The organism is Curtobacterium sp. NPDC090217 (genome assembly GCF_044746705.1).
Lineage (GTDB): Bacteria > Actinomycetota > Actinomycetes > Actinomycetales > Microbacteriaceae > Curtobacterium.
In genome coordinates this window covers 1-84,928 of the sequence record NZ_JBIVCR010000007.1, presented here as the reverse complement: position 1 = coordinate 84,928, position 84,928 = coordinate 1, and the positions used below count along the sequence as shown (strand labels likewise).

Here is an 84,928-nt window from a genome sequence, read left to right as displayed (position 1 = left end):
GCGGGCGTCGTTTCTTTTTGCGGGTGGGGCGCGCTCTGGTGGGGGGGGGGGCCGCCCCCCCCCCCCCCCGGGCCGCCCCCCCCCCCCCCCCCCCCCCCCCCCCCCCCCGGGGTGGTGGTCGGTCCTACTTGCTGGTGACCTTGAAGCCCTGCTCGTTGCCGTACTTCACGATGGCCTTCTGCCATGCCTCGAGCCCGGCGTTCAGGTCCGTCTTGTTCTGGTAGGCCTGACCCACCGTGTCCGCGTAGACGCTGTTCGCGTAGACCTGGAACGGCAGGTACTGCCAGCCCTCGGCGACGTCGGAGGACGCCTTCGACAGGGTCTCGTTGATCGCCTCGCCGCCGAAGTACTCCGGCTTCTCGGCCGTGAAGGACGACGAGCTGAGCTGCGCCTTGGTGGACGGGAACCCGCCGGACTTGAGGAACACGTCGATCGAGTCCTGCGAGGAGTTCAGCCACTTCAGGAAGCCGGCGGCGAGCGCCGGGTTCTTCGACTGCTTCATGACGACCTCGGCGGATCCACCGTTGTTCGAGGTGACGTCGGACGAGCCGTCGTAGGTCGGGATCGGGGCGACACGCCAGTTGCCGCTGCCGTCCTTGACGCTCGACTCGAGCACGCCGGGCATCCAGGCACCCGTGACCATCGTCGCGATCTCACCGTTGCCGAGCTGCTTGTACCAGTCGTCGGTCCAGCCGGGCGTCTGCGAGAGCAGGCCCTTCTCGACGAGCTGGTTCCAGGTGGAGGTCCACTTCTTGGTGCCCTCGTCCTGCAGGTTCACCGAGACGTCGGTGCCCTTGACCTCGAACGGACGGCCGCCGGCCTGCCAGATCATCGACGTGGTGAAGCCGGCGTCTCCGCTGTCCGCGGCGATGTAGGCGTTCGGGTTCGACGCGTGGATCTTCTCGGCGTCCGCGACGTACTCGTCCCAGGTCTTCGGCGGCGTGGTGATGCCGGCCTCGTCGAAGGTCTTCTTGTTGTAGAACATCGCCATGGGGCCGGAGTCCTGCGGCAGGCCGTAGACCTTGCCGTCGAGGTCGACCGACTGCCAGGTGCCGGCGCCGTACTTGCTCTCGAGCGAGTCGAAGCCGTAGGACTTCAGGTCGACGAGCGAGTCGGCGAGGGCGAACTGCGGCAGTGCGAAGTACTCGATCTGCGCGACGTCGGGGGCACCGGAACCGGCCTTGATCGTGTTCTGGAGCTTCGTGTACTGGTCGTTGCCGGTGCCGGCGTTGACGAGCTTGACCTTGACCTTCGGGTACGCCTTCTCGAACGCGGCGACCTGGGCCTCGGCGGACGGGGTCCACGACCAGTAGGTGAGCGTCCCACCCTTCTCGAGGGCCTTGGTCATGTCGTCGGACGAGCCGCCGGACGACGAGCCGCCGGAGGCGCAGGCGGCCAGGGCGATCGTCGCCGTGACGCCGATGGCGAGGGCGCTGAGGCCGCGCCGGAGTCGCTTGTTCATTCGGGTGTGCCTTCCACTTCTTCGTGATGGGGTGTGCTGCTGGGGTGCGGGTCAGGCCTTGACGGACCCGGCTGCGAGGCCGGACTGCCAGGAGCGCTGGAGGAAGAGGAACGCGATCACGATCGGGATGATCGTGAGCAGCGATCCGGTGACGACGAGGTTGTAGATCGGGTGCGCGGAGACCCCGACGGCCTGGGCGCTCCACTGGTTCAGGCCGACCGTGAGCGGGTAGAGCCTCGGGTCGCTGAGCATGATCAGGGGCAGGAAGTAGTTGTTCCAGGTCGCGACGACGGCGAACAGGAGGACCGTCACGACACCGGGTGCGAGGAGTCGCAGGGCGATGGTGAAGAAGATCCGGAACTCGCCGGCGCCGTCCATGCGGGCCGCCTCGATGACCTCGGTCGGGACCGCGTCGACCGCGTAGGTCCAGATGAGGTACATGCCGAACGGGCTGATGAGCGAGGGCAGGATGATCGCCCACGGGGTGTTCGTCAGGCCGACGGCCGAGAAGAGCAGGAACGTCGGGACAGCGAGGGCGGTGCCGGGGATCGCGATGGCACCGAGGACGATCGCGAAGACCGCGCGCCGTCCGGGGAACCGGAACTTCGCCATGCCGTAGCCCGCGACGGTCGCGAGCAGGGTCGCACCGCCCGCACCGACGACCACGTAGAGCACGGTGTTGCCGAGCCACTGCAGGTAGATGCCGTTGTCGTAGGTGAGCGTCTCGCCGATGTTCTGGAAGAGCGAGAAGTCCGGGCCGAACCACAGGCCGAACGTCGAGAGCAGGTCGGCCTGCGACTTCGTCGCGTTCACCACGAGGTAGAACAGCGGCAGCAGCGAGTAGACGGTGATGACGACCATCACCACGAGCAGGAGCGGCGACTTGCGTGCGCGGGGACCGCGGCCCTTCGGGGCCGTCGGACGGGAGGCACGGGTACGGCCCGCCCCGCTGCGTCCGCGGGTGGTCACCGCCTCCGTCACGGTCGGGGGCTGGGTGTCGACGGCGCTCATCGGTTCTCCGCTCGGGTTCCGCGGACCTGCACGACGTAGGCGATCACGGCGGTGATGACGCCCATGACGATGGCGACGGTGGCGGAGTAGTTGAACTGCTGGCCGCTGAAGGACAGCGAGTAGGCGTACATGTTCGGGGTGAAGGCGCTGCCGATGACGTTCGGGGCGAGGGTCTTCAGGAGGTTCGGCTCGTTGAAGAGCTGGAAGCTGCCGATGATCGAGAAGATCGTGGCGATGACGATGGATCCGCGGAGCGCCGGGATCTTGATGGACCAGACGGTGCGGAACGGGCCGGCGCCGTCGATCTCGGCGGCTTCGTACAGGTCGGTCGGGACCACGCGGAGTGCGGCGTAGAAGATCAGCATGTTGTAGCCGACGAACTCCCACGTGACGATGTTGCCGATCGACGCCAGGACCCAGTCGGGGCTGAACGGCTGGAGCAGGTCGATGCCGAGCGCGCCGTTGATCGACCCGGTCAGACCGAACTGGTTGCCGTAGATGAAGCCCCAGATGAGTGCGGCGACGACACCGGGGACCGCGTACGGCAGGAAGATCGCGATGCGGAAGAACGACGATGCCCAGAGCCGCGCACTGTCGAGCGCGAGTGCGGCGACGAGCGCGACGAAGAGCATGATCGGGACCTGCACGACGAGGAACAGGGCGACCCGGCCGAAGCCGGTCCAGAACTTGGCGTCCTGCAGCAGCTGCAGGTAGTTCGCCAGGCCGACGAACTGGTTGCCACCGACGAGCTGGTCGCGGAAGAGGCTGAGCCAGAGCGCGTAGCCGATGGGCACGATGAGCATCGCGGTCAGCACGACCACGAACGGGCCGACGAACATCCAGCCGGTCCACCGGGCGCGCTGCCGACGTGGCCCGGACCGGGCGGCCGACCTGGCCTGCTCGAGCGTTGTCATGGGACTCCTTCGTCTCGCGTCGACATCGCGTTCGCGGCGATGCGACCTGATGTTGACGTCAACATCGTGGTCGAAGATAGCATGGCAACGTCAACATGCAACCGCGTGACAGAATCGTGACCGAAACCGCACCAGGGACGTGAAGGGATGCCCGCGATGACGACCGCCCCACCGGCCGGAGGACGAGCGCCCTCGATGGCAGCGGTCGCCGACGCGGCCGGCGTCTCGATGCAGACGGTGTCCCGCGTCGCCAGGGGCTTCGACAACGTCAGCCCCGAGACCCGCGATCGCGTCCAGCAGGCGATGACGTCACTCGGGTACCGCCCGAACCGAGCGGCTCGTGCCCTGCGCTCCGGGCACTTCCGCACCATCGGCGTGATCATGTTCACACTCGCGTCGTTCGGGAACATGCGCACGCTCGAGGCGATCGCCGACGCCGCCGGTGCCGCCGACTTCACGATCACGCTGCTCCCGATGGCGTCGCGCACGAAGGACGGCGTCCGCTCGGCGTTCTCGCGGCTGCAGGAGCAGGCGGTCGACGGCGTGGTGATCATCATCGAATCGCACGTGATGGACACCGCAGAGGTCGTCCTGCCCGACGGTGTGCCCGTCGTGGTCATCGACTCGACCGGCACCACCGACCACCCGGCGATCGACACCGACCAGGCACAGGGCGCCCGGTTGGCGACGCAGCACCTGCTCGACCTCGGACACGAGACGGTCTGGCACGTGGCCGGCCCCGCGATGTCCTACTCCGCTGGAGGGCGTCGGGCCGCGTGGGAAGCGACGCTCACCGACGCCGGGCGGACCGTCCCGCCCGTGTTCGAGGGCGACTGGGGCTCGACCTCCGGATACCGCGCCGGGCTCGAGATCGCCCGTCGCCCCGAGATCACCGCGGTGTTCGCGGCGAACGACCAGACCGCCCTCGGCATCCTCCGCGCATGCCACGAGGTCGGTCGCTCGGTGCCGGAGTCGCTCAGTGTCGTCGGCTTCGACGACTCGCCGGAGTCCGACTCGTTCTGGCCGCCGCTCACCACGGTGCACCAGTCCTTCGACGAGGTCGGCCGACGCGCGGTCAGCACGCTCCTCGGACAGATCGCAGGGACGGCGGCGGTCGCGGCGACCGATCTCGTACCGGTGTACCTCGTCGAACGCGCGAGCACGGCGGCGCCGGCCTGATCCGGCCGACGCGTCACTCGAGCGTCGCGACGCCCCGCCGGAGCACGTCCCGCGCGGCACGCGCCCGCGGGATCACCCACACCGCGCTCCACGTCGCGAGCCCCGCCCACAGCGCGAGCAGGATCGCGGTCAGCACGGGCGGCTGCTGGTCACGCATCGACCACGTCATCGCTCCCCAGCACACCGCGAGCACGATCTTCCCCCAGCCCGCGACCTGCTTGTCGGCCTCGGCCTGGACGAGCGGGATCCACACCGAGGCGGGGACACCGGCGGGCACCTCGCCCTCGGCCACCCACCGCTGCACCGCGACGACGCGCTCGTACCCGCCCCCGAGGCGCCACGAGCGCACAGTCAGGAATGCACCGATCGCTGCTCCGGCGGCACCGACGGGGATCGCGACGGCGACGAGCACCCCCGTCGTCGCACCGGCCCACGGCGACACCAGGAGCATCACGAGCACGACGGCGAAGGCCGCTCCGGCCACGCCGGAGCCGACCAGCCGCATCCGGCCGGCCTCATCGATCAGTCCGACGCCGCGCATGCCATGGACGGTACCCGCTCCGGACGGGAGGCTCGTGGCAGTCCGGCACCGAGCCTCCCGTCCGGCGGCGCGCGCGTTCCTGCCCATCACGCGCGACATGGGAAGCGGAAACGCGCGTAGGGGGCCGGAAAATCCGACCTCCTACGCGCGTTTCGACTTCCTACGCGCGGAAGCGCACGCCAGCGCGCGCTACCCGATCGAGAGCGCCGTCCAGCTCACCGGGGGGAGCTCGATCGTGACGGTGTCACCCTCGCGGCGAGCCGTCTCGTTCGTCCGGAGTCCGACCCGCGACGTGTTCGCCAGGTCGTTGACCGCGTGCAGGTCGTCGTCCCAGACACCCTCGGCGTGCACGTCGCCCTCGACGGACAGCCCCGACAGGTCGATCGTGACCGTCGTGCTCTCCGAGGGGTGACGGTTGACGAGGAACACCGCTGCCTTGCCGTCCTCGATCGTCGCGGCGGAGTCGACCACCGGGACCTGCCCGTACGTGCCGCCGTCGACCGTGTCACCGGACGCGATGACCTGCAGCGAGGTGCCGTGGGCGAGCCTCGACGTGAGCGAGAACGGGAAGAAGGTGGTCTGGCGCCATGCCGCACCACCGGGCTCGGTCATGATCGGGCCGATCACGTTGACGAGCTGGGCGATCGACGCCGATGCGACACGGTCCGCGTGGCGCAGCAGCGAGATGAGCAGCCCGCCGACCACGACGGCATCGGCGACGGTGTAGATGTCCTCGAGCAGGCGCGGTGCGACCGGCCACTCGTCGAGGGTGAACTCCTTCTGCATCTCGTTCCACTTCGAGATGGACCAGACGTTCCACTCGTCGAACGAGATGTCGATGCGCTTGTCCGACTTCTTGTGCGCCTTGACGTGGTCCGCCGCGGTGGTGACCGTGTCGATGAAGCGGTCCATGTTGACGCCGGACGCCAGGAAGGTCGGCAGGTCGTCGCCCTCTTCGTAGTACGCGTGCGCGGAGATGTAGTCGACGTCGTCGTAGGCATGCTCGAGGACGGTGCGCTCCCACTCACCGAACGTCGGCATCGACGCACCGGACGACCCGCAGATGACGAGCTCGAGGTCCGGCTGGATCTGGCGCATGCCCTTCGCCGTCATCGCTGCGAGCTTGCCGTAGTCGTCGGCGTTCTTGTGGCCGAGCTGCCAGGGCCCGTCCATCTCGTTGCCGAGGCACCACATCGTGACGCCGAACGGTTCCTCGCGGCCGTTGCGCTTGCGCTCCTCGGAACGGGCGGTCCCGCCGGGGATGTTCGCGTACTCGAGCAGCTCGATGGCCGCCTCGGTGCCGCGGGTGCCGAGGTTGACGGCGAGCATCATCTCGGAGCCGACCGAGTCGAGCCACTGCTGGAACTCGTGCAGGCCCACCTCGTTCGTCTCGGTGGAGTGCCAGGCGAGGTCGAGGCGACGGGGGCGCTCGTCGACCGGGCCGACGCCGTCCTCCCATTTGTAGCCGGAGACGAAGTTGCCGCCGGGGTAGCGGATCGTGGTGACGCCGAGCTCCTTGACGAGCTCGATGACGTCCTTGCGGAAGCCGTGCTCGTCGGCGCTCTCGTGCGCGGGTTCGTGGATGCCGTCGTAGACGTGGCGTCCGAGGTGCTCGACGAAGCCACCGAAGAGCCGGCGGCGCACGGGCCCCACCGTGAACGCGGAGTCGAGGACGAGGTGTGTGCGGGGCATGGATCTCCTTCGATCTGCTGGGCATCAGGCGTGCAGTGGCGGCCCGACTCGAAAGTGAGCGCTCACCCATCCGTAACGCTACCGGTATCCACGGCAGTGCGAAAGGGCTGGCGCATCATCGAGTCGCGGGCTAATGTGAGCGCTCACGGAGCACCTGCCCTGGTGTTCTCAGCCCGGCCCATCCCGATGGAGTGATGCCATGCCGAATCGACCCGTCCCACCCGTCCCACAGCTGCGAGGCGGCGCCTTCACCCGACGGAGCCTCCTCGCGGCCGGAGCCGCAGCGGCCACCGTGCTCCCCCTCGCCGCGTGCTCCAGCCCGATCGCCGCAGGCCTCGCCGGCAGCGCGCTCAACCCCGAGACCCTCGTGTTCTGGAACCTCTTCGGTGGCGGGGACGGCGCCCGCATGCAGGAGATGGAACGCGGGTACGCCAAGCAGCACGGCGGATCCAGCTCGCTCCAGGCGACGACGTTCGCGTGGGGCAACCCGTACTACTCGAAGGTCACACTCGCCACCGTCGGGAACAAGCCGCCGGACGTCGCGATCTCCCACCTGACGCGTGCGAAGCCGCTCTGGGACGGCGACCTGCTCGACCCGATCACGTCCGACGACCTCGCCGGCGTCGGCCTCGCTGCGAGCGACTTCAACCAGAAGGCATGGACGGCGCAGAAGACCGACGGCAAGAACATCTGCGTGCCGCTCGACACCCACCCCTTCGTGCTCTTCTACAACGTTGACGTGTGCCAGAAGGCCGGCCTGCTCGACGGTGACGGCAAGCTCAAGGACCTCACCGGGCTGGAGGCGTTCGAGAGTGCCCTCGCGGCGGTCGCGAAGGTGACGGGCGGCACCGCGCTCAACGTCGCGAACGTCAGCGAGATCGCGACCCCGTGGCGCTTCTTCTGGACGATGTACAACCAGATCGAGGGCGCGACGCCGTTCATCAGCGACGGCGGCGCGAAGCTGACCGTCAACGAGGACGCGTACACGAAGGTCACCGAGATGACCCAGAAGTGGGTGAAGAACGGCTGGCTGAACAAGGGCCTCGACTACGCCACCGCCCAGACCCTGATGTTCACCGGCAAGGCCGGCTTCTTCATGCAGGGCGAGTGGGAGATCAGCACGGCGCAGTCGATCAAGGGCCTGAAGTTCGGCATGGCGCCGATCCCGCAGCTCTTCGACAAGCCGGCAACCCAGGCCGACTCGCACACCTTCATCCTGCCGCGGAAGGACCGCACGCCGGAGCAGAAGAAGGCGGCGATGCTGTTCATCAAGCAGATGCTCGAGCAGAGCATGACGTGGGCGCAGGGCGGCCACGTCCCCGCGTACCTGCCGACCTACGACAGCTCCGCGTACAAGGAGCTCACGCCGCAGTCGAACTACGCATCCGCTGCCGAGACCGCCGTGTTCGACGACGCCGCCTGGTACGGCGGATCCGGTTCCACGTTCGAGAACACCGTCGGCGCACAGCTCGCACTCGTCCAGCAGGGCTCGAGCTCCCCCGCCGCCGCCATGAGCGCGATCAAGTCGCAACTGTCGACCTACCTCAACACCCCGAGCCCGCTGTGAGCGGCGACGTGAACACCCCGCGAAAGGCACGATGACGTGACTGCAGCACCAGTCCTCACCCGTCCCACGGGAGCGGCCACCGCTCCCCGTCGAGTCCGCACCTACCGCACCAGCCTCACCCGCGGCCAGGGCCGCAGCGGCTGGCTCTTCCTCGCCCCGTTCGGCCTGTTCTACCTGGCCTTCCTGCTCGGTCCGACGATCTGGATGATCGTCACGAGCTTCTTCAACACCTCGACCGTCCGCACGGGCCTCGGCAGCTTCGCCGGGTTCGCGAACTACGCGGAGATGCTCGGGCGCGCCGACTTCTGGTCGTCGCTCTGGCACACCTTGCAGTTCACGCTCTACACGACGCCGCCGCTCGTCATCCTGGCGTTCGTCTTCGCCGTGCTGACCAACCGGATGAACCGCGGCCAGTGGTTCTTCCGACTGGCGTTCTTCCTGCCCTTCATCCTGCCGTCGGCGACCATCTCGCTCATCTGGGTGTTCATCTTCACGCCGAGCACCGGCCTGTGGGCGAGCGTCCAGTCCCTGCTCGGGATGACCCCTGGTGCCGGTGTGCTGGCGAGCCCGAACACCGCCATGATCGGCGTCGCGATCGCCACGGTCTGGTGGACCCTCGGGTTCAACTTCGTGCTGTACCTGGCGGGGCTGCAGGAGATCCCCCGCGAGCTGTACGAGGCCGCCGCCGTCGACGGCGCGTCCAGCTGGCAGCAGATCAAGTCGATCACGCTGCCGCTCCTCGGCCGGACGACGACGCTCGTCATCCTGCTGCAGATCATCGCGAGCCTGAAGATCTTCGACCAGGTGTACCTGATGACGAACGGCGGGCCCGGCATCTCGACCCAGGTCTCGCTGCAGCTCATCACCGGCGTCGGCTTCACCGACAACCGGCTCGGCGCGGCATCGGCCGCGTCGGTGCTCCTGTTCATCGTGATCGTCGCGATCGCGGTCATCCGGCAGATCGTCGAACGCGCTGCCGCCAAGCGAGAGATCGGGGCCTGACATGACCGCCACCGAGAGCATCACCACCAGCCGGCCGAAGCTCCGTTCCGGCGTCTCGGCCGCCGCACCCGCGAACGCCGCGAAGATCGGTGTCAGCGGCAAGGGGTTCAACATCACGGCCGCGATCATCCTGACGGTGTTCGCGATCATCTGGCTGATCCCGAGCCTGTTCGCGCTGAAGACCTCGTTGTCGGACAACGGCGTCGCGGCACTCGGCGCGAACTCGATCCTGTCGAACTGGAACCCGACGCTGCACTCCTACGCGGCGCTCTTCCAAGCCGGCGACATCTGGAACTGGTACCTTGCGAGCGGCATCACGAGCGTCGTCACGGCGCTCCTCACGGTGCTGTTCGCGTCGATGGCTGCGTTCGCCCTGTCCCGCCTGGTGTTCCGCGGCCGGAACCTCGCGTTCCTGCTCATCATCCTCGGGATCATGATCCCCACCCAGGTGCTGATCATCCCGATCTTCCAGGAGCTCAACGCCGTCAACCTGCTGAACACCTACTGGTCGGTGATCTTCCCGCAGGTGCCTGCCGTGATCGCGGTGTTCATCTTCAAGCAGTTCTTCGACGGCATCCCGCGTGAACTCGAAGAGGCCGCGCGCATCGACGGCGCGAACATCTGGAAGGTCTACTGGTCGGTCATCCTGCCGCTGTCGCGGCCGGTGATCGCGGCGGTGACGATCCTGACGTTCGTCGGGGTCTGGAACAACCTGCTCCTGCCGCTGTTCGTCCTGTCCAACCCGGACCTCATGACCGTTCCGGTCGGTCTGGCGACGGTCCAGGGCAGCTTCGGCCAGCGCTACGCCGACATCCAGGCCGGCGCCATCCTGGCGGCGTTGCCGCTGATCATCCTCTACCTGATCTTCCAGCGGCAGATCGTGGAGGGCGTGACGGGTTCCGGCCTCAAGGGCTGACGCGACCACACATCGGACTGGAGGCTCTGCGCACGTCGTGCGCAGAGCCTCCAGTCCGTCACGGACGCCGCGCCAAGCGGGCCGAATCGCGCGTAGGAAGCTGAATCGCGCGTAGGAGGCCCGGTGTTCCGGCCTCCTACGCGCGATTCGGCTTCCTCACGCGGGCGCGATGGGAAGGACCGTCAGGGGGTGGGGGTGACCGTCCAGGTCCCGTTCGTCTGGATGGCCATCACGCCGGGCAGGTCGACGTCGAAGGACTCGGTGAACGCCCCGGTGTTCCCGAACAGCTGCGGGTTGGCGGACGTCGTGAACACCCGTCCGGAGAACGAGTCGTCCGGTCCGCTCGGCCGGTAGTCGACCGTCACGTGCGAGACGTCGTCGGAGAAGAAGAGCACCGCGGGCCCGGTCCCCGACTGCGACCCGGACACGTACGGCAGGTCGTTCCAGCTGCGCAGGGTCACCGTCCACGGGCCGTCGGCCTCGACGATGATCGTCTGGTCCGGGGAGTCGCTCTGCAGGACGCCGGTCAGGAACGAGCCCCGCAGCGGCGCGGTCGCGCGTCCGAACGGCGACATCCGACCAGGGGCGGTGACGGTTGCGGTGCCCGTGCAGGACGAGCAGTCGAGCTCGACCACCACGGCGAAGTCACCGTCGGCGTGGAAGGCCACGTTGGACGACCCGGTCCCCGATGCGGTCGCGGACACGCCGCCGGAGACCGTCCCGGCGTCGACGGTGTCCGGGAGGGCCTGCGCGATCGCCGGCGTCGTCGCCGTCGGGGTGGGGGTCGGAGTGGGCGTCGGGGTCTGGGCCCGCGACGGCGTCCGCGTCGCCGGGGCCACGTCGGGCTGTCCTGATGCCTGCGCGCACCCACTCACGAGCAGCACCGCTGCCACGACCACGCCGACCACCGCTGTTCCCCGCACCGTCCCCATGCGCACAGCCTGGCACGATCCGGCCGGGTCAGGCCGGGACCGGCTCCTTCGCCTCGCGCTTCCAGAAGCCGGAGAACGTGATGCGGGACTTCGGCAGCCCAGAGCGGTGCAGGTGGCGACGGCCCTCGGTCGCGAGGGTGGACTCCCCCACGACGAACGCGTAGGCGTGCTCGTCGGTGGGCGTGTGGCGCCGGAGTTCCTCGAGCGCCGCGGCTCCGGGGACCGCGTGGACGTCGTCGCGGACGAGCCACGTGACGGTGACGCCGGCCGGTGCGTCGAGCGGGCGGACGTCCGCCGCGACCGGGACCTCTTGGATGATCCGACCGACCGCGTCCCGCGGCAGCGACGCCGCGATGCCGACCACGCCGGGCAAGCCCGTCTCCTCGGCGACGACGAGGACCTCGCTCGCGTCGTCCGGGCAGTCGAAGATGCAGCCCTGGTCGAGCATCGCCAGTTCCTGACCGGGACGGGCAGAACACGCCCAGATCGCCGCACGGCCCTCGAGCGACCCGTCCCCGCTCGTGTGCACGACGAAGTCGATGTCCATCTCGGCCGGGGTGACCGCGGTCGCCGGGCGGAAGCCGGCGACGGTGTAGTTCGCGCAGTGCGGGCGGGTCTCCTCGGGGATGGCGAGGAAGGTCGGCCACCACTTCGTGCCGTCGAGCTCCGGCAGGCGGAACGCGTCCTGGTGGGGGTGCTGCATGAACAGGCGGAACCAGTGGTCGAACCCGAGGTACCCGAACTCGTGCAGGTCGTCCCCGGTGATCGTGACGCGGTGCATCGACGGCGTCACACGTTCGGTCCGGACGACCCGGGCACGGAAGAGCCGGGGGTTCACGGGCAGGAGCCGCGGGTTCTTCGCCATGAGGCAAGGCTAACCTAAGATGGTCCGCGTGCCAGCCCCTACCCCCACTCTCGCTGCCCCTGTACGCGGCACGCGCGACCCCGGCGTCGGTGCCGCCGGCGTCCACCGGACGACGACCAGGCGGCGTACCACGATCGTCCTCGGCATGGTCGTCGCGCTCGCACTCGTCGTGGTCGCCAGCATGTTGCTCGGCAGCAACCGGATCGGTGTCGACCGTGTCCTCGCCGGGCTGATGCACACGGGGTCGAGCACCGACGACGCCATCGTCTGGGGGTCCAGGATCCCGCGCACGGCGATCGGCGCCGCGGTCGGTGCGGCGCTCGGGATCGCCGGACTGCTGATGCAGGGGCACACCAGGAACCCGCTCGCCGACCCCGGCCTGTTCGGGGTCTCCGCCGGCGCCGGTCTCGCCGTCGTGATCGGTGTCTACGTCTTCGGGATCACGAACACCGGCGTCACCGTGTGGTTCGCGCTCGCAGGCGCCGTCGTGGCGAGCGTCGTCGTGTTCTCGGTGACGATCGCGGGCAGCGGGACCGCCAGTCCCGTGCCGCTCGCCCTCGCCGGTGCCGCGGTCTCGGCACTGCTCGGCGCGCTGACCTCGTTCCTGGTCCTCACCGACCGCGACTCCCTCGACGCCTACCGACTGTGGGTCGTCGGCTCGCTCTCCGGCCGCCAGATCGACGTGCTCCAGGCCGTGTGGCCGTTCCTCGTCGCCGGGCTGGTGCTCGCCGTCCTGAACGTCCGGTCGCTCGACGCGCTCGGGCTGGGAGCGGACCTCGCGAAGGGGCTCGGCGAGAACGTGCTCGTCGCCCGGCTCGTCGGACTCGGCGGGATCACGCTGCTCGCCGCAGGGGCCACCGCCGCCGCCGGGCCGATCGGGTTCGTCGGGCTCACGGTGCCGCACGTCGCCCGGGCGCTCGTCGGCACCGGGCACCGCTGGGCGCTCCCCGCATCCGCACTGCTCGGGGCGGCGCTCGTGCTGCTCGCCGACGTCATCGGCCGGCTCGTCGGGGGCTTCGCCGAGGTCGAGGTGGGGATCATCCTCGCCGTCATCGGCGGTCCGGTCTTCGTCGCGGTCGCCCGCCGCCGATCGCTGGTGTCGCTGTGAGCGCCGTCAACACCGCGCGCGCCGTCGACACCGCGCGCGCGGCCGACACCGCCGACACGGTGCGCGCCACGCGCAAGGGCATCAGCATCGGGCCCGTCGGGCTCGCCTGGCGCCCCAGGGTGTTCTGGCTGACGATCGCCGCCGTCGCCGCAGCGCTGCTGCTCGTGGTCCTCGGCGTCGCGATCGGCTCGACGTGGATCGCACCGGGCACGGTCGTCCGGTCGCTGCTCGGCCTGGGCACCGGCCCTGATGCCTTCATCGTCCAGACGCTCCGGCTTCCCCGGGTCCTCACCGGCGCGCTCGTCGGGCTGACCCTCGCGGTCGCCGGTGCGCTGACCCAGACCTTCACACGCAACCCGCTCGGCACGCCGGACATCATCGGCGTGACCTCCGGGGCGAGCGTCGGTGCCGTGGCCGCGGTCGTCATCGGCGGTGGCACCTACGCCGTCGGTGCCGTGGTCCTCGGCAGCGGCATCCCCGTCGCCGCCACGATCGGCGCGCTCATCGCGGCGGCCGTCGTGTACGGGCTCGGGTGGCGCGGCGGCGTGCAGAGCTACCGGCTCGTCCTGGTCGGCATCGGGGTGAGCGCCACACTCGACGCGGTCACGAGCTACCTGCTCGTCCGGGCGCAGATCACCCAGGCGGCCGCGGCGTCGCAGTGGCTCGTGGGGAGCCTGTCGAGCACCTCGTGGGCGAGCGTCTGGCCGCTGCTGATCGTCGCCGCGGTGGCGGTCCCGATCGCGCTGGCCACGAGCGCCTCCCTCGGCATCGGGCAGCTCGGGGACGAGGTCGCCGTCGGCGTCGGACTCGCGATCCAGCGTCACCGCCTGCTCGTGATCGCGCTCGCGGTCGTCCTCACCGCCGCCGCCGTCGCCGCCGCGGGGCCGGTCGGCTTCGTCGCGTTCGTCGTGCCGCAGATCGCCCTGCGCCTCGCCGGCACGAACCGTCCGCCGCTGCTGCTCTCCGCGGCGCTCGGCGCGGTGCTCGTCCTCGCCGCCGACCTGCTCGCCCGCTCGGCGTTCCCCTGGCAGGTACCGGTCGGCATCGTCACGACCGTGATCGGCGCTCCGTACCTGATCTGGCTCCTCATCCGTCACCGCAAGGAGATGTCCCGATGACGACACTGCACGACACCACGACGACTGCACCGCACGACAGCGCCGTCGCGACACCGCCCGTCCTGGAGGCGCGCGGCCTGTCCGTCGGCTACGACCGCCGCGCCGTCCTCAGCGACCTCGACCTGCGCATCGAGCGCGGCACCGTGACGACGTTCCTCGGCGCGAACGGCTGCGGCAAGTCGACGCTCCTGAAGGCGTTCGGGCGGGTCCTCAAGCCGATCGCGGGCGAGGTCCACCTCGACGGCGTCCCGATCCGCAAGGAGCCGAACCGCGCCGTCGCCCGGAAGCTCGCGATCCTGCCGCAGTCCCCCGCCGCCCCGGCCGGCACGAGCGTGCTCGACCTCGTGATGCGCGGCCGGAACCCGCACCAGTCCTGGGCACGCCCGTGGACCGCCGAGGACGCCGGTGTCGCCGAGGAGGCGATCGCCGCGACCGGCCTGACCGAGGTGGCGCACCGCGACGTCGCGAGCCTGTCCGGCGGGCAGCGGCAGCGGGCCTGGATCGCGCTCGTGCTCGCCCAGCGCGCCGACACCCTGCTGCTCGACGAACCGACGACGTACCTCGACCTCGCGCACCAGCTCGACGTCCTGCGCCTGGTCCGGCGGATCAACCGCGACCAAGGATCGACGGTCGTGATGGTCCTGCACGACCTGTCGCTCGCAGCCAGGTACTCGGACCGGCTCGTCGTCCTGCACGACGGCGGCGTGGTCGCGGACGGCTCCCCGGTCGACGTGCTCACCCCCGAGGTCCTGCAGTCGGCGTTCGGGCTGCACGCGCGGGTCATCCCCGATCCGGTGACCGGCGCGCCGATGGTCGTGCCCGAGGCGGACGAGCACGACGTCTCGGGACTCGCGGCCGACGCGAACTTAGGTTAGCCTCTCCTAACGTGAAGCTCCGTACCGTTCTCCTCAGCGCAGTGGCCGCGTCGGCCCTGCTCCTCGCCGGCTGCTCGTCCACGGGCGCCTCCGACTCCGCGGGCTCCGGCTCCAGCTCCGCGGCCGACGGGGGTGCGTGGTCGTACAAGGACGCCACCGGCACCACCGTGAAGGTCGACCACACGCCGAAGCGCGTCGTCGTGCTCAACGACATCGCGATCTCGTTCGTCGAGTACGGCCTGCACCCGGTCGGCACCTTCGGCCAGATCCCGATGACGCAGGACAAGCGGTTCGACGGGCTCGACACCGACGGCATCACGCAGCTCGGCACGGCGTACGGCGACATCGACCTCGAGAAGCTCGCCGCCCTCAAGCCCGACCTCGTCGTCACGTCGGTCTACCCGAAGGACGAGCAGGGCACGCTCGACTCCTCGGAGCCCGGCTACGGCTTCAAGGACACGGCACAGCAGAAGCAGATCCAGGCGATCGCGCCGGTCGCGCAGGTGAAGTGGGGCGGCAAGGGCCTCGACGTCATCAAGGACATCACGGGCCTCGCCGAGTCCCTCGGGGCCGAGCAGTCGAAGGTCGACGCCGCCGAGAAGCGGTTCGACACCGCGAAGACGAAGCTCGAGACCGCGGCGAAGGAGAGCGACCTCACGGTCGTGTCGATGTACGCCGACGGCGACGGCGCGTACGTCACCCGCCCGGCGGACGAGCCGACGCTGCAGATGTACACCGACTTCGGGGTCGACCTGGTGAACCCGAAGCCGAAGGGCTTCTACTGGGGCATCTACAGCTGGGAGAACGCGGGCCAGATCACCGGCGACGTGATCCTGCTCTCGCAGCAGGGCTACCAGGTCGCGGACCTCGAGAAGCAGCCGACGTTCGCGGACAACAAGGCGCTCGTGGCTGGTCAGGTGCACAGCTGGACGTTCCCGGCGCTCGACTACGCCTCGCAGGCCGACTACATGACGGACCTGGCCGGGTGGCTGTCGGGCAGCAAGAAGCTGTCCTAGCAGGCAAGCACAGGACGAACGGGAGGCACGGTGCCAGCTGGCACCGTGCCTCCCGTCCGTCTCGGCGCGATCGTGAGCCGTCAGTCCAGCGGGAGCAGCGGCGCCCAGAACGCATCGGGGCCGTCGGCGACGACGGCGTCCGCCTCGAAGTGGAACCCGTAGTCGCGGACGAACTCGGCCGCACCGGCGATCTCGTCCTGGGCGTCGTCGCGGTCCGGCTCGAACAGGTACACGCCATGCCCCATCGTCACCCCGCTGTCGCTGATGACGGAGAGGTCCCAGCGACCCGGCTCTGCTCGTTCGATGCGGACGACGGCGGCCTGCGCCTCGGTGAAGTCAGCCATGCCCGTGAGCGTACGTGGTGCGGCTGCGCTGTGCCCCCGATCGCCGTGCCCAGATCGCCCGTGTCCCGCTCCCCGTCCCCCGGACCCCGAGAGCGCACCGAGCACGTCGGCATACGGTCGGCTCCACCGAAGAACTCCAGCACGCGAGGAAGGGAACGAACCATGTCACTCGGAGACAAGGCGAAGGACGTCACGCAGAAGGTCGTCGGCAAGGCCGAGGAAGCCGTCGGCAAGCACACCGACGACGCCGAGCTCACCCAGCAGGGCCAGTTCGACCAGGGCAAGGCCGAGGACCGCCTGCAGACGGAGAAGGCCAAGGACGACACCGGACACTGATCGTCCGGACACGATCCGCGGAAGGCGGCTGCACCGGCCTCGTCGGTGCGGCCGCCTTCGTCCGTCGACGGCGTCGGGGGCCACGGGTAGCGTGCTGCCATGCCCGAGGGTGACTCCGTGTTCCGCCTCGCGGTCCGGTTGCGGCAAATCGACGGGGCCGTCGTCCACCAGGGCGAGATCCGCGGCGGCCGCGCGGCCGGGCTGCGCCTCGACGGGCGACGGGTCGTGGGGCACGCCACGCACGGCAAGCACCTCCTGACGCGGTTCGACGACGGCTCGACCCTGCACACGCACATGCGCATGCAGGGTTCGTGGACGATCACCGGCGCCGGCCGACGACTCCCGGCCAGCGCCGCACGGGGTGCTCGGGTCCGGATGGGCCTCGACGACGGGCGCACGGTGTGGGGGCTCGACCTGCCGGTGGTCGAGCACCTCCGCACCGCGGACGAACCCCTCGTCCTCGGGCACCTCGGCCCCGACCTCCTGCACGACGGGTTCGACGTGCACGCGGCCGCAGACCGGTTGCGCGCCTCGACGGCGCCGACGATCCGGGAAGCACTCCTCGACCAGCGGGTCGTCGCGGGGCTCGGCAACCTCTGGGTGAACGAGCTGTGCTTCCTCCGCGGGCTGCATCCAGCCACCCCCGTCTCGGCGGCCGACGGTGAGCCGCTCCTCGCCCTCGCGCGGCGGATGCTGTGGCACTCCGCGACCACGCCCGACGCCTACCAGACGACGACGGGCCGCCGCGGGAAGGGGCAACGGCACTGGGTCGTCGGTCGTGCCGGGCGGCCGTGTCTCCGGTGCGGGACCGCGGTACAGGCCGCTGACCACGTCGACGTCGCCGGTTCTCCACCGCGGCGCGCCTGGTGGTGTCCGCGCTGCCAGCCGCTCCCCGCCCGCTGACCCGCCCGTCGACCCGACCGACACCGTGCGCTCCGTGCCGGGGACCGGTAGGAACGAGGGATGACGCAGGGCGGGTGGACCGAGGACGTCCTCGGCGCGCCGTACGAACGGCTCGAGCTCCCGCTCGGCGAGGACCTCGAGGGACCGGTCGTCGCGACCCTCGTCCGTCGGCGCCGATCACCCGCCGACCTGCTGCACGCCCGCGGGCCGCTGCACGGGGTCGACGTGCTCTACGTCCACGGCTGGTCGGACTACTTCTTCCAGACCGAACTCGCCGAACGCATCGAGCGGCTCGGCGCCCGGTTCCACTCACTGGACCTGCGGAAGTACGGCAGGAGCCTGCGCCCGCACCAGACACCGGGCCACATCGGGGACCTCGCCACGTACGACGAGGACATCGGCGCCGCCCTCGACGCGATCGCGTCGGAGCACCGCGGCGGGCGCCGCCTGGTGCCGATGGGCCACTCGACGGGCGGGCTCACGCTGTCGCTGTGGGCCGCGCGACACCAGGAGCTCGTGTCCGGGCTGATCCTCAACAGCCCGTGGCTCGAGTTCCAGGCCGACTCCGCCGTGCGGGCGTTCATCGCGCCACTGGTCAAGCTTGGTGCCCAACGGAACCCGCTCGCGCCGCTGCCCGCCGTCGATCCCGGGTTCTACACGCGGACCGTCTCGGCGTCCGGCGAGGGGAACTGGACGTACGACCAGCGGTGGCGGCCGGAGCGGGGGTTCGCGCTGCACCCGGGATGGCTCGACGCCGTCTTCGAGGGGCAGGCCACCGTCGAGCGCGGCCTCGGCCTCGAGATCCCCGCCCTCGTGATGCTCAGCGACAAGAGCATGCTGCAGCCACGGTGGGACGACGGCATGGCGCACGCGGACGTCGCGCTGAACGTCGACGTCGTGGCACGGCGGGCGCTCTCCCTCGGCGAGGAGGTGACCGTGCGGCGGCTCCGGGGAGCGTTGCACGACGTCGTGCTGTCCACGGAGCCGGTGCGCGAGCGCGCCTACGACACGATCGGGCGGTGGGCCGCGACGCTCGGGTGAGCGTCGGCACACCGCCCGCGCCGGTCGCTCGTCACCGCAGAGCGGCGACCGCCTGCTTCGTCGCCGCGGCGACCAGGGGGTCGTCGGCCTTCGCGTCCGACCGGTCCGTTGCCGTCATGACCACGACGACGATCGGTGCGCGGCCGGTCGGGTAGACCACCGCGATGTCGTTCCGGACGCCGTACTCCCCCGTGCCGGTCTTGTCGGCGACCGGCCACGCGGGGTCGACCCCGGCGCGGACCGTGCCCGCCCCGGTGGTGTTGTCGAGCATCGTGTCGCGGAGGAGGGTCCGGTCGGTGGTGTCGAGCGTCTTCCCGAGCAGGACCTGGCGCAGGTCGGACGCGAACTGCGCCGGGGTCGTGGTGTCGCGGTCGTCGCCGGGGGTGGCCTCGTTCAGATCCGGCTCGACGCGGTCGACGTTCGTGGTGCGGTCGCCGATGCCGCGGAGGTACCGCTCGACGGCGTCCGGGCCGCCGACCCGTTCGACGAGCAGGTTCGCCGCGGTGTTGTCGCTGAACCGCATCGCGGCGTCGATGAGCTCGCGGACGGTCATGCCGGCGTCCACGAACCGGCTGGTGATCGGGGCGTAGTCGAGCAGGTCGCTGCGGTCGTAGTGCACGACCGTGTCGAGGTCGGCATCCGAGTCGTGGGCGAGCACCGCCGCGACGATGAACGTCTTGTTGGTCGACGCGAACGGGAAGCGTTCGTCCGATCGGTACGACACCCGGTGCCCGGACGCCGTGTCGATCGCGGTGACGCCGAGTCCGGCGTCGTGCTGGTGCTCGAGCGTCGCGAACGCCCGGTCGGTGGAGTGTGTGGAGACCGACGCGGACGCGGAGGTGGCGGGTGCCGGTGACGCACTGCACCCGGTGAGTGCGATGACCGCCGCGAGGACGATCGCTCCGACAGGGGTGCTGTTCCTGGTTCGCATGTCCCCAGCATCCTGCCCCGATCCCATGCTGTCGAAGACCGAACGGCGCGGATCCATGCCACATCGGCATGGATTAGGGTGCACGGCATGGACCTCGTCGCCGCCTGCCGCGTGCTCGTCGAGGTGGAGGAACGCGGTGGCGTCACCCGCGCGGCCGCGGCGCTCGACATCGCGCAGTCGGTCGCGAGCCGCCGCATCGACGCCCTCGAACGACACCTCGGCGGCCCCCTGCTCGAACGGAGCTCCAGGAGCGCGGTGCTGACCCCGTTCGGCAAGGACCTCGTGCCGTCCGCCCGCCGGCTCGTCCAACTCGCGGACGAACTCGAGCTCGACGCCGACCGCGCCCGGCTCCGACCGGTGTCGATCGCCGTGCCGGAGACCTGCACGACCAGGGACCTCGCGGTCGCCGAAGCCACGGCGCGAGGAGCCGGCGTGCGGCTCGACCTGCGTCGGGAACCACCGGCACGCCGGGCCGAGCTCGCGGCTACGCGGACGGTGCGGGTCTCGATCGTCGCCGTCCCGGCCGCCGGCGCACGGTGGCAGGTCCCGCTCGGCGCAGCCGGCCGACGCCACAACGACCGCCCGCTCCGGCTGGAGGGGCTGCGCACCCGTCGCACGATCCGCCGGCACGACGACGACCACGGGAGTCGCCTCCGCATCGGACCGGAGGACGACGTGCCCCACGTCCGCGACGTCCTCGACCGTGCGGCGGAAGCCGCTGGGCTCCTGCCGTCCCAGCTGCCGACGGACGCGACGACGACGTCCTCGCTCGCCGCGGTCCTCGCCGACGGGGACCTGCTGCTGTGCTCGGAGGCGGAGTCCGTGGCGTACGGGTTGCACTGGCGACCGTTCGTCGGGACGGAGCTCGCACGCGGGTACGCCGTCCTCGCGGAGAGCGAGCACGACGCCGACGCGGTGCAGCGGGCGGTCGCCGACGAGCTGGCCGTCGCGCTGGGGGTGCCCGATGTCGGATGAACGGTTCCTCGCCGGGGTCCGTGACGAGCTCCGGGCGGCGGGTCTCCGCGCGTCGATCCTCGTCCGCGACCTCGACACCGGTCACGAGATCGCGCTCGACGCGGACGTGCCCCTCCCCGCGGCCTCGCTGACGAAGCTGCCGATCGCCCTCGCCGTGCTGGACCGCGTCGAGGACGGCCGGCTCGACGGCGGGCAGGCGGTGACCGTCCCCGCCGGGAACCCGACCGAGGGGACACCGGGCACCGGACGCTTCCGGCACGGGGCCGTGATCGCCGTCGACGACCTCGTGTCCCTCGCGCTGACGATCAGTGACAACGGGGCGGCGGACGCCCTGCTGGAGCTCGTCCCGCCCGCCGAGGTGACGGCGGACCTCGCCGCGCTGCACCTCACCGGCATCGCCGTCCGCCATCGGTTCCGCGACCTGTCCGACACCCCGCTGGAACGGTTCGCGCCCGAGGAGGCACACCTCGCCCACACGCTCGCGATCCGCGGGTCGACACCGGCGCACGGGCACCCCGTCCGGCAGCTCGACGTCGCGCGGACCAACACCGGCACGGCACGCGCGTGGGTCGACCTGCTCGCCGCGATCTGGAACGAACGGGGCATCCGGCCCGCCGTCGCGCACCGGCTCCGCGAGCACCTGCACGGCAACGTCATCCGGCACCGACTCGCCCCCGACTTCGCGTCGGACGCCTCGACCTGGGCGTCCAAGACGGGGACGCTCCTGAACCTCCGGCACGAGATCGGCGTGGTCGAGCACGCCGACGGCTCCCGGTTCGCCGTCGCGGCGCTGAGTGCGTCCGAGGTGGCCGCTGGAACCCAGCCGGCTGCCGAAGCCGCCCTCGGCGCGGCAGCCCGCGAGCTGCACGACCGGCTCCGCGACCCGCGGTGAGGGCCGACGCCGCTCAGGCTGTCAGAGGCTCAGGCGGTCGGGCGGGAGAACAGGTTCACGAGGTTGCCGTCGGGGTCCCGGAACAGCGTCGACCGGTTGCCCCACGGCACCGTCGTCGGCGGCAGCACCACGTCGTCGAGGTCTGCCCGCAGCGCGTCGAACGCGGCGTCGACGTCGTCCACCAGGAACTCGACGACCACGCTGCCGTTCGACTGCGCGATCGGCGCGTCGCTCGCCAGCATCGCGACGGTCGCCGGGGACGCCAACGCGAGGACCAGGCCGCCGGTGACGATCTCCGCGAACACCGGGGCAGGGCGGTTCGCGGTCGTCCCCGTGACGCGCTCGTAGAACGCGGTCATGCGGTCGAGGTCGTCGGTGATGATGCGGATGGATGCGAACTGCATGGTGGCCTCTCCGTCGGCCGCGGTGACCGACGTCCCGAGCATGCTCCACCGTGGCGACACCGTCATGTCGGTGTTTCAGGAACCGGTTTTTCAGGAACCGGTGCTTCGGGAACCCGGACGACCGAGCACCGGCCGGAGCACCCCGTGCGGGATGTCGAGCTCCTCGACCGCGATCGTCCGGGCCGGCGAGCGCTCCCCGGTCTCCTCGACGTGCAGCACCCGATCGCCGCGGAACACCCGGACGCCCTCGCGCAGGCGGCACCACGCGACGAGGTACCAGTCCTCGCCCTTGCCGATGTACCCGAGGGGCTCGACGAGGCGTTCGGACGCGGCCCCGTGTGCGTCCCGGTAGGTCATCCGCAGCACCCGCCCGTCGGTGAGTGCGCGCGCGAGCCCCGTCGGCGGTGCAGGACGATCGCCCGATTCCAACAGGTGCACCCTGCTCGCGAGCCGCGCCGTCCGTGCCGCGTCGTCCTCCGTCAGGACCGCCGTCACCTTGCGTGCGGCAGACGCCGCGGCGTCCCGGAACGGACTCCCAGCGAGCGCGCCGAGCCCGATCGACACGGCGAGTGCCTCGTCCACCGTGAGTCCGAGCGGCGGAAGCGTCGCGCGAGCGTCGATCGTGTAACCGCCGGTCCGCCCGGCGTCCGCCCAGATCGGGACGCCCGACTCCTGCAGTGCGCGGAGGTCCCGCTCGACCGTCCGCGTGCTGACACCGAACCGCTCCGCCAGCCGTGTCGCACTCCGACGGGCCGGCGCCGCGGCGCGGAGGTCCTCGACCAACGCGTACAGGCGGTCCGTCCGGTTCACACCAGGACCATACTGCGGCGCGGCGGCTAGCCTCGCGGCATGGATCTCTCCGTCAGCGTCGACGACCGGATCCGCGCCCTCACGACCGCGCTGGCCGACGCGGTCCCGGGGAGCGTCGTGACACTCCGTGGATCGCGGGCAGCGGGCACCGAGGACGAGTTCAGTGACATCGACCTCCGGTGGGGCGTCGGCACGATCGGCGACCGCGCGCTCGAGTCCCTGCCGTCGGCGCTCGGCACGATCGGCACGGTGGAGTCACTGCGCCTCGATCCGGACGAGGAACGAGACCGGCGACTCGTCTTCGTCCGGTTCACCGACTGGTCGCTCTTCGAGCGCGTCGACCTCGAGGTGGCCGGCGGGTTCGGCGACCGGGCTCCGTCGTGGGTCCGCCCGTGGTCGCCGGCCGAGAGCGCACTCATGAACGCGGTTGCCGCGGTCAAGGCGGTCGGCCGTGGACGCGGCGACGTCGACGGGCTCCTGGCACGAGGAGCGGCGCGACTCGGCGCCCCTCCCCCGCCCGGATCGGTTGCGGAGCGGATCGACGCGGTCGTCGAAGCGGCGGTCCGCGCCGACCCGGCGCAGCGGGCACTGGCGGCCAGGGTCCGCGCACTCGTCACGTGATCCGTGCCGGACGGGAGGCTCGTGGCGACGCCGTCACGAGCCTCCCGTCCGCCGTCGCACCCCGTCGCGAACGTCGCGCCCCGATGCGACGGGGCGCGACGTCCGCAACGGGGCGCGCTACGCGCGCTCCGCGCGCGACAAGCGCTCCACCGTGGCGTGTGCGCCGTCGGCGATGAGTCCGTCGAGGGCGTCGCGGTAGGCCGCGACGAATCGCTCGTCGTCGACGAGGTCGCCGAAGACCTGCCGGTTCGCGATGAAGGCGAGCCGGTCGTCCCGCTGCGTCATGGCGATCCGGTTGAGGGACTCGGCGAGGCGGTCGACGATCTGGATCGGCTCGCCGGACTCGTCGGTTCCCTCGTCGTACCTCGCCCACGACGCGACGATGCCGGCGGACAGCGTGACCGGGCCGCCGGACGCGAGGTTGTCGCGGACGACGGGCAGCAGCCACTTCGGGATGCGGTCGCTCGACTCGGCGCAGAGGCGCGCGAGGGTGTCCCGCACCTCGGGGTTCTGGAAGCGTTCGATCAGCGTCGACTTGTAGTCCTCGAGGTCGATGCCGGGCACGGGCTGCAGCGTCGGGGTCGCTTCCTCGTCCATGTAGCGGCGCAGGAACGTCGCGATGGCGGGGTCCTGCGTCGCCTCGTGCGCGTAGCGGTACCCGGAGAGGTACCCGAAGTAGCAGAGGCCCTGGTGCGACGCGTTGAGGAGCCGGAGCTTCATGAGTTCGTACGGCTCGACGTCCTCGACGATCTGCACGTCGGCGTCCTGGTACGGCGGTCGACCAGCCGGGTGGTCGTCCTCGAGCACCCACTGGAAGAACGGCTCGGCGACGACGGGCCAGGCGTCCTCGATCCCCAGGTCGTCGCGCACCATCGCCCGGTCGTCGTCGGTCGTCACGGGCGTGATCCGGTCGACCATCGAGTTCGGGAACGACACGTGCTCGTCCATCCAGTCCGCGAACGCCGGGTCCTGCAGGCGGGCGTAGGCGGTGAACATGTCCCGGGCGACGTGCCCGTTGCCCTGGATGTTGTCGCACGACATGACGGTGAACGGCTGCTCGCCACGATCGCGCCTGCGGCGGAGCGCCTCGACGACGAGCCCGAAGACGGTGCGGGGCGGCCGGTCCCCGCGGAGGTCGGCGACGACGCCCGGTTCGTCGGCGACGAACTCCCCCGTGACGTGGTCGAAGTTGTAGCCGCCCTCGGTGATGGTGAGGCTGACGATCTTCGTCTCCGGGTTCGCCATCTTCTCGACGACGGCGTCCGGGTCGTCCACGGCGAGCATGTAGTCGACGATGCTGCCGATCACGCGGGTCTCGAGCGAGCCGTCCGGGTGCTTGAGGACCAGCGTGTACAGGCCGCCCTGGTCGGCCATCGCGGTGGCCATCCTGCGGTCCTGCTCGAGGACCCCGACGCCGCAGATGCCGTAATCGCGGGCCTCCCCCTGCTGCAGCAGCCGGTCGATCACCATCGCCTGGTGCGCGCGGTGGAAGCCCCCGACGCCGAAGTGGACGATGCCGGCGGTGATCCCGGCACGGTCGTAGGTGGGGACGGTGATCCCGCTCGCCGCGATCTCGTCGAGGGTCTCCGGGGACAGGCGGACGGACATCGGTACTCCTTCGTACGGCGGTCGGGGCAACCGCCAGTCAACCACGAGCACACGTGTGCAGAACACCTGTTCCGCACGGGGTACGTGTCTGAAGATCCGCTCTACATTGGTGCACTCAGTGCATCGATGCACTTAGTGTCTTCGATGTGACCCTCTCGATCGACCGTCGTGCCGCCCTCAAGGCGAAGCACCGCGCGGCGATCCTCCAGGCCGCTCGCGACCTCGTCGAGGAACGTGGCGATCGCGACTTCAGCGTCGACGACCTCGCCACCCGTGCGGACATCGCCCGCCGCACGGTCTTCAACCACTTCGGGTCCCTCGACGAGGTCCTGTTGGCGGTCTGCGAGCAGGAACTCTCGGTGATCATCGACCGGTTCCTGAGCGACGTCGCGAACACCCCGGTCGGCGACGGCAGCCGGGCGTCGATGTTCGACGAGCTCGAGTCAGCCGCACGCGGGGCGGACATCGCACCGGCGATCGCGAGCATGTACCGGATCCTCGGCGACCCCGAGAAGGAGAACCAGAAGGCCGCCGTGCTCATCCAGACGGCGTTCACCAGGGTCACCGAGCGCCTCCGGATCGAGGTCGCCCGCCGCTACCCCGGCGCAGACGAGCTCGACGCGTGGCTGCTCGTCGAGTCCCTGATGAGCGGGATCGTCGTGATCGCCGAACACTGGCTGCGGACGACCGGGCCGCGCCTCGACCAAGAAGCGCTCGACGACTGGGACGCCCTGCTCGGCAGGCTCGTGCACAGCGTCCGCAGCGGGTACATGCCCGCGCACTGAGACTGCACCTCCAGGGGTCCGCCGGCGTGCCCCGCCCAACCAGCACCACCACAACGAAAGGAACGGGGCACCGCATGGCCGGTCTGCTCTACCGCCTCGGACGATTCTCCGCTCGGCGGCATTGGCTCGTGATCGTTTCCTGGATCGTGATCATGGGGATCGCGGGCGGCACGTACGCACTGTTCGCCGGGTCCATCTCGTCGTCGATCACCATCCCCGGCACCAAGACGTCCCAGGTGCAGGACGAACTCGCGGACAAGTTCCCGAGCGCGAACGGCGGCAACGGCACGCTGGTCTTCGAGACGAAGAGCGGCGACGCGTTCACCGACGCCCAGAAGACCGACATCGCGGACTTCATGAAGGACCTCGAGGACCTGAAGGGCGTCAAGGGCGCGACCAGCGGCTTCGACACCCAGCAGCAGCTCGACGACCAGCGCCAGAAGCTCGTCGACGGGCAGCAGCAGATCGACGACGGCCGCACGAAGATCACCGACGGGCAGCAGCAGCTCGACGCGCAGAAGCAGCAGCTCGAGGACGGCAAGGCGAAGATCGCCGCCGCCCAGGCGCAGCTCGACACGCAGAAGCAGCAGGCTGCGGCAGCCGGTGGCGCCGCGGCAGCCGCCGCCGAGGCCCAGCTCGCGCAGGCACAGGCGCAGATCGACGCCCAGCAGCAGCAGATCACCGCCGGTGAGCAGCAGATCGCCGACGCACAGAAGACGATCGACACGAACACGCAGAAGCTCGACGACAGCGAGCAGGAGCTGCAGCAGGGCACGAAGCTCCTCGACCTGTCGAAGGACATCCGCTTCGTCTCGAAGGACGGCAGCGCCGCGATCGGCACCGTCCAGTTCACGAAGTCCACGTACGAGGTCCCGCAGACCACGAAGACGGCCATCTCCGACAAGGCCGACTCCGCCGGCATCAGCGGCGTGAACGTCTACGTGTCGAACGACATCGCCCAGGGCGTGCCGTCCATCCTCGGCCCGGGTGAGATCGCCGGTGTCATCATCGCCGCGCTCGTGCTCTTCTTCATGCTCCGCACGGTCATCGGCGCCGCGGTCCCGCTCGTCAGCGCGCTGCTCGGCGTCGGCGTGGCGTCGCTCGCCGCACTGTCCTTCTCGAGTCTCGTCGAGTTCATCTCGGTGACGCCGGTGCTGGGGGTGATGCTGGGCCTGGCGGTCGGCATCGACTACTCGCTGTTCATCCTGAACCGACACCGGACCCAGCTGAAGCAGGGCATGCAGGTGCACGAGTCCATCGGGCTCGCCAACGGCACCTCCGGGAACGCCGTGGTGTTCGCGGGCGCGACCGTCATCGTCGCCCTGCTCGCGCTCAACATCACCGGCATCCCGTTCCTCGGTCTGATGGGCACGGTCGGCGCGGTCGCGGTCTTCTTCGCGATCTGCATCGCGACGTCGTTCACGCCGGCACTGCTCTCGCTCATCGGCATGCGGATCCTCCGGAAGAAGGAACGCGCACGCATCGGCAACACGGGCTCGACGCGGGTCCCGAACAAGCCGATGTCGACCTGGCGCGCGATCATCACCCTGGTGGCAGGGGTCGCCGTGCTCGGGACCATCGCCCTGCCTGCGGCGCAGATGCGTCTCGGCCTGCCGAGCGGCTCGTCCGAGGCCGTCGACTCCAGCCAGTACAAGGCCTACAAGACCCTCGACAAGGAGTTCGGCGCCGGTCAGAACGGACCGCTCCTCGTCGTCGCGACCCTGCCGAAGGCCATCGACGAGGACGACGTCACGGCGACCGAGGTCACCATCGGCGAGGCCATCGCGAAGAACGACGACGTCGACGCCGTCCTGCCGATCGGCGCGTCGAAGGACCGCTCGATCATCGCCTTCCAGGTGAAGCCGAACGGCGGCCCGGACAGCGTGTCCACGGAGAACCTCGTCAAGGACCTCCGCGCGCAGAACGTGACCGTCGACGACGGCAAGGCATCGCTCGGCGTCGCCGGCAACGCGTCGGCCAACATCGACGTGTCCGAGAAGCTCGCGAACGTCCTGCCGCTCTACCTCGTGGTGGTCGTCGGCCTGTCGCTCATCATCCTGATCATCGTGTTCCGGTCCTTCCTGGTCCCGATCACGGCGACGGCGGGCTTCATCCTGTCGGTCCTGGCGTCCTTCGGTGGTCTGACCGCGATCTACCAGTTCGGCTGGCTCGGCAGCGTGTTCGGGGTGCACGACCCCGCACCGATCCTGAGCTTCCTGCCCATCATCGAGATCGGCATCCTGTTCGGGCTCGCGATGGACTACCAGCTGTTCCTGGTGTCCGGCATGCGGGAGGCGTACGCCCACGGCGCATCGGCGAAGGTCGCCGTCCAGCGTGGTCTGCACGCCGGTCGCGCGGTGGTCACAGCGGCCGCGATCATCATGATCTCGGTGTTCGCCGGGTTCATCTTCTCGGACTCCTCCACGATCAAGCCCATCGGCTTCGGCCTGGCGTTCGGCGTGCTGGTCGACGCGTTCGTCGTCCGCATGCTGCTCATCCCGGCGGCGATGCACCTGCTCGGCCAGAGCGCGTGGTGGTTCCCGAAGTGGCTCGACCGCATCGTGCCGGACGTCGACGTGGAGGGCGCGAAGCTCGAGCGCTCCCACCCGGTCGCCGGGCACGAGGACACCCACACCGGTTCGCACGCGCTCCCCGTCGAGCCCGACGCGAACGCGCACGAGTCCGGTCACCCGCCGGCGCACCGCGCGTAGCGACGCACCAGCCTGGAGGCCCGGTGCCGGTCCGTCGGACCGGCACCGGGCCTCCCGTCCGTGCGCCCACCGCGCGCCGCGCCCGCCCGCGCTGCCCAGCCCGCGCTGCCCGCCCGCGCTGCCGACTCGGAACGACACCGTCGCTGTCGCACGACAGCAGTCCTGTCGCCCCTTGCGCGCGCAACTGTTGCGCCCGCGTGGGAACGACACCGTCGCTGTCGTACGACAGCGGTCCTGTCGCCCCTTGCGCGCGCAACCACCCGAGCGACCACCCGCGCAACCACCCAAGCGAGCACCCGCCCGAGCACGACACCACCCGCACGAGCACCCCACGCGCGATCGTTCGTGCACGAACGGTACGCTGGGCGCATGGCGCAGACCAAGATCGACCCCCTCGCCCTCGACCGACAGCTCTGCTTCGCGCTCGCGGCCACGAGCCGCAGCGTCATCGGGCTGTACCGCGACCTGCTCGAACCGATGGGTCTCACGCACCCGCAGTACCTCGTGATGCTCGCCCTGTGGGAGCACGACCCCCGCTCGGTGCGCGAGATCGCCGGCGAACTCCGCCTCGAGTCCGCGACGCTCAGCCCACTGCTCAAGCGGCTCGAGGCCTCCGGCTACGTCAAGCGCACCAGGAGCAGCAGCGACGAACGACAGCTCGAGGTCTCCCTGACGACCGCCGGACGAGCACTCCGCGAGCGCGCCCGCTCGGTGCCGATCACCGTCGCGGACCGGCTCGGGTGGCCGCTCGACCGTCTCGAACGGCTGAAGGACGAGCTGACGGAACTCCTCGAACTCGTCGACACCGTGTGATCCGCATTCGTTCGTGCCATAATGATGAGTGCACGAACGAAAGGACCATCGTGGGACGCTTCGGCAGCTGGTACGAACGCTGGAACAGCACGCTCATCCGCAAGATGGGTCCGTCGCAGATCGGCGCAGGGCACCCGGAAGGCGTCGACGACCGCAGCATCGACCGCCCGTGCCCGATGTGCGGCGCGGCGCTCTCGCGACACCAGGTGATTCGGCCGGAGGGGCAGGTCCGGTCCTCCACGCTGGTCTGCCCACGCGACTGAGCCCACCAAGACCGGGCCAGACGGGACTGCGTCGCCCTGGAACTGGGAATCGACCCCGTGCCGGAATTGCACCGAGCAACACGACGTTCCACCTCGTCGTGAAGCTCTTCGAACCCGCCACCTTCGGCGCACTCCCCCTGTCGAACCGCATCGTCATGGCCCCGCTGACCCGCACGCGCGCCGGCGAGCACGGCGTCCCGAACGACCTGCTCGTCGAGCACTACGCGCAGCGTGCGAGCCTCGGTCTCATCGTCACCGAGGGCACCTGGCCCGTCCAGGAAGGCCGCTCGTACCCCGGCCAGCCCGGCATCGAGACCGACGAGCAGATCGCCGGATGGCGTCGGGTGACGGACGCCGTGCACGCGGCCGGCGGCACCATCGTCATGCAGCTCATGCACGGCGGCCGGGTCTCGCACCCGTCGATCGCCGGCACGCCCCGCATCGTCGGACCGTCCGCCGTCGCAGCACCGGGACAGACCCACCTGGCCGACGGCTCGAAGGCCGACATGCCGGTCCCGCACGCGCTGACCACCGCCGAGGTGCAGGACGCCGTGCAGGGCTTCGTGCAGGCCGCCCGCAACGCGATCGCCGCCGGGCTCGACGGCGTCGAGGTGCACGGAGCGAACGGGTACCTCGTGCACGAGTTCATGTCGAGCACGTCGAACACCCGCACCGACCAGTACGGCGGCTCCCCGGAGAACCGTGCCCGCTTCGCGATCGAGGTCACGACCGCGATCGCGGAGGCGATCGGCGCGGACCGCACCGGCATCCGCCTGTCGCCGGAGCACGGCATCCAGGGCGTCATCGAGAACGACCCGGCGGACGTGCTGGCGACCTACACCGCCCTCGCCGAGGGTCTCGCACCGCTCGGCCTGGCGTTCGTCGACGTCCTGCACGCCGAGCCGACCGGCGAGCTCGTGCAGCACATCCGTCGCACGGTGGGCGCCCCGTTCATCGTGAACTCGGGCTTCAGCGCGCTGACCACCCGCGACGAGGCGATCGCCCTGGTCGACGGCGACCACGCGGACGCCGTCGCAGCCGGACGCGCCGCGATCGCGAACCCGGACCTCGCGCACCGCTGGGAGCACGGCGCCGAGCTCAACGATCCTCGCCCCGAGCTGTTCTACGGCCAGGGCGCCGAGGGCTACACCGACTACCCGACGCTCGCCGAGTCGCGCGCGACGGCCACCGCGTAGCAACCGGGCAGCAGGACCGACGGGAGGCCCGTGGCGGGATCGCCACGGGCCTCCCGTCCGTCACGGCGCCGGTCGGTCCTGGTCAGCGCCGTCCCACAGGTCGGCGCACTCGACGCGATCGGCGCCGTTCCGGCGCAGGTACGCGCCGGCACCCCGGTCCCCGTCGAGTTCGGCGCGGACCGCGGGCCAGTGCGCGCGACCGAGGAGGACGGGGTGCCCCGGACGGCCGTCGTGGACGGCCTGGCGGAGCGTGTCCACGCGGGGTCTCGGGCCCAGTACCCGGCGGACCGCCTCGGCCGGGAGCCCGGGCAGGTCGACCAGGGTGACCAGGCCGGCATCGACCGCCTGGTCCTCGTCGAGCGCGATGAGGCCGGCGTCGAGGGAGGCACCGAGCCCGTCCCGCCACCGCTCTGCGACGGTCACGCTGACCGCTGGTCGTGCGGGGACGAGCGCGCGGGCCTCGTCGGCGGCGGCACCGAGGACGACCACGACGCCGTCACAACCGCCGTCGAGCAGTGCCCCGACGGCCAGTTCCAGCCACGGCCGGCCGGTGTCGTCACGGACGAGCGCCTTCGGCCGGCCCATGCGCGTGCCGGCGCCGGCGGCGAGGACGAGTCCGACGGTCCGGGTCTGCATACCCCGAGCATGCCAGCCATCACGAGGCGAGCCCCTCGTCACGAGACGAGCCCGTCGTCACGAGACGTTCCGCGCCGGAAACGGGGCCGAAACACTCGTTTCCTAGTGTGGCGCCCACGACACCACCGATCGAGGAGATCAGCGATGGCCTGGAACCGGGGCATGATCGCGCACGGCCGACAGCCGATCAGCGCAGACGCCCTGTTCCTCCACGCCCAGATCGGACCCGTCCATGGACCTCGTCACCGTCCGCACCGTGCGGACGCCGTCGCACCGCGACGAACTCGCACTCGAACCAGGTGAGCGGCCGCTCGCCGGCGGCACCTGGCTCTTCTCCGAGGAGCAACCGGGGCTGACCGGCCTCGTCGACCTCACGACGCTCGGCTGGCCCGACGTCGAGCGGTCCCGCGGGACGCTCACGATCGCGGCGACGTGCACGATCGCGTCGCTCTTGCGGCTCGCACCGGACGACGACTGGCGCGCCTGGCCGCTCGTCGAGCAGTGCGCGAACGCCCTCCTCGCCTCGTTCAAGGTCTGGAACGCCGCGACGGTCGGGGGGAACGTCGCCGTCGGGCTCCCCGCCGGGGCGATGACCGCGCTGCTGTGCACCCTCGACGCGGTCGCCGTGGTCTGGACGTCGTCCGGTGGCTCGCGGCGGCTGCCGGTCGCGGGGCTCGTGCGAGGGGTCAGGACGCTCGACCTCGGACCCGGCGAGGTGATCCGGGCGTTCGAGGTACCGACGGCTGCGCTCCGTGCCACGACCGGGTACCGCCGGGTCGCCCTCAGCCCGCACGGCAGGTCCGGGGCGCTCGTGACCGCCAGGTGGGACGCGAGCGGGTTCGTGCTCGTCGTCACCGCCGCCACGCCCCGTCCGCTCGTGCTCCGTTCCACGACGATCCCGTCGGCGGCCGAGCTCGACCTCGCGATGGCCGCGCACGACGACTGGTACGACGACCCGCACGGCTCCCCCGACTGGCGTCGAGCGGTCAGCACCCGGTTCGCACACGAGCTCCGGGACGACGCGGCGAGCGCGGGAGGTGCGTCGTGAGGTTCGAGGTCGACGGCACCCGGCTCGACGTCACGCCCGAACCGGGGCAGGTGCTGCGGACGCTCCTCCGCGAGCACGGGGTCACCTCGGTGAAGAAGGGCTGCGACTCCGGCGACTGCGGCGCGTGCTCGGTGCTCGTCGACGGGACCCCGGTGCACTCGTGCATCACCCCTGCGCACCGCCTTGAGGGGCGGACCGTCACCACGGCCGCCGGACTCGGCACCCCGGAGCAGCCGCACCCGGTGCAGCGCGCGTTCGCCGACGCCGCGGCGTTCCAGTGCGGGTTCTGCACCGCGGGCTACGTCGTGACCGCGTCGACGCTCGACGCCGACGACCTCGACGACCGCCACCGGAAGCTCAAGGGGAACCTCTGCCGGTGCACCGGGTACCGCGCGATCTCCGACGCCCTGGACGGCGTCCGCAACACGGTGCGCGCCGGCGCCGGAGCAGCGGTCGGGCAGTCCGTCGCCGCCCCCGCCGCCATGCGCATCGTCACCGGGAACGAGGAGTACACGCTCGACGTCAGGAAGACCGAGGCGCTGCTCCACCTCGCCGTCCTCGGCAGCCCGCACCCGCACGCCCGCATCGTGTCGATCGACACCACCGAGGCCGAGGCGCTCGACGGCGTCCACGCGGTGCTCACCCACCACGACGACCCCGGCGTGCTGTTCTCCACCGGCCGGCACGAGTCCCGCCTCGACGACCCCGACGACACGCTCGTGTTCGACACGGTGCTGCGCTTCCGTGGCCAGCGCGTCGCAGCCGTCGTCGCGGACAGCGTCCGGATCGCCGAGCAGGCGTGCGCGCTCGTCCGCGTCAGGTACGAGGTCCTGCCGAGCGTGCACGACCCCGACGCCGCGCGCGCTCCTGGTGCGCCGCTCCTGCACGCAGACAAGACGACGGTCGAGCATCGCATCGCAGAACCCGCTCGCAACGTCGTCGCCGCGCTGCACGGCGAGACCGGGGACGTCGAGCGCGCGCTCGCGGGCTCCGCCGCGACCGTCGACGGCACGTGGACGACGGGTCGCGTCTCGCACGCCGCGCTCGAGACGCACGCGACGCGCGGTTCCGTCGACGCGGACGGGAGGCTCGTGCTGCGGACCGCCACGCAGGTCCCGTTCCTGGTCCGGGACGAAGTGGCGCGGGTCTTCGGTCTGGACCCGGACCGTGTCCGCGTGGTCGCGAAGCGCGTCGGCGGCGGGTTCGGCGGCAAACAGGAGATGCTCACCGAGGACCTCGTCACCCTCGCGGTGCTCCGCACCGGTCGCAGCGTGCAGTACGAGTTCAGCCGGCGCGACGAGTTCACGATCGCCCCGACCCGGCACCCGATGCGCGTCCGGGTCCGGCTCGGCGCGACCACGGACGGCACGCTGACGGCGATGCACGTCGACCAGACGATGGACACGGGCGCGTACGGCAACCACGGCGTCGGCGTGATGTTCCACTCCGTGAGCGAGTCCGTCGCGGTCTACCGCTGCCCGGTGAAGCGCGTCGACGCCGAGTCGGTGTACACGAACAACCTGCCGTCTGGGGCGTTCCGCGGCTACGGGCTCGGGCAGGTCGTGTTCGCGATCGAGTCGGCGATGGACGACCTGGCGCACGAGCTCGGCATCGACCCGATCGAGCTCCGCCGGCGCAACGTGATCGTGCCGGGCGACCCGCTCGTCGTGACCGACCCGCACGAGGAGTCCGACCTGCGGTGGGAGGGCAGCTACGGGCTCGACCAGTGCCTGGACCTCGTCGAGGACGCGCTCGCCGCCGGACCCGTGACCGAGGCGCCCGCGATGGACGGGCCACCGCTCGACGACTCCCCGGACTGGGCGACCGGCACGGGCATCGCGCTCGCCGCCATCGCGACGATGCCGCCACGGGGCCACCACGCCCACACCTCCGTCGAACTCACCGCGGGTGGTCGCTACCGGATCGGCGTCGGGACGGCCGAGTTCGGCAACGGGACGACGACCGTGCACACGCAGCTCGTCGCCACCGCGCTCGGGACCACCCCGGACCGGGTCGACGTCCACCAGTCCGACACCGACGCAGCACGCTACGACACCGGGGCGTTCGGGTCGGCGGGCGTCGTCGTCGCCGGCCGAGCCCTGTACGCGGCCGCGCAGGCGCTCCGGGAGGACATGACCGCGCGGGCGCTCGAGCTCGTCGCCGCGCGGACGCCCAGGACCGCCAGCGGGGTGCTCGGTCCGGCCGTGGTGATCGAGTCCGACGGGGTCCGGGTCGGCGACGAACATGTCACGGTCGACGAACTGCTGGCGCACGGTCCGCTCGTCGCGCACGGCACGCACGACGGGACCCCGCGGTCGCTGGCGTTCACGGTGCACGGCGCCCGGGTCGCGGTGCACCGTCCCACCGGTGAGGTCCGGGTGCTGCAGAGCGTGCAGGCCGTCGACGCGGGCACCGTGCTGAACCCCGAGCAGCTCCGCGGCCAGGTCGAGGGCGGTTCGGCGCAGGCGATCGGGTCCACGCTCTACGAAGAGGTGGTCCTCGACGACACCGGCCGGGTGACGACCGACAGCTTCCGCGCGTACCGCGTCCCGAAGATCTCCGACGTGCCGCGGACGGAGGTGCGCTTCGCCGCGACCCACGACCCGCTCGGACCACTCGGGGCGAAGTCGATGAGCGAGGCGCCGTACAACCCCGTGGCGCCGGCGATCGCGAACGCCGTGCGGGACGCCATCGGCGTTCGCCCGTACCGGCTGCCCATGACCCGCGACCGGATCTGGGCGCTCGCCACGGGCGTCGGCCGGCCCACCGACGGAGGTGCGTGATGTTCGAACTCGCACCGCGCCTCCTGGCCGTGCTCGACGGCGGCGACCCCGTCGTCGTCGCGACCGCCGTCGACGTCACGGGCAGTGCGCCCAGCGGGGCGGGCACCTCGATGGCACTGCTCCCCGACGGACAGGTCGTCGGGACGATCTCCGGCGGGTGCATCGAGGGGTCGCTGTTCCTGACCGCCGAGGAGGTCATGTCGACCGGGGAGCCGGTGCTCGAACGGTTCGGGTTCGAGGACCCCGCCGACGCGGTCTGGGCCCCTGGGCTGCGGTGCGGCGGACGGGTCGAGGTGCTCGTGCACCGCATCGATCCGTCGGACCGGGTCGTCGTCCGAGCACTCCGCGCGGCTGCTGCCGGGGACCCCGTGTCCATGGGACTGTCGCTCGAACCCGACACGCTCGCTGCCACCGACCGCTGCGACGGACGCGTCTTCACCGAGCACGCCGACGTGCGCGCACGGTGCATCGTCGTCGGTGCCGTCGAGTTCGCGGTCGCCGTCACCAACACCGCGGCGATGCTCGGCCACGCCGTCACCGTGGTCGACCCGCGTCCGGTGTTCCTGACCGACGAGCGGTTCCCCGCCGCACGGGAGCGCATCGTCGGCTGGCCGCCCCGGGTGCTGGCCGACCTGCCGATCGACGAGCGGACCGCCGTGGTGCTGCTCTCGCACGACGACCGGTTCGACGCCGCCGTGATCGACCTCGCACTCCGACGCGGGGCCGGGTACGTCGGCGCGATGGGCTCCCGCGCGACGCACGCCCGCCGGCTCACCGTGCTCCATGAACTCGGGACCCCGGACCTCGACCGACTGCGCTCCCCCATCGGACTCGACATCGGCGCGACGACCCCTGCCGAGATGGCGATCTCGATCATGGCCGAGGTGATCGCGGTGCGCACCGGTGCATCCGGTCGGCCACTCGTCGACGGCGCCGGGCCGATCCACGCCCCGGCGTTCCGGGGGCCTGCCCGCGCGGCTGTTGGTGACCGTGCGGAAACACCCTCGTGACACGCGCTCAATACCGTCGGAGCATGTCCCAGATCCTGATCCGCGGCGGATGGGTCCTCACCGCCGCCCCCGACCACAGCGACACCCCGGCCGCGATCCGCGACGGTGCGGTCCTGCTCGACGGCGACCGCATCGCCGCGGTCGGGACCTTCGCGGCCCTGTCCGCCGCGCACCCCTCGGCGACGGTGCGCGGCGGCTCGAACGACATCGTGACACCCGGCTTCGTGAACACCCACGGGCACTTCAGCGAGGGGCTCATCACCGGGATCGGCTCGCAGTACACGCTGTGGGAGTGGCTGCAGGAGCTCATCTCGCACGTCAACCCCGTGATGACCCGCGACAAGGCGTACGCCGGCACGATGCTCCAGGGCATCCAAATGCTCCGCAGCGGCGTCACCACCGCGAACGACATGTTCTGCTCGGACCCGATCCCCGGCGAACCGGCCACCCTCGGTGTCGTCCGGGCGCTCGAGGAACTCGGGCTCCGCGGTGTCGTCTCGTTCGGGTCGGGCGACGTCGACCGCGGCTTCGGACCCGGCCCGATCCTGGAGGAGTTCGACGCGCTCCGCGAGACCGCCGACGCCAGTCGCTACAGCACCTTCCGGGTCGGCATGTCCTCCATCGGGCGGTACACCGACGCAGCGTGGGAGTCGCACATCGAGTACGCCGTCGCGGGCGGCCACGGCATCCACGTCCATGTCCACGAGGTCCGCGAGGAGGTCACCGCCGCCCGCCAGCGCACCGGCCGCACGGTCGTCGGGCACGCCGAGGCCACCGGGATGTTCCAGGTGCCCGTGATCGCCGCACACAGCGTGTGGATGGACCGCGACGACCGCGAGCGCTACGCCGCGAACGGGGTCGGCGTCGCGCACAACCCCGTCGCGAACGGCATCCTCGCCAGCGGCATCGCACCCGTCGCGGAACTCCGCGCGCTCGGCGTGCCCGTCGGCATCGGGGTCGACGGCCCGGCCTCGAACGACTCGCAGGACTTCCTGCAGGCGATGAAGACCGCTGCACTCCTCGCCCGCATCCGTGACCTGCAGGCCACCGCGATGAGTGCGCGCGAGGCGTTCGAGATGGCCACCATCGGCGGTGCCGCTGCGCTCCGCATGGATGACTCGATCGGGTCGCTCGAACCGGGGAAGCGTGCGGACGTCGTCGTGTTCGACGGGGAGAGCCCGACGCTCGCGAACGTCCACGACCCCTACCAGGCCGTGGTCTTCGTGGCGGGCAGTCGGGAGATCGAGGACGTGTGGGTGGACGGGTCGCTGAGCCTCGAGCACGGGGAGGTGACCCGCGTCGACGTGCGGGAGGCCGTCGCACGGGCCCGGCCGCTCGCTCGGCAGCTCGTCGCCGAAGCCGGACTCGAGCGCCTGTCGGTGCTGAACGGCGGGGCGCTGGACGACACGGAGCGGCCGTAGCCGTGCCGAGCGACGCTGCGAAGTTCATCGGGAATCACTAGAGTCTGCACAGGTGGGGCTCAGGTGCGCCGAGGGGCGGCGCGAGGGGAAGCCCCCTGAAAGCGAGAACTGGTGTCCACATCGACTCCAACAGCGGGGCGGCGATCGATTCGTCGGTCCCTCCTGCTCATCATCACGTTGATCGCAATGGTCCTGTCCACAGTGGCCTTCGTGAACCCCCAACAGGCGCGAGCAGCTGGAACGTGCGGTTCGTACTGTGAGGGCATCTCTGGGGATCCCCAGACGCTGGCGAAACAGCTGGTGGGCTACAAGAACGACGGCAAGTTCTCCGCCTCTGTGGCAGCCAACGGCACCAACGACCTGTACAACTTCGAGATCGTTCCCATCGCCAACGGGAAGCCTTACCCCACATGCAACGTCGACGTCCGCACCCTGCAGACGATGGTGATCGTGATCAAGCGATTCGGTTCACTCTCGATGAACGATCTCAACCGCCAATGTGACAAGATCGCCCATAATCCGGCGTGTGGCACAAGCCTTTCGCTGCACTGCACAGATCCCGCGAGAGCGATGGACTTCGGAGCGGTCGGCGGAACGAGGGTCGACGGCACAGACCCGAGAAGCCACGAACTGCTCGATTTCCTCGACACATTCGTTCCATCGGGAACCCACGCACTACAGGACGTGTGCAGCGAGACAGGGTACCGACGCGGATGGACGTTCACCAACATGTCCGGAATCCCCGGCATCACAGATTCCTGCAGTCACCAGCACGTCGACTTCAGCAACGTCCAGGCCGGCCTGCGCCTGCCGACCGCATCGACGTCGACGCAGAACCGCGCGAACAAGCTCTACCCGAGCGGCCCGATCGGGTACAACTCGGGCAACAACGAAGAAGTGTTCGGCATCAGCGCCGCCGGTGACGTCGCACACAACTACTCCACGCCTGGTGCCGGCACCGGATGGAGTGGGTGGAGTTCCCTGCAGGGCAGCTCCAACACCAAGGTCACGACCGGGAAGAACAGCGACGGCAACGCCGAGGTGTTCGCCATCGGCGGCGGCGGCACCATCTTCCACAAGTGGTTCGTCCCGGGGACCGGATGGAGCGCGTGGAACTCGCTGGGCAGTTCCGGCTTCACGGACATGGCCCTGAGCTACAACGTCGACGGCAACGAGGTCGTCTACGCCATCGGCGGCGACGGCGTGATGTACCAGGCGTGGTTCGATCCCAAGACAGGATGGACCGGCTGGAGCTCCCTCAAGGGCGACCACTGGACCGACGTCACGACCGGCTTCAACCGCAACGGTGAACCCGAGATCTTCGCACTCGGCGGAGGGGGACGTGTGTTCCACAAGTGGTTCACCAAGGGCGTCGGATGGAACGACTGGGCTCTGGTGAACTCGGGTGGCGGCTTCACGAAGATCACCCTTGCCTACAACTCGATCGGTGATGAAGAGCTCTTCGCCATCGGCAGCGGCGGTTCGATCTCCCACGCCTGGTACGACGCCGCGAAGGGGTGGACACCGTGGAAGAGCCTCGGTGGGTCTGGCTTCGGTGACCTGGCCGTCGGCGTGAACGCTGGCGGCTTCGCGGACGTCTTCGGCGTCGGGAGCGATGGCGCGCTGTACCACGCCTGGTACGACCCCACCAACGACTGGAGCTCGTTCACCAAGCTCGGCGGCTCTGGCTTCAAGGAGGTCGCGATCGGCTACAACGAGAAGGACAACGAGGAAGTCTTCGCCATCGGTAGCAACGGGCAGGTCTACCACACCTACTCGACGCCTGGTCAGGGCACGGGATGGAGTGGCATCACGTCCCTGGGCGGCTCCGGCGTTCGGTGGGGATGACGCGGGGCTCCTGACGAACACCGACTGAACCGACCCCCACTGGGTTCCCCCGGGAGCCTGGTGGGGGTCGTTCGTTTCTACCGGCCGTTCGCGGCCAGACGGGCGCGGTTCGGACGAGTGTCGGCGGCGTGCTTCGTGGGGAGCACCGCTTCTGGAGATGGCAGGTCGCAGACGGGCCCGCCGCACGCACCGCGGCGGCGACCTCGTTGACCTGCAGAATTCGGCAAGCTCCCCATCATTTTCTGGAGGCGGCCACGGTCCGCCGAACGGAGGACTGTGGAGCGGCTCAGGCCGCTGCTAGCGTCCGATTGGATGCAATCCACAGCAGTTCGTCCCTACCAAAATCGGAACTAGTCGAGGCGCAAATGAAGACGACCATCACTCCCGGCGGCGAAGCTACAACTTCCGTCACACTCAAGATGCGGTTCGGTGCGCTTCTGCTCGTAGCAGCGGCAGTTCTCTCCGCGACGGCATTCACCGCCAGCCCGGCACACGCCGAGAAGATTGGCTCCCTGCTCACCATCGGGTGCGGGAACAAGTTTGCGCAGCTGAACTGGACGAGCACGGGAGAGGTTCACCTCTTCGGGTCGACCAATCGCGATTCCGCAGGCACGAACCTGCTCCGAATCGTGACGAAGAACGGCTCGTACAGCTACAACTCGGGCTACCACACCTACACGTTCCAGATCGGTGCCTCGACCGGGCACGTCACGAGTCTCAAGCAGGTTTGCGTGGCGCAGGGGTAACCAGCAGCACACCAGATGAGGGCCGTGATCTCGTTGTCAACGACGAGGTGACGGCCCTTCGTCGCGATCATGGAAGGGTGAAGGACTCCGGTGGCGCCCACTTGTGCTCGGTCACGGCGTCATGGTCGGGCGGACCTCCGACAGCTCATGAAGGCATTCATGCCCGCGGCCTAGTAGCACGGCCAGCAATGCAGAACGCCCCGAGCCGGTGGGCTGCGGGGCGTCTGCTGTTCGGTGTTTCGGCGGCCTGGCTACACCTGGCCGGTACTTCCGTGCGCTCGAAGGGACTCGAACCCCCAACCTTCTGATCCGTAGTCAGATGCTCTATCCATTGAGCTACGAGCGCGTGGCTGCCGAAGCGGCCGTGGAAGACTCTACAACAGGTGCAGGCCGGAGCGCCAATCGAGCAGACCACGGGCCGATGTTCGGCGTGTCGCCGGTCAGAGGCCGGCGAGCTCCTCGCCGAACACCTCGGCGAGGAAGACCTCGAGGGCCTGCCACGACCGTCGATCGGCCAGCGCTTGGTACTGCGCCCCGTGGTCGGGCGCGTCCGTACCGGGCACCGCGAACGCGTGCATCGCACCCGCGTACGTGACGACCTGCCAGTCGACCCCTGGTGCCGCACGCATCTCGTCCTGCCACGCGGCGACCTTGGCGTCGGGGACGACCGGGTCGGCCGCACCGGTCAGCACCAGGAGCGGGGCGCGGATCGCTCCGGCGTCGGAGGGCTCGTGCGTCAGCAGGTTGCCGTGGAAGGACACGGCGCCGGCGAGGTCGGCGCCGGTGCGGGCGAGCTCGAGTGCGGCAGACCCGCCGAAGCAGTAGCCCATCACGACGATGCGGGAGTGGTCGACGTCGGGGTCCTCGCGGAGCCGGTCGAGTCCGGCCTGCACGCGGGCACGCATGAGCGGCAGGTCCTGGTAGTACGACGACGCCACCTGCCCGGCGGTGTCGTCACCCGGTCGGACGTCCGCGCCGTAGACGTCGGCACCGAACGCGACGTAGCCGAGCCGCGCGAGCATCGTCACGCGCGCCTCGACGTGTTCGTTGACGCCGTGCCAGTCGTGGACGACGAGGACCGCCGGGCGCGGGCCGGACACCGCGGCGTCCTTCGCCAGGACCCCGGCGAGCGCCGTGCCCTCGTGTTCGTAGTGCACCGGTTCGACGGTGATGTCGGATCCGGCTGGTTCGGGAACGGTCTGCAGGACGTCGTCGATCGTGGTCACGTCTCCGGACGCTACCCCTGGATGTTGTCCCAGCCCTCGGGTCCCTCGGAGCCTGCGGGGTAGTCGTCGAGCGGGACCTTGCCGGCCTGCCACGCGGTGAGGAACGGCTCGACGACCTTCCAGCCCTGCACGGCGCTGTCGCCGCGGACGGACAGGGTGGCATCGCCTTCGAGGACACCGGCGAGGACCTCCCCGTAGGCGCTCAGCCGTCCGGGGTTGAAGCTGACCTCGAGCGCGGTGTGGTCGATCGTGTACGGGTCGCCTGCACCGTTCACGTTGAGCTCGAGCTGCATCTGGTCGGGGGCGATCCAGATGCGGAGCCGGTCGGGGCGCTGCACGCCGGTGAGCCCGTCGGGCACGTGCGGGGAGTCCTTGAACGTGATGACGATCTCCCGACGTTGCGCGCCGAGCGCCTTGCCCGAGCGGAGCGTGAACGGGACGCCCGCCCAGCGCCAGTTCGCGATCTCGAGGGTGATCTGCGCGAGGGTCTCGGTGCCGATCTGCGGGTCGACCCCGTCCTCGTCGACGTACGAGGGCAGGGAGCGGTCCCCGATCGTCCCCGCGGTGTACCGCCCGCGCTTCCCGGCGGTGAGCGGGTCACCGCCCCACGGCCGGACGGCGCGGAGCACGAGTTCCTTCTGGGTGCGCAGGTCGTCGGCGTCGATGGACGCCGGTGCTTCCATCGCCACCACGGCCATCACCTGGAGCAGGTGGCTCTGGATCATGTCGACCAGCGCCCCGGCCTTGTCGTAGTACCGAGCGCGTCCTTCGAGCCCGAGGGTCTCGTCGTAGACGATGTCGACCCGGTCGACGTGGACGCTCGACAGCAGCGGTTCGATGATGCGGTTCGCGAACCGCAGGCCGAGGAGGTTGAGGACCGTGGACCGGCCCAGGAAGTGGTCGACGCGGTGGATGCGTTCCTCGGGCAGGAACGAGTGCAGGACGTCGTTGAGGTGCTCTGCGCTGGCGGCGTCGGTGCCGAACGGCTTCTCGAGCGCGAGCCGGGTCCCCTCCGGCAGATCGAGCCCCTTGAGCACCTCGCAGCTCTTCTCGGTGACGGCGGGCGGCAGCGCGAAGTACACGGCCGGGTCGTGCTGGCACGCCGCGAGCAGTGCCTTCAGGTCGTCGGGGTCGGTGACGTCGGCCTTGCGGTAGCTCGATGCGTCGACGACGGCCTGCAGCCGCTCGGGGAGCTTCGCCGTGCCCTCGGCGCCCTCGTCCTCGTCCTTCGAGGCCTGCGCGTTCTCGAAGGACTCGTGCACGAGCTGCTTCCAGTCGGCGTCCGAGATGTCCTCCACGCCGGCACCGATCAGCTGGACGTCCCAGTCCGTCTTGACCTCGAGCAGGGTCGCGAGACCCGGCAGCAGCAGTCGTTTGGACAGGTCGCCGCTCGCTCCGAGGATGAGCAGTGTGGTCTGGAGGCTCGCCATGCCTCAGAACGTACCCACCGGTTCCGGCGCACGGTCGGCTCGCTCCAATACGGTGGAGGGAACGGCGCGAAGGAGCACCATGACGAACGAGGATACCGGACGACGACTGCGAGTGGTCGTCGTCGGCACCGGGATGATCGCGGCGGTGCACGTCCGTGCCGCCAGGGCGGCCGGAGCGGACGTGCTCGGAGTCCTCGGCAGGAACGCGGAGCGCTCCGCGCAGGTGGCCGCGCAACTGGACCTGCCGAAGGGGTACGGCTCCCTCGACGAGGTCATCGCGGACCGGCCGGACGTCGTCCACGTGTGCACCCCGAACGACCAGCACCACCCCCAGGCGCTCGCGGTGATCCGGGCCGGCATCAACGTGGTGTGCGAGAAGCCGCTCGCGGTGTCGAGCGAGCAGGCGGCGGAACTCGAACGCGCTGCGTCCGAGGCCGGCGTCGTGGCGACGATCCCGTTCGTCTACCGCTTCCACCCGATGGTGCGCGAGATCAGGGCGAAGATCGCCGACGGGGACCTCGGCCGCGTGCTCGCCGTCCACGGCCACTACCTGCAGGACTGGATGCTCGACGAGGACTCCTCGTCGTGGCGGGTCGACGCGGGCGCCGGTGGACTGTCGCGGGCGTTCGCGGACATCGGTTCGCACTGGTGCGACCTGGTCGAGTTCGTCACCGGCGAGCGCTTCGGGTCGGTGAACGCCGTGACCGACATCGTCTACCCGACCCGACCGGCCGCGTCGGGTCCGTCCTTCTCGGGTTCCCCGGACCCGGATCCCCTCGCCGACGCGTCGACGCGCGCCGAGGTCACCACCGAGGACACCGCCGTCGCGACGTTCCGGACCGGCTCCGGTCGCATCGGCAACGTGGTGATCTCGCAGGTCGCAGCTGGACGCAAGAACCGGCTGTGGTTCGAGGTCGACGGGACCCGCGGCAGCGCGGCGTTCGACCAGGAGCAGCCGGAGTCGGCGTGGTTCGGCAACGAGACAGGGGCGCAGATCCTGGTCAGGGACCCGGCCCAAGGGTCGCCGGACCAGCGACGCCTGGCGATCGTGCCCTCCGGGCACCCGCAGGGCTACCTCGACGCCTTCTCGGCCTTCGTCGCGGACACGTACGCCGCGGTGCGCACCGGCGAGGCCCCCGACGGTCTGCCCACGTTCGCCGACGGGGCACGGTCCGCCCGCATCATCGACGCGGTCGTCGCCAGCGCCGGCGACGACGCGTGGAAGGAGATCGCATGAAGCTCGGGATGCTCACCGCGTGCCTGCCCGGTTGGTCCCTCGACCGCATCGCGGAGTTCGCCGTGGAGCAGGGCTACGAGCGGCTGGAGGTCGGCGTCTGGCCGGGCACGGGCGGCCGAGACTTCGAGGCGGCGCACCTGCCGGTCGCGACCTTCACGGAGTCCGACGCAGCGCAGACCCGGGAGCTGCTCGACCGCACCGGGCTGGAGATCAGCGCGTTCGCCTACTACGAGAACAACCTCCACCACGACCCGGTCCGTCGCGCCGAGGTCCACGAGCACCTCAAGCACGCGATCGACGCGGCACAGGTGCTCGGCGTGCCGTACGTCGGCACGTTCATCGGCCGCGACAACGGCAAGTCCGTGCGGGACAACATGGTCGAAGGCAACCGGGTGCTGCCGGAACTCGTCGACTACGCCGGAGAACGAGGGGTGCGGCTCATCATCGAGAACTGCGTCATGGAGGGCTGGCACCCCGACGGCTCCCCTGGCAACATCGCGTACTCCCCCGAGCTCTGGGGGTGGGTCACGGGGCTCGGCTTCGGCCTGAACTGGGACCCGTCGCACCTGACCTGGATCGGCATCGACCCGGTCGAGACGATCCTGCCGTTCGCCGAGCACATCGTGCACGCGCAGGCGAAGGACGTCGAGCTCTTCCCCGCGAAGCGGAACGAGTACGGCTTCTTCGGCAAGGTCGACAAGGGGGACGACCCCTGGGACATGGGCTGGTGGCGCTTCCGGGTCCCGGGCCGTGGTGTCGTGGACTGGCCGCACGTCGTGGACCGGCTGTACGAGGCGGGGTTCGAGGGCACGCTGAGCGTCGAGCACGAGGACCCGCTGTGGGGCGGCACCGACGACCGGGTGCTGGAGGGCCTCCGGATCGCGCACCGCACGCTCCGCCCCCTGATCGCCGAGGAGCACTGACCGCCGAGGAGCACTGACCACACCACAGGTGTTGCCTGTGTGAACTTCATGTGACGAGTTGCGCCGAGGGCTGGCGCGTCCGCTGTACGTCCTCATAGGTTCATGGCCGATGAACACTTCCCACCTTCCCGGAACCCCGAGCACTCGGCGGAGGCGGGGCGTCCTCACCGGCGCTGCCCTCGCGACCGCCGGTGTCCTCGTCACCCTCTCCGTCCCCTCCGCAGCGGTCGCCGCCGACGAGATCGCGTCGTCGATCGACATCTACGACGTCAACGACTTCCACGGTCGCATCGAATCCGGCAGCGGCATCGCCGGCGCCGCGGTCCTCGCCGGCGCCGTCGAGCAGCTGCGCACCGCGAACCCGGCGTCGGCCTTCGTCAGCGCCGGCGACAACGTCGGCGCCTCGACCTTCACCTCGTTCGTGCAGGACGACCAGCCCACCATCGACGCCCTCAACGCGATCGGCCTGAGCGTCAGCGCGATCGGCAACCACGAGCTGGACAAGGGGCAGGACGACCTGCGCGACCGGATCATCGGCCCCGACGACGACCGGAACGCGAAGTACGACCACGTCTCGGCGAACCTGGTGAAGAAGTCGGACGGCACGCCCGCGTTCGACCCGTACGAGATCGAGGAGATCGGCGGCGTCCGCGTCGGGTTCATCGGGGCGACCACGGAGCTGATCCCCGAGCTCGTCTCCCCCGCCGGCATCGAGGGTCTCGAGATGGCCGACATCGTGGACTCGGTGAACAAGTACGCCGACCAGCTCACCGACGGCGACGAGTCGAACGACGAGGCCGATGCCCTCGTCCTGCTCGTGCACGAGGGCGCGGCCGACGCGACCCTCGCGAGCGCGACCGGTGACAACGACTTCGGCCACATCGCGAAGGACGTCACCGCGAAGGTGTCCGTGATCTTCTCCGGCCACACGCACCAGCTCTACAACCACGCGATCGTCCCGACCGACGGCACCACCGCGCGTCCGGTGCTCCAGACGGGCTCGTACGGCGGGTACCTCGGGCACGCGAAGCTCACGATCGACCCCACGACCAAGAAGGTGACGGCAGCCACTGCGGAGAACATCTCCCTGACGACGGGCGCCTACCCCGCGGACCCGGAGATCACGAAGCTCGTCAGCGACGCGAAGGCCGTCGCCGACATCAAGGGCAGGGTGGTCCTCGGCACGATCGACGAGGACATGCTCCGCGCCAAGCAGACCGACGGCTCGGAGAACCGCGGTGGCGAATCCACACTCGGCAACTTCATCGCCGAGGTCCAGCGCAAGCAGACCGAGCGCAACGGCTCCCAGATCGCGTTCATGAACCCGGGCGGCCTCCGCACCGACATGACGTACAAGGCCTCGGGGAACGGCGAGCAGGACGGTGAGGTCACCTACCAGGAGGCCGCCGGCGTCCAGCCGTTCGCGAACACCCTGGTCGTCCTCGACCTGACCGGCGACCAGATCCGTCGCGCGCTCGAACAGCAGTGGCAGCCCACCGGGTCCAGCCGTCCGTTCCTGAAGCTCGGCACGTCGAAGGGCTTCTCGTACACGTACGACCCGACGGCAGCGGTCGGTTCGAAGATCACCGACATGCAGCTCGACGGCGCACCGATCGACGCCGGCACGACGTACAAGGTGACGGTCAACTCGTTCCTCGCCTCGGGTGGCGACAACTTCGGTGCGTTCAACGAGGCATCGGCGAAGGCCGACAGCGGCACCGTCGACCTGCAGGCCCAGGTGGACTACTTCACCGCCACGCCGGCCGTCGTCGTGAACGACGACCAGGGCGCCGTCGGCGTCACGATCACCCCCACCCCGGAGGGCGGCTTCCAGCCTGGTGACGAGGTCACCGTCGGGCTGTCGTCGCTGACCTTCAGCAACGCGGGCGACCAGTCCGGCACCGTCTCGGTCAGCGCCGGCGGCCAGGAGCTCGCGAGCTCCGCCATCGACACGACGATCGTCGACACCACGGACGAGCAGGGTCGGGCAACGCTGACCTTCCAGGTCCCAGGTGGGACCACGGCCTCCCCGGCTGCCGCTCGTGCACTCGGCACGGTCACCCTCGCCGCGGCGGTCACCCCGGCCGCCACGACCGAGGAGCCCCTCGTGATCACGCTGCCGAACGGCCAGCAGATCACCCTCGCGGCAACGACCATCCCGGTCGCCGCGGTCACCGACCCGACGGACCCGACCGACCCGGGCACCCCGGGTACCGGTGGCGGCGCGGGTGACGGTGCCGGCAGCGGCACGGGAACCGGCACCGACGTCGCCGGCGGCACGCCCGGTGCGACCTCCGGCTCCGGCGCCCTCGCCTACACGGGTGCCGACCTGGCGGCCCCGGCCGTCATCGCCGGCCTGCTGCTCCTGGCGGGCCTCACGGCCATGGTGATCGCCCGCCGGAAGCGCGCACAGGCGCAGGCGAGCGTGCAGGCGGACTGACACCGAGCCTCCAGTCCGCCGAACGGGTCGTCTCATCCAGGTGAGACGGCCCGTTCGGCCTGTCCGTGAACAGCAGATCACTGTGCATCCGCAGAACGGCGCGGTACTCTCTGCCTTGTCGCACAGCGACGCGTCGCGCTGGGTCGCCTCTCATCCCGGACGGTGGTTCCGCCCGGCGAGACCCCGTGGCGCGGGTGTCCTCCGTCTCCAGGGAAACGACGGAGGACACCCACTCACCACACGGTGTCGCTAGCGGAACAGCTGCTCGCCGATGTACGAGCCCTTCTTCGGGGCCGGTGGGATCGCGAACACCGCGGAACCGATGTGGGCGATGTACTCGTTGAGCCGGTCGACCGCGCCGAGTCGGCGCTGGATCCGGGTGAAGTGCTCCGGGTCGTTCACGTACGCCGCGAACAGCAGGCCGGCGTCGAGCTGGCCGTACTGGTTCAGCCCGTCGGTGTAGTTGTACGGGCGTCGGAGGATCTTCACGCCGTCGTTGTTCTCGTGCGCCGCGAGCGCCACGTGCGACGTCTCGTCGATCTTGCGGTCGCCCGATGCCGTGCGCGCGTGGAAGTCCGGCGTCGTGTGCTCCGTGCCGCCGGACAGGGGCGCGCCCTCGATCTTGGTGCGGCCGAACACCCGCTGCTGATCGCTGACGACGTCCGCGTCCCAGATCTCGATGTTCATCTGGATCTTCCGGACGACCTGGTAGGTGCCACCGGCCATCCACCCGTCGGCCTCGCCGTCTGGGTCGACCCAGACGAACCGGTCGTACTCCTCGTCGGTGGTGACGTTCCTGGTGCCGTCCTTGAACCCCATCAGGTTCCGCGGCGTGGTCTGCGACGGCCCAGCGGACGCCCGACCGAAGCCGAGGACGGTCCAGCGCACCGTCGCGGTGCCGCGGGCCATCCTGGCCAGGTCGCGGATCGCGTGGTACGCCACCTGGGGATCGTCGGCGCACGCCTGCAGCGACAGGTCCCCGCCGCTCAGGCCCTCCTGCAACCGGTCGCTCGGCAGGGTCGGGATCTGCCGAAGCGCGTCCGGCCGTCTCGACGCGAGGCCGAAGCGCTCGTCGAAGATCCCCGGCCCGAGCCCGACGGTGACCGTCAGGGACGCGGGCCCGAGGTCGAGCGCCTCCCCCGTGTCTGCGCCGACGCCGTCGCCGTGGGCGGGTTCGACGGAGCCGACGGTCTTGCCCGCCTGCAGCTGCGCGATCGACGCGGACCACCGGGCGAGGAGCACCTGCAGGTCCGTCGCGACCGACGACGACATGTCGAACGTCATGAAGACGCAGTAGCGCTGGGGTGTGGTGCGGATCCCGCCCTGCGGCTGCCGGGCGGCCGTCGCGTAGAAGGGGTGGCTCAGGGACAGGTCGATGGACTCGTCGCCGTTGGTCGCGGCGGCGAACGGGTTGACGCCGGTGGCGATGGTGGCGCCGGCGATCCCGGCTGCCGCGCCGACGCCGGCTCCGGCAGCGGCCAGTCCGGCACCGGTGGCCACGCCGGCGCCGAACAGCCCGCGGCGGGAGAGCGCGGGGCCGGCCGCGTCGGCGCCGGACGCGGCGTCGGCCCCGGGAGGGGTGCGCCCGTCCGTCACGCCGTGGCGACCTTCTCGGCCAGCCGCGACAGCGGGTCCTGCAGTGCCTGGACGCGCTGCGAGACCTCGTTGGCGTGCGCGGACTTGGCGGCGTCGTCCCAGCTGTCGAACCCGCCGAGGTCGTCGGCGTTGCGGAAGCCGTCCATCATGCTGTTCGTCTTGTCGAACTGCGCGGCGATCTGCTTCGTCAGCGTCGGGTCGAGCTTGGTCAGGCCCGGCTTCAGGTACGCGAAGGCCTGACGGGCACCCTCGACGTTCGCAGCGAGGTCGACGAGGTCGATGTGGCTGTACGCCTCCTCCTCGCCGGTGATCTTGTTCGACTGGACCTCCTCGAGGAGCCCGGCCGCACCGTTCGCCAGGTCCTCGGGCTTGTAGTCGAGCGTCGGGACGAGCTTCGCGAGCAGCGTCACGTTGGTGGTCAGGTCGGCCGCGTACTGCTTCGTCCCGTCGCTGATGGCACCCGTCTCGAAGAGGTCGCGCTCGACCGCGTGGAAGCCGCTCCAGCCGACGGCGGGGTCGAGGTTCGACGCCCGCATGTCGATCAGGTAGTCCAGGTTGCCGGCGTTGTCGGTGGCCTTGAAGCCCTTCTTCACGAAACCGTCGACGTCGCTCTCGACGTGCTCGTAGTACGGGCGGGCGTCGGCGTAGTCCTTCTTCGCGGCCTCGAGGTTCCCCGCGTCGATGTCGGTCTGCAGCTGCTCGACGGCGGTGACCATGTCGCTCACCTGGGCGTCGACGTACTTCGAGTACCCCGTCGCACCGGACTTCAGGAGCGTCGCGGCGCTGCTGTTCGCGGTGGAGGCGACCTTGCCGGTGACCGTGAAGTCGGTGAGTTCCCGGTCCGCTCCCGGGCAGTACACCTGGTACTTCCCGCCGCCGAGCGTCGCGGTGAACCGCACGGCGTCGAGCCCCGGTGCGAGGTTCTCCTTCTCGCCGAAGATCCGCTGGTCCTGCAGGAGCTCGACCTCGGTGATGGCGGTCGACGACTCGTTCTTCACGGTGAACGTCACGGGCCCGGCCGGCACCTTCGTGGTCGACACGGCGCACTTGTCCGAGCCGTCGTTCGTCAGCGTGATCGAGACGCGGGACACCTTCCCGGAGTCCGTGGAGTCGTCCGTCGCGGACGACGACGTGGCCGCGCACCCGGTGAGAGCGAGCGCGGTGACGACACCGAGGGCGCCGAGGGTGGTGAGGGGTCGGACGGTGTGCTTACCGAACGGCATAGTCGGGACTCCTTGCAGGGTCCCCGGCGGGCGGGCCGCGTGCGGGGACGGTTTCGGGGGTGTGGTCTGCGGGCGCCGTCTGACGACGGCGGTCACGGAGTGCGAGGGCGAACTGCGCGGCAGCTGCGATGCCGAGGGCGATCGGCAGCCAGGCCTTCCAGAGCGCCAGCTCAGCGGCCCGCGTCTGTGCGGCCGCCACGGTCGTGGCGGTCCGCTGGACGCGGGAGTCGGGGACCGCGAAAACACTGCGGTCGATCGTGGTGGTGCGAGCGGACGGGAGGCGCCCACCGCTCAGGGTGAGCACGGAACGTTCCGAGCTGGTCGCGTCCAGGACGCCGCCTGCGACGGTCCAGAGCGTGGTCGTCTCGGAGACGGCCCACTCCGCCCGGAACGGGCCGGGGTTCGTCGACGGCGAGATGCCGACGGGCACCCGGCCGAAGATCCCGACGAGGTCGTCCAGCGTCAGGGTCGTCGGTTCGTCGTCGCTGGTCGGGGTCCCACCGCCCGTGGTGGTCGATCGCCAGCGGTCGGCGGTCAGCCCCGCTCGGACGACCGTGCGGTGGGTCGACGCCGGGAAGTCCACGCGGGACTGGCTGCCGTTGCCCCTGGTCCGCAACACCGCCGATGCACCGTGCACCTCTGCGGACACCGAGGTCTGGTCGCCGGTCGTCGCGACGGTCGACGGGACGTGCACGCCGCCGGACGGCACGGCGATCGCGAGTGCGATCGCAGCGACGGCCAGGGTGCTGGCGATGCCGGTGCGGACCACGGGGACCCGTGCCGCCGCCGGCCGCCAGGCACGCGGCCAGAGCGAGATCGCGAGGACCGGGACCACGTAGAGGACCCATCCGAGGACCTCGATCACGCGGGGGTCCGGCGGGATCCCGAGGACGCCGGTGACGAGGGCGCCCTGCACGGAGCCGTTCGGCGCGAGCCAGCTGAGGTCGACGGTGCGCTGCTGCCCGATGACGATCCAGCCGGCCTCGTGCGCGCGTCGGAGCACCGTCAGGACGAGCCCGCCGGCGACGAACACCAGGAAGACGCCGGTGCCGGTGAAGAACTTCGACAGGTTCAGCCGGACGCCGCCGGTGTAGATGCCGTAGCCGATGAGGACCGCGGCCGCGATGCCGATCACGGCGCCGAGTGCGGCGAGCCCGGTGTCCGACGACGCCTGGAAGGTCGCGAGGAGGAACACCGCCGTCTCGAAGCCCTCCTTGAGGACGGCGAGGAAGGCCATGCCGGCGAGCGCCCACGCGGTCCCGCGGCCCATCGCCTGTGTCGCGCTCGCCTCGAGCTCCGTCGTCAGGGTCCGCGCGTGGGTGCGCATCCAGACGATCATCCCGGTGACGAAGACGACCGCGACGATGCCGATGACCGCTTCCATGCCCTCCTGCTGGGCCTGTGGGAGCGCCTGCTCGACGATCTGCAGGCCGAAGCCGACGGCCACGCTGAGCAGCACGGCGACCCCGACCCCGAGCCACATCGGCGCGAGCGGGACACGGTTGCGGCGCAGGAAGGCGGCGATGATGCCGACGATGAGCGTGGCTTCGAGGCCTTCACGGAGACCGATGACGAGGGTGGCGAGCATGGCAAAGGCAAGGTTAGCCTTACCTCACCCCTCCCGGCTACCCGTTCGGCGTGGGGTTTGATGGTTCTCATGAACCTGCTCTCCGCCGACGGCCTCGCCGCCGTGACGAACGTGCTCGACCTCGCCGGGGTCTTCGCGTCCGCGCTCCTCGGCGGAGCGGTCGCCCGGACGATGGGGCTCGACCTGTTCGGGTTCCTGGTCGTCGGGTTCGTCTCGGGGCTCGGTGGCGGCATGCTGCGCGACGTGCTGCTGCAGAACGGGCCACCGGTCGCGCTGACCGACCCGCTGTACGTGCCGATCGCGGTCGCCGGTGCGCTCGTCGCCTTCTTCGTGTCGTTCTCCGAGCGTGGGTGGGACCGACTGTTCACGTTCCTCGACGCCGCCGTGATCGGGTTCTGGGCGGTGGTCGGCGTGCAACGGACCTTCGACGCAGGACTCGAGTGGCCGGCGGCGATCATCATGGGCACGATCACCGCGGTCGGCGGCGGTGTCGGCCGGGACCTGCTGCTCCGGCGCGTGCCCGCGGTGTTCGGCGGGAACGCCCTCTACGCCTCCGTGGCGGTCGCCGCCTCGGCGGTGATGGTCGTCGCCTCGGCACTCGGCTCCCCGACCATCGGGATCGTCGCCGCCGTGGTGCTCTCCCTCGTACTCCGGTGGGGCGCCGTGCGGTGGGGCTGGGGGCTGCCGAACGGTCGCGACTGGCAGCCGCAGTCGACGCTGGCGTCCCTGCTGCGTCGGGGCAAGGGGATCCGTCCGGATGCGATCCGTCTGCTCCGTCGGCCGGGACGCCGCCGGGGCCCTGGGAGTGTGCACACCGAGGACGACGACGCGGACTGAGCGGGTTCCGCGTCCGGCCCCTCGGGCGTAGCATCGATCCCGCTGGGTATCGGACCCGGCACACGCACCCCGGTCGGACGGCCGGGCGCGTGCAGCGCACGGATGGGGACCGACGCGACCCGAACGCGCCGGAACCACCCGTGGTCGCGCGTGATCGGATGCACGGCGCGGCAGGTCCCCCGGCCCACGCGCGATCAGCAGAATGGACGGGTACGACCTCCACGTCTGCCCGGTGCCACCGGGCTCCGTCTGAACCAGGAACAGATGAGCGACGCTGCTTCTCCCGACGACCGCCAGACCTCGGCCAGGACCCCGAGAGCCGAGGTGCGCGAGCGCCTGCTCACCGCGGGTGCCGAGGTCTTCGCCGAACAGGGCGTGCACGAAGCGCGGCTCGACGACGTCGCCGCCCGCGCCGGGTTCAGCAAGGGTGCGGTCTACTCGAACTTCTCCTCGAAGGAGGACCTCGTCGCGCAGGTCATGCAGCGCGCGACGAACCTGGTGCTCGGCTCGCTCGACGAGCTCGTGCGCGAGGACATCGCCGCCGCCGACATCGGTGACATCGTCCGGGCAGCGTTCGGCCGCCACGACCAGAGCGCGCAGTTCGCCCTGCTGTCCGAGTTCCGCGGCTTCGCGATCCGCCGCCCGGAGCTCATGCCCGAGTTCGTCCGGCAGCGCCGGGTGCTCCAGGACGGCGTGCACCGACTCGTGCTGCTGTGGTTCGGCGCGCACCCGGAGATCGACCCGGGGATGCCGCTCGACGTCTTCTCGACCGCGCTCATCGGCGCGAACGTCGGCATCGTGTTCGACTCCCCCGCGCTCGACGGCGTGAACCCCGGCGAGGTCGTCGCCACCCTCGTCGAGGCCGTCATCCGCCCGCGCTGACCCGAGTCTCGCTCAGCCCGAGTCTCGACCCGCCGAAGACCCCGCGGGCCGAGCGCACGGCGCTACGCGGGCCGCCGGCGGCGCGGGCCGTCGTGCGACCAGGCGGACGACGGCGTCAGGCTGGGCGGCAGCAGGCGCGACCGGAGCCGCTGCGGGAGCCGGACGGACGCATCCAGGGCGACCCGTGCCTCCCGGACGGTCGCGACGAGCGCTGCCCCGTCGACCGAACCCGCCGGCGCGTAGCGCTCCTGGTCGACCGCGTCGACCGCCGCCTCCAGGAACGGCAGCACCAACGTCGGCACCGACGACCGGAGTCGCCCGAGCACGGCGCGCGCGGTCCGTGCGACCGCTGCGGCGTCACCGGGCGGTGCGAGGCCGGGCGCGTACCCGTGGTCGGCGACGTCGTCGAGGAGCTCACGCCAGGCCGAGACCGCCGGCGACCGGCCGTCGGCCACCGCGGCGAGCCGGGATCGACGGCGGACCGCCCGCACGGTCGCCGGTGCGACCAGCACCGCCAACGCGATCAGCATGCCGACCGCGAGCCCCCACGGCCCGTTGCCCGAGCCGCCGGTCGACCCCGCGGCCCCGGGAGCGGCTGACGCGCTCGGCGTCGGGCTCGCGGACGTGGACGGCTCGTTCGACGCGTTCGGCTCCGGCAGCGGCGTGGCGGGGTCGGCCGCGCTCGGCGTCGTCGTCGGCTCCGTGGACGACGTCGCCGCCGAGTCGGAGTCCGGCGTCGGTTCGAAGGCGACCCAGCCGGCGCCCTTGATGTACAGCTCGGGCCACGAGTGCAGCTGCCGGTTCGAGACCGTGTACTCGCCGTCCTCTTGCGTCCCGCCCGCCCGGTACCCGACCGCGATCCGCGACGGGATGCCGAGCGTGCGGGCCATCACGGCCATCGCCGAGGAGAAGTGCACGCAGTACCCCTCCCGCACCTGCAGGAACTTTGCGACGACGTCCATGCTGTCGCCGTCGTAGCCCTGCTCGACGGGTGCGGTCTCGGAGTAGGTGAAGAGGTCGCTGCGGAACCACTCCTCGAGGGTCCTGGCCTTCTCGTAGTCCGTCTCGGCACTGCCGGCGACACGGGCGGCCGTGGTCGAGATGCTCTTGGGCAGGTCCTTCGGCAGGGCGAGGTCGGTGCGCAGCTGCGCCGTGGACGGCGTCGGGTAACCACGCCCGTCGAACCGGTCGAGCCGACCGGCGGCGTCGATGGCATCGAGGTAGGCGTTCGCGAAGGTCGAGGCGCCGTAGACCTCGTACGTCGCCCCGCGTCGGGTCGCCGGGCCCGTGGAGCGCACGGTGTTCGAGTCGCCCATCCACCGCCACTGGTCGAGTTCGAGGTTCGTGGACTGCGACTGGATGGAGACCGCCCCGGACGGCACGGGGAGGTAGTTGCTCGACAGGCCGGTGATGCGGACGGTGACGTCGCCGCGGCTCGCCAACCGGGGGTTGATCCCGACGGCCCACTGCTGCTGGTCGGCGGTCTGGGCGTCACTGACGTCGGTGACGGTCGGGACCCAGTCCCCCGTCCCGAACTCGTCGAGGTCAGCGAGCTTGAGGTACTCCGGCTGCCCGTCGGACGAGCGGTACCGGAACACCTCGAGCTCGCTCGGCCGGCGGAGGTCCTGCCCGAGGTTGAGCAGCGTGCCCGGTCGACCCGGTTGGATCGGCGCCTGGATCGCCCCGGTGACACCGGACAGCCAGCTGGCGTTGAGCGGGATGATCGTCGGCAGCCCCACCGCGACGACGAGCGCGACGGCGCCGATCAGCATCGCCGGGAACGCCCGCTGCACCGGCCGGACCGAGAGCCACAGCAGCGCGAGGAACGCGAGTCCGGTGACGACGACGAGCCCCGTGCTCGCGGGGGTCCCGGTGACCACGCCCGGCACGATGAGGATCACGAGTGCCGGAGCCGCGGCGAGCGCCGCTGCGGGTGCGACCGTCGCGAGGAACAGCGACGCCGCCGCGACCCAGGCGATCGCGACCGTGACGACGAGCCGGATCGGGTCGGTCTGCGGGAGCGGTGCCGGGTTGAGCCGGATCGCCGCGATCGTCTGCCCGAGGGCTCCGTTCCCGTCGATCCACCCGAGCGGTTGGATGTCGTTGACGAGCGCTGCGGCGCACGAACACGCGATGAGCGTCGCGACCAGGGCGACGAAGCGGACGCCTGGCGACCGACGGCGGACGGCCAGCACGACGCCGACGAGGACCACGACGATGGCGAGGGCGGACGTCCACCAGGCGATGCCCTGCACGAGCGGGCGGAAGGCCAGCGCGGCGAGCAGGACGGGGACGGGCGCGAGGGCGATCACCCACGGCGACGGTGCGGCGCGGTCGTCCTCGCGGTCGAGGATCTCGCGGACGTCGGCCCGGCCCCTGCTGGCGGGGCGGGTGTCCTGCGCGGTCACCGCAGTGCTCCTGCACCGGCGACCGGCACGACGAGCGTCCGCCACCCGCCGCGGTCGAGGATCCCCCGCACCACCGGGTCCGGCGGCACGATCGTGGCCAGGATCCCGCGACTGGAACCGCTGGTCGACGACACGAGCTCGGCCGCCTGCTCGGCGGTGCAGTGTCCGGTGACGACGGCGGTCATGCCGTGCACGTCGCGGCCACGGACGTCGGGCAGCACGTCCGTCACCCGACGGGCGTCGCCGCGGACACGGACGTCCGCCAACCCGACGAGCACGTCGGTCAGCCCGCCGGCGTCTCCGGTGTGCCGGGTGTCGCCGCCGACGTCGTCGGTGACGAGCACCACGCGCGAGGTCCGTGCGGCGAGGGCCCGCGCGACGCTCGCAGCGACGACGACCGCGTGCTCGAACGCGGCGTCGCCACCGAGGTCGGCGAGCTCCGCCAGGTCGTCCCGCCCGAGCTGCTGGTACGACTCGCGGCGGACGTCCAGGGCGATGACCGCTTCCGGCGGCTGCGCCTGGGTGGTCTGGCGGACGTGGAGTTCACCACGACGGGCACTCTGCGCCCAGTGCACGCGGCGGATCGGGTCGCCTGGACGGTACGGGCGGAGTTCACTGTCGTCCGCTGAACCGCCCTGCCCGACACGTCCTTCGTCGGCGGACACCGCGCCCGCGAGCGCGCCCGTGTCCATGGCGGAGAGGGCCGTCGAAGCCGGGACCACCACCACTTCCTCCGGAGCGACCACGGGACGGTCGATGCGCAGCAGGCCGAACGGGTCCTCGACACGGATGGTCACCGGCCCGACGACCGTCCGGCCTCGGTGCATCGCGAGCGCCTCGACGTCGAACACCGCGGGCGGCACCGACGGACCGATCTCGACGAGGGCCTCGGCGTCGGACACGCTCGCGAAGGCGTCCTCGAGCTGTTCGCGCACGAGCAGGGTGGAGCGCGGCCCGATCGGCATCGTCGTCCCGCGCAGGGTGATCCGCTCGCGGTACACCTCGCCGACCTGCACCATCGCGCGTGGGGCCGCCCGGGATCCCCGCAGCGGCGCGGCGACGACGAAGGCCATCGCGATCCCGAGGACGACGAGCACCAGGAGCAGGAGCCCGGCGGACACGGCGACGCTCGTGGTCGCGACGAGTCCGCCGCCGATCAGGCCGATCCCGACCGCGATGACCGACCAGCCGCGGGCGGTCGGCCGGGGGAACGGCGTCCGACGGGCCATCGCCGCCGCACGCTTCGCCCACCGGTCCAGGACCGACCGCGCCGCCCCCGCACGGCGGAGCAGCGTCGAGGTGCCGGGCGGCTGGGTCATCAGGACCGGACTGGCGCCGCGGTGAACGGCACCGCGGTCTCCGAGACGACGCGCACGACGATCTCGCGCGCGGTGTCTTCGGCCGTGCCGCCGAGCCCGCGGGCGACCGGGACGAGCCGGTGCGCGAGGACGATCGGTGCGAGCTCCGCGACGTCGTCCGGGGTGACGAACGAGCGGCCCTGCAGTGCGGCGTGGGCGCGTGCGGCCTGCGCGAGGTGCAGGGTGGCGCGTGGGCTGGCGCCGAGCACCAGGTCGGGGTGGGTCCGGGTGGCACGGACGATGGCGATGACGTAGGCCTCGACGTCGGGAGCGACGTGCACCTGGCGCACCGACGCGACCATCGCGCGGAGGGTGCCGACGTCCACGATCGGACGCAGCGACGTCAGCGGGTCGCGGCCGCCGCGGTTGGTGAGCATCCGACGCTCGGCCTCGACGCTGGGGTACCCCATCGCGATGCGCGCCATGAACCGGTCGCGCTGCGCCTCTGGCAGCGGGTACGTCCCCTCCATGTCCACCGGGTTCTGCGTCGCGACGATCATGAACGGCGACTCGAGCACGCGGGTGACGCCGTCGACCGTGACCTGGGACTCGGCCATCGCCTCGAGCAGGGCGGACTGGGTCTTCGGGCTGGTCCGGTTGATCTCGTCGCCGATGACGACGTTCGCGAACACGGGGCCGGGCGAGAACCGGAACGTGCCGGAGGACTGGTCGAAGATGTTCACGCCGGTGACGTCCGACGGCAGCATGTCCGAGGTGAACTGGATGCGGTTCACCGACCCGCCCACCGATGCGCCGAGCGCCTTCGCGAGCACGGTCTTGCCGACCCCTGGGACGTCCTCCACCAGCAGGTGTCCCTCTGCGAGCATGACCGTCAGCGCCGTGCGGATCGCGTCGGTCTTGCCGTCGACCACCGTGGCGACGGCGGACATGATCGCCGCACCCGCGTCACGGACCTGGTCGACGGGGATGGCGAGGTCGGGGGCGTCCGGCACGCAGGTCTCCTCAGGGGATGGGGACAGTGGTCCGCGCATGCTACATCGGCCCGGTGACAGCGACCGGAGGATGTGTCACCGACCGCATCCGGGGACACACTGGAGGCCCGACCAGCGTCCGCCGGTCGGCGGACGTCGGTCGGGCCTCCAGTCTGGTGCCCCGCTCAGCCGACGCGCGCCGCCAGCGCTTCGTCCGCCGCGCGCAGCACGCGCGCCGCCACGGCGACGCCTTCTTCGCGCCCGAGCTCGGTGTCCTCGTGCTCGATGTTCACCCACATCTCGGGGTCCACCTCGTGGAGTGCCTCGAGGAACGCGGACCAGTACGCCTCGTCGTGGCCCTTGCCGAGCGCGACGAAGTCCCAGGCGGAGGGCTTCGGCCACTCGTTCGCCCACTCGTCGCCACCGAGGTTCGTGCGGGGCTCGTCCGGGGACAGCCGCCGGAACGAGTTGTCGAGGACGCCGTTGATCGCCGCCTGCGGGTTGATGCTGACGTCCTTCGCCGCGGCGTGGAAGACGAGCGGGCCGAGGTCGCGGACGACCGCCACCGGGTCCATCTGCTGCCAGAACAGGTGCGACGCATCGAGCTCGACGCCGACGTTCGTCAGCCCGCCACGCTCGACGAGCTCGCGGATCGTCGCCGGGTTGAAGGCGACGTTCTGCGGGTGCAACTCGAGCGCGACCTTGACGCCGTGCTCGCGGGCGATGGCGTCGATCTCCTGCCAGAACGGGACGGCGACGCTCCACTGGTACTCGAGGACGTCGAGCGCGGCGGAGTTCCAGGCGTTCACGATCCAGTTCGGGCGGACGCCACCGGGCTCCCCCGCCGGCAGGCCCGACATCGTGACGACGCGGTCCTGGCCGAGGCGGGCGGCGAGCCAGATGCTGCGCCGGATGTCCTCGGCGTGGGCGTCCCCGATCGTGCGGTCGGGGTGCAACGGGTTCCCGTTGCAGTTCAGGCCGGCGATGGACACCCCGGTGCCGTCGAACCGGGCGAGGAAGTCGTCCCGTGCCTGGTCGTCGTCCAGGATGGCGTCGATGTCCGGCACGTGCACCGGGGGCAGGAACCCGCCGGTGTTCAGTTCGATGCCGGTGAGACCGTTCTCCGCGATGGCGCGCAGGGCGTCCGCGAGGGGGCGGTCGTGGAAGATCGCGTTGTACAGACCGAGCTTCATGCGTGCTGCTCCTGCTTCGTCGTCACTGCGGCCCCGTCCGCCTGCGCGGACCGGACCACCGCGTCGAGGACCTCCATGTTGTGCACGCCGTCGTCGAACGTGGCGTTGCGCGGGAGCGGATCGGCGACGCCGGCGACCTCGTCGAGGAACGCGCGCGCCTGGTACTCGAACATCTGGTTCTGGCCCCAGCCGACGCCGGGTGCGTCCATCGCCATACCGCCGGCCACGTACGGGTGGTCCGGCCCGAGGACGACCTGGCGGTACCCACCGAGCCGGGAGCCGTCGGACTGCAGGGCGAGGCCGATCTCCGACGGCCGCTCCTGGTCCCAGCGCGCGGCGCCGCCCTCGCAGAAGACCTCGATCACCAGACCGTTCGGGTGGGCAGTCGCGACGCGGGACACCTCGAGCGAGCCGACCGCGGCACCGTCGCCGAAGCGTGCGCTGAAGGTGGCGTAGTCGTCGTTCTCGACGGCCTGCGTCTCGCCGGTCAGTTCGGCTGCTGCACCCCGGAGTGCGTGTCCGGCGGCGACGGGTCGCTCGGTGATCGTCGTGGTGAAGAGTCCACCGGTGACGCTCCGGACGTCTCCGGCGAGGAACTCCGCGATGTACGTCAGGTGCGAGCCGACGTCGGCGAGCGCGCCCGATCCGGGAGCGCCGGCGTAGCGCCACGAGAACGGGACGTCCGGCGAGGACCCGTAGTCGGTCCAGTAGCGGCCGGAGAGGTGCAGGACCTTCCCGAGGGTGCCGTCCTCGATCAGCTCGCGGATCGCCGCGATGCCCGGTGCGCGTCGGTAGGTGAAGCCGACGCGGGCGATCGTGCCCTGTGCCTCGGCGGCGCGGGCGGCGTCGGCCATCGCGCGGGCGTCCTCGAGCGAGTCGGCCAACGGCTTCTCGCACAGCACGTGCTTGCCGGCGGCGAGGAGCCCCTCGACGATCTCGCGGTGCAGGCGGTTCGCGACGACGACGCTCACCACGTCGATGTCGTCGGCGGCCGCGATCGCCCGCCAGTCGGTGTCGTGCCGCTCGAACCCGAAGCGCTGCGCGGCCTCGGCGGCGAGGGGCTCGTACACGTCCCCGATCGAGACGAGCCGCACGGGCGGCAGGGTCGGGGCGAACAGGGACGGGGCGTTCCGCCACGCGGCCATGTGGGCCTTGCCCGCCATGCCCGCGCCGATGACGGCGACGCCGATGCTCTCGCGCATGTGCTCTCCTTCGAGCTGGTTCTTCCGGTCCTGGCCCGTCGGGGACCGGACCGTCGGTTCTGGAACGTTCCCTTCTGGAACGTTCCAGAAGGGGTCGGTAGACTGTAGCCCCACCTCCCCATGTCCTGTCAAGGAGCGACCGTGTCGAACCGCCGTCCGCCGACGATCATCGACGTCGCAGCGCTCGCGGGGGTCTCGAAGTCGCTGGTCTCGATGGTGATGCGCGACGACCCCGGCGTCTCCGACAGCCGTCGCGCGGCCGTCCTCGCCGCCGCGGCGTCGCTCGGGTACCGGCCGAACCGTGCCGCCGCGATCCTCGCCGGCACCAGGACCCGCACGATCGGCGTCGTCGTCGACGACTTCCGGAACCCCTGGTACGTGCCGATGCTCGACGGCATCCGGTCGACGCTCGCACCGCACGGGTTGCGTCTGACGCTCGCCGACGCGGTGGCGAACGCGCACCTCGACAGCTCCCCGTTCGACGACCTCGTGTCGCTCCGGGTCGACGGCGTCATCCTCGGCGCCGAGAGCTCGGTCGACCTCCTCGTCCCCGACGACACCCCCGTGGTCGTCGCCGGCGAGCGCGCGTCCGCCCCACCCCGGCTCGACGTGGTGGCGTCGGACGAGGCCGCCGGCGCACGCATCGCCGTCGACCACCTCGTCGGGCTCGGGCACCGGCACATCGCGCACCTGACCGGCGCCGGTGGTTCGGCAGCAGCGCGGCGCGTGTCGACCGTCGCCCGGATGACGTCGTCCGGCGTCGAGCCCCTGGTCCTCGGGGAGGGGCCGACGTCCGAGCAGACCGGGTTCGACGCCGCGCGGGCAGCACTGGCCGTGCACCCGTCCCTGACCGCGCTGTTCGCGGCGAACGACGTGATGGCGATGGGAGCGATCGCCGCTGCGCGACAGGCTGGGCTGCGCGTGCCGGAGGACCTGTCGGTCATCGGCCACGACGAGACCCCGCTCGCGGCGTCGCCCCTGCTGCAGCTCACGACGGTCGACCCGCACAACGACGAGGTCGGACGGCTCGCGGCCGCCCGGCTGATCACACTCATCGGGGACTCGTCGCGCCCGGCACCGACTCGTGACCTCGTGACGCCCACCCTGGTCGTCCGCAGCACCACTGCTCCCCCGCGGGCATAGCGCCCCAGCGATCGAGTGCGCAGAAACGGGGATCCTCACCCGCCGGACATCCCCGTTTCCGCGCACTCGATCTCACCGACACCCACCGGCGCCCGGTCAGCGCGGCAAGGACATCGAGTTCAGGGACCACATCGCGACACCGTGCAGCCCGAGCTCCCGCGCGAGCGCCGTCCGCACGCGGTACGAGCGGGCATCCGACCAGTGCAGCTCGCGCCCGTCGTCGAGCTCCGCCGACCACTCCCCGTCACGGTCCGACCAAACTGCAGCGTCCCCCGCGAGACGCCGTGCTGCTCCCGGCCCCAGCGGCGCCTCACCCGCGCCGGGACCCCAGGCGTACCCGTACGACGCGATGCCGAGGTCGATCCGGTCCGCGCGGAGCCCCTGCGCCTCGGCAGCGTGCACCACCCGGGTCGCCCAGGGCAGCGCCCCCACCGTGCCGGGCCCGCTCCACGGACCGTGCTGGTCGTAGGTCATGAGCACGAACCGGTCCACGTGCTCCGAGAGTCCACGCAGGTCGTACCCGGTCGCCCGGAACCCGGCCGCCGACGTCGATGCCATCACCGCCATCGAGACCCGTGCGTCGTCGCCGAGCTGATCGTGCACGGCGTCCCGGACCGCGGCGGCGAACGCGACGAGCCCCGCTCGGTCCCGGGCCCGCAGCGACTCGAGGTCGATCTGCACGCCCCGCATCCCGGCATCGTCGGCGGCGCGGGCGACCTGGCGGGCGACACGACCGCGGTTCTCCGCGGAGGACAGCAGCGCCGTGCCGGCCTGCGGCGAGAAGTCACCGATCGTCGACGAGTAGTTGCTCACGAGGAGCTCGGCCGAACCACCCGCGGTCGACGCCAGTCCGGCCAGCCCTGCTGGTGCCTCGTTCAGGCGGGAGCCGTCGTCCGCGACCGTGACACCGTCGATCCCGATCGTCGTCGCGAGCGGGACGGCGTCGGCGACACGGTCCACCGCGGTCCCGCCGGGTTCGACGTACGCCTCGACCTCGAGCCCCGAACCGGACGCGCATCCGGCGAGCACCAGCCCCGACACGAGGACGGCCACCACGACACCCGCACGACGAACCACCCGGTCACGGTAGCGGGTCAGACGCGCTCGTACTCCAGGCGCTCGACCGCGGTCGCGAGCTCGTCGAGTTCCGGCACGCCGTGCGCCTCGCCCAGCGCTGCCTCGAGCGCAGCGGCGTGGATCGGCGCCGCACGATCGAAGAGCGCGGAGCCGGCATGGGTCAGCTCCGTGTAGAGCCCCCGACGGTCGTCCGCACAGAGCACCCGGGTCAGCAGCGCACGTTCCTCGAGCCGGTTCACGAGCCGCGTCGTCGCACTCGGGCTGAGCGCCGCGGCACGCGCGAGCTGCTGCATCCGCATGTGGAAGCCGTCCTGTCGCCGGAGTGCATCGAGCACCGTGAACTCCACGACGGACAGGTCGACCTCGCGCAGTGCCTGCTCGAGGTGCGACTCGATCAGGCTGTGCAGCGCGCCGAGGGTGCGCCAACCGTGTGCGCGGACCGCGATCGCCGTGTCGTCGATGCTCATGAGGACCTCCTGAAGTCATTGCGCACGCGGATAGTTGCTTGCGCACACACCTAGCGTGTGCAACTATTTATCCCGCGCTTGCAACTACCAGCGTACGCGGCATGCCCGCGGCGGACAACAGGAGAGGACCACGCATGCCTGCTGGACTCATCGCACTCGCGCTCGGCGGCTTCGGCATCGGACTGACCGAGTTCGTCATCACGGGACTGCTGCCGGAGGTCGCGGCGGACTTCGGCGTCACCGAGACCACGGCCGGCTGGCTCGTCACGGGCTACGCGCTCGCGGTCATCGTCGGCGCGCTCGGCCTGACCGCCGCCACCACCAGGCTCCCCCGGAAGCCCGTGCTCATCGGACTCCTCGTGCTGTTCGTCATCGGCAACACCCTGTCGGCACTCGCACCGACGTACGGCGTGATGATGACCGGCCGTGTCGTCGCCGCGCTCTGCCACGGCGCGTTCTTCGGCATCGGCTCCGTCGTCGCGTCGAACATGGTCGCGCGCGAGAAGCGGGCCTCCGCCGTCGCACTCATGTTCACCGGGCTCACCGCGTCGAACGTGCTCGGCGTCCCCTTCGGCACGTTCCTCGGTCAGGCGATGGGCTGGCGCGCCACCTTCTGGGCGATCGCCGCGATCGGCGGCGTCGCCCTCGTCGGAGTCGCCCTGCTCGTGCCCGCCACGAAGCAGGACGCGGCGCCGTCACTCGTCCGCGAACTCGGCGCGTTCCGCTCCGGCCAGGTGTGGCTGTCGCTCGGCGTCACCGTGCTCGGGTACGGGGGCATGTTCGGCGCCTTCACCTACATCGCGTACACGCTCACCGCCGTCTCGGGCTTCGCGTCGGCCGCGGTCCCGTGGCTGCTCGTCGTCTTCGGTCTGGGCCTGTTCGTCGGCAACTGGGCCGGCGGCCGCCTCGCCGCGAAGTCGATCGACCGGACACTCCTCGTCGTGCTCGCGAGCCTGACGGTCGTCCTCGCGCTCTTCGCCGTCGTCGCCACGAACCCCGTGCTCACCGTCGTGGCCCTCGTGCTCATGGGTGCGTTCGGCTTCGCCACCGTGCCGGCACTCCAGACCCGCGTGATGCACTACGCGGACCACGCCCCGACCCTGGCGAGCGGCGCGAACATCGCCGCCTTCAACCTCGGCAACGCGTTCGGCGCCTGGATCGGTGGACTGACGATCGCCGCCGGTCTCGGCTACACCTCGCCCATCTGGGCAGGCGCCGCCATCACCCTGGCCGGGCTCGCGCTCGTGGCCGTCGCCGCCGGCGCAGCGCGCCGCGGCGGCGCCGGACGCCCCGTGCGGACCGGGAGCATCCGCACCGTCGGCTGAACCGCGACCAGGTGACGGACTGGAGGCTCGGTGCACGCCCGCACCGAGCCTCCAGCCCGTCTGCCGCTCGCCGGACGGGCGCCCAGCCGACGCGACTACCGTCACCGGCAGGTGACCCAGGACCCCCGGCCGCCGGATCGATCTCGTCCGCAGCCGACCGGAAGCCGTCATGCATCCACCGCTCACCACAACCGCCCTCCTCGACAGGGCGTCCCCGACGACGCGCGGGAACGGGCAGTGTCGATGACCGCGCGAGAAGGCATCCTCTGGACCGAGACCTACGCGGGCCACTGGGAGGGATGCTCCGGGCCGACGCTCATGGGTGTCGTCTCCTGGCACGACGGGTACGCGGTCCGGTCCGCCGGGGGCGAGGTCCACGGGCAGCACAGCACACTCGACAGCGCGAAGGCGCAGCTCGAGGGCTGGATGCGCTGGCTCGACTCCACCGACGCGGCCTGAACACCTCCGGACAGCGAAGAAGCCCCGCCGATCGGCGGGGCTTCTGTCCGTGTGCGGAGACGGAGGGATTTGAACCCTCGGTCCCCTCAAAGGGGACTCCACCTTAGCAGGGTGGTGCACTCGGCCGGACTATGCGACGTCTCCATGCGCCCTTGCGGACGCACGCACCACCATACAGGAGGACCGGGGCGGTCTCGACCCGGTGTTTCCCGGCGGGCGCGTCGGGGTGTTCACCCATGGTCCCCCGAAGTGGGGACACCCGGGGGTTGTCTCCGTGTACCCCGGTCACTAGTCTCATCGGGACGCGGCGATCACGTTCCGGGGCTCGTCCCCGTTGTCGCGACACAGCACCCAGCGTCGCTCCCCGGCCTGGGCCCGGCTCGCCCGATGATCGGCGTCCGCCGAGGAGCGACTCCGCGGGGGCGTGACCACGGTCACGTCCCCGCTTTTTCGTGCCGCCTGGTCCAGCGAAAGCGACAGTCCCGCGGGCAAGCGCGGCCACACCCCCGCGAGAGCGACAGATTCGCACGGGCTTTCGGCGGACGACTGTCGCTTTCGCGGAGCGGGCCGGCCCGCAGACCGGCCGGCTACGACCCGAAGGCCTTCGAGCAGGTCTGCTGATCGGCGGACTGGCCCTGCAACCCGTCGATCGTGTCGGAGGTCGCGGGAGCGGACGGGGTCGCGGGCGAAACGGAGTCCGAACCGGCGTCGGTCGCGGGCGTCGTGGGATCGGCAGTGGGAGCCGACGGGTCCGCTGCAGGGGTCGAGGGAGTCGCGGCGGCGCTCGGGTCCGCCTCGGAACCGATGCCCGTGCTGCCGGCACCGAGCGAGAACGACTGATCGGCCTTGATCTTCTCGAACAGCTGGTCGGCGAGGTACGTCGTCGGCTGCACCTTCCCCGCGTAGACGCCCGTGCCCCCGGTCGCCCCCGGGTACTGCACGAAGTTCACCTGGTCGAGGGGCAGGTCCTGCAGCGCCCGCCCCATCTGCACCATCGTCCCGGCGTCGTTGAGACTCTGCGAGAGCTGCATGTTGGACGCCGCCGCCCGCGCGAGCTTGTACAGCGTCGCGGGCGAGGTCAGGGTCTGGTTCGACTTCACCGTGCGCAGCAGCGACGACAGGAACACCTGCTGCGAGCTGATGCGACCGAGGTCGGAGCCGTCGCCGACGCCGTGCCGTGTCCGGAGGAACTCGAGCGCCTGGGAGCCCTGCAGGGTGGTCGTCCCGGCGGGCAGGTCGAGCCCGGTGTAGCGGTCGTGGATCGGCGACGCCACACACACCGGCACGCCACCGATGGCGTTGGACATCTCGATGACGCCGTTGAACGACACCGCTGCGGAGTACTGCACGTCGAGCCCGGTCAGGCCCTGCACCGTCTGCACGACGCAGTTCAGGCCACCTTCACCCCACGCGCTGTTGATCGGCTGCGCGGACATCGCCGGCGTCGAACCGGAGCCGTCGGGCTTCTGGCACGCCGGGATCGGCGTGATGAGGTCACGCGGGATGCTCACCGCCGTCGCGTTCGTGTGGTCCGCGGAGACGTGCAGCAGGATGTTGACGTCGTTGAGGGTCGCGTCCCGCTCGCCGTACTGGGTTCCCTGCTCCGGGTCGTTGTCGGTGCCGACCACCAGCATGTTGAAGCCGCCCTTGTAGGCGCTGAGCACGTCGCCGCCGCTCTTCGCCTCGGCAACGGGCTGCCCCTGGATCTGCACGCCCTCGCCGAAGTCGTCGGTGACCTGCTTCGCCGCGATGGCCGCGACCGACGCGGAACTGATGAGGGCGACCGCGACCACCCCGGAGAGGACCTTGGCGACCGTGCCGAACGGGGAACGGCGACGCAGACGTCCGTGACGGGCGATCCCGCTGGCTCGGTTGAGTCGGTGGGATCGATCACGAACGTCGTTCACGGGCACTCCTGTCGTCGGCGGACACGATGGCGGCGCCGTCCTGATCGACGCCACGGTGGCCCCGCACGGCGCCGGACCGAGTCCGGTCGGGCCGCGGGGACGGCAACCGGTCAAGGCTGCCACAGGACCGCCTGACGTTTCAGTGTGCAACCAGCGCGAATCCTCGGTGAAGCCCGTCTTCGTGGGTCAGCCGCCGGCCGCGACCGCGCAGGTCTTCTGCTTGGCCGTCTGCCCGGTGACACCCGGCATGTCCTCGGGCGCCGACGATGCCTTCGCCGACGATTCCTTCGGCGACGACTGCTTCGCCGATGAATCCTTCGCCGACTGCTCGGCGGTGGAGGCAGCGGGGGCGGATGCCGCCGCTGCCGCATCGCGGTCCGTCGCACCGCGCCCCGTGGAACCGGCGTCCAGCCGGAACGGCCGGTCGGCGCGGACGGCTCGCATCAGGCGGTCGGCCGTGGCCTGCTCGGGCACGACCTTGCCGGGGAACGACGGGTCGTCGACGCTGCCGGGGTACTGCACGAAGGTGATCCGGTCGAGGCCGATCCCCTCGAACGCCCCGGCCATGTCGACCATCGTCGAGGGCTTCGCGAGCGAGGTGGACAGGGTGATGTTCTTCGACGCGGTCTTCGCGAGGCCGTAGAGCTTCGACGGGTCCCCGAGCGTGCCCTCGCTCTTCACCTTGCGCATCAGGGACGACAGGAACTGCTGCAGGCTCGAGATCCGTGAGAGGTCGCTCCCGTCACCGACGCCGTGCCGGTCGCGCAGGAACGCGAGTGCCGTCTTGCCCGACACCGTGTGCTCCCCTGCCGAGAGCTGCAACCCCGTGTAGGGATCGTCGACCGCGTCCGTCACGCACACCGGGACCCCGCCGACGGCGTCGGACATCCGGATCACGCCGGCGAAGCTCACCTGGGCCGCGTACGGGATCTCCATGCCGGTGACCTGCTCGACCGTCTGCACGACGCACTGCATCCCGCCACGGCCGTACGCCTGGTTGATCGGGGTGTCCTCGACCGCCGGTGATCCGCCGCACGCTGGCTGGTCGACGACGAGGTCACGGGGGAAGCTCACGGCGACCGCCTGGGTGTGGTCGGCCGAGACGTGGAGCAGGACGTTCGAGTCGTTGAGCGTTGCACCGCGTTCGCCGTACACCGTCCCCTGCGCGGGGTCGTTGTCGGCGCCGATCGCCAGCACGTTGAAGGCCCCGTCGGTCGACGCACCGTCACCGCCGACGTCGACCGCGCGCTGCAGGAACCCGTGGCCGACGTCGTACGCGGCGTACGCCGAGAGCGAGGTCGCGCTCACCACTGCGACGACGACCGCGATGCCGACACCGGAGAGCAGCCGTGCGACGCCGAGGTCACGTGGACGGCGCCCGTGTCGGGCACCGCTCACGCGGTACCCGGGGCCGGACAGCACCCTGGGGCGCCGACGCGCGTCGAGCACGTCGTCGAACCGCACGCGAGCGGCGTCGGGACCATCGGGATCGGTCACGGGCGGACTCCCTCCGAGCAGCCTCGGGTCCAGGCCGCTCGCCGGGGGACGATACCCGAGCCGGGTCACCCCGCCGCGGAGGCGGATCGGCTCGGCGTGCCTCGTTCGGGGGTCACGGCGTGCCGCACCCCCGGAGTCCGACCACACCGAGCACGACCACGCCGACACCGAGCACGACCGCACCGAGCCCGACAGCAGCGAGACCGATCATGCGGGAACCGCTGCGCGGAACCGATCGGGCAGCGTGATGAGACACCCCCCGAGCTCGCAGACGAGACGAGTGCACTCGTCGAGGTCTTCCCGCCCCGCAGCGGCCCGAGCGGCATCGACGAGCCCCTGCCGATGTCGTCGGTCCACCACGGCGTCGATGCCGTTCGCCAGGGCGACGTCGTCCGTGTAGAACATGTCGAGCACCGGGCGCTGCGCCGCCACCCAGTCCGCACTGACCGACGACCCGGCACGGCGGAGCAACCACGCGGCGAGCTCGACGAACGATCCCGCCTCGGTCATGCAGTCGCGGATCCAGAACGGGTCGAACCGCTCGGTCGTGGCATCGGCCACCGACGGCGGCTCGGCGAGCATCGTGCACGTGACGCGGATCCGTTCCTTCATCTGGTCGAGCGACCACTGCGCGATGACGACACCCACGTACCGCTGGACGGACACCAGCCGCAGCGCTTCGAGCGGGACGAGCGCTTCGCGCACCGGCGTCCGGGAGACGTGCATGTCGTCGGCCAGGTTGTCGAGCCGCAGACGCTGCCCACGCCGGTACTCACCACGCAGGATCCGGTCCATCAGCCGCAGGAACACGGCATCGCGGAGCAGGCTGCGCGGGACGCCGAGCGGATCGAGTGAACCGCTCTGCACACGCGCAACCGGATGTTCGTCGTACCCCATGCGACGACCTTCACGCACGGACGACACCACCAGCGATCAGCGGCCCCGATCGGTGGAGCGACCCACCGGCCACCAGGCTGTGGAGGGCACGGCTCCCGATCACCTCGTCTTGCATCACAGCACTCCCATGTCTCCGAGACCCCGGGCTGGGGTCGTTGGGATGACTGTGGCAGGGGTGCGGATCAGGCGCTAAACATTCCGGATTCCGTGTATCACTTGCGGGACTTCTCCTCTTCCTCCGCTGCGATCACCGACAGCGGCTGGGTCACGTCCTCGAGCCCCTTCCGCGCGGCGTCCACACCGAAGATGAGCGCGACCACCCCACCGGCGATCATCACCCCTGCGCCGAGCAGGTACCCCCAGAACAACGGCTCACGCGACGACCCGTCCCCGATGAACGCCCCGTAGATCGCCGGCGCGATCGCACCGAAGATCTGCGCGAGCGCGAAGAAGTACGAGATCGCCTGCGACCGCAGTTCGAGCGGGAAGATCTCGCTCACGGTGAGGTACGCACTCGACGCCCCGGCCGAGGCGAAGAAGAACGAGATGCACCAGAAGATCACCTGCACGGTCGCCGAGATCGCGTCGGCGCGGAAGAGGAACGCCGACACCGCGAGCACGAGTCCGGAGACCAAGTAGGTGCTGAAGATCATCTGCCGACGGCCCCACGTGTCGAACAGCCGCCCGAGGATCAGCGGTCCGAGCAGGTTGCCGATCGCGAAGGGGAAGAAGTAGACCGCCGTCTGCGACGTCTTCAGACCGAAGAAGTTCGTGAGCACCAGCGCGTAGGTGAAGAAGATCGCGTTGTAGAGGAACGCCTGCGTGATCATCATCGTCGCACCGACCAGCGTGCGCGTCGGGTACTGCCGGAAGAGCACCTTCACGATCGTCGTGAACCGGACGCGGTCCATCGGCGTGACCGACATCGCCTTGGACCGGTCGACCTCCGGCAGCTTCTGCCCCGTGCTGCGCTCGACCGACTCCTCGATCCGCGTCAGCGTGGCGTCCGCCTCCTCTTCCCGCCCGTGGGTCATCAACCACCGCGGACTCTCCGGGATGTGCCGCCGCAGGAAGATGATCGCGATGCCGAGCACCGGGCCGAGGAAGAACCCGATGCGCCAGCCGACGTTCTCGGCGAAGAGCGACGGGTTGAGCAGGTAGATGTTCGCGAAGGCGCCGAGGGCCGCACCGCCCCAGTAGGTGCCGTTGATGGCGATGTCGACGTGGCCGCGGTACTTCGACGGGATCAGCTCGTCGATCGCGGAGTTGATCGCGGCGTACTCGCCGCCGATCCCGAGTCCCGCCACGAACCGGAAGGCCGCGAGGAACCAGAAGTCCTGCGCGAAGCCGGCGATGCCGGAGCCGATGAGGTAGATCGCGAGCGTCAGGATGAAGAGCTTCCGCCGGCCGAGCCGGTCGGACATCCGCCCGAACACCAGCGCTCCGACCACCTGGCCGACCAGGTAGATCGTGCCGAGCGAGGTCACCTGCTGCGTGGAGAGGTTCAGGTCCGCTTGGAACCCGGCGTTCGAGACGATCTGGATCTCGAGGCCGTCGAGGACCCAGGAGACCCCGAGGCCCACCACGACACTCCAGTGGAACCGTGTCCACGGGAGTCTGTCCATCCTGGCCGGTACCAGGCTCGTGATCGTTCCGGAGGGGTTCGCGCTGCTCACGAAGGGGAACCGTACGCCGAGAACGCGGCGGTGGTTCGGACCTGGAACGAACGGCGATCCAGGCGCGGAGCCGGATCCCCCTATTCGAATCCGGCTCCGACGCCGGAATGACAATCATTGCAATCGCTATGAATACTCACAAGCGGACCGCCGGACGGGAGGCTCGTGGCCAGCTGGCACCGAGCCTCCGGTCCGATGCCCCTGGAGCAGGCGTACGCTCGTCGAGGTGACCCGACCCGACATCCGAACGGTCGGCGAGCTCCGCACCTCTGGTCACGTCCAGAAGACGGTCCGCGCCGAGATCCGCGACAACCTGCTCAGTGCCCTCCGCGAGGGCCGCGATCCGTGGCCTGGCCTCCACGGCTTCGAGACCACCGTCATCCCCCAGCTCGAACGAGCCCTCATCGCCGGCCACGACGTCGTCCTGCTCGGCGAGCGCGGCCAGGGCAAGACGCGCCTCCTCCGAACCCTGCAGGGCCTCCTCGACGAGTGGACGCCGGTCATCGCCGGCTCCGAGCTCGGCGAGCACCCCTTCGAACCGATCACCGCCGCCAGCAGACGGCGCGCAGAAGACCTCGGCGACGCGATGCCCATCGACTGGTGGCACCGCGACGGCCGCTACGTCGAGAAGCTCGCGACGCCGGACACCTCCGTGGCCGACCTGATCGGCGACGTCGACCCGATGAAGGTCGCCGAGGGCCGCAGCCTCGGTGATCCCGAGACGATCCACTTCGGCCTCATCCCCCGGGCGCACCGCGGCATCGTCGCGATCAACGAGCTGCCCGACCTGGCCGAGCGCATCCAGGTCGCGATGCTCAACGTGATGGAGGAGCGCGACGTGCAGATCCGCGGCTACGTGCTGCGCCTGCCGCTCGACGTCCTCGTGATGGCGAGCGCGAACCCCGAGGACTACACGAACCGCGGGCGGATCATCACCCCGCTGAAGGACCGCTTCGGCGCCGAGATCCGCACGCACTACCCGATCGAGCTCGACGACGAGATCGCCGTCATCCGGCAGGAAGCCGAGCTGACCGCGGACGTCCCCGACGCCCTCATCGAGATCCTCGCCCGCTTCACCCGGGCGCTCCGCGAATCGAGCGCGGTGGACCAGCGGAGCGGGGTCAGTGCCCGGTTCTCGATCGCCGGCGCCGAGACGGTCTCCGCAGCAGCGGTGCACCGCGCGGCGCGTCAGGGCGAGACCGACCCCGTCGCCCGGCCGATCGACCTCGAGACCGCCGTGGACGTCCTCGGCGGCAAGATCGAGTTCGAATCCGGCGAGGAAGACCGGGCCGACGAGGTCCTCGAGCACCTGCTCAGGACCGCCACCGCCGAGACGGTGCGCTCCCGGCTCCGCGGCCTCGACCTCGGTCAGCTCGTGGAGGCGCTCGACGGCGGCACGATGGTGACCACCGGCGAGCAGGTCTCCGCGCGGGCCTTCCTCGAGGGGCTGCCGTCCCTCGGCGAGTCCGACCTGTACGACCAGATCTGCGAGCGACTCGGTGCCACGAACGACGGCGAACGGGCCGGCGCGATCGAGCTCGCGCTCGAGGGGCTGTTCCTCGCGCGGAAGATCAGCAAGGAGTCGGGCGGGGGCGAAGCAGCGTATGGGATGTGAACAGCATGGCTAGTCGGCAGAACCGCCGGCTGACCCGTGACGCCCGGTACGGCCGGTACGAGGGCGGCCCCGACCCCCTCGCCCCGCCCGCCGACCTGTCCGAGGCGCTCGACGCGATCGGCCAGGACGTCATGGCGGGCTACTCCCCCGAGCGCGCGATGCGGGAGTTCCTGCGTCGCGGCGGGCGGGACCAGCGCGGCCTCGACGACCTCGCTCGACGGGTCGCCGAGAAGCGCCGCGAACTCACCGCGAAGAACAACCTCGACGGCACGCTGAAGCAGGTCAAGCAGCTGCTCGACGAAGCGCTGCTCGCCGAGCGTGGCCAGCTGGCGCGCGACACCGAGATGGACGACGGCGACCGCGCCCTCGCCGAGATGCAGCTCGACAGCCTGCCGCCCTCGCCGGCGGCCGCGGTGTCCGAGCTCGGCAGCTACGACTGGAAGAGCCCCACGGCACGCCAGAAGTACGAGGAGATCAAGGACCTGCTCGGCCGCGAGATGCTCGACCAGCGCTTCGCGGGCATGAAGCAGGCGCTCGAGAACGCCAGCGACGAGGACCGCGCCGACGTCCAGGCGATGATGCAGGACCTCAACCAGCTGCTCGAGGACCACCGCGCCGGCACCGACTCGCAGGAGCAGTTCGACGAGTTCATGGCGAAGCACGGCGAGTACTTCCCGTCGAACCCGCAGAACGTCGACGAGCTGCTCGACGACCTCGCCGCTCGCTCCGCCGCAGCCCAGCGGATGCGGAACTCGATGACGCAGGAGCAGCGCGACGAGCTCGACGCCCTGGCGCAGCAGGCGTTCGGTTCCCCCGACCTGATGGGCGCACTGTCCCAACTCGACGGGAACCTGCGCGCGCTGCGCCCCGGCGAGGACTGGGGCGGATCGGAGCAGATGGAGGGCGAGCAGGCTCTCGGCCTCGGCGACGGCACCGGCGTGTTCCAGGACATCGCCGACCTGGACTCCCTTGCCGAGCAACTCGCGCAGTCGAGCCCCGGATCCGACCTCGACGACCTCGACCTGGAGTCCCTGGCACGCCAGCTCGGCTCCGAGGCCGCCGTCGACGCGCGCACGCTCCAGCAGCTCGAGAAGGCCCTGCGGAACTCCGGCACCATGCGCCGCGGTGCGGACGGCCAGTACAAACTCACCCCGAAGGCCATGCGCCAGCTCGGCAAGAGCCTGTTGAAGGACGTCGCGCAGAAGATGTCCGGTCGCCAGGGTGCACGCGATCTCCAACGGTCCGGAGCATCCGGCGAGCCGTCCGGCGCGACCCGGCAGTGGGCGTTCGGGGACACCGAGCCGTGGGACATCCCGCGGACGATCACGAACGCGGTCACCCGAACCGCCGCGTCCGGTCGGACCGGGTCCGGCGTCCGCCTGACGATCGAGGACGTCGAGGTGCAGGAGACCGAGGCGAGGACCCAGGCCTGCGTCGCGCTGCTCGTCGACACGTCGTTCTCGATGGCGATGGAGGACCGCTGGGTCCCGATGAAGCGCACCGCCCTGGCGCTGCACACGCTGATCTCCACACGGTTCCGCGGGGACGACCTGCAGCTGATCGCCTTCGGTCGCGAGGCCGAGGTGATGGACGTCGAACAGCTCGTCGGCCTCGACGCGATGTGGGACAAGGGCACGAACCTGCACCACGCCCTCCTGCTGGCGAACCGGCACTTCCGGAAGCACCCGACCGCGCAGCCCGTGCTGCTCATCGTCACCGATGGCGAGCCGACGTCGCACCTGGAGCCGAACGGGCAGGTGTACTTCAGCTACCCGCCCGATCCGATGACGATCGCGCTGAGCGTCCGCGAACTCGAGAACGCACACCGGCTCGGTGCGCAGACGACGTTCTTCCGCCTCGGCGACGACCCGGGGCTCGCCCGGTTCATCGACGGCATGGCCCGGCGGGTCGACGGGACGGTCACGGCGCCGGAGAACGACGACCTGGGTGTCGCGGTGGTCGGCTCGTACCTCGGCTCGCGGCGCGGCAGCGCGCTCTTCCGCGACGACGACTGGGGCGGGTTCGGCCGGTTCGGCTGACCGGACCACAGCACGGACGGGAGGTGGGCCCCGCCAGCCGGTTCCGATGCGACGCGCCAGCGGCGTAGCGGCCGTGCCTGGAGGGACGGAGCCAGCTGGCACCGAGCCTCCCCCCACCGGCACGGCCGGCCCGCCGCTGGCGCGTCGGTCCGGAACCGGCGGCGTGGGCCCAGTCCGTCTCGTGGTGCGTCTAGAACAACGGCCAGGGAACCGCCGGACCGTACCCGGCCGGTGGCGGGAAGCGGCCGACGGCCGCCAGGGCGGCGCACCGCGCCTCGAGGTTGTCGATCTCGTCGACCGTCAGGTGCTCCTCGAGCTGCGCGCCCAGGTCGCCGTGCAGCGCGGTCACCACGCGGTCGATCCCGGCGAGCTCGTCGTCGGTGAGCGGCTCGTCGATCCAGCCCCACAGCACCGTCCGGAGCTTGTGCTCGACGTGGAAGGTCAGGCCGTGGTCGACGCCGTGCCGGTGCCCGTCCGGCATCGCGAGCACGTGGCCACCCTTGCGGTCCGCGTTGTTCACCACGACGTCGAAGACGGCCATCCGGCGGAGCGCCGCGGAGTCCTCGTGCACGAGCGTGACCGGGTTGTCGTGCTCGTCGATCGCCTCGAGCACGGTCAGCATCGGCTGGTCGGGCTGCTCGGCCTCGTCCGTGGGGATGACGTCCACCGCGTCCTGCTCCGGGTCGATCTCCTGCCAGCGCTGGATCATCCCGCGGCCGAGCGGACCCTCACCGAGCCACGTCGGCGGGACGACGCGCCAGCCGAACGCCTCGGACACCAGGAACGCCGAGTACTCACGGCCGGCGAGGGTGCCGTCGGGGAAGTCCCACAGCGGCTTCTCGCCCGCGATCGGCTTGTACACGACCTGCTCGCCGTCGAGGTCCGCCAGGAAGGTGGCGTTCGACGCCTCGCGGATGCGTGCGGTGAGCTGCACGCCGCTCGGTTCGGCTTCGCTCATGCGTCGCCGGGGGGCCGTCCGGCGGCCACGACCTCGCGCGTGCGCTCCACGAACGCGCGCGCGGTGCCGACCGGGATCTTGACCTGGAGCAGCTCGCTCGGCTCGGGCATCTCCACGACCGCCTCGATCTCACCGTCCTCGTCGGACTCCTCGGACAGGATCTCCAGCTCGTCCTCGATCGGGTACGCCTCGATGACCACCTGGGCCGTTGCCGGGTCGAACCCCAGGCTGAGGGCACCCGCACGGAACTCGGGCTCCACCGGCTGGTCGAGCGGGTCGACGTCGTACAGCTCACGTGGGACCGACGGCGGGACGCTGAAACGGTTCTCCTCCACCGTGGCGACCTCGTCGAGGAGTTCGTCGAGCTTCTCCGCGAGGACCGCGGACTGCTCCTTCTCGAGCGCGACGCTCACCACCCGGCGGCCGTCGCGCGCCTGCAGGTAGAAGGTCCGCTCACCGGGGCGCCCGATGGTGCCGACGACGAGACGATCCGGCCAGTCGAAGCCGTGGACGATGGGGGGCATACCCGCATTGTAGGAGCGACCGGCTGCGTCCGTTCAGGGTCTGTCAGTACCCGTCTGGTCTGTTGCGTTGCCCGCACCGCCGCCGACTGCGGCGTCGCCGGTTGGCGCCTGCGCTTTCGCGAGCCACGACAGGTCGCCCGACTCGGTGTTCGTCGCCGCGACCTCCGGTCGGTGCTCGCCGTACCGCACCACCGACACCGACGCTGGGCCGACCGTGATCCGCTGGAAGAGGTCGAGGTGCATGCCCAACGCATCCGCCAGGATCGACTTGATGATGTCGCCGTGGCTCACCGCGACCCAGACCGCGTTCGGGCCGTGCGCCGCCTCGATCTCCCCGTCGAGCCGGCGGATCGCCGACACCGCCCGGGACTGCATGGTCTGCATCGACTCGCCGCCGGGGAACACCACGGCGCTCGGGTTCGCCTGCACCGTGCGCCAGAGTGGCTCCTTCGCGAGGTCGGCGAGCTTCCGGTTCTGCCACTCGCCGTAGTCGCACTCGGTGATGCCGCGCTCGATGCGCTGCTCGGGGTCGCCGTCCTGGAACGCCGTGATCGCCCGCGCCGTCTGCCGGCAGCGCTCCAGCGGGCTGGACACCACCGCTGCGAGGGGGACTGCGGCGATACGCTCAGCGGTCGTCGCCGCCTGGCGCTTGCCGACGCTGTCGAGTGCGATGCCGGCGGTGCGGCCGGCGAGGAGGCCGGTCGCGTTCGCGGTGGTGCGTCCGTGCCGGACGAGGAGGACGGTCGCCATGGGGTCGATCCTAGGCTGGGCCCGTGTCCGTCCCCGACCTCGCGCCCGCACTGGTTCCCGAACTGCTCGTCTCCGACCTCGATGCGAGCCTTGCGTTCTGGGTCGGCAGCTGCGGCTTCACCGTGTCGTACGACCGGCCGGACGAACGCTTCGCGTACATCGTGCTCGGTTCGGCGCACCTGATGCTCGAGCAGGCCGGGGTGGGGCGGAACTGGGTGACCGGGCCGCTGGAACAGCCCTTCGGCCGCGGGATCAACTTCCAGATCACGGTGCCTGACAGCGACGTGATCGCCTCGGAGTTGCGGGCGGCGGGCTTCGCCCTCTTCATGGAGCCGGAGATCAAGTGGTACCGGGTCGACGGGGCCGAGGAAGCCGGCGTCCGGCAGTTCCTGGTCACCGATCCGGACGGGTACCTCATCCGGTTTCAGTCGTCCGTCGGGCGACGCCCCGTCTGACCCGGGATGATGGTCGGGTGCTCGTCTCGATCGTCTACATGAGTCGCGCCGTCGAGGAGTTCGACGACGCGGCGATGACTGCGCTGCTCCGGGAGGCTCGGCTCCACAACGAGGCGCTCGGCGTCTCCGGGCTGCTCGTCGCGAAGGGTGGCCGCTTCATGCAGCTGCTCGAAGGCCCGGCGTGGAGCGTCGACGACCGGTTCTCGGTCATCGCGAAGGACCCGCGGCACCACGAGGTGACCTCGCTGATCCGGGAGGACATCGAGAGTCGTCGGTTCGACGGGTGGTCGATGGCCTACCGCGGACTCGACGACGACGACCTGGCTGCGGAAGCGGGGTTCAGCCCGTTCCTGAGCGGGACGACGGACTTCCCGCGGTCGTTCGACCGGACGAGCGCGGCGTGGCTCCTGAAGTGGTTCCGAGATCGCGAGCTGCACGACGTCTGAGCGGTCAGGCGAACGACTCGTCGACGAGGGCCAGCAGCCGCTTCCGGTGCGCCCGCTCCACTGATGCGAGGACGAGCACCTGCCACATCGTCGCCACCGCAGGGAGTAGGTCCTGCCGACCGGAGCGGACGTTCGCGACGAGCTGCACGCCGGTGAAGTACGGCACCACGGTCGCGCCGAGCTGTTCTGGCGAGAGCTCCTGCCCGATCTCGCCTGCCGCGACCCCGAGGCGGAAGACGTCGACGACCCCGGCGATCCACTGCTCGTAGAAGCTCGAGGTCGCACCGGCCAGGACACCGTGCTCCAGCGACAGCCGGATCCCCGCGCGGACGACCAGGTCGTGCATGAGCAGGCCGGCGATGGCCCGGGACGCCCGGACGAGTGATCCGACCGGCGACACGTCGGTGAAGTCCATCGCCGCGAAGGTCCGGGCGTTCTGCTCGTCGATGACGGCGCGGGCGATCGACAGCTTCGTCGGGAAGTGGTGGTGGATCGTGCCCTGACCGACTCCGGCCGCGCGAGCGATCCCGGCGATGCTGGCCGTCTCGTACCCGTCGCGATCGAACTCACCGGCGGCGGCTTCGACGATCAGCGCACGTCGCCCCTGGCCTGCCGCATCTCCCACCGGTCCACCGTACCGACCGGCGGGAGCGCTCCCGGCCGTCAGGCCTGGTCGGCGTGCAGGAACTCCGCGATGGCGGTCGCGCCGCTGTTGAAGCGGTAGGTGCTGCCCGCCGTGCCGCTCTTCTCGAGCACGTCCGCGATCACGTGCGCGACGTCCCCGCGGGAGACCTTCGCGCCCTCGCCGTCCCAGTCGATCGCGCCGGTCGGCTCGTCGTCCGTCAGGGTGCTCGGCGCGACGATGGTCCACTCGAGTCCGGAGTCACGGACCACCGCGTCGGCGATCATCTTGGACTGCGCGTACGCGAAGAAGTCGTTGTCCTGCGGCACACCGTGGTCGAGCACGGAGCCGGACCACGACACCATCACGTACCGCTCGACGCCCGCGCGCTTCGCGGCCTGCACGGACAGCACTGCCGCATCGCGGTCGATCGCCCAGGTCCGGTCGACCGATACCCCGCCGGCACCGGCGGACCACACCACGGCGTCCTGCCCGCGGACCAGGTCCTCGAAGCCCGAGAGCGTCAGCTCCTGGATGTCGGCGACCGCCGGTTCGCCACCGTGCGCGCGGATGTCGTCGGCCTGGTCAGGGTTCCGGATGACGGACGTGACGTGGTGGCCGCGTTCGCTGAGGATGCGCGTCGCGAGGAGTGCGACCTTGCCGTGGCCGCCGAAGATGATGATGTCGCTCATTGCAACGACGCTACGCGGACCGCCTCAGCGCGGGGTGACCGCGACACGGACGTGGATCGAGCGGAGGGTGTGGGATTCGAACCCACGAGACATCGCTGCCCACCTGTTTTCAAGACAGGCTCCATCGGCCACTCGGACAACCCTCCACGACGCGGCCACGTGGCGAGACGTGACCGCGTCCCGAGGAGTCTAGCCGAGCCTCCAGGCCGGGAGCTGGAACACGACGACCCCCGATCGGAGCGATCGGGGGTCGTCGTGTCGACGTCAGGCCGGGCCCGTCAGGTCAGGCCTGCGGACGGTCGTCCTGGCGCCGGCGCGCGCGCTGCGTGGCGAGGAGCAGGACGAGGCCGAGCAGCAGCACGACGATCGCTGCCGGGACACCGATCATGACGATGTTCGTGCCGGTGAACGCGAGCTCCTGCGGAGCCGCCTCGACGGTGAACTTCTTCGTGATCTCCTTCGAGAACACCCACACCGTCTTCTGCGGAGCTGCCGCGCGAGCCCGAGTGGTGGCGTCCGTGTCCTCGGCGACCGTGTACTGGCCCTTCGCCTTGGCGGTGAAGGTCAGCGAACCGGCCGCGACGTCGGCCTCCGAGACGGTGTAGCTGGTCTCGCAGGACTCGACCTGCCCGGGCTGGAGCGCCTCGATCTCGCAGGAGATCGACGATCCGACCTGCTGCTCGACCTCGGCGCGGTCGAGCGTCCGGTTGCCGGTGTTCGCGAACCGGAACGACCCGGTGACGACGTCGCCGGGACGGAGCACGTCCGCCGAGGTCGACCCGGTGTACTCGCCGCTGATGTCGATGCTGGCAGAGGACTCCAGCGACACGTCACGGTGATCACCCGAGGAGACCGAGTCACCCGTGGGCGTCGTGCCCGCGGTGGTCAGGTCGAACCCGACCGTCCCGCGGTCGATGTCCTGCTGCGTCAGGATATACGGCGCCAGCTCGGTGACGACGTCGGTTCCCGGGGCCAGGGTGCCCTCGCCGACCTGCTCGGGGTCGCCGTCCGACACGACGGACTCCAGGCCCTCGAGCGTGACGTTGCCCGCGTTCGAGACGGTCGCGGAGAGCACGACCTCGTCCCCGACGCGCGGAGCGGAACCGTGCTCGGTCTCGGCGAGGTGCGCCGAGAGCACGGACTGCAGCTGCGGTTCCTGCAGGAGCATCACGTCAGCGGACTCGTCCGCCGAGGGCGTCTGCCCCTTCGGTCCGGTCGCGGCAGCGGCGAGCGAGAAGCGCACCGTGCCGGCGTCGATGTCCGCCTGGGACAGCGTGTAGCCCGCGATGGCGAGCTTCGCCGTCGCGTCCGGAGCGATCGTCTCCGGCGCCTGGACCGTCAGGTCCTCGTGGCCCGGCAGGGCAACCTGCACGTCGGCGAGGGTGACGGTGCCGGTGTTGGCCAGCGTTCCCGTGAGCGTGACGGTGTCGCCCGCGTTCGGGGCGCCCTTCGCGTCGAGCTCGGCGCCAAAGCGCGCGCTCATCGTCGCCTGCTGCTCGAACTCGAGCTCGGACTTCGCGTCGTCCTGGACCTGCTGGTCCTTCGGACCCACCGCCGCGACCTGCATCGGGACGCTCAGCGTGCCCGCGTCGATGTCCCCCTGGGTCAGCGTGTAGTCCGACACCGACACGGCAGTGGACGCACCGGGAGCAAGACGCTCCTCGGCGACGGACACCCGAAGCCCATCGAACCCGGGGACGGCGGCGGTCACATCGTGCAGGGTGACGTTGCCGCTGTTCCGGATCGAGCCGGTGAAGGACACGGTGTCGCCGGCCTTGGGGGCCTTCTTGCCGTCCAGCTCGCTGCTGAACTTCGTCGATACGGCCGGAGCCTGCGCGATCGTCGCCTGCGTCGCCTTGGCAGACGCCGTCACCTCGACACCCTTGGGCGCCGTGCTCGTTGCAGTCGCGTCGAACGTGATCGAACCACGGTCCACGTCGGCCTGCGTCACCTTGTAGGAGCCCTCGACCGCGCACTCGACGGACTTGCCGGGCGCGATGTTCGCGGGGCAGGTGACGGTCATGCCACGCTCACCGTCGATGACGATCGTCGTGTCGCGGATCGTGACGTTGCCCGTGTTGGAAGCGATCACACCGAGCGAGACCTTGTCGCCGACGCCCGGGTCCGACGTGGTCTTCACGACCGGCGCCAGGGCGAGCCCCGCACCGGCAGCCTGCTCGAGATCCAGACTCGCGCCGGCCTCGCTGTTGGCGATCTGACCCTTCGGCCCGTGCGACTCACCACGCATGGTGAACGCGACGGAACCCTCGTCGATGTCGTCCTGCGTCAGCGGGTAGGCGGCGATCGTCACCGGCACAACCGCTCCCGGTGCGAGCGCACCGGACGGCACCTCGACGGCGATGTCGTCGCGGCCGAGCATCGACGCCGCGATGTCGGACAGGGTCACGGTACCGCTGTTCGACAGCGTGCCCGTGAGGGAGACGGTGTCACCGGCCTTCGGCGTGCGGTCGACGTCGAGGGACGCTCCGAACCGCGACGTGAGGGCACTGCGCTGCTCGATCTCGAGATCGGCCCGTGCGTCGTCCTCGACCTGCTGGTCCTTCGGACCGATCGCGGCGACGTCCATCGGGACGCGCAGTGCGCCCGCGTCGACGTCCGCCTGGGTCAGGGTGTAGTCCGACACTGACACAGCAGTCGACGCGCCAGGGGCGAGCTCGTCGTCGGCGACGGCGACGGTGAGGCCGTCGAAGCCCGGGACGGCAGCGGTCACACCGTGCAGCGTCACGTTGCCGCTGTTCCGGACGGACCCGGTGAAGGAGACCTTGTCCCCGGCCTTCGGGGCCTTGCCTGCGATCGCGCCGGAGAAGGTCGCGGACACCTCGGGGGTCTGTGCAACGGTCGCCTGCGTGGTCGTGGCCTTCGCCTCGACCTCGACACCCTTCGGAGCGGTGCTCGTCGCGGTGGCCGCGAACTCGACCGATCCGTGGTCCACGTCCGCCTGCGTCACGGTGTAGGAACCCTCGATGTCACAGTCGATCGACTTCCCCGGTGCGATGGTCGCAGGGCACGTGACGGTCATCCCGCGATCACCGTCGATGACGATGCTCGTGTCGCGGAGCGTGACGTTCCCGGTGTTCGAGGCGCGGACACTCAACGTGACCGTGTCGCCGGCGCCTGGGTCGCCGGTGGTCTTCACGACCGGTGCGAGGGAGAGCCCCGCGCCGGCGTTCTGCTCGCTGGTGCTCACCGTGGCGGAACCGGAGCCCGGAACGGGAACGCCCAGCCGGGAGAGCGCGGAGATCGTCACCGAGTCGTCGATGCTGCCGGCATCGACGTCGTCCTGGGTGACGTCACGGGCGGGCGTGGTGCACGACACCGTGGCGCCGGCCGCGATGTCGGTCGCAGCGCACGAGTCGGCCGACTCGCCGAGCGTCAGGTCGTGGACCGCGACGTTGCCGTCGTTCCGCACGTCGTAGCGGAACGCGATCTGCTCGCCGAGGTCCGCCACCGCGTCGCCGTTACCACCGGTGATGACCGGGGTGCCGGTCACGGTGAGTGCGTTGCGTTCCGGAGCGAACTCCACCGAGTCCGTTCCGGCGAGGTCGAGCCCCTTGTGCGACGTCACCAGGTCGGTGTCGACCGAGTACGTCCCGGGCGTCGTGGTCGTGACGTCCACGGAGATCGTGCAGTCCGCGGCGCCCTCGGCGAGGTCACCCTGCACGCTGACGGACGTCGCGCCCGCGGCTGCGGTCACGTCGGGCGACGCACACGTCGTCGACGTGTTCGGCGTCTGCGCGACGGAGAGCCCGTCGGGCAGGTCAGCGGCGAACGACCAACCAGGCTTCTGCCCGTGCTCGGTCGTGTTGATCACGCGGTACGTCAGGCGAGCGGTGTCGCCGACGATCGGCGTCCCGGAGAGCGACTGCGTCATGGTCGGCGTCGAGTCGACGATGGACACACGGTCCACGGCGCCGTCGTTCCCGGCGCCGGACGCCTGCTGGTTGCGCATGATCCAGCGCACGGTGTCGCCGTCGAAGAGCAGCCCGCCCTTCGAGACGAACTCGCCGCCCTTGACCGTCGTCCCGGACACCACGTACTCCTGGGAACCGCGGTCGGTGCAGGGGTCGATCGGGGTGTCCGCGATCTTGTGCTCTTGGTCGCCGTCGACGAGTGAGAAGTCGAGGAGCGGGTGGTTCGCGCTGCAGTTGACCGCGGCGCCGCTGACGCCGAACGACACGAAACGCCCGGTCTGTGGCAATTCGAACGGCTTCACCGACTCGAGCTGGATCTTGTTCGCGCCGGGGTCCCCACCCTGCGTGTAGGCGCTGACGATGTGGTTGGTCGCTGGGTTCGTGCCGGTGATCTGTCCGAGGGCGTTCGCGATCAACTTCAGGCCGGTGTTGCCCGCGGAGTCGCACGCAGCCAGTGAGGCGCTCGACTGACTCGTCACGATGCCGTTGCATCGTGCACCGTTGATCCACACCGGGTCACCCGTGTAGGTCTCACCGGCGGCACCGACGTACTCGCTGACGAGCTTGGCGGCGGTCCAGTTCCCGTTCTCAAAGTCCTCGACGAGGAGCAGCTCAGGGTCGCGTGCCGTGACGTCGGCCGACGCTGCGGAGGCGGGTCGAGCCTCCCGTCCGGAATCGGCAGTCGGCTGCGGCGCAGCCGACACCGCGACCGTGCCGAGCAGCGCGGTCGTCAGGCCGAGCGCGCCGCTCGCGAGGAGGATTCCCTTGCGCCGCGCGCCAGGGGGTGCCTTGTGTTTCATGTCGTCACTTTCGGAGTTCGATGCAGAGGTGGGAAGGGTGGATCGGCAGATCGGGAAGGTGCCGACCAGCCGTCAGCCAGTGGGCACCGCATCCGTCAGCTCGCACGCGAGCGGTTGCTCGGGAGCATCGAGGTGCCGTCACAGAATATCGTTGATATTTATATATTTCAAGTATCGCATGCGCGAGCCGGGAGGCTCGTGGTGCGCTGGTGGGGACCGCTGCGGTGATCAGTGGTCCCCACCAGGGCATGGCAGTGGGGAGCCCGCAGTGCGCGGACTCCCCACCTGGGGTCAGGCCTTGTCGGTGGCCTTGTCGGTGGCCTTGCGGCGCTTCGCGATGAAGAGCACCGCGCCGCCGAGCAGGACCAGCAGGCCCGCGATCGGTGCGACGACCGGGAGGACGTCCGAGCCCGTGAACGCGAGCTCGCCCTTCTGCCCGTCCGCGTTGCCAGCAGCCGCGCCCGACGCGTTCGAGGACGAATCCGCCGTCGCCGCCGAGGACGCAGCCGCACTCGCGTTGCCGTTCTTCGCAGCAGACGCCTGCGCGTGCGTCGAGGACGAGTTGTCCGCGTTCGCCGCAGCCTTCGCCGCGACACTCGCCGACGCGTTCTTGTCCGCAGCCACATTCTGGGTCGCGTTCGCCGAGGCGGTCGTGACCATGTTGCCCGCGGTCTTCGCAGCAGCCTTCGCCGTCACGTCCGTCGCAGCCGACGCCTGCGAGGTGGCGTCGTTGTTCGCAGCAGCCACCGCAGCAGCCTTCGCAGCCGGGTTGTTGTTCCCGTCCGCATCCACCGACGCACCCGCCGACGCCGAGGCGTTCGTGTTCGGGTTCGGGTTCGCGTTCGACGC

General features: G+C 70.7%; 73 protein-coding genes and 3 tRNA genes. 37 read left to right on the top strand and 39 right to left on the bottom strand.

Annotated elements, in window-relative coordinates:
• Positions 1–124: 124 nt before the first annotated feature.
• The 3 genes from ACIPJ2_RS18800 to ACIPJ2_RS18790 are packed head-to-tail and all read right to left on the bottom strand — an operon-like array spanning position 125 to position 3,387.
• A complete protein-coding gene (locus ACIPJ2_RS18800; RefSeq protein WP_402730124.1) occupies positions 125–1,462 on the bottom strand; it encodes an ABC transporter substrate-binding protein in 1,338 nt (445 codons plus the stop codon).
• A 51-nt stretch (positions 1,463–1,513) separates the two neighbouring features.
• Entirely contained in the window at positions 1,514–2,473 is a 960-nt protein-coding gene (locus ACIPJ2_RS18795) for a carbohydrate ABC transporter permease (protein ID WP_402730123.1), read from the bottom strand.
• On the bottom strand, positions 2,470–3,387 hold the full coding sequence (locus tag ACIPJ2_RS18790; protein ID WP_402730122.1) for a carbohydrate ABC transporter permease: 918 nt from the start codon (positions 3,385–3,387) through the stop codon (positions 2,470–2,472). Before ACIPJ2_RS18790 ends, ACIPJ2_RS18795 begins: the two co-directional genes overlap by 4 nt.
• Before the next feature lie 156 nt (positions 3,388–3,543).
• On the opposite strand from ACIPJ2_RS18790, the gene ACIPJ2_RS18785 reads away from it, so the two are divergent.
• Complete coding sequence (locus ACIPJ2_RS18785; protein ID WP_402730121.1) at positions 3,544–4,566, top strand: LacI family DNA-binding transcriptional regulator; 1,023 nt, start codon at positions 3,544–3,546, stop codon at positions 4,564–4,566.
• A 13-nt stretch (positions 4,567–4,579) separates the two neighbouring features.
• Here ACIPJ2_RS18785 and ACIPJ2_RS18780 read toward each other — a convergent pair whose 3' ends face one another.
• Positions 4,580–5,107 (bottom strand): hypothetical protein, encoded by a 528-nt coding sequence (locus ACIPJ2_RS18780; protein ID WP_402730120.1) that lies wholly within the window; start codon positions 5,105–5,107, stop codon positions 4,580–4,582.
• 189 nt (positions 5,108–5,296) lie between these two features.
• Positions 5,297–6,799, bottom strand: a complete 1,503-nt coding sequence (locus tag ACIPJ2_RS18775; protein WP_402730119.1) for an alpha-N-arabinofuranosidase — start codon at positions 6,797–6,799, stop codon at positions 5,297–5,299.
• Between the two features lie 199 nt (positions 6,800–6,998).
• Here ACIPJ2_RS18775 and ACIPJ2_RS18770 point away from each other — a divergent pair, with 199 nt between their 5' ends.
• Genes ACIPJ2_RS18770 through ACIPJ2_RS18760 form a run of 3 tightly spaced genes read left to right on the top strand, consistent with a single transcriptional unit; the run spans position 6,999 to position 10,284 of the window.
• On the top strand, positions 6,999–8,366 hold the full coding sequence (locus ACIPJ2_RS18770) for an extracellular solute-binding protein (protein ID WP_281265393.1): 1,368 nt from the start codon (positions 6,999–7,001) through the stop codon (positions 8,364–8,366).
• Positions 8,367–8,402: 36 nt separating this feature from the next.
• Entirely contained in the window at positions 8,403–9,368 is a 966-nt protein-coding gene (locus tag ACIPJ2_RS18765) for a carbohydrate ABC transporter permease (protein WP_281265394.1), read from the top strand.
• A gap of 1 nt (position 9,369) precedes the next feature.
• Positions 9,370–10,284, top strand: a complete 915-nt coding sequence (locus ACIPJ2_RS18760; RefSeq protein WP_281265395.1) for a carbohydrate ABC transporter permease — start codon at positions 9,370–9,372, stop codon at positions 10,282–10,284.
• A gap of 182 nt (positions 10,285–10,466) precedes the next feature.
• On the opposite strand, the gene ACIPJ2_RS18755 is transcribed toward ACIPJ2_RS18760, so the two are convergent.
• Positions 10,467–11,216: a hypothetical protein gene (locus tag ACIPJ2_RS18755; RefSeq protein WP_402730118.1), complete on the bottom strand. Its 750-nt coding sequence runs from the start codon at positions 11,214–11,216 to the stop codon at positions 10,467–10,469.
• 28 nt (positions 11,217–11,244) lie between these two features.
• Entirely contained in the window at positions 11,245–12,081 is an 837-nt protein-coding gene (locus ACIPJ2_RS18750; RefSeq protein ID WP_402730117.1) for a siderophore-interacting protein, read from the bottom strand.
• 28 nt (positions 12,082–12,109) lie between these two features.
• Here ACIPJ2_RS18750 and ACIPJ2_RS18745 point away from each other — a divergent pair, with 28 nt between their 5' ends.
• From ACIPJ2_RS18745 to ACIPJ2_RS18730, 4 genes are read left to right on the top strand one after another with little or no spacing between them, the layout of a single operon-like run.
• Positions 12,110–13,189 carry a FecCD family ABC transporter permease gene (locus ACIPJ2_RS18745; protein WP_402730116.1) on the top strand — a complete coding sequence of 360 codons (1,080 nt, stop codon included), beginning with the start codon at positions 12,110–12,112 and terminating at the stop codon, positions 13,187–13,189.
• Entirely contained in the window at positions 13,186–14,307 is a 1,122-nt protein-coding gene (locus ACIPJ2_RS18740; protein WP_402730115.1) for a FecCD family ABC transporter permease, read from the top strand. The genes ACIPJ2_RS18745 and ACIPJ2_RS18740 overlap by 4 nt, the downstream gene beginning before the upstream one ends.
• A complete protein-coding gene (locus tag ACIPJ2_RS18735; RefSeq protein ID WP_402730114.1) occupies positions 14,304–15,182 on the top strand; it encodes an ABC transporter ATP-binding protein in 879 nt (292 codons plus the stop codon). The genes ACIPJ2_RS18740 and ACIPJ2_RS18735 overlap by 4 nt, the downstream gene beginning before the upstream one ends.
• Before the next feature lie 11 nt (positions 15,183–15,193).
• Entirely contained in the window at positions 15,194–16,198 is a 1,005-nt protein-coding gene (locus ACIPJ2_RS18730; RefSeq protein ID WP_402730113.1) for an ABC transporter substrate-binding protein, read from the top strand.
• Between the two features lie 80 nt (positions 16,199–16,278).
• Here the strand turns inward: ACIPJ2_RS18730 and ACIPJ2_RS18725 are convergent, their stop codons facing one another.
• Positions 16,279–16,542, bottom strand: coding sequence for a hypothetical protein (locus ACIPJ2_RS18725; protein ID WP_402730112.1), 264 nt, complete (start codon positions 16,540–16,542; stop codon positions 16,279–16,281).
• 162 nt (positions 16,543–16,704) lie between these two features.
• On the opposite strand from ACIPJ2_RS18725, the gene ACIPJ2_RS18720 reads away from it, so the two are divergent.
• The 3 genes from ACIPJ2_RS18720 (at position 16,705) to ACIPJ2_RS18710 (ending at position 18,822) form a co-directional block, all read left to right on the top strand.
• Positions 16,705–16,878: a CsbD family protein gene (locus tag ACIPJ2_RS18720; protein ID WP_281265403.1), complete on the top strand. Its 174-nt coding sequence runs from the start codon at positions 16,705–16,707 to the stop codon at positions 16,876–16,878.
• Positions 16,879–16,977: 99 nt separating this feature from the next.
• On the top strand, positions 16,978–17,781 hold the full coding sequence (locus tag ACIPJ2_RS18715; RefSeq protein ID WP_402730111.1) for a DNA-formamidopyrimidine glycosylase family protein: 804 nt from the start codon (positions 16,978–16,980) through the stop codon (positions 17,779–17,781).
• Positions 17,782–17,841: 60 nt separating this feature from the next.
• Entirely contained in the window at positions 17,842–18,822 is a 981-nt protein-coding gene (locus ACIPJ2_RS18710) for an alpha/beta hydrolase (protein ID WP_402730110.1), read from the top strand.
• Positions 18,823–18,853: 31 nt separating this feature from the next.
• On the opposite strand, the gene bla is transcribed toward ACIPJ2_RS18710, so the two are convergent.
• Entirely contained in the window at positions 18,854–19,753 is a 900-nt protein-coding gene (gene bla / locus ACIPJ2_RS18705) for a class A beta-lactamase (protein WP_402730109.1), read from the bottom strand.
• Between the two features lie 87 nt (positions 19,754–19,840).
• Here bla and ACIPJ2_RS18700 point away from each other — a divergent pair, with 87 nt between their 5' ends.
• Positions 19,841–20,728, top strand: coding sequence for a LysR family transcriptional regulator (locus ACIPJ2_RS18700; RefSeq protein WP_402730108.1), 888 nt, complete (start codon positions 19,841–19,843; stop codon positions 20,726–20,728).
• The gene (locus ACIPJ2_RS18695) at positions 20,718–21,620 is read left to right on the top strand and encodes a serine hydrolase (protein WP_402730107.1); all 903 of its coding nucleotides are present in this window, start codon (positions 20,718–20,720) and stop codon (positions 21,618–21,620) included. Before ACIPJ2_RS18700 ends, ACIPJ2_RS18695 begins: the two co-directional genes overlap by 11 nt.
• 29 nt (positions 21,621–21,649) lie before the next feature.
• Here the strand turns inward: ACIPJ2_RS18695 and ACIPJ2_RS18690 are convergent, their stop codons facing one another.
• A complete protein-coding gene (locus ACIPJ2_RS18690) occupies positions 21,650–22,024 on the bottom strand; it encodes a VOC family protein (RefSeq protein ID WP_402730106.1) in 375 nt (124 codons plus the stop codon).
• A 90-nt stretch (positions 22,025–22,114) separates the two neighbouring features.
• Positions 22,115–22,834 carry a helix-turn-helix transcriptional regulator gene (locus ACIPJ2_RS18685; protein ID WP_402730105.1) on the bottom strand — a complete coding sequence of 240 codons (720 nt, stop codon included), beginning with the start codon at positions 22,832–22,834 and terminating at the stop codon, positions 22,115–22,117.
• 39 nt (positions 22,835–22,873) lie between these two features.
• On the opposite strand from ACIPJ2_RS18685, the gene ACIPJ2_RS18680 reads away from it, so the two are divergent.
• Complete coding sequence (locus tag ACIPJ2_RS18680; RefSeq protein WP_402730104.1) at positions 22,874–23,455, top strand: hypothetical protein; 582 nt, start codon at positions 22,874–22,876, stop codon at positions 23,453–23,455.
• Between the two features lie 117 nt (positions 23,456–23,572).
• Here the strand turns inward: ACIPJ2_RS18680 and ACIPJ2_RS18675 are convergent, their stop codons facing one another.
• Complete coding sequence (locus tag ACIPJ2_RS18675) at positions 23,573–25,063, bottom strand: mannitol dehydrogenase family protein (protein ID WP_402730103.1); 1,491 nt, start codon at positions 25,061–25,063, stop codon at positions 23,573–23,575.
• 146 nt (positions 25,064–25,209) lie between these two features.
• Between ACIPJ2_RS18675 and ACIPJ2_RS18670 the strand changes: the two genes are divergently transcribed.
• The 5 genes from ACIPJ2_RS18670 (at position 25,210) to ACIPJ2_RS18650 (ending at position 30,831) form a co-directional block, all read left to right on the top strand.
• Positions 25,210–25,848, top strand: a complete 639-nt coding sequence (locus ACIPJ2_RS18670; RefSeq protein ID WP_281265412.1) for a TetR/AcrR family transcriptional regulator — start codon at positions 25,210–25,212, stop codon at positions 25,846–25,848.
• A gap of 74 nt (positions 25,849–25,922) precedes the next feature.
• On the top strand, positions 25,923–28,559 hold the full coding sequence (locus ACIPJ2_RS18665; protein WP_402730102.1) for an MMPL family transporter: 2,637 nt from the start codon (positions 25,923–25,925) through the stop codon (positions 28,557–28,559).
• Positions 28,560–28,928: 369 nt separating this feature from the next.
• Positions 28,929–29,372 (top strand): MarR family winged helix-turn-helix transcriptional regulator, encoded by a 444-nt coding sequence (locus tag ACIPJ2_RS18660; protein ID WP_402730101.1) that lies wholly within the window; start codon positions 28,929–28,931, stop codon positions 29,370–29,372.
• Positions 29,373–29,422: 50 nt separating this feature from the next.
• A complete protein-coding gene (locus ACIPJ2_RS18655) occupies positions 29,423–29,635 on the top strand; it encodes a hypothetical protein (RefSeq protein WP_402730100.1) in 213 nt (70 codons plus the stop codon).
• A gap of 98 nt (positions 29,636–29,733) precedes the next feature.
• Entirely contained in the window at positions 29,734–30,831 is a 1,098-nt protein-coding gene (locus ACIPJ2_RS18650) for an alkene reductase (RefSeq protein WP_402730099.1), read from the top strand.
• Positions 30,832–30,891: 60 nt separating this feature from the next.
• Here ACIPJ2_RS18650 and ACIPJ2_RS18645 read toward each other — a convergent pair whose 3' ends face one another.
• Positions 30,892–31,467 (bottom strand): NTP transferase domain-containing protein, encoded by a 576-nt coding sequence (locus ACIPJ2_RS18645; protein ID WP_402730098.1) that lies wholly within the window; start codon positions 31,465–31,467, stop codon positions 30,892–30,894.
• 232 nt (positions 31,468–31,699) lie between these two features.
• Between ACIPJ2_RS18645 and ACIPJ2_RS18640 the strand changes: the two genes are divergently transcribed.
• The 6 genes from ACIPJ2_RS18640 to ACIPJ2_RS18615 all read left to right on the top strand — a co-directional run bounded on the left by ACIPJ2_RS18640 (position 31,700) and on the right by ACIPJ2_RS18615 (position 40,323).
• Positions 31,700–32,515 (top strand): FAD binding domain-containing protein, encoded by an 816-nt coding sequence (locus tag ACIPJ2_RS18640; protein ID WP_402730097.1) that lies wholly within the window; start codon positions 31,700–31,702, stop codon positions 32,513–32,515.
• The gene (locus ACIPJ2_RS18635; RefSeq protein WP_402730096.1) at positions 32,512–35,298 is read left to right on the top strand and encodes a molybdopterin-dependent oxidoreductase; all 2,787 of its coding nucleotides are present in this window, start codon (positions 32,512–32,514) and stop codon (positions 35,296–35,298) included. The genes ACIPJ2_RS18640 and ACIPJ2_RS18635 overlap by 4 nt, the downstream gene beginning before the upstream one ends.
• The gene (locus ACIPJ2_RS18630) at positions 35,298–36,308 is read left to right on the top strand and encodes an XdhC family protein (protein ID WP_402730095.1); all 1,011 of its coding nucleotides are present in this window, start codon (positions 35,298–35,300) and stop codon (positions 36,306–36,308) included. The genes ACIPJ2_RS18635 and ACIPJ2_RS18630 overlap by 1 nt, the downstream gene beginning before the upstream one ends.
• Positions 36,309–36,331: 23 nt before the next feature.
• Positions 36,332–37,729: an amidohydrolase family protein gene (locus ACIPJ2_RS18625; RefSeq protein WP_402730094.1), complete on the top strand. Its 1,398-nt coding sequence runs from the start codon at positions 36,332–36,334 to the stop codon at positions 37,727–37,729.
• Positions 37,730–37,840: 111 nt separating this feature from the next.
• Complete coding sequence (locus ACIPJ2_RS18620; protein ID WP_402730093.1) at positions 37,841–39,577, top strand: hypothetical protein; 1,737 nt, start codon at positions 37,841–37,843, stop codon at positions 39,575–39,577.
• A gap of 365 nt (positions 39,578–39,942) precedes the next feature.
• A complete protein-coding gene (locus ACIPJ2_RS18615; protein ID WP_402730092.1) occupies positions 39,943–40,323 on the top strand; it encodes a hypothetical protein in 381 nt (126 codons plus the stop codon).
• Between the two features lie 273 nt (positions 40,324–40,596).
• Here the strand turns inward: ACIPJ2_RS18615 and ACIPJ2_RS18610 are convergent.
• From ACIPJ2_RS18610 to ACIPJ2_RS18600, 3 genes are all read right to left on the bottom strand, one after another.
• Positions 40,597–40,669, bottom strand: a tRNA-Arg gene (locus ACIPJ2_RS18610).
• A gap of 94 nt (positions 40,670–40,763) precedes the next feature.
• On the bottom strand, positions 40,764–41,549 hold the full coding sequence (locus ACIPJ2_RS18605; RefSeq protein ID WP_402730091.1) for a dienelactone hydrolase family protein: 786 nt from the start codon (positions 41,547–41,549) through the stop codon (positions 40,764–40,766).
• Between the two features lie 11 nt (positions 41,550–41,560).
• Positions 41,561–42,979 (bottom strand): glucose-6-phosphate dehydrogenase, encoded by a 1,419-nt coding sequence (locus ACIPJ2_RS18600; protein ID WP_402730090.1) that lies wholly within the window; start codon positions 42,977–42,979, stop codon positions 41,561–41,563.
• Between the two features lie 79 nt (positions 42,980–43,058).
• Here ACIPJ2_RS18600 and ACIPJ2_RS18595 point away from each other — a divergent pair, with 79 nt between their 5' ends.
• The 3 genes from ACIPJ2_RS18595 (at position 43,059) to ACIPJ2_RS18585 (ending at position 47,579) form a co-directional block, all read left to right on the top strand.
• Positions 43,059–44,216, top strand: coding sequence for a Gfo/Idh/MocA family protein (locus ACIPJ2_RS18595; RefSeq protein ID WP_402730089.1), 1,158 nt, complete (start codon positions 43,059–43,061; stop codon positions 44,214–44,216).
• Positions 44,213–45,139, top strand: a complete 927-nt coding sequence (locus ACIPJ2_RS18590) for a sugar phosphate isomerase/epimerase family protein (RefSeq protein ID WP_402730088.1) — start codon at positions 44,213–44,215, stop codon at positions 45,137–45,139. The genes ACIPJ2_RS18595 and ACIPJ2_RS18590 overlap by 4 nt, the downstream gene beginning before the upstream one ends.
• A 109-nt stretch (positions 45,140–45,248) precedes the next feature.
• Positions 45,249–47,579 (top strand): bifunctional metallophosphatase/5'-nucleotidase, encoded by a 2,331-nt coding sequence (locus ACIPJ2_RS18585; RefSeq protein WP_402730087.1) that lies wholly within the window; start codon positions 45,249–45,251, stop codon positions 47,577–47,579.
• Positions 47,580–47,828: 249 nt separating this feature from the next.
• Here the strand turns inward: ACIPJ2_RS18585 and ACIPJ2_RS18580 are convergent, their stop codons facing one another.
• The 3 genes from ACIPJ2_RS18580 to efeU are packed head-to-tail and all read right to left on the bottom strand — an operon-like array spanning position 47,829 to position 51,986.
• A complete protein-coding gene (locus ACIPJ2_RS18580; RefSeq protein WP_402730086.1) occupies positions 47,829–49,175 on the bottom strand; it encodes a Dyp-type peroxidase in 1,347 nt (448 codons plus the stop codon).
• Positions 49,172–50,398 carry an iron uptake system protein EfeO gene (efeO, locus tag ACIPJ2_RS18575; RefSeq protein WP_402730085.1) on the bottom strand — a complete coding sequence of 409 codons (1,227 nt, stop codon included), beginning with the start codon at positions 50,396–50,398 and terminating at the stop codon, positions 49,172–49,174. Before efeO ends, ACIPJ2_RS18580 begins: the two co-directional genes overlap by 4 nt.
• Positions 50,385–51,986, bottom strand: coding sequence for an iron uptake transporter permease EfeU (gene efeU / locus ACIPJ2_RS18570; RefSeq protein WP_402730084.1), 1,602 nt, complete (start codon positions 51,984–51,986; stop codon positions 50,385–50,387). Before efeU ends, efeO begins: the two co-directional genes overlap by 14 nt.
• A gap of 69 nt (positions 51,987–52,055) precedes the next feature.
• Between efeU and ACIPJ2_RS18565 the strand changes: the two genes are divergently transcribed.
• The gene (locus ACIPJ2_RS18565) at positions 52,056–52,823 is read left to right on the top strand and encodes a trimeric intracellular cation channel family protein (protein WP_281265492.1); all 768 of its coding nucleotides are present in this window, start codon (positions 52,056–52,058) and stop codon (positions 52,821–52,823) included.
• 264 nt (positions 52,824–53,087) lie between these two features.
• The gene (locus ACIPJ2_RS18560) at positions 53,088–53,705 is read left to right on the top strand and encodes a TetR/AcrR family transcriptional regulator (RefSeq protein WP_402730083.1); all 618 of its coding nucleotides are present in this window, start codon (positions 53,088–53,090) and stop codon (positions 53,703–53,705) included.
• A gap of 62 nt (positions 53,706–53,767) precedes the next feature.
• On the opposite strand, the gene ACIPJ2_RS18555 is transcribed toward ACIPJ2_RS18560, so the two are convergent.
• The 5 genes from ACIPJ2_RS18555 to ACIPJ2_RS18535 form a co-directional block, all read right to left on the bottom strand.
• Positions 53,768–56,113 carry a transglutaminaseTgpA domain-containing protein gene (locus ACIPJ2_RS18555; protein WP_402730082.1) on the bottom strand — a complete coding sequence of 782 codons (2,346 nt, stop codon included), beginning with the start codon at positions 56,111–56,113 and terminating at the stop codon, positions 53,768–53,770.
• Positions 56,110–57,432 carry a DUF58 domain-containing protein gene (locus ACIPJ2_RS18550; RefSeq protein ID WP_402730081.1) on the bottom strand — a complete coding sequence of 441 codons (1,323 nt, stop codon included), beginning with the start codon at positions 57,430–57,432 and terminating at the stop codon, positions 56,110–56,112. Before ACIPJ2_RS18550 ends, ACIPJ2_RS18555 begins: the two co-directional genes overlap by 4 nt.
• Positions 57,432–58,463: an AAA family ATPase gene (locus ACIPJ2_RS18545; RefSeq protein WP_402730080.1), complete on the bottom strand. Its 1,032-nt coding sequence runs from the start codon at positions 58,461–58,463 to the stop codon at positions 57,432–57,434. Before ACIPJ2_RS18545 ends, ACIPJ2_RS18550 begins: the two co-directional genes overlap by 1 nt.
• A 125-nt stretch (positions 58,464–58,588) precedes the next feature.
• A complete protein-coding gene (locus ACIPJ2_RS18540) occupies positions 58,589–59,596 on the bottom strand; it encodes a sugar phosphate isomerase/epimerase family protein (RefSeq protein WP_402730079.1) in 1,008 nt (335 codons plus the stop codon).
• Positions 59,593–60,798 (bottom strand): Gfo/Idh/MocA family protein, encoded by a 1,206-nt coding sequence (locus ACIPJ2_RS18535; RefSeq protein ID WP_402730078.1) that lies wholly within the window; start codon positions 60,796–60,798, stop codon positions 59,593–59,595. The genes ACIPJ2_RS18540 and ACIPJ2_RS18535 overlap by 4 nt, the downstream gene beginning before the upstream one ends.
• Positions 60,799–60,939: 141 nt before the next feature.
• Here ACIPJ2_RS18535 and ACIPJ2_RS18530 point away from each other — a divergent pair, with 141 nt between their 5' ends.
• The gene (locus ACIPJ2_RS18530; protein WP_402730077.1) at positions 60,940–61,941 is read left to right on the top strand and encodes a LacI family DNA-binding transcriptional regulator; all 1,002 of its coding nucleotides are present in this window, start codon (positions 60,940–60,942) and stop codon (positions 61,939–61,941) included.
• A 96-nt stretch (positions 61,942–62,037) separates the two neighbouring features.
• Here ACIPJ2_RS18530 and ACIPJ2_RS18525 read toward each other — a convergent pair whose 3' ends face one another.
• Together ACIPJ2_RS18525 and ACIPJ2_RS18520 are read right to left on the bottom strand one after the other, a co-directional pair.
• The gene (locus ACIPJ2_RS18525) at positions 62,038–63,018 is read right to left on the bottom strand and encodes a glycosyl hydrolase family 18 protein (RefSeq protein ID WP_402730076.1); all 981 of its coding nucleotides are present in this window, start codon (positions 63,016–63,018) and stop codon (positions 62,038–62,040) included.
• 17 nt (positions 63,019–63,035) lie between these two features.
• Complete coding sequence (locus ACIPJ2_RS18520) at positions 63,036–63,485, bottom strand: MarR family winged helix-turn-helix transcriptional regulator (RefSeq protein ID WP_402730075.1); 450 nt, start codon at positions 63,483–63,485, stop codon at positions 63,036–63,038.
• Between the two features lie 134 nt (positions 63,486–63,619).
• Between ACIPJ2_RS18520 and ACIPJ2_RS18515 the strand changes: the two genes are divergently transcribed.
• Together ACIPJ2_RS18515 and ACIPJ2_RS18510 are read left to right on the top strand one after the other, a co-directional pair.
• Positions 63,620–64,810: an MFS transporter gene (locus ACIPJ2_RS18515; protein ID WP_402730074.1), complete on the top strand. Its 1,191-nt coding sequence runs from the start codon at positions 63,620–63,622 to the stop codon at positions 64,808–64,810.
• A 243-nt stretch (positions 64,811–65,053) separates the two neighbouring features.
• Entirely contained in the window at positions 65,054–65,269 is a 216-nt protein-coding gene (locus ACIPJ2_RS18510; protein ID WP_402730073.1) for a hypothetical protein, read from the top strand.
• Between the two features lie 54 nt (positions 65,270–65,323).
• Here ACIPJ2_RS18510 and ACIPJ2_RS18505 read toward each other — a convergent pair.
• The 5 genes from ACIPJ2_RS18505 to ACIPJ2_RS18485 form a co-directional block, all read right to left on the bottom strand.
• Positions 65,324–65,413: transfer RNA gene (locus ACIPJ2_RS18505), tRNA-Ser, on the bottom strand.
• A gap of 443 nt (positions 65,414–65,856) precedes the next feature.
• The gene (locus tag ACIPJ2_RS18500) at positions 65,857–67,176 is read right to left on the bottom strand and encodes an LCP family protein (protein WP_402730072.1); all 1,320 of its coding nucleotides are present in this window, start codon (positions 67,174–67,176) and stop codon (positions 65,857–65,859) included.
• Between the two features lie 186 nt (positions 67,177–67,362).
• Positions 67,363–68,673 carry an LCP family protein gene (locus ACIPJ2_RS18495; protein WP_402730071.1) on the bottom strand — a complete coding sequence of 437 codons (1,311 nt, stop codon included), beginning with the start codon at positions 68,671–68,673 and terminating at the stop codon, positions 67,363–67,365.
• A gap of 207 nt (positions 68,674–68,880) precedes the next feature.
• The gene (locus ACIPJ2_RS18490) at positions 68,881–69,570 is read right to left on the bottom strand and encodes a GntR family transcriptional regulator (protein ID WP_402730070.1); all 690 of its coding nucleotides are present in this window, start codon (positions 69,568–69,570) and stop codon (positions 68,881–68,883) included.
• Positions 69,571–69,782: 212 nt separating this feature from the next.
• The gene (locus tag ACIPJ2_RS18485) at positions 69,783–71,246 is read right to left on the bottom strand and encodes an MFS transporter (protein ID WP_402730069.1); all 1,464 of its coding nucleotides are present in this window, start codon (positions 71,244–71,246) and stop codon (positions 69,783–69,785) included.
• Positions 71,247–71,472: 226 nt separating this feature from the next.
• On the opposite strand from ACIPJ2_RS18485, the gene ACIPJ2_RS18480 reads away from it, so the two are divergent.
• Together ACIPJ2_RS18480 and ACIPJ2_RS18475 are read left to right on the top strand one after the other, a co-directional pair.
• Positions 71,473–72,861 carry a sigma 54-interacting transcriptional regulator gene (locus ACIPJ2_RS18480; protein ID WP_402730068.1) on the top strand — a complete coding sequence of 463 codons (1,389 nt, stop codon included), beginning with the start codon at positions 71,473–71,475 and terminating at the stop codon, positions 72,859–72,861.
• 5 nt (positions 72,862–72,866) lie between these two features.
• Positions 72,867–74,900, top strand: coding sequence for a VWA domain-containing protein (locus ACIPJ2_RS18475; RefSeq protein WP_402730067.1), 2,034 nt, complete (start codon positions 72,867–72,869; stop codon positions 74,898–74,900).
• Between the two features lie 190 nt (positions 74,901–75,090).
• On the opposite strand, the gene ACIPJ2_RS18470 is transcribed toward ACIPJ2_RS18475, so the two are convergent.
• Genes ACIPJ2_RS18470 through ACIPJ2_RS18460 form a run of 3 tightly spaced genes read right to left on the bottom strand, consistent with a single transcriptional unit; the run spans position 75,091 to position 77,132 of the window.
• Positions 75,091–75,858, bottom strand: coding sequence for an SCO1664 family protein (locus ACIPJ2_RS18470; protein ID WP_402730066.1), 768 nt, complete (start codon positions 75,856–75,858; stop codon positions 75,091–75,093).
• Positions 75,855–76,382, bottom strand: coding sequence for a DUF3090 domain-containing protein (locus ACIPJ2_RS18465; protein ID WP_402730065.1), 528 nt, complete (start codon positions 76,380–76,382; stop codon positions 75,855–75,857). Before ACIPJ2_RS18465 ends, ACIPJ2_RS18470 begins: the two co-directional genes overlap by 4 nt.
• A gap of 33 nt (positions 76,383–76,415) precedes the next feature.
• Positions 76,416–77,132, bottom strand: a complete 717-nt coding sequence (locus tag ACIPJ2_RS18460) for a histidine phosphatase family protein (RefSeq protein ID WP_402730064.1) — start codon at positions 77,130–77,132, stop codon at positions 76,416–76,418.
• 23 nt (positions 77,133–77,155) lie between these two features.
• Here ACIPJ2_RS18460 and ACIPJ2_RS18455 point away from each other — a divergent pair, with 23 nt between their 5' ends.
• Complete coding sequence (locus tag ACIPJ2_RS18455; RefSeq protein ID WP_402730063.1) at positions 77,156–77,587, top strand: bleomycin resistance protein; 432 nt, start codon at positions 77,156–77,158, stop codon at positions 77,585–77,587.
• Positions 77,588–77,604: 17 nt separating this feature from the next.
• On the top strand, positions 77,605–78,033 hold the full coding sequence (locus ACIPJ2_RS18450) for a BLUF domain-containing protein (protein ID WP_281265512.1): 429 nt from the start codon (positions 77,605–77,607) through the stop codon (positions 78,031–78,033).
• A 4-nt stretch (positions 78,034–78,037) separates the two neighbouring features.
• Here ACIPJ2_RS18450 and ACIPJ2_RS18445 read toward each other — a convergent pair whose 3' ends face one another.
• The 5 genes from ACIPJ2_RS18445 to ACIPJ2_RS18425 all read right to left on the bottom strand — a co-directional run.
• On the bottom strand, positions 78,038–78,658 hold the full coding sequence (locus tag ACIPJ2_RS18445) for a TetR family transcriptional regulator (RefSeq protein WP_402730062.1): 621 nt from the start codon (positions 78,656–78,658) through the stop codon (positions 78,038–78,040).
• Between the two features lie 38 nt (positions 78,659–78,696).
• The gene (locus tag ACIPJ2_RS18440) at positions 78,697–79,347 is read right to left on the bottom strand and encodes an SDR family oxidoreductase (protein WP_402730061.1); all 651 of its coding nucleotides are present in this window, start codon (positions 79,345–79,347) and stop codon (positions 78,697–78,699) included.
• A gap of 61 nt (positions 79,348–79,408) precedes the next feature.
• Positions 79,409–79,493: transfer RNA gene (locus ACIPJ2_RS18435), tRNA-Ser, on the bottom strand.
• A gap of 137 nt (positions 79,494–79,630) precedes the next feature.
• Positions 79,631–84,079 carry a hypothetical protein gene (locus ACIPJ2_RS18430; RefSeq protein ID WP_402730060.1) on the bottom strand — a complete coding sequence of 1,483 codons (4,449 nt, stop codon included), beginning with the start codon at positions 84,077–84,079 and terminating at the stop codon, positions 79,631–79,633.
• A gap of 291 nt (positions 84,080–84,370) precedes the next feature.
• Positions 84,371–84,928: LPXTG cell wall anchor domain-containing protein (locus ACIPJ2_RS18425; protein ID WP_402730059.1), on the bottom strand; the 558-nt coding region annotated here is incomplete at its 5' end.

Coding starts and splice junctions, on each gene's coding strand:
- ACIPJ2_RS18750 (WP_402730117.1), bottom strand. CDS start 12,081: ATGGCGAAGAACCCGCGGCTCCTGCCCGTGAACCCCCGGCTCTTCCGT.
- ACIPJ2_RS18520 (WP_402730075.1), bottom strand. CDS start 63,485: ATGAGCATCGACGACACGGCGATCGCGGTCCGCGCACACGGTTGGCGC.
- ACIPJ2_RS18660 (WP_402730101.1), top strand. CDS start 28,929: ATGGCGCAGACCAAGATCGACCCCCTCGCCCTCGACCGACAGCTCTGC.
- ACIPJ2_RS18780 (WP_402730120.1), bottom strand. CDS start 5,107: ATGCGCGGCGTCGGACTGATCGATGAGGCCGGCCGGATGCGGCTGGTC.
- ACIPJ2_RS18600 (WP_402730090.1), bottom strand. CDS start 42,979: ATGGCGAGCCTCCAGACCACACTGCTCATCCTCGGAGCGAGCGGCGAC.
- ACIPJ2_RS18645 (WP_402730098.1), bottom strand. CDS start 31,467: ATGCAGACCCGGACCGTCGGACTCGTCCTCGCCGCCGGCGCCGGCACG.
- ACIPJ2_RS18690 (WP_402730106.1), bottom strand. CDS start 22,024: ATGCAGTTCGCATCCATCCGCATCATCACCGACGACCTCGACCGCATG.
- ACIPJ2_RS18465 (WP_402730065.1), bottom strand. CDS start 76,382: ATGCCCCCCATCGTCCACGGCTTCGACTGGCCGGATCGTCTCGTCGTC.
- ACIPJ2_RS18775 (WP_402730119.1), bottom strand. CDS start 6,799: ATGCCCCGCACACACCTCGTCCTCGACTCCGCGTTCACGGTGGGGCCC.
- ACIPJ2_RS18625 (WP_402730094.1), top strand. CDS start 36,332: ATGTCCCAGATCCTGATCCGCGGCGGATGGGTCCTCACCGCCGCCCCC.
- ACIPJ2_RS18540 (WP_402730079.1), bottom strand. CDS start 59,596: ATGAAGCTCGGTCTGTACAACGCGATCTTCCACGACCGCCCCCTCGCG.
- ACIPJ2_RS18615 (WP_402730092.1), top strand. CDS start 39,943: ATGAAGACGACCATCACTCCCGGCGGCGAAGCTACAACTTCCGTCACA.
- ACIPJ2_RS18630 (WP_402730095.1), top strand. CDS start 35,298: ATGTTCGAACTCGCACCGCGCCTCCTGGCCGTGCTCGACGGCGGCGAC.
- ACIPJ2_RS18735 (WP_402730114.1), top strand. CDS start 14,304: ATGACGACACTGCACGACACCACGACGACTGCACCGCACGACAGCGCC.
- ACIPJ2_RS18760 (WP_281265395.1), top strand. CDS start 9,370: ATGACCGCCACCGAGAGCATCACCACCAGCCGGCCGAAGCTCCGTTCC.
- ACIPJ2_RS18535 (WP_402730078.1), bottom strand. CDS start 60,798: ATGCGCGAGAGCATCGGCGTCGCCGTCATCGGCGCGGGCATGGCGGGC.
- efeU (WP_402730084.1), bottom strand. CDS start 51,986: ATGCTCGCCACCCTCGTCATCGGTCTCCGTGAAGGCCTCGAAGCCACG.
- ACIPJ2_RS18470 (WP_402730066.1), bottom strand. CDS start 75,858: ATGAGCGAAGCCGAACCGAGCGGCGTGCAGCTCACCGCACGCATCCGC.
- ACIPJ2_RS18565 (WP_281265492.1), top strand. CDS start 52,056: ATGAACCTGCTCTCCGCCGACGGCCTCGCCGCCGTGACGAACGTGCTC.
- ACIPJ2_RS18545 (WP_402730080.1), bottom strand. CDS start 58,463: ATGCGCGGACCACTGTCCCCATCCCCTGAGGAGACCTGCGTGCCGGAC.
- ACIPJ2_RS18785 (WP_402730121.1), top strand. CDS start 3,544: ATGACGACCGCCCCACCGGCCGGAGGACGAGCGCCCTCGATGGCAGCG.
- ACIPJ2_RS18725 (WP_402730112.1), bottom strand. CDS start 16,542: ATGGCTGACTTCACCGAGGCGCAGGCCGCCGTCGTCCGCATCGAACGA.
- ACIPJ2_RS18595 (WP_402730089.1), top strand. CDS start 43,059: ATGACGAACGAGGATACCGGACGACGACTGCGAGTGGTCGTCGTCGGC.
- ACIPJ2_RS18795 (WP_402730123.1), bottom strand. CDS start 2,473: ATGAGCGCCGTCGACACCCAGCCCCCGACCGTGACGGAGGCGGTGACC.
- efeO (WP_402730085.1), bottom strand. CDS start 50,398: ATGCCGTTCGGTAAGCACACCGTCCGACCCCTCACCACCCTCGGCGCC.
- ACIPJ2_RS18800 (WP_402730124.1), bottom strand. CDS start 1,462: ATGAACAAGCGACTCCGGCGCGGCCTCAGCGCCCTCGCCATCGGCGTC.
- ACIPJ2_RS18590 (WP_402730088.1), top strand. CDS start 44,213: ATGAAGCTCGGGATGCTCACCGCGTGCCTGCCCGGTTGGTCCCTCGAC.
- ACIPJ2_RS18585 (WP_402730087.1), top strand. CDS start 45,249: ATGAACACTTCCCACCTTCCCGGAACCCCGAGCACTCGGCGGAGGCGG.
- ACIPJ2_RS18695 (WP_402730107.1), top strand. CDS start 20,718: ATGTCGGATGAACGGTTCCTCGCCGGGGTCCGTGACGAGCTCCGGGCG.
- ACIPJ2_RS18510 (WP_402730073.1), top strand. CDS start 65,054: ATGACCGCGCGAGAAGGCATCCTCTGGACCGAGACCTACGCGGGCCAC.
- ACIPJ2_RS18755 (WP_402730118.1), bottom strand. CDS start 11,216: ATGGGGACGGTGCGGGGAACAGCGGTGGTCGGCGTGGTCGTGGCAGCG.
- ACIPJ2_RS18680 (WP_402730104.1), top strand. CDS start 22,874: ATGGATCTCTCCGTCAGCGTCGACGACCGGATCCGCGCCCTCACGACC.
- ACIPJ2_RS18665 (WP_402730102.1), top strand. CDS start 25,923: ATGGCCGGTCTGCTCTACCGCCTCGGACGATTCTCCGCTCGGCGGCAT.
- ACIPJ2_RS18560 (WP_402730083.1), top strand. CDS start 53,088: ATGAGCGACGCTGCTTCTCCCGACGACCGCCAGACCTCGGCCAGGACC.
- ACIPJ2_RS18515 (WP_402730074.1), top strand. CDS start 63,620: ATGCCTGCTGGACTCATCGCACTCGCGCTCGGCGGCTTCGGCATCGGA.
- bla (WP_402730109.1), bottom strand. CDS start 19,753: ATGCGAACCAGGAACAGCACCCCTGTCGGAGCGATCGTCCTCGCGGCG.
- ACIPJ2_RS18430 (WP_402730060.1), bottom strand. CDS start 84,079: ATGAAACACAAGGCACCCCCTGGCGCGCGGCGCAAGGGAATCCTCCTC.
- ACIPJ2_RS18675 (WP_402730103.1), bottom strand. CDS start 25,063: ATGTCCGTCCGCCTGTCCCCGGAGACCCTCGACGAGATCGCGGCGAGC.
- ACIPJ2_RS18490 (WP_402730070.1), bottom strand. CDS start 69,570: ATGGGGTACGACGAACATCCGGTTGCGCGTGTGCAGAGCGGTTCACTC.
- ACIPJ2_RS18790 (WP_402730122.1), bottom strand. CDS start 3,387: ATGACAACGCTCGAGCAGGCCAGGTCGGCCGCCCGGTCCGGGCCACGT.
- ACIPJ2_RS18440 (WP_402730061.1), bottom strand. CDS start 79,347: ATGAGCGACATCATCATCTTCGGCGGCCACGGCAAGGTCGCACTCCTC.
- ACIPJ2_RS18640 (WP_402730097.1), top strand. CDS start 31,700: ATGGACCTCGTCACCGTCCGCACCGTGCGGACGCCGTCGCACCGCGAC.
- ACIPJ2_RS18475 (WP_402730067.1), top strand. CDS start 72,867: ATGGCTAGTCGGCAGAACCGCCGGCTGACCCGTGACGCCCGGTACGGC.
- ACIPJ2_RS18715 (WP_402730111.1), top strand. CDS start 16,978: ATGCCCGAGGGTGACTCCGTGTTCCGCCTCGCGGTCCGGTTGCGGCAA.
- ACIPJ2_RS18460 (WP_402730064.1), bottom strand. CDS start 77,132: ATGGCGACCGTCCTCCTCGTCCGGCACGGACGCACCACCGCGAACGCG.
- ACIPJ2_RS18710 (WP_402730110.1), top strand. CDS start 17,842: ATGACGCAGGGCGGGTGGACCGAGGACGTCCTCGGCGCGCCGTACGAA.
- ACIPJ2_RS18770 (WP_281265393.1), top strand. CDS start 6,999: ATGCCGAATCGACCCGTCCCACCCGTCCCACAGCTGCGAGGCGGCGCC.
- ACIPJ2_RS18550 (WP_402730081.1), bottom strand. CDS start 57,432: ATGACCCAGCCGCCCGGCACCTCGACGCTGCTCCGCCGTGCGGGGGCG.
- ACIPJ2_RS18720 (WP_281265403.1), top strand. CDS start 16,705: ATGTCACTCGGAGACAAGGCGAAGGACGTCACGCAGAAGGTCGTCGGC.
- ACIPJ2_RS18700 (WP_402730108.1), top strand. CDS start 19,841: ATGGACCTCGTCGCCGCCTGCCGCGTGCTCGTCGAGGTGGAGGAACGC.